The following is a 109,533-nucleotide window of genomic DNA, read 5'->3' as shown; positions in this document are numbered from 1 at the left end:
GCCAAAGAGATACTGGAAAGCGTCATGCGCCACCTCGGCTTTGAGTACAGGCTGGAAGAGGCCGAACACCCGAGTTTCATTCCCGGCAGGGCCGGAAAAATAGTCGTCGGAGGCAGGGTTGTCGGAGTCATTGGGGAAATCCACCCGGCAGTCCTGGAAAACTGGGGAATAGAAATGCCTATGGCGGCCTTTGAACTGTTTTTGAGGCCGCTCTACAGAGAACCCTACCTTTAATCCCTTTTTTCCAGGCTCTTCTTAAGCAGAGTACACATTATTTCAAAGTTCGTGACGTTTGTGAGCACCTCAAGGTCAACTATCTCTGCCATAATATCACCCCACATATGCCTAGAAAGCGTTGTTTATCAATTTTTCCAGAAGTTCATTGAATCATGTTCAAAACGTTGGTTTGCATTTGTAAAATAACCTGTCGTTCCGTCGGGAAAAGGCATTTATACCCTCCACCGGATTCAACAACCATGCGGGTGGTCCTCAGGATAGCGTACGACGGTACGGCATTTTACGGCTTCCAGAGACAGCCGAACGTGAGAACCGTCGAGGGGGAGCTCCTCAGGGTTCTCTCAAGGCTCGGGATAATAAGGGACGCCGAGAGCTCAAACTTCAAGGGTGCTTCCAGAACGGACAGGGGTGTCTCCGCTTTCTTCAACGTCGTTGCCTTTGACGTCGAGAGCCGGCCCGACCTGGTGAGGGGGGAGGTTCTCAACCACCACCTAAAGGATGTGTGGGTTCTCGGCGTTGCAGAGGTGCCCCGGGATTTTCACCCACGCTTCTGGGCAAGGTCAAAGATCTACAGGTACTACCTGGTTGATGAGGGCTTTGAGGAGGGGCCTATGAGGAAATGCGCCTCCCTCTTCGTTGGAAGGCACGACTTTTCGGCATTTGCAAGGCTGGAACCGGGGAAAGACCCCGTGAGGGAGCTGACCCGAGTTGAGGTGAGAAAGAGACACGGCTACTACGTCATTGAAATCGAGGGGAAGAGCTTCCTCTGGGAAATGGCAAGGAGGATAGTGAGCGCCATCAGATTCTGCGGTCTCGGCCTTATGGAACCGGAAGAGGTTGAAAGGATGCTCGCCGGTGATTATAAGAAAAAAGTGCCTCCAGCCGCCCCGGAAGGCCTGATACTCTGGCACATAGCGTACGACGACGTGGAGTTTCAGGGCGATGTGAGGGGCGTTGGCAGGGCGAAGAGGGACCTGTTCGAGCGCTACTCACAAGCGCTTACGAGGGCGGCCCTTTTTGGAGACGTTCTCCTCGAGCTTTGAAGCCATTTCCCTATCGTAGTACCTGCCGTAATACTGCTTGAGGGCCTTCTGTCTCTCGATGAAGTGTGTGAAGAGCAGGGGGTCATCGTCCTGAACATCAACAATAACGGCCTTCATCCCCTTCTTTGGCCTCAGGGCACGGCCTATGGTCTGGATTGTCATTATATCACTCTTTCCTCCCCCAGCCAGGATTATCGCGGATATCTCGGGTATGTCAACGCCCTCCTTAAGGAGCGTGGAGACGAGAACCGGTATGTGCCCTTCCTTAAAGTCCTCCAGGATGCCCCATCTGTCGGGGCTCTGAGAGCTTAGGAACTCGGCTTTTATTCCCTCCTTTTCGAGCATCTCCTTCAGGATTTTGCCGTGCTCTATACGTTTGACGTCTATGAGAACGCGGTGGCCTTTTCTGGCCAGTTCGACGGCTTTTTGCACTATCGCCATGTTCCTTTCGTCGTTGTTCATTATCATGTCCTCGTAAAGCTCCTTGTAGCGCTCGCTGAACGAGGGCATCTTTGACTCGTAGGTTATTATCTCAAAACGGGGTCTCGCGAGGAACTTCTCCTTTATCAGGTCTTCAGCCTTGACCTCGAATATGGTCGGGCCGACAACCGCCTCTATCTTTATCTCCTCACCGCGAACGCGCCTCCACGGTGTCGCCGAGAGTCCGAAGCGATAGACCTGGGGAAGGCTGAGACCCAGTCTGTAGAACTTCTCGGCGGCGGAAGTCCTGTGGCACTCATCAAACATCACTATCGCATACTCGTTCTGGAGCTTATCCGCTCCCCTTGAAAGGAGGGTCTGTATCATGGCAACGGTCACTGCCCTCTCATCCCACTTGTTGTCCCCAACTATGCCCGGCTCGACACCCAGAACTTCCTCCACCTTCTCCGCCCACTGATAGAGGAGCTCCTTGGTGTGAACCACTATCAGCGCAGAGAGGTCAAGCTCGTGGATGATACGCAGGCCAACCACGGTCTTTCCGCTTCCTACCGGAAGGGAGAGAACCCCCATCTTCTCTTTCAGGGCTTTTTTTATCGCTCTCTGCTGATACCTGCGCATAACATAGTTCTCGTTCCACGTGGAGTTGAGCTTTACACCCCTGACCTGCCGTTCGTCCCTGACCCTCACCCGATAGCCCTTAGAATTGAGGAACTTCTTGACCCTTGGAAGAACACCCACGGGAAACGTCCTCTCATAGGGGTCGTAGAGGCTCTCGGGCTTCTCCCACTTCCCAAAGTCCTTCTTGTAGCTCAGCAACTCATATATCCTAAAGTAAACCTGAGGATCAGCCTTCTCAACTTTCACCAGTGCCGAACCATCCGGAATTCGAAGGACTACCATAGGCATGACCAATCACCGGGAGTTTGGAAAAAGGCTTTATAGACCTTTTGGAACACCCCTCTAAGGTGGTGAAATGCTGAGGGAAATCATCGAGCGTTTTGAGGATACCGTAATCGTGGAGGAACCCGTGAGCAAGGAGCTTGAGATAACCCGGTATCTCGTGAAGTACCGCGATAGGCCGGTTCTCTTCAGAAACGTGGACGGCTGGATGGTTGCGGGGAACATCTGGAGCACCAGGGAAAGGATAGCGGGCTACCTTGGGACTGAAAGGGAGAAACTCCTGCACTTTATAGCGAATGCCATGGAAAACCCCGAACCCGTCAGGACTGTCGAGAGTGCACCGTTCACGGCAAACTCAACTGCAGACTTTTCTCTCCGTGAGCTCCCGATTCCAAAATACTATCCCCGCGACGGGGGACAGTACTTTACCTCCGCCATGGTCATAGCCAAGGACGAGGAAGGCTTTGTCAACATGTCCTTCCACAGGATGATGGTCATTGATGATAAAAGAGCCGCCATAAGGCTCGTTCCGAGGCACCTGTACGCCATGTGGAAGGAGAAGGCGGAGAGAGGCGAGGAGCTGGACGTCAGGATAGTCGTCGGGAATCCAATACACCTCCTAATCGCCGGTGCGACGAGTGTTGCCTACGGAACGAGCGAGCTTGAAATAGCGTCCAAAATGAGCAGAATGGCCTTTGGAAAGCCCCTCGATGTTTTCGACCTCGGTGGAATCCCCGTCCCAGTTGAGACGGAGTTCGTCTTCGAAGCCAAGATACTCCCGGAACTCACAGATGAAGGGCCCTTCGTTGACATAACCGGAACCTACGACTACGTGAGAAAACAGCCGGTGGTGGTCTTTGAACGCATGCATCACGTTGACGAACCCGTTTTTCACGCCCTCCTTCCCGGCGGCTACGAGCACTACATGCTGATGGGACTTCCCAAGGAGCCGCAGATTTACGCGAGCGTTAAGAGGGTCGTACCCAGGGTTCACGGCGTAAGGCTTACCGAAGGCGGTGCGATGTGGCTCCACGCCGTTGTCAGCATAACCAAACAGCACGACGGGGATGGGAAGAACGCCATCCTGGCGGCATTCGCTGGCCATCCCAGTCTGAAGCACGTGATCGTCGTTGACGAAGATATCAACATCTATGACGACAGGGACGTTGAATGGGCGATAGCGACGCGCTTCCAGGCGGACAGAGACCTGGTGATTATCCCCAACGCCCGGGGCAGTTCCCTTGACCCCTCGGCCGAGAAGAGCCTAACTGCCAAGTGGGGAATTGACGCGACCAAGCCGCTGGAAAGGAAAGAGGAGTTCGAAAGGGCGGAAGTTTGATTTTTATCCCTTTACCCCCACCGCTTCCCCCAGCCTGAGCCCAAGCCTGTCGAGGAGTTCGACCCTCTCTATCAGATACCACAGCGTCAGAAAACTGGCCGCCGTGGAGAGGAAGGGGTTCAGGAGATAGAGCGGCGTCATCAGGGCAAAGACGATATAGCCCAGGAAGAACGCGGAGAGTGTGTAGGCAACCTTTCCAGTTCCAAGCCTGTACGCGGCGTAGATGCCCGCAATGGCTATGGGTATCTCCCAAGGGACGAGAATGAACTTCCCCCAGAGGTGCCAGCCGAGTCTTGGGAGACCGTACCAGACGCCGTTTTGAAAGAAGGGGATGCCCCCTGTGAACGTATCGGCCAGCAGATGAAGCCCGTTTCCGATGATCCCCAGGGGACCAAACGGGAGGACGTAGAGGAACGAAATCCACCCATGGTTGAAGAAGGTCCTCGTGAAGTCCCCCGTGGCTAGCAGCATCTGGATGAAGCTGTAGTCGGGGGCGGAGTTCGCCACAACAAATACAGCCAGGAGCCTTTTGTTCCAGCCTCTCCAAGCGCCTATAATGTAGGCAACGAAAATGTGCATGGGAAGGAGCATGGGACTCACCTTTAGGTAATCCTAAATTTTGTCGAACAGCCTAAAAAGATTTTGGTTCGAATTCTGAATAATGTGTGGAGAAAACAGGAAAAGAATTCACTCCACCATCTTGAGGAAGATTTCCTCAAGGCTCGGAGCCTTTATCTGCATTGTGAGCACCTTGGCCCCCTGAGCAGCGACAAAGTCATGAACCTGCTCCCTGATGTCCTCCTGTGCTACTATGCGGTACTTTTTCTCACCGAGCGGTGTGACCTTCCACCCGACTCCGGTGAAGTCAACGGGGACGTTTGTTTCGAGGACTATGGTGTATCCGGCCTTCCTGAGGAACTCCCTCTTGATGTTGTCGAGGTTGTCTTCCACGCGGAGCTTGCCCTTGACTATGACACCAACGGTATCGCATATCTCCTCGACGTGGGCCAGTATGTGACTTGAGAAGAAAACTGTTTTTCCGGCCTTCTTCTGTTCCCTGATGATGTTCTTGAACTCCGCTATTCCCGTCGGATCGAGACCCGTCATCGGCTCGTCCAGGATAAGAAGCTCGGGGTCGTTGATGAGGGCCTGGGCAAGGAGGAGACGCTGCCTCATTCCCTTCGAAAACTTACCGACCTTTCTGTCCCTGTCGTCCCAGAGGTTAACGAGTTCGAGGAGCTCCCTAACGCGCTTCTCCCGCTCGGCCTTGGGAATACCGAAGGAGTCGGCGATTATCTCAAGGGTCTGGAGGGGTGTGAGGAACTCCCAGAGGGTAGCGTGCTCGGGCATGTAGCCTATGCGTTTTTTGGCCTCGACGAGGTTTCCCTCGTTGAACTTGCCGTCGGCAAAGACCTCAAGGTCAAAGAGCTGAATCCGCCCCTCCTGGGGGAATATCAGGCCCAGTGTACTGAGTATGGTGGTGCTCTTTCCTGCCCCGTTCGGCCCGAGGAAGCCGTACACCTGGCCGGGCTTGACCTCAAGGTTCAGGCCGTCGAGGGCGCGCACATCCTTGTAAACCTTAACGAGATTTTCGATTCTTATCATCGCCATCACCTCAGATCCATGCGGAGGAAGCGATAGAAGCCGATTCCCAGATACACCAGCGTGAGTCCAACGAGTATCCCGAAGTTAGTTAGGTTGTTCCTGATCGCGTACGCCATACCGCGGTACTCTGCAGTAACGTTGGAGAAGCCCCCGGAAGTTCCCGTCAGGGTTCCCACGTCCCTCGTTATAATACTCACCTGCGACGTCGGAACATAGAACAGATACTTCGTGGTGTACTCCTTCTGGAGCTGTAGCATATCCTGGTTGGGGTTGTTCATGGTGTCCCTGATGACCAGGTAACTCACGATGTTCGGCATTATGAGGAACATCACGAAGGCCAGCACCAGGGCCGCTCCAAGCGCTGAGCTGGAGGACTTAATGACCGTGGAGATGATGTAGCCCAGAGCAACGAGCTGAATCATCGCCAGAAGGAGCAGCATGTTGAGCAACAGAACGTCGACGACGAGCTGACCGCTTAGGGGTGCTCCGAGGTAGACCACGCCCAGCACACCGACGAGGGTCGAGATCAGGAGCGCCATGAGCAGAACGGCCGAGTGTGCAAGGAACTTGCCGCCGATGTAGCTGAGGCGCTTTATCGGCTTGCTCATGGCAACGCGCAGCGTTCCCTTCTCTATCTCGCTGTTTATCGCAGTGGCGCCCATCAGGAGGGCAAGGATTCCTATGAAGAACCCGGCCATCCCTGTAACAAACTGTATCAGGAACGTCATTGCACCCTCAACGGTGAACTCCTCCATCCCAGAGCCCTTCATGATGTAGAAGACCGGGATGTAGAGGAGTATCATAATCCCCAGTATCAGCCAGAGCTTCTTAGTTCGAAGGCTCTGCTTAAACTCAAGCTGAAATCCCCAAAGCATAGGCATACCCCCTTATTGCGATGTTGGAGTGAACCCTCACTCGAACTACAACTAACATAAGGAGTATAAAAATTTTGTCCATCGAGTTGGAGTTCTGTGGCATCCACGCCGTTGCCAAGCAAAGCCCCATTGGCAGTTATAAGAGTCCCAAACATACCTTTCATCCCGATGCATCGAACTTCGAGGTATTGTTGGCGTCAAGATATTTAAGCCTTTTGGGGTCGAACGGGCTCAAAGGGAGGCCAGCTTCAAAACATCCTCCCATTCTGGACAGTGTTTCTTCAACCGCCTGAGAACTTCCTCATCCCCCCCGAGAACGGGCCAGAGCATGGAATCTATATGGAGAGGCGGAATCCCGGTTTCTCCCGCAATTCTGTTCCAGAAGACCACCGGCGGCTCGTTCGTGAACCTCTTGGTGTAGGCGTTTATCCTCACGTCGTCGGGTATCTCGATGGCCATTGGATACGGCACGAATTCGCGGAAGGCTATCCTGCCCGCGTAGCCGAACATCTTGACGGCGAACACTACCGTCTTGGCGCTTCTCTTCGAGCCGAAGGTCTTCGCAAGCTCATCGCGCAGGCGCTCCATGCCGCTAAAGTAGTATTTCCTCAGGCGGTCGAGCGATAGTGAGCCGAGGAAAGGCTCTACCCTTTCCAGTCTTTTAACCTTCCCCGCAACAAGCCTCCTGTTGGTTCTGGAGTTCGGCAGAAAGCGGGAGTATGCTTCCGAGATGCTCTCCCCGGGCGGATTTTCCGAAAAGTACCTTGAGAACTCCCACCACCACCGTTCGCCCTTTGCCGTCAGCTGATAGCTCACGAGGGAGTTCGCTATGACCAGCTTGATGAACAGCTCATCGTCTCTCAGACTGCCGTGGAGGTTTTGGAGTGCATCGAACTGGAGGTCAACCCTTTCCTCTATGGTTCTGGCGCAGTCGATGCCAAGTCCGCTTAGAATACCCCTGAGAACCTCAACCTTTTCCTCGTTGACCTTGTATTTTACCCTGATGAACCTATCCAGAGTCAACCTAACCACCCACTGATTTTATCAGCCTCTCAAGGAAGGCGCTCTCACCTATTACCTCCACCCCTGTGTTGTTCGGAAGACCGAGCTCGACCCTCGCCCTTATCCCGTGCTCCCGCAGGTAGTCGTGGGTCTCGCCGCTGAGCCTCTGGAAGTCCCGCTTGAATATCAGCCCGTAGACTGTTGGCCCCCAAGAGCTCTGGCCGTGGCCGTAGGTCTTCTCTGCCAGAAAGTCGAGTATAAGCGTCACATCCTCCCTGAACTCGCCGCCCTGGTACGGCTCGAAGTGCTTTCCCACGAGCCTCTGTATCGCGGAGAGGTGCTCCCCGAAGGTTCTTATGTCCCTCTCCTTCAGGGCAGGCAGGAGGCCGAGCAGAATTCTGTGGCTTATCTCCATAGCAACGTCCGCCCTTCCAACGACCTCCGCCATCACGGGCTTTTCCTCCTCCTCGTCAAGGCCCGGTTTCAGCTCCGGAATAACCAGCAGAAAAGCCCACTCCTCCGGAAAGTCCGCACGGAATATCAGCGGAGGAATATCATCCTTGACGCCGCCGTCTATAACGAAACCGCCGTAGGCGAAGGAGTAGATTCCGGCGCCTCCGTTCTTCCCCCTACCGAGAACCCTTGCCAGCTCCTCAACCGAGGCGTTCAGGTTTTTGAGCCTCGCTACTCCCTTCGCGACCGCCAGACTGAGCTGGGTTGTGGAGCCGAGGCCGACGTGTCGGGGAATGGCCTTTCTAACCTCGACGATGTAGTTGATCCCGGTCTCGTAGGTGGAGTTCATCCTCTTTATGGCGAACTCGATGGTTTTTCTGTCCTCACCCTCGGCGATTATCTCCATTGTCTCGCCTTCAACGATTTTGACCTCGTAGCCGCCATCCAGGGCAACGCCGAGGCTCCCAAAACGCCTTCCAAAGGTGGCTGAGGGATCAATGAGACCCAGATGAAGCCTCCTCGGAGTGCGGATTATCACGGACACCACCAGAACTGTAGGGGCAAAAGTCCTTTTATACTCAGCGGCTATTTTTAGGCGGTGAAGACCATGAAGTTCGCCGGAGTTGACCTAAGTGAGCCGAGGATAATGGGAGTCATCAACGTTTCGCCGGAGAGCTTCTACAAGGGAAGCGTCAGGAACGACGAGGACAAACTGATTGAGACCGCCGTGAAGATGGTGGAGGAGGGAGCTTCCTTCATCGACATCGGCGCCAAATCGACCGCCCCGTATCTTGAGACCCAGATTCCAATCGAGGAGGAGATCAGAAGGGCGGTCTGGGCGATTGAGACCATCCGTGAACACGTCGATGTGCCCATAAGCATAGACACCACCAGCGCGAGGGTGGCTGAGGAGGCTCTTAAAGTCGGCGCCGACATTATAAACGACGTTACCGGCCTGAAGGGGGACCCGGGGATGGCAGAGATCGCGGCTGAATATAGCGCTCCGACGGTGGTCTGCGCCCACGGCGAGGTGAGGAACCTCAGCGACCCGGTTCACACGGTCATAGACTTCCTGCAGGAGAGCCTCGTGATAGCCGAAAAGCACGGGGTTGAGGATGTGGCGGTTGACCCTGCCATAGGCTTCCTCCGCCCTGAGTGGCCGCCCTGGTACGAGTGGGACTCAAAGGTCATAGCCAACCTCGATGTGCTCAAAATCTTCGGAAAGCCCATCCTCGTCGGAATATCGAGGAAATCCTTCATCGGGGCGATAACTGGAAGAAAAGACCCCGCGGAGAGACTGCCCGGAAGCTTATCCGCAACGGCGATAGCTGTCCTAAAGGGAACGCACATCGTCAGGACACACGATGTCAAGGAAACCCTAGACGCGGTCAAGGTCGCCGGCTTCATCCGGCGCTTCTCCCCTTGACCTCCTTCCATTCTTCGACGAGCGTGGCCAGCAGAGAAAGCGCCACGGGCCCGATTATGATACCCACGAATCCAAAGGCGAGGTAGCCACCGAAGATTCCAACGAGCGAAATGAGGGCATTAACGCCCTTCTCCCTCGTCCCCAGCCTGGGCCTCAGGAGCACATCGGGGAGGGGCGAGATAAAGACGATTCCGTAGAGGGCAAAAACGAAGGCACCGACAACGTTTCCGCTGTTGAGCATGTAAACCGCCCCGGCAAGCCAGACAACCCAGCCCCCAAAAACTGGAAGGAGCTCAAAGATAACGGTGAAAATCCCAGCGGCTATCGCCCCTCCTGGTTTGGCCAGCCCGAAGATAATGAAACCACCGGCGGTAAAGACGCCCTTGAGGATGCTGATGGCCAGCCAGCCACGGAGGAGGCCGTGAAGTGTCTCTCCAGCCTTCTCAAGGAGTTTTATTGCCAGCTCCCTGTTCTCCGGGGGGAGGAGTGAGTACACCTCCTGTCTTATGGTCCTGGCGTTTATGAGCATGCCGTAGAAGGCAAAGACCATGACTATCGCCTGGAGGGAGAGCTTGGGCAGGGAATAGGTGTAGCCGAGAACGTACTCTTCAAAGCGCTTCGGGATATCTTCGGCGAGTTTCTGGAGGAGCTCATAGACTGCACTGGGAAGGTTCCATGTGAGAAGCCACTCGAAGAAGGCGTTGATGTAGTACGCGAGCGAGCTCTTGACGTCATTTATCCAGAGGGCAAAGCCGATTATGAAGAGGAAGGTTATCACGGTAAGGATCGCGGTCATGATGAAGGCCGAGGCCCTGTTGCCCGTTTTCTTTGCCAGCCTCTCGTGGAGGGGATAGAGGATGTAGGCGAGCGTCACCGCAAGGATGATGGGAGAAAGGATGGGACTAACCGTCTCCCATACGAGGTAAAGAACTATGAGCGAAACTGCGATCCAGATTCCCGCCTCAAGCTCCATCCAGCATCCCCAGGTACCTGAGTATGAGCTCCCTCGCGGAAGGCTTGTTGAAGACTATGAGGGTCTTGGCGCCCTCGTCAAGGACGAAGTTCTTTCCTAGTGCTAATAAACCTTTCTTAAGCCTGTGTATCTCCGCCTTCTCGAAGTCTATGCCAGCCCTGACTTCCTCGGGTGCACCGGTCTCCTCCAATGCCTTCTCCAGCCTGTTGAGGACGCTCTGGTTGAGGAACTTTATCGGATTGGGCCTGAACTCTTCTGTGACAACTTCGCTCCCATCCATGTAGATTCCCCAGAACTCCTTGGCGCACTCGAAGGGATAAACGTAGTCCTCGCCATAGTCTGGGAGGTAGAGCTCCCTGATCACTGCAAGGAGAAGCCTCCTGGCATCATTCCCGTAGAACTCAACCCTGAGGTTAAACTTCCCATCCTCAAACCCGTTCTCAAACACCTCAAGCTTCTCCTCGCAGAGCATCACCCTCACCCCGTTTTTATGTACGCGCTAACGTACCTCGGGTCGAGGAGCAGGGCAGTGCTCCCGAATATGCCGAAATCAGAGGGGGTAGAGCCTTTGTAGATGACTATCCTCGGGTTGGTGACATTAAGGATATTCTCAAGCACGCCCACCGCGTAGTCCAGGTCACCGGTCTCGTCAACCAGGCTCCCGGTAACGTTCATGGCGAACCACGTTCTCCCCGTGGCGTATTCCTTCGTCTCATTGATGCTCATGCCCCTGCCACTGCTCACGGCCTGAAGGAAGCCCTGGAAGTACGTATCGACCATCTCGGTTATCATGACCTTCTCCTCATCGGTGAGGCCGCGCCATTCGGCGCCCATATCCTTGTATGGGCCCGTCTTGAAGACCTCGACCTTTATTCCGTTCGACTCGTAGTTCTGCTGGAGGTTGTAGTGGACGTAGATGACGCCGATGCTCCCGACCTCGGCGAGTGGATCCGCTATTATCTTCTCAGCTCCAACGGCTATGTAGTAGCCCCCCGAGGCGGCTATTCCCCCCGTGTAGGCAACTACCGGCTTTACAAGGTTGAGCTTCCGGACCGTGGAGTATATCTCCCTCACCGGTCCAACGTAGCCCCCGGGGCTCTCTATCCAGAGGACAACACCCGCTATGGAGTCGTTCTTGGCTATTTCCCTCAGGGTGGGGATCACGCTGAGTGCGGTGTAGTCGTCTATGAGGCCGAAAATGGGGACTATGGCTATAGTGGCGTTGCCCTCGGGCAGATTCTGCTGTCTGAGCTGGGCCTTTAGAAAATCAATCTGTCTCTGGAGCTCGTCTATCTGAAGCTGGTAGGCCGTTGAATTGCAGCTCACGTTGGAGGGCCCCTGGACTATCACCGTTGTAGTCACGTTTTCGGGCTTATAACCCCTCAGCTCGGAGTTCTGCATGTAGAGCAGAACGACTGCCACGCTCGATGCCGCAAGAAGAAGTATGAGAACTGCAGCGATGTACTTCCAAATGTTTTCTCTCATTCACTCACCCACCTATATCTCCCGCCCAAACTTTTAAACCCTGCCCCTCGGTAAGCTTTTATATCCAGTGCTCAACTCTTGTGTAGGTGGTAGCATGGAGATAGGCGTAACGATTTACCCGCACTTCGTCACCAAGGACAAAACCCTCGCATCCGTTCTGGCCGACGTCAAAATAAAGAACTACGATTTCGTTTCGATATTCCCGCACACCCTCGGGCTCATAATGAACGGGACGGTGATAGAGAAGAAGCTCCGGAACATCGAAACAACGCTCCGCGGCGTCGGCATCGAGTACATAATCAGAATGCCAACATCGGTGAACCTTCGCGACCACATCTATTACACCAGGCACTTTCGCGTTGCAAGGGCAATCGCAGACGTTGCCATAAAACTCGGCGCAAAGGTCATCGTGATGCAGAGCGGGAGGACAGGGAGGCTCGACCTTGAGATAGAGGCCATCCAGCAGCTCGCCGACATGGTGGCCCCATTTAACATAAAGATAGCCCTCGAAAACACTTTCAGCGTCAAGGACACGCTCTACGTGGTTGACAACGTCGAGAGGGAGAACGTCGGCTTCGCCCTCGATGTGGCCCACGCCTTCCTCAGCGCCCAGGGGGATGCGGACAAACTGCTTGAAGACGTCAAGCTCGGGACGGAGAAGACGGTAATACTCATGATACACGACAACTTCGGAAAGCTCTTCCCACAGGTCGAACCGGAGGATGCCCTCGCCTACGGTGTTGGCGACCTTCATCTCCTGCCTGGGGAGGGCGGCATACCCTTTGGAAAGGTTCTCAAGCTCTTTGGAGACGTTCCACTCCTCCTCAAGGTCAAGGACCCAGAAAAGTTCGCAAAGGTCCCGACAAAGCAGGGACTGATAGAGTTACTGACGAGCCTGTGATTTCCCATTTTTTGCATACTCTTTATAGTAGTGAGCAAAATCTGGATAGAAAAATCTTTTAAGTTCTAACTTTGGTTAGTACTGCGGTGAAATCCTGATGAGGAAGGCAGTAGGAGTGTTGATGATAATTCTCATGCTGGGGTCGATAGTGACGGCAGCTGGAAGCACAGCCTACGCCACCACCGTTGAAAGCCAGAGCGACCCGTACGAGAAATTCTGGGAGATTCTCAACAAAGAAGCCGAACTCGTGGTTCAGTTCAACACCACCGGAAACACTACGCTGGCCCAAGAGTTGATTCAAAACTCCCGTCTGGGTGCAGATAACGCGGCCAACATTTCAGCCTCAATCTGGCAGGCTCTGGAAGAACTGAAGGCTTCCGGAGTTAAGACGTACTACACCGCCGAGGAGCTTAGAGAAATTGCTCAGAACATCAGCCGGAACGGCCTTCCCCATGAGACGGTTGAGGCTTTGAAGGCTCAAGGCTGGACTGATGAGCAGATTCAAGCCCTGGAAGATTACATTATCAAAAACGCGGACGGGATTAACGAGGACTTCAACATGACGGCCTTTCTTGAAGACTTCTCCATGGCCTTCATGGATGTAGCGTTTAAATACAACCACTACGAAGCTTGGGCGCTGAAGAAATGGAAATGGATCCAGCCAATGGAAGTTCCCACAACCAACGATCCTGGAAAACAGATAAACCCTGTTCTGGCGGATCCATGGGTATTTTTCTACATGGGATACTACCAGAAGGATTACCAGAAAATGAAGCTTGCCATCAATAATCTAAGGGAAGCAACGTACAAGCTCATAACCGGTCAAGCCGGCACCACCACCCTAATGCTCCACCAAGAAACAGGACTCGTTACATTGCAGGGAAAGGTCGAGAACATAACTCCCGTTAAGAATGGCGGCTTGATGTTCAAGACAATCTCACGTTCAACAACCCCCACACAAGTTACCACGACAACAACCATTTATTACTGGCCAAGCGCACTGGAGGCCTATGAGCTTGTTGAAGACATTTACACACTCATAAATGCAAGAAGCTACGGCAATACCAACGCCGAATTGGATTGGATCCTCAATCAGAAGGTCGCAGAGTTAAAGGAAGCACTTGGGGTTGCGGTTATCGAGAGCAACACCGATACAACACCCATCGAGTCAAAACCTCTACCGATCAAGAACCCGATAATCTTACCATCAATGCTATCCTCGAAAGAACCCCTCAGTACCCCTGCAGATAGCTCGATCCCAACAACAGGAACCCAGCCAGAGGGAGTTACACTGCTAGCGCTCATTCCAGAGAACACCGAGGGAGTCCTGAAAATTAACGACATTAAAGTCGTGATCGACAGTAACGTTCCGGGCAGAGTAGAGTACCACATTGAAGTTAAGATGAGTGCGGAAAACAACGCGATAAACAACATCAGGATCAACGTTGACGATTACACGGGCAGTGGTTCCGACAGCGGGAGCGTCTCGTTCCTGAATTCTGGAGAAACCTACACCTGGGAAAGTGGGAGGTTTTCAGTAACCCACACCATGGACGGAGAGCTCCACGTGAGTGGGAAAGTTGAGGTTACCTACACTCCCTCCTGCGGGGCAGTCCCTCTCTCTGGAGGGGGTTTAGAACCGCTCTCAGCCTCTCCAAGTTGCGATGAAAGAACGATACGAGAAGAGTACTCCGCCACGGTTGATTTGACCTCACCAGTGGATTGGAACAGGGTCTATCTGACAGTTGAAGCTTCAAGAACCAGCATTATGGAGGGCGAGGGCGTGACTTACAAGGTTGTCGTGAGGAATGAAAACAATGCCTCCTTGGACAATCTAGAGTATTCAATTACGATTCCATACTCTCCAACGAATTCCAGAACGTACTCCGGAACTGTTGATGTCCCCAATAACGGGGAGAAAGTCCTGCTGGAGCAGAATGTGACGTACAGTGACACCAGCACTTACGTTACCCACGCCTCAATCTACTGGAACGGAAAGTCAAAGGGCGCCCAAACGAGCGTTACGGTGAGTTCAGACCAAGACGAAGAAAGGTCTATAAACGGCGCATTTAGTTTCTCTCCTTCAATAGTGTACGCGGGGGATGCTGTGACATTCCGCTACGTAATAACGACTTCTAAAGGACAATTATCCAATCCGACTGTAACACTTGAAATTGATAATGGTCAGAAGATACTCAAAAAAACTTATTACGGAGTGGTTGTAAGTCCAGACAGCCATCTTGAAGACTATACGACTCATACATTTAGTAATGCAGGCACATACAGAATAACACTAAAGGTCAATGGCTTACCCCTATATTCAAAAACTATTGAAGTAAGCACTCCCACCGACCTAACCCTCAGTCTTGAGTGTCCTAGCGATCCGGTGTTACTTGGGGAGACAGGAGTATGCGACATTATAGTCAAAAAGAATACCTTGTCATCTGATGTGCCCTATTCAATAACGAGCAAGACGCTTGATAATGACGAAGATACCTCGAAGGTAATCAGCGCTGATCTCATCAATGATGTCATCCCAGCAAAATTCAGTGGCAAAATAGCAGAAGTTGTTGTTCCACTTGATGAAAAAATGGCTGAAGCTCTTGAGCTCAGTGACGTGCGGGATTTAACACCCAGAATCAATGTATGGTCGTGTGAAGACGGAACTTGCCACTACACTTTAAAGAGAGCAGATACACCACATTACTTGAGGGTTACAGTTAGATTGGGATCTGATCAGTACATGAGTCTGGAGGGGATAATAATGGCGAGGTACACGGGAAGTAAGTACTGGAACTATGACGCTAACAGAGGAATCATGAAAGGAACTGCAATGGCATTCTCTCCATTGTTAATAGAGATTATCTATGCGTTTCCGGCAGCATGGAGTTCGAAAAGTATTACTGAGGGCGCTACAATACTCGCTAAAGACGGGTTAGGTCACTATACTACATTTGTGGGAGGCTACATCACTACTTTTAAGGCAGTGGACATAATAGAAACTTCAGAAAATATCAAAGAGGGAATTAAAAACGTCATTAAGAGATTTATTGAAAACGTGCTTCTTCCGGGGGGTCTGTAATGGACAGTAAAGAATATGTCATACTACTCGCCCCGTGGTTTTTTTATTTTTTGATTATACTCCATTTACGCATAGCCACGTACAAAAAGCTAAAAGACATGAAGGAAGCTCTACAAGAACCCCTAAAAACTTCAGAGGAGGTTATAAAATGATAACGATCAATATTTTAACAGCCGCAATTGTTGTACTCTACACCTCGTTAGGGGTAATGTTAATAAAAAAGAATCCCAGCAGAATCCTCTCTCTCTTGTTGGCCGGTTACACCATTTCAGCAGTAATTACTTCGAAGATTTCAAAGTGGTACTCTTTTTCCTTACTCATACCATTAGTATATTACTCAATATTCCTCCAGATAACTCAAAATATAATCAAACACCTTGAGAGACCAAGAATAAACTACAGGGACGACATGAGAGTATCTCGAAATACAGGAAATACGAAGAGATACAGGATGCTTGTGTTTGTTCTTAGCTTTCTGAGTATACTAATTATCCCAGTTGTACTGGAAATTGCTCCATTTGGTGGCGTTTTGTTGTGGTTTATCATATTATTAGCCCCGCTTGGAGTAATGTGGAGTATGCTAGCAGAAATTGATGAATTTGAGTTAGAACTAGAACATATCTCAAAGAGTATCGACCAAAATCATGAGATGCAAGAGCCTGGAGGGGATAATAGTGACAAGATACACAGGAAGCAAATACTGGAACGAAGATGCTAGTGACGGCATCATGAAGGGTACTGCAATGGCATTCTCCCCAGCATTATTATCGGGGTTAGCCACTTTTTCTGAGATAGCCACCATAGAATCATCAACAGGAACGATGCTCACAACCACAGAAAAGGGAAAAGTTGCATTAGAAGCCACTTTTGGAATATATGGGAAACTTGTAGGAGGAAGTATATGGGTGTATAATCTCGCTGAAACTATTGGAGCAAGGGAATCAACAAAGGAGAGAGCTAAAGGAGTAGCTGAGTACTTACTAAAGCCTCTGTTCCTTCCAGGAGGGTGAATGACATGCCCGAGGCATATCTACTGATGGTGCTTCCTTGGGTCTTTTATTTATTTCTAATGTACTTCTTCCGCCGTAGGCTCCTTAGAGAACTCAGAAAAATCAATCGCAGACTATTAAATCTCGAAAACCACGTTAGGAGGGGAACAGATGATTAGCTACATCCCAATATGGAATTCAATTGTGGTACTAGCATATATGATTTTAACAATAAGTATTGTGCTCAAGGTACGCCCCAGTGCTGGAGAACTGATCTCCATGATACTTTACAGCATATCAGCAATTGCTGTCTCTATTGTATCTTTGGGATATTCCATACTCCTTCTAGTGCCGCTTTTAATATACGGAGCCCTAGCTCACTCTGAAAAAACAAACCTAACTAATCTCGAAGAAGAAATTAACATGCTGGAGGGAAAATTATGAAAGTTTACCGTGTTATACTGGCCAGTATAGTAGCAATGAACTTTCCCATCCTCATGGAGACGGAAATTTATGGAGGGCTCATTGCGTTAATTTTAGTGTTTATAATACCCTGGTTATTTGCCTGGGCACTCTTTGATGATGTTGGCGAACTAAAGTTAAGCATAGCCGGGCGAATTCAATCATTAAAGTTAAAACACGAAACACAATCCAAATCATAATTCAAGAATCAACCGTCAAGCAACAACATTGGATGGGTATAAAGCAATCCAACCCATGGGGACAGCGTGAGCTTTGATGTGAGCGTGAAAAATCCAGTATCAAGGTCTAGGACAGTAACAGTAAAGCTTTTCATTGATGGCCAAGAAAAGTCAAGCAAAAGCCTCACGATCGGTGGTGGGAGCACGGGGAGCGTCACTTTAACGTGGACTGCTCAGGCCGGAGAGCACGACTATAGAATAGAAGCCTGGGAAGACGGAAAACTGGAAGCATCGAGGAGCGGGGAGATAACCGTGAGTGGGGTCCCCAGCGACTTATTCAACGTTGTTTTGACTGTATATCCTCATGAGCTTGAAGGTGGCGGCGAGGTGTATTTGCAAGTGAAAGCGTGGAATTATGACAGATCCCCAATTCAAGTTAGAGGATTCATTGAAGTTGACGGGGAGAGGATTAAGAACATTACGGCGGAGATCCCCGTAAATGCTAACGGGGACTCACTACTAGTGTTCTCGCATCCCCTTATAGGAATCGGCAATCATACTATCAAACTTTTCCTTGACAATTATGATGGAAAACCAAACGGAGCAGGAGAAGAACACTGGAGCGAGGTGAGGGTGACAGTGAAAACTGGTGATCAACTTAAGCAAGTAACGTCGGAGTGTGATCCAATATACTTCAAGTACAATATGGGAAACTATGAGGCGACTCTCACTTGTCGATTAACAATTTACAATGGATACAGCTACGACTTAAAAGTGACAGGGGATATCGTTTCGGATATTGATGTTTCAATATTAAACAAGTATCTGCAATTTCCAGCAGGAAGCTTTTCACCAGTAGTCAGTTACATTGATCCCAAAACAATACCGACCGGAGGTTATTCCACCATAACGTCTATCGCACACTTCAAGATATCAAAACCTGATATCTTTGTTATTGGGGACATATTTCCCTATTGGGAAGACGCATGGAATGATATTCAAGTAGAAGGGATTTATGGAGCGAGGATTCCAGTAAAAATAATTCACGACGTGCCCTTTGATAAACTCGGGATTCAGCGCTTTACTCTCCAGAGCAGGGTCTATGTAGAAGTAGACCACATGGCAGTAGTTGCAGACATTGCTGCCGATGCACTCTTAACATACAAACTCGGGAAAAGATCCGCACCTATCGCCAACATTAAGTTTATTCAGGATATCCTAAATAAGCTTCCACCAGAAGCCAACTGGCTTGCCAACTGGATGAAAGAGTACGCTATAACATGGTGGAGGGGATGAGGATGTCGGAAAGGGTGTCCTTCAAGGGGATATGGAAGTCTCTCTTTTTATTTATTCTCTCACAATTAGGAATTGCAGCTCTCTTGCATCATGAGGGTGTTCATTCAACCAAAGTTTTAGGATTGATGACAATGCCTATAATTCTAATCTTGTTTTTCTTAGTATACATTGGGGATGATCCCAAGTTTGCAGGGTTCTTCTTTTATTGGCTAGGTTTTTTGATGGGCGCAAGCATAAAAGTATCACTTCCTGTTAGGATACTTATTTTTGTCGGTTTGCCGGCATTCTGGTTTTTCATGTATTTGGATTTAAGGAACGTACGCTGGATCTTGCTCTTGGAAAGGGTTTTCAATATAGGTAAAGTTGCCCCTTTGCTTCTTACGATAATAGTCATTGTAAGCCTTGTGGGGATTAATTACAAACTGTTCGTCATCTCAGAGGCATCTGTGTATAGGATTTTCCTCATTATCTGTGAAGTAATAGTATTTGTAGTCATTTACAGATTAGCTAGCTCACAAAATGATGTCACTAAGAAGAAAATAATCAAACTCACACCGTGGGTTTATATATTCTTGTACATTCCATTAGTTCCGAGTATAGTGGATCCTTGGACAGGCCTTTTGCTACCGATTGTCGGTTCTATTGCATGGACATTTCTCTTAACACTACTTATACTGATGCACGAAGTTGGTAGTAATCAGGATGAAAATGTTATCCAGACAATTACGACGGCAAACCTAACGGAAACAGAGAAGAACACTGGAGCGAGATGAGGATGGAAGTAAAGCCAATGAGGGGAGTAGAGTTAGAGCAGGTGGGATTTGAATGTAATGATTTGTATTTCACTAAAATTGTCATAAAATTTACTTCGAGTGCAGAGGTTCCCCTTTTAGTATTAGAGCTGGGGCTCTGGGGGAGCACGTATTCTCTACAGCTACCATATACCTTAAAGACCTCTGAGGGCACAGTTGAGTTCAAGGGCTATGGTGGTGGCAAAATAACTCAAAACAACAAAGTAGTCACAGTGGATATTGCTATTACACTGATATTCCTGAAGGGATCAAACAAGGCAATAGTGTGGACAAGGAACGCAGTCGAGTATTCACGGAGAGTATTTGGTTACCTTGACTACATTACGGGGTGATTGAGAATGGACGTCATTCCCCTTATCTTTCTCATTCCGATTTTAGGACTCATGGCATATCCCGACTGGAAAAGAGTACTCCAGCTTTCTTTTGCTTTTTCACTACTGTCTCTGGAAGTACTAACACTTAGCAAGGCCTTTGAGGTTCCTCTTACAGGTTTAGGATTTGGAATTCTCTCATTTGCGATACCTTATTCTCTGATTAGAATCCAAAACAAGAAAAGCAAAAAATCTCCAAGTGGGTACATTATTGTACTTCTCGTTTGGTTTATTGGAGTAGGTTACATGGTGATCAAAGGGGACATCAAAGACTTTACCACTATTCTCAAGGTGGCCTCTATAACTCTACTGGACGGACTGGGAGTGATCTCCTTACGTCAAAAGCCTGGAAGAGTAGCTATAACGATCACACTATTGGGACTTTGGACCTTAATAGTGATTATTAGGAATTACCCACTAGCGATTTTAGGGGTGATAACCACCCTATTATGGATTATACTATGTCAACATCACGACAGAGAACCAAACGAAGCAGGAGAAGTTACTGGAGTGAAATGAGACCTCCAAGTGTTCGGACTTATATGGCACGGTGTCCTAGGAAGGCCATAATGGGGGGATTCACATGAAGTGGATAGGTGTCGTTATTTATTTTGCATCTCTTTTCCTTCTATACATCTCTGCAGGCATGGACGTAGCTATCACGCTTGCCAGTGTAAGCCTTTCAGTGGTGTATGTTTGGACAGCCATACTATGGAGAGCACTACACAAGAAAGAGCGATTCCCAAAGTTAATCCACCTTGTTCTCCTGGCAAATTTAATCCTAATATTTATCAGTGCTTTCGTTATGGTGCCTCTTGGGGCAATTCTCCTCCTAATAATTCTACTTGCCCTCTTTGGCTTTGTGCTACTGATGCGTTACGGCCTCAGCAGATGGTCCGTAGTCCCGGACGCGGATTTAAGGCTTAAATACTTCGGAATCCTTCTCTTAGGATTCTTTTCCTTAAATCCACTCATAGAAGGTGTTTCCACCTCCAATTGGATTGAGGCAATTGCCTCAGTAATGCTGATATTCGGCGGTTACCTAATGTTTGAGGAGGCGAGGACACCTATCCGCGGATCAAAGCAAGCAGAAGGATCGCAATGAAGAAAAACAAAGTAAGAGACTACTGCAGAGGTGATAGAGGTGAGCTTCGCGAAAAGTCTCCTTGCTGGGTTCTCTCCCTCCTTTGCATCTTCTCTACTTATAATGAAGATCCAAGGATCCGAAAGTGCTAAAGCTGGTTATCACCAGTGGCGAGTAGAAGTCTGGGAGGACGGAAAACTGGAAGCGTCGAGGAGCGGGAGTATAGAGGTTAATTCCATTGAAGATTTTCAGAAGGATGAGTCTAGCATAAACAATACAAACTTGGAAATTACAGGCTTTTCCTGTATGCCAAAAGAAGTTGGACTGTATGAATGGAGACTTGACAAAGACAAAGTTTTCTGCACTGTAAATATAAAGAATAACGGTCCAAGAATCCAAATAGCCCCAAGAGTTGTGATTGATGACATCGAGACCTTTTGGCTTAATACAAGGATTCTATCAGGAAATTCCAGCTTGACGATAAAGTACGAGGTTAAGTTCAGTGATGGGCTGGCTCAGATTATGTACGGACCATCAGCAACTGCATTGAGCTTTGTCCATAGTGTCGAGGAAAGCGGTGGGACAGTATGCCAGCGTAGAGTGTGTTACAACACGACAAGGATCCAATTTTTGCCCAAGAACCATACGATCAGCTTAAGAATATACAAGGCAATAGACTTTATACCAACAGAAACACTAACACAAAGTGAGAAAGAGGTCATCACAGTCAAATACGACGGATACGTGAAGAAGAAATGGACACAGTATGTTATCATAACTCCTACATTTACATTAGTCTCTATGTATGGAGCATCGTGTCTTGCCCCTGCAATTTTTGGAGACATGGCAGTAACAGGAATGGGGCAGACCGTGTTAGGTGGCTCCACTGGTAGTTTCGTCGGTATGCTCGGTCAGTATCTGATTGAAGACAAGAGTTACGGGGGTGATGTCTCATGAGTAAGTATCTTAAGAAGTTCTTTCTCGCGTATATTATTGTGTTCCTTCCTCTTTTTTTCTTGACTGAATCTATAGTTTGGAGCGCAGTTTTAGCCCTCCTGCCCTCATGGCCTTTACTCCTGGTGTGGATTCTATGTGACATCAAACACTTTGAGAACTGTAAAAAATTTCCAAAGGAACCTTACATTATTGGCAACTCAGACAAGATTGAATACTTGACCCCAGAAGAACTGGAGAGAAGACTGCAGAACGGAAAGGGAGATAAAAACCACGAGTTGTAGCTGGAACTCTAGAGTAGTTTATCTTAACGTGAATTTCCCTGACAGGAGAGCACGACTATAGAATAGAAGTCCGGGAGGACGGAAAACTGGAAGCGCCGAGGAGCGGGGAGATAACGGTCTCTACTCCCCCAACTTCAACTTGTTTAAGTGGTGTTCCTCTGGAGGGCCACTTGGAGGTTTATCCAGAGTGGATTGAAGCAGGAGAAAGTGTAAGTGTCCACATCACTGTCACCAACTTGGATCCGAACTGTGCACAGGGACCATTCAACATTGAGTTAGTCGATGATTCGGGAGTAAAATGGTGGCCAAAGAAGGACACAGATTATGGGTGCAGTGGTTGCGGTTATGTAATACAAGATGGAGCACTAAAAATCTACGCAGGCAAAACAATGAGTGAATGGACGGACTTCAACAATATTGCTCAGACCACTACCCTGTACTTAAAGGTTGGGGGCAAGACACTGGCAAGCGCAAAAATCAACGTCAAGCAGGACGGGCCAGTTAAGGCAAGCATGGAATGCAAGCCTACGGTTGTTCCATTGGACGGTTCAACCACTTGTACTGTTTACTTTGAGCTAAAGAGTGCTGACACGATTACGTTGAACTTGGAAGAGATTGACTTTGGAGGCAAGAAAGTGTGGCCGAACGGGCCAAGCAGCGTTACAGTTAACGAGCAAACTGTGACCCTGACTCCAACCAACATGCAGGAGGACCTGACAATAACCATTAACATAGATGATGAGCTAGCGAACTACTACTTTGGAAAGCCCATTTACAGGACATACATTAATAAACTAAGCGGACACTCGTACTTAATTGAAGTGAGATTCAGTGAACCAAGTTACCCAGTTTCAGACATAATAACGGTAATTTACAAGGACACGAGAAGTGGAACAGACAAAGCAATAGACTATGGGTCAACCGCGGGGAAGATAATATCCACAGCACAACTTGTTGCTGAGGGCAGTAATCCCATAGGTTGGACAGTATTTATAATAACAAACCTTCCCAAGCTCGGAAAAGCTGCCTCAGAGATCCAGTGGACCTTTGAATGGGGTGTTGATGGATTCACCCAGAAAATGACAACAATGCAATTGTGGGGAGATGACAAATGGAAATCTCTCTCGCTGTCTCTATCTTTTTGGGAATTGTCCTCGCATTACTTGCTATCGCATTTTCAAGGAAGGCTAGTGTTTGTCTCGTTATCTTGTTGGTTACTGGATATATCGCAACACAATTAAACTCGATAGAAGCCCTTTTGCCACTTATAGCCTCAGCCATGCTATGGCTAGCGACTGCCATAATCTCTATCAGGAGACACCTTATCGGCATAACCAGAAGGGATATTGAAAACAGTGGTGCTCTGGCTTCCATCCCATTTCTTGTTTTTTCGGCAACGTTGCTCTTTGAATATCCTGGATACGGAGCTTTTTGTATTTTAACCTGGTTCCTCCTCTGGTACTATCTCAAGGATGAATGCAAGAGCCTAAGACCATCTTGTCTGTTATTCCTCTACATTCCAACGGCCCTGTTGATAGTACTATACAGAACTCCAATTGCCATAGTTTATGGAATATGTACATTATGGTTGCAGAGCGAAATTAAAGCCTTGCAGAACTCTAATAGAATAGAGAGGGAACATAGATGAGAAAATATGCTCACGAACAAGAGAGAAGCACACGGATGCTAAATCCGGGATAATCGGAATACTTGAGACAGTAACGGTTAAAGGAGTCAAAGAACTGGCATGGATATCACACTACCACATACTGCTTGAGGATCAAGAGACACCTAACAATAATATCATTGGGGGTTGAACGTATGAACGGTGGAGACTGGGGTGTACTGGTGCTTGAAATCCTCTGGTTTTTTACTCTCTTTTTAGTAGCCATACTGATAGCCGCCAAGTATATGGCCGGTGATTCTCGGAGGAAGAAAATCCTACTGGCGACAGCTCCAATCCTGAGCCTAACAATCTCAGGGTTTGCAATGGTGGCGTATTACCCGCCGGAGCAACCGGGCATTCTTCTGGTAGGGGTTGGAGTTACATACGTCGCCTACAGGGTTTTCCTCCAATTTGACCAGATTCTAAGATGGAGCGGGATCTTGTACAGGACTTTCGAAATCGCAATTCCACTGCTGGCGTTAAGCACGTTTGAAACTCCACAACTGTTCATTGTGAACATAGCATTTGCAACAGCCACATTACTGCTCCTGGAAACAACGAGACGAAAACTGGAGGCCAAACCAGCGAAAACAATATTTAGGGCGTGGGACTTCAAAGAAAAACGTCATTAGCGGGGTAAATTACCAGTCGGGCGTTCCATCACAGATCCAGCCTCTCCTTTATTACCCTGAAAACCTCCGCGAAAGCTTTCCCTATCGCCTCCTTCCTCCGCGAGAAGTGCGTGACGTCTTCCGTGAAGTTTCCTCTCAAAATCTTGGCGGCTTCCTCCACAGTTATTTTGCCCTCCAGCCAGGCGTAGGCGAATATGGCCTCAGCTACGTCGCCCTTTCCGTGCTTGTCAGTCCTCGGCGGGATAACATGCCTCAGTCCTGCCAGCTCAAGCGCTATGCTCAGCGACGCATTGGGGACCCTCTCGCCCGTGGGCCTGCCCAGATACTCACTCAGGGCAAGGGAGAAGACGAAGTTTACCAGTGAGTCCCCGAACTTTGCCAGACCCTTGTCGGTGAAGTCCTTCCCGTACCTCAAGTTCTCACCCAACCCTTCTCCGAGAGCCAGGCTTTAAGGTTTTTGAGATAGGGCAACGTGGCGGACAGTATCACCGCGTAAAGGAGGAGCGTCAGTCCGATGCTGTAGGCAACGTAAGGCTCATCCGAGAATATCCTGAACGTAAGCGAGTCAACGAAGTGGACTAGCGTCCAGTTTGGGTTCTCCAGGTGAACGTGGAACCAGAATGCCGAGGGCTGCATTATTGGCCAGATTCCGGCGTAAACCGCCGTGAACAGCGAGACGATACCCGCTATACCCCTATCAAAGGCGGCGAGGAGTATCAGAAATGCCACCAGTGGAGCGAGGTACTGTGGATTGACGCGCCAGTAGGTGGCCACGAAGACGGAATAGGCAAGGGCCGTGGAAGCAACTAGGTTTCCCTTAAACGCGTGCCTGATAAACACGAGTGAGAGGAGAACGACCGCCGGAACGTACCAGTGCTGGAGGACGAAAAGCGTATCCCTCCCCTCACTCATGTGAAGGTAGGTCATGAGGCTCGAAACCCCGTTCATGCTGTAGGAAACGGGGAGAGTGTATGAAACCCCCATCCCCCTGAGCAAATCCGGCAACGCCTTCAGGCTCGACGGGCAGAGGGCGAGCAGAGGGATAAAGGGAAGGACGCCGCCGAGGATAAGGAATGCAGTGCGTAGAACTGCCTTCTTTCCCTTCAGGAGGGCATCCCAGAGGGTGAGAATGGCGGGAAATACCAGCGTGTGCTTGACGGCCAGAGAAAATCCGTAGAGGGCATAGGAGAGGCGCTCTCTGCGCGTTAGGTAAAGGCCAAGGAGAAAGAAAGCCAGCGCAAGACCATCGAACATTCCGTAAACTGCCGAGACGTGGATAGTGATTGGATTGAGGTAGTAGAGGGCGGTGCCGAGAAGGGCGAGTTTTTGACTTCTCTCCCGGATTAGGAGATACAGAAGAAGGGCCACGGCCGTATCTGCAAGGATGAAGACCAGTTTGACTGAGAACGCCCATGCAGGGTCGATGTAAACGTAGTAAGTCCCGTCCCGCCAGAAGACGTTAACCGAGCCCCCAACGAGATACCTGACCGCGGCGAGCAGGTATGCCATGACCGGACCGTAGACGTAGGGCCACGGGTAGGGCCAGCCCTTAGTCCAGAAGCCGGCTGCGTCGGCATAGGCATAGAAACAGGCCTTCTTTTCCAGCATGGTTCCGGCGAAGCCGTAGAACTGGGCTAGGTCGCTACCGGCTGAATACGGAGCAAGGGCAAGCCTCAGAGACAGGCCGGAGAGGATGATTAAGAGCAGGAGGTATCTCGAACGTTTCAAGTATTCCACCCCTGAGGGGGTCTTTGATTTCAACTTGAAGTTAGAAGAGTTCGCCATTTAAGGGTTTGGGTGGGGAACGGAAAAGGGGAGAAGGGGCTCACTCACTTATGGCGGCCTTCCAGGCATCCAGAACCGCCCTGGCCCTGTCGAATATCTTTTGGGCCGCCTCCTCAAGGGCCTTCTCCGGCGTTACCTTGCCGTCGGTGACGATCCTGAACTTCGGCTTCCTGGCCATGAGCACCGGGTGCTCGATGGTGTAGCCCGCGAAGGTCACGTGCTTGTTCTCGTGGAGCACCTCGTTGAGCAGGTTGGCGAAGGTGTGATCCTCCCCCTCAAGGTAGAACTCAAGGACGTTTTCCTCACGCTTGATGACCTCAATCTTCATTTTCCTCACCCTCTAAGTGCTTGAGCAGTATCTCCAGCGCCTGCTCCTTGTTCTTCACCAGTTCGTATTTAAACTTATCCTCCTTCCACTCGGCAAGGTTGAGCTCAATGAGCAGGTCTATGACCTCCATGGGGTCGAGGTTTTTGAGAACCGCCACGGGTAGGATGACCTCCCTTATCTGTCTGGTGGTCTGGAGGGAGATGTCCGAGAGGTACTCCCCCAGGGTTCCGGTCAGGGAAACCAACTCTTCCCACGGCATGGACGTTATCAGCACGCCTTCCTTCAGTTCAACTGTTTCGCCGAGCAGTTCCAGGGTCTTTACGAGGATTGGAGTCGAGACGCTCGCCCCGACTTCCCTCAGGAGGTCGTCTATCGTGTAGCGGTAGAGGCCGCGCCTGTCTGGGTACAGTTTTGCCCTGACGCGGCTGTGTATCTCCCTTATCTTGCGGATCGCCTCCCTGATGTCGTCCTTCGTTCCCTGGACGTTTATCTTGAGGTCATTGAGCTTGGCATGGACGTAAATGAACGCCGGAAGGCGAAGCCTCTGGAGCTCCCTGAGGAACTCCTGCTTTTCCCTGTCGTCGCGGACGTGGATGGTTATTACCTTCTTCGCCCTCGCCATGCTTACACCTTCAGTTTTCTGTAGAAGGAAGACAGCTTCCTCGTCTCAACGTGACCGCAACGGGGGCAGATGAGCCTGTCACCGCGCCGGACTAAAGGTGCCCTGCACCTGGAACAGAGGGCATAGATAACGCCCAGGTCATGGCCCTTGGTGGAGAGCTGTATGGGGCTCTTCTCGTTTGCTATAACCCTGGCCCTTAAGATGTCGCCGATCTTGAATTCGTTGGACATTCCCTCCACGTAGCCCTCCCTCACCTGGGAGATGTGGATTCCGGCGAGCTTTGATGTGGCTATCTCCCTGTCGTTCCTCCCCTCTATTTTAACGAGCTGGACTATTGCCGCCTGGGGCTTGACCTCTATGACCTTGGCTATGACTATGTCTCCAACCTGCGGAAGGGGCGGTGTGTCGGTCACGGGTTCAACGCTGATTTCCATCCTGTCCTGATCTATCTTCACCCTACCTGCCCTGATGGCATAGAGTTCCCCGTTATCCTCCTTAACGCCCTCACCGGGAAAGTACTCCTCGATAACCCCGAGATAGTCTCCCGGAAGAACCAGGTCGCCGTTTTTCACGCCTTTCTTTTCATCCATTCTTCCACCTCCATGGAAGTTCCCGCGAGGATTTTTTAAGCCTTTGCCATCTGGGGAGAATTTATAAAGGACGGGGGAAAAGTTTTAGTAATTCCTATTGAGCCTATGGTGGTGGTTAAGGATGAGAATGCTTCTGATACACAGCGACTATTTGGAATACGAGGTGAAAGACAAGGCCCTTAAGAATCCCGAGCCGATAAAAAGTGAGGATAAGAAAGGCAGACTCGACGAGGTTCTGGCTGTATTCATAAGCGTTGAGAAGGCCGACGAAACCAACCCGGAAGAGGTCGTTGAAAAGGCTCTCACCGAGATTAAAGACGTCGCCGGCCAGATCAAGGTCAGCAGGGTCTTTGTATATCCCTTCGCGCACCTCAGCAGCGAGCTGGCAAAGCCGGACGTGGCCCTTGAAGTCCTCAGAAAGATCGAGGAGAATCTTAAGGAGGAGGGCTTCGAGGTCAAGCGCGCCCCCTTCGGCTACTACAAGGCATTCAAGCTGAGCTGCAAGGGACACCCGCTCGCTGAGCTAAGCAGGACGATAGTTCCAACTGGGGAGGTAAAGGCAGAGGAAGTTCCGGAGGCCCTAAAGAGGGAGGAGGAACTTGTAAGCTACTGGTACATACTCACTCCAGAGGGGGAGCTCATCGAGGTCGACAAGTTCGACTTCACCGGGCACGAGAACCTCAGGAAGTTCGCCAACTACGAGATAAGCAAGAGCAGGATAGCCGACAGGGAGCCTCCTCACGTCAGGATAATGCTCGACCACGAGCTGGTCGACTACGAGCCCGGAAGCGACCCCGGAAACCTCAGGTACTATCCGAAGGGCAGGCTCATCAAGGGACTGCTCGAACAGTACGTCACCGAGAAGGTCGTCGAGTACGGTGCCATGGAAGTCGAGACCCCGATTATGTACGACTTCGAGCACCCGGCACTTGAGAAATACCTCAACCGCTTCCCGGCCAGACAGTACGTCGTCAAGAGCGGGGACAAGAAGTTCTTCCTCCGCTTTGCTGCGTGCTTCGGCCAGTTCCTCATCAAGAAGGACGCCACGATAAGCTACAGGCACTTACCGCTCAGGATGTACGAGCTTACCCGCTACTCCTTCAGGAGAGAGAAGAGCGGTGAACTTTCAGGTCTCAGGAGGCTCAGGGCCTTCACGATGCCCGATATGCACACGGTAGCTAAAGACCTCAAGCAGGCCATGGACGAGTTCAAGAAGCAGTACAAGCTCAGCATGGAGGTTCTCCGCGGCGTTGGCCTTACCCCGGACGACTACGAGGTTGCCATACGCTTTACGGAGGACTTCTGGAACGAGAACAGGGACTTCGTGGTTGAGCTGGCCAGGATTATAGGCAAGCCCGTCCTCATAGAAATGTGGAAGCAGAGGTTCTTCTACTTCATCCTCAAGTTCGAGTTCAACTTTGTGGACAACCTCGACAAGGCGGCAGCGCTCAGCACCGTCCAGATCGACGTCGAGAACGCCGAGCGCTTTGGAATAACCTACTACGACGAGGAAGGCAGGGAGAGATACCCGCTCATACTCCACTGCTCTCCGAGCGGGGCAATTGAGCGCGTCATGTACGCTGTCCTTGAGAAGCAGGCCAAACTGCAGGCCAAGGGCGTAAAGCCAATGTTCCCGCTCTGGCTCAGTCCGATACAGGTAAGGGTAATCCCGGTCAGCGACGAGGTTCTCGACTACGCGCTCTACGTTGCAGGAAAGTTAGAGGGTGCGAAGATTCGTGTCGACGTTGACGACACCGGAGACAGGCTCAACAAGAAGATAAGGAAGGCGGAGAAGGAGTGGATACCGTACGTCATCGTCGTCGGCAGGAACGAGAAGGAGCAGAACACGATAACCGTCAGAAGAAGGAGCGACGGGAAGCAAGTCGAGATGCAGCTCGAAGACCTAATAAGGGAGATAAGGAGCCAGACCGAGGGATTCCCGTACAAGCCGAGGCCCCTTCCACTTCTCCTGTCAAAGAGGCCCAAGTTCAGGGGCTGATTTTTCTTACCCTCAGCTTTTCCATTCCCTTTCCCTTTGTAACGCGGAATGAGTACATCTCCGGCTCAAAGTCCTCGTAAGGCGCGGATATCAGATACAGTGCCTCCTTGAGCCCCGTTTCTTCCAGCCATGACTTGGCAAGGATTACGTAGTCGCTTATCCCCGAGACCCACGCCACAAATCGGGTCGAGACGACGTCCCTGTTGAGGGCCAGCACCAGTATTGAGTCGGGAAGCTGGCGGGTTCTGGACGCGAGGGTCTGGTTGAGGAGCTTCAGAGTACTGTCCTCCCCGAGAAGCAACGAAACACCATCCAGAGTGTAAACCAAGCGAAAAACCGGCCTGTCCTGAACGAGTTCCCTCAGGTAGATGTTGTATATGCGGTCTATCTTTGGATTGAGGGTCTCCGGCTCTACTTTGTCCAGGTAGAAGACGTTTGGGATGGACTCCCTTGACCCGTATCTCGTTCCAAAGAGGTCTATAACCACCACATCGCCATTCCTAAGGGCCTTTTCCATGTCAAAGCCAACTGTGCTCGCTTTCCTTATGAACGACCTGATGGGGCCCACATAGTTGGAGATTATCCCAACATGACCGTTCTCAACCGCATGCCTGAGAAGAAGGAAGGGTATCTTCCACGCGGAAGAATAGGCGTCGTAGATAATGCTGACGGTGGAACCGGGAAGGTATTCCTCCCGAAAGAGGTCAATGACGTTCATCTCCATCCGCCTTCCCCCCATAAAGTTGAGGGGAAGAGCATCGTAAAGCACCTCATGTTCCCTTCATACCCGCCATTATCTCGTCGAGGAAATCCTTCGCCTCCTCGCTGAACTCCCTAAGGGGAACCTCCTTACCGTACTTGTCGTAGATTTTGCCGTCCCTGAAGTTTATCTCGAAGACCTCGTAGCGCTCTTCACTCTGCTCGTGGTGCTTTATCCCGTGCCCCTTAAGATGCCTCTCAAGGCTCTCGACGTCAACGTACTTTCCGCACTCCTTGCACCTGTAGAACTGCCAGAATACGTAGTCCTGACCAGCGAGCATGTTGTTCTTGATGTGGTTTATGAACGCCCCGCCGAGGTACTCGTAGAAGTCCTCCTGAATCAAGCCGTCCCCGTCCTCGATCACCTTGAACCCGCTCCAGACTATGTGGTCGTTTATGTCCGCGAGCGTTGCCTTGAGATAGCGGTAGGTGAGTATGAAAACCCCGTTGTGGACAAAGAAGACGCTCTTGTCGGGTATGGCAATTATCCTGATCCCCTCGCCACCACCGTTTTCGGCCAGTTTCTCAGCGTGCTCCCTGTTGTCGGCCACCTCGATGGTAACCCTGACGTTGCTCTTCTTGTGAACCCCAATGATCCTCCCGCCGGTTATCTCCCAGTGATAATCGTCTAGGTATCTCACCTGGGCATAGACCTTCTTGATCCTCGGACTCAGCTCACCGTAGGCCATTAATCACCACCGTGAGGAAATCGTGCCCAATGTTAATAAGCTTTAGCGGAAAATTTTAAAAAGGGTCTTTCTGGATGAGGAGGGCCACAATGGAGAAACGCTACCTCCCGAAGCGTCTCTGCCTCTTCTGGTACTCGCGAATAATCCTGAGGAAGTCTATCTTCCTGAACTCGGGGAAGTAAACGTCAACAAAGAAGAGCTCGCTGTAGGCGATTTGATACAGAAGGAAGTTGCTTATCCTCTCCTCACCACCTGTCCTTATGACTATGTCCGGGTCGGGCATGTTCGGATAGTACAGGTACTCCTTTATGAGCTCCTCATCAACATCCTCCGGCTTTATCCTACCGGCCAGGGCGTCCCTCACGATGTCCCGCACGGCATCGGCTATCTCGCTCCTTCCCCCGTAGGCGAGGGCTATGTTGAGAGTGTAGTTGCTATACTTCCTCGTGGCCTTCTCCGCTTCCTCGGCGGCTTCCCTGACGTTTTCGGGAAGGAGTTCCTTTCTCCCAAGGACGTTTACCCGAATTCCGTACTTGTGAACCCTCTCGTCCTCAAGGAGCTCCCTGAACTTCTCCTCGAATAGGTTCATGAGGGCGTTTACCTCCTCGGGGGTTCTCTTGAAGTTCTCGGTGGAGAAGGCGTAAACGGTGAGCGTTCTTATGCCCAGCTCACGACACCACTCGAGTATCTCCTCAAGCTTCCGGGAACCGAAGAGGTGGCCGTACCATGGGGGCTTCTCCAGCTTCCGCGCCCATCTCCGGTTCCCGTCCATTATTATGGCCACGTGCTTTGGAATCCTCCCGGACTTAACCCTGTCCAGAAGGTAGCCCTCGTAGATATCGTAAACGGGCTTGAATAAAATGTGGGGAACGTGGGAAACAAGACGGGAAATCATGCCCATCACTCAATCTTTTTCCTGCCGGAGAGGTGCATCTCGGCCAGCTCGATGTAAATCTCGGCGTTCTTCTTCGTCCACTCGATTTCCTCCTCGCTGAGCTGCCTGACGACTTTGCCGGGAACGCCGACGACCAGGCTGTAGTCCGGTATCTCCTTGCCGGGAGGAACGAGCGCTCCAGCGCCGATGACGACGTGCTTGCCTATCTTCGCGCCATCGAGTATGACGGCCCCCATACCGATGATGGTGTAGTCCCCTATTTTAGCACCGTGAACGACTGCGTTGTGACCTATGGTGACGTACTTGCCTATTATCGTCGGCTGTCCGTGGGAGGTATGTACGCTGACGTTATCCTGAATGTTCGAGCCTTCGCCCACGTAAATCTGCTCTATATCTCCCCTCAGGACCGCCGACGGCCAGACGCTCGTCTTCGCCTCAAGAACGACATCGCCTATGACCGAGGCAGTCTCATCGATGAAAGCGGTCTCGTGAATTTTAGGAGTCTTTCCGGCCAACTCGTAAATCGCCATGTCCATCACCGGCCTTAACTCCTCGACATAGCTTATAAACCTAACCGGGCAATATAGGATGAGGGAGTGCAATGAAGTACAGAAGGGGTGCCAGCGCGGAGAGGGAGCTTATAAAGATGCTCGAAAAGGCCGGTTTCGCGGTGGTGCGTTCCGCCGGAAGCAAGAAGGTGGATATCGTGGCCGGCAACGGGAAAGTCCATCTCTGCATAGAGGTGAAAAGTACACGGGAGGAAAAGCTCTACTTCAGCAGCGAGGATTATGAGAAGCTCGTCTCCTTTGCAGGAAAGTTCGGCGCAAAGCCGGTTGTTGCGGTCAAGTTCATAAACAACGGCTGGCGTTTCTTCCTCCCGGAGACCCTTGAAAAAAGCGGCAAAAACTATAAGGTTAGCCTGCAAACAAAGAACTATCTCACCTTCGACGAAGTTATCGGGAGGCAGAGGTCCCTCGAAGGGGTGGTAAAGGGTGAAGTTTAAGGCCACACTGCTGATAATCCTGCTGATTCCGATTTTTCTCCCGGGGGTGAGCGCCCAGTCACCGCTCGTAATCGTCCCTCTCAACGGCAGTTTCACCGGAGTTCCGGGCGATACGATAATAATCCCCTTCCAGCTCAGAAATCTGGGAAACCAGACCTTATCAAACGTCACCGTGTACGTTACTGGCCCTGCAGAGGGCTTCCTCTACGGCAGCAAGGTGATCAGGGAGCCCATTGAACCGAATGGCACAATCCAGGATACGATATCGGTCAAGCTGCTCAACCTCGACCCTGGAAGGTACAACCTGACCATCGTGGCCAGAGCGGGCTCAAGCTACTCGGAGGCGCAGGTAACGATCAGCGTGAAGACCCTCGTGGACTACGCCCTGAGGATAGACGTCAACGATGAGTACACCTACGGCAGCAACGTTACAGCACTGCTCAAGATAACATCGCAGGCGAACGGGGTCATCATAGGAAGACTTGGGTACACCCTCTCACGCGATGGAACCGTTCTGGAAACGTTCGCCACGACCATATACCTCAGACCCGGGGAGAGCTGGGTCAAGGAGCTAAAACTAACGACCCCCAGGGTCGGTGACTACTCGGTATACTTCTGGGCCAACTTCAGCGGAAGGTTCAAGAGCAAGACTGCAACGTTCAGGGTCTACCAGAGAAACCTGAGGTACGATGCGTACTTCAAGGACGGGGCAATATACGTCCACGTTTACGACGAGAACGGCCAGGGAGTGCCGGACATCACGGTCAGGATAAACGGGATACCCTTCAAGACAGACGACGGTGGAACGGTCTCGTACCTTGTGGAGAAGCCGGGAACCTACGAGGTCGTTCTGAATCTTGATGGAAGGATAGTGACGACCTTCGTCGAGGTCAGAAAGCTCTTTTTGAGCGCCACTCAGGAAAACGGGACCCTCCTGGTGAAGGTTGTGGATTCAACCGGGAAGCCGGTTCCGAATATAACGGTCACCGCCTCAGGGCCCCTCGGAAAGGACTACTCTGCAACGAACTCATCCGGTATCGCCGAGATAGACCTGGAAAAAACTGGCTACGGAACCATAATGCTCCGCGCGGAGAGCAGCAGATACATGGGGGGAGAAACCAGCGTGAAGGCGACCCCCCCGGCTAAGCCAACGCCTACCCCAACGACCACCACAACTCCACCAACCACCACAACGACGACCCCGGCTAAGCCCCCAAAGAACTACGGCCCGCTGGCGGCGATACTGCTGATAGCAGGGGTTCTGTTAGCTGGAACCTCATACGCTGCCTTCTTCAGGCCGGTAATCCAGGAGGAGATGCTGGACAGGTACTACTTCGTCAAAGTTAGAGCGCCAAAGCTCAGAGGCATGGACGGATTCAGGTTCGAGAAGGGTGTCAGTGCAATAGAGGTCAAAGCCACCAAGGGAAGGGCAGAGATCAAAGACGGACTCATAGTGTGGGAGATAGAGCACCTTGAGCCCGAGGAGGAGGCCTACCTGCAGGTCATCCTGGGCTGACCTCCCCGGTCTTTTCTTTCGCAAACCTTATTAACACGGGCGAACACATTCAGATGGTAATCTAAAGGAGGCGAAAGCCATGGTGGACATAGAACTGCTTAAGAAGGTCGTCGAGGCCCCTGGAGTTTCCGGGTACGAGTTCCTTGGAATAAGGGATGTCGTTATCGAGGCCCTGATGGACTACGTCGACGAGATTTACGTTGACAAGCTCGGCAACGTCATCGCCCACAAAAAGGGCACCGGGCCAAGGGTTATGGTGGCGGCACACATGGACAAGATAGGCGTCATGGTGAACCACATCGACAAGGAGGGTTACCTCCACATAGTCCGCGTCGGCGGTGTTGACCCGAGGACTCTTGTGGCGCAGAGAATAAGGTTCTTCACCGAAAAGGGCGAGCGCTTTGGCGTGGTTGGCCACATCCCACCCCACCTCCAGAAGCCGGAGGACAGGAAGAAAGCGGCCGACTGGGACACCATCGTTGTGGACGTCGGGGCGGACAGCAGGGAGGAAGCGGAGGAGATGGGCTTCAGGGTTGGAACCGTCGGCGAATTTGCCCCCGCCTTCGTTCAGCTCACCGAGAACAGGATTGCGACGCCCTACCTCGACGACAGGGTCTGTCTCTACACCATGATAGAGACCGCAAGGGCGGTTGAGAACCATGAGGCTGACATATACTTCGTCGCCTCCGTCCAGGAGGAGGTAGGCCTCCGCGGTGCCCGCGTGGCCTCCTACGCGATCAACCCGGAAATAGGTATAGCAATGGACGTCACCTTCGCCAAGCAGGTCGGCGACAAGGGCAAGATAGTGCCAAAGCTCGGCGGCGGGCCGGTCATGGACGTCGGGCCGAACATCAACCCGAAGGTTAGGGCATTCGCAGATGAAGTCGCCAAGAAGTACGACATTCCACTCCAGGTCGAGGCCTCCCCAAGGCCAACAGGCACAGATGCCAACATCATGCAGATCAACCGCGAGGGTGTCGCCACCGCGGTCCTCAGCGTGCCCATACGCTACATGCACAGCCAGGTTGAGACCGCAGACCTCAGGGACATCGACATGACGATTAAACTCGCCAAGCACTTCCTTGAGGATCTCCGCGAGATGGAACTAACCCCGTGAACGGCCCCAGTCCTTGAAATTTTTCCTTCCCTTTCTTCCCGGGAAAGGTTTATTTCTTCTGCCGCGAAGTAGATATTGATGTGGGGCGTGAACACCGAACTGGGAGAGGACTTCCCACCGCTCACCCGAACGATACTCCTGGTACCCATCGGGACCATTGAGAAATATATCATAAGGGCAGTTGCAGGATTTGTTGATTCATACTACTCCAGGTTCGGTTTTTCCGTCGAGAGGGCAGACGTCCTTCCGGAAGAGGAATTCCTGGGGGCGTATGATCCCCTGAGACACCAGTACATTGGGAGGACGTTCCTTCCGGTGCTCCATGGTATCGGCAAAAAGAGGAGAGCACGTGCGGTGCTGGGGATAACCCGGCTTGACCTGTATGAGGAGGGCATGAACTTCATCTTCGGCATCGCCCACGCGGGACTCCGGACGGCCGTCGTCTCCACGTTCAGGCTGAGACCTGAGTTCTATGGGGATGCTCCGGACGAGAGGCTCTACACGGAGCGGACTATCAAGGAAGCAATGCACGAGCTGGGCCACGTCTTTGGCCTCCAGCACTGTCCCAACGAGAGGTGCGTAATGCACTTCTCGAACTCCATCATCGAAACGGATATTAAAGACGCCCTTTACTGCCCCACCTGTCTGAAAAAGCTTAGGAAAAACCTGGGGGCGGAACCATGATAGAGATAGAGGTTAAGGGGTACGCAGACGACGGGGTCTTTGAAAGGGTTCGGGAGAAATTTAAGCTGATAAGGACCGAATACCATGAGGACACGTACTTCCGCCACCCCTGCCGGGACTTCGCCGAAACCGACGAGGCGCTGAGGATAAGGATAAAGCGCTTCAACGGACATTTTGAGGCTTTCATAACGTATAAGGGACCAAAAATAGACGAGAACTCAAAGACCAGGAAGGAAATAGAAGTCCCGATAAGCGACCCGGACAAACACCTTGAGATCCTGGAAAGCCTGGGCTTTGAGGAGGTTCTCACGATAGAAAAGACCCGGGAAAAGTACTACGTTGACAAGGGCATCATAATAGACCTCGACGAAGTTAACGGCCTCGGAAAGTTCATAGAGATTGAGGCGCTGGCCGAGGGAGAGGAGGTGGTTGAGGAGACCGTGAAGATACTCCGGGAAATCCTGGAGTCCCTGGGAGTCAAAAGGTTCGAGAGGCGTTCGTATCTGGAGCTGATGCTCCAAAGGGAGGTGAACCATGGGGAAGCTGGATGAGTTCTTCAGGTCCCTGAGCGAAAGGAAGAAGAAATCGGAGCTTGAGGTGCTCGAGGATATTGAAAATGCTCTCAGGATGGGTGAGATAGACAACGCCATTGAGCTCACAGGCGAACTTGGGAGCGAGTCCAACTTGTTCCTTGCCCTCAGGATGCTCCTGCGGTCAATACGCGAGAGGCTTCAGGAGGCCAGGGAGAAGGGAGAACTGGACGAGCTGGAGCGGATGAAAGAGAGGGTGAAGGAACTCATACCAACTGTCAACTCCCTTCTCAATCCACGTTACAGGGCGCTACTCCTGGGGGATTTGGCGGTTCTGTTCTATCTTCTCAACGATGAGCTCAACGGAGACATAGCCCTGAGAACCGCAATAAACCTCGCCAGAAACAGCGCCGACATAATCAGAGATATCCTGATGGAGCTCATAAACTCCGGCCTCCTCAAAAAAGCCGGCTACGCTATGAAGATGGTTCGCGAACCCGAGAAGCTGGACGTTGTGCTGGTTCATCTGGCCGAAATGTTCTACCGCGCGGGGGACGTTGAAAAGGCCAGGCTCATAATCGAACACATTTCCAGCCCATTCCACAGGGCGATGGCACTCTACTACCTGGCCGAGATAGAGGGGGAGAGGAACAGGGATGAGGCGCTCAAAATACTGGAGGCGGCGTTCAGAATCGCGGAAGGTATAGAAGACCCCGAGGCGAGGTTTGAAGTCATGCTTAAGCTCTACGACCTCAAACACTCCCTCCTCGGCCAGTCGCTCAGCCTCAAAGATGTCCTATCCCGGAGAGAAGCTCCTCCTCAGTAAGGGCGGGGGTTTTGACAACTCCCCGCTTCCTAAGCTCGTGGGAGATTTCAAGGCTTGGAGGCAGTTTTATCCCTAGCTTCTTCAACGTTTCGACCTCCTCCGCAAGCTCCCGCGGAGTGCCCTCAAGGACTATCTCCCCCCTGTCCATAACGAGAACCCTGTCGGCAAAGCGGAGTATGTAGTCCGTGTGGTGCTCGACTAGAACCACCGTCATTCCGTGCTCCTTCCGGAGGAGAGATATCAACCCCAGAACCTCCTTCCTCCCAACGGGGTCCAGCTGGGACGTTGGCTCATCAAGGACCAGAACCGCAGGCTCCATGGCCAGAACAGCGGCTATGGCAAGCCTCTGCTGCTGACCGCCGCTGAGGTTGGGGGGAAATTCCCGCTCAAGACCCCTCAGCCCGGTTACCTCCAGCGCCCAGCGGAGGCGCCTCAGTATCTCGTTCCTTTCGAATCCGAGGTTTTCGAGGCCAAAGGCTATCTCCTCCTCGACCGTCATGTTGAAGAGCTGGCTCTCCGGGTTCTGGAGAACAAGGCCAACAACCGTGGAGAGCTTCGAGACGGGTGTTTCCCTAGTGTTGTATTCCTCGCCGGTTCTGGGATCACTCACCACCACATCGCCCGAGAATTCTCCCTTTATCGAGTGGGGAATTATGCCGTTGAGGGTCAGACAGAGCGTCGATTTTCCGCTTCCGCTCGGTCCGATTATCCCCAGAAGCTCTCCCTCTCTGACGTCAAAGCTGACGTCCCTCAGTGAGTATTCACCGGCCCTCCGGTACTTGAAGCTGAGGTTCTCCACGCTGATAACCTTCATCTCCTGCTCACCATCCTCGGGGCCAGGAAGAACACGCTTATTATGAAGACGAGGGTCGAGAATATCTCCAGCCTTCCTATCCACATGTGGAGTATTAGCAGTACCTTCACATCGATGGGCAAGGTCGGAGAGGTTATGCCCACGCTGAGCCCGACGTTGCCCTGGGCGGATGCGACCTCAAAGAACGAGTCCGTGAGGCTTGTCCCGAGACGGAGCATCGTGTAGAGGGTGCCTATGAGCAGGAACGCAAAGTACGTCATGGTGAAGCTCATGACCTCCTGGATGTCCTCCTCGCTGAATATGTAGTTGCCAACCTTCCTCTTGATAACGGCACCCTTGGGCAGGATGGCACTCTGGAGGGTCCACTTCAGGCTCTCGTACATCAATATGACACGGATGAGCTTTATACCACCCGCGGTACTTCCGGCGCCTCCACCTATCACCATTAGAATCCCGAGGATAAACTTGCCCAGCTCCGGATACTTGCTCAGGTCGGCGATTCCAAATCCGGTACAGGTTATGGCCGAAACGGAGTGGAATACCGCCTGCCTCAGGGCATCGCCGATGGCGTCCCCCACCCGAGTGAGGCTGAGGGCTATAACCGCTATCGCCGGCAGCAGAAAGATGAACATGTACTTGACCTGAACGTCCTCGAAGAAGGGCTTGAGGTGCCTGTCCTTGAAGAGGCGGTAGTGAACCGTGAAGTTTACGGCACCCATTATCATCAGGAATATCGTGACGGCCTCTATCGAGGTACTGTTGAAATAGCCAATGCTCAGGTCATGGCTGCTCATACCACCCGTGCCAAGGCCGGTCATGGAGTGTATGACCGCGTCAAATAAAGGCATACCGTTGATGTAGTAGAGGTACACACCAACAAGGGTCAGAACCAGGTATATCTGGAAGATTACCTTCGATGTGTTGACCAGGTTGGGAAGTATTCTCTCGCTCCTCGCCTCGGCGCGGTAGAGTCTCGCGGCGGCAACGCCGGGACGGATTAAGACCGTTAGCGCGACGAGCACGATGCCTATTCCACCGAGCCACTGCATCCAGGAGCGCCAGAAGAGGATTATATGGGGGTAGCTCTCCAGGTTGCTCATCATGGTGAGGCCCGTTCCGGTCCAAGCGCTCATGCTCTCGAAGTACGAGTCCACGAAGGACATCTTGGCTATGTAAATGAAGGGTATGACGCTGATGAGCGAGGCGAAGAGCCACGTAAAGGCGGCAGAGACCATGGCCTGCCGGAGGTTTACGTCCTCCACCTTTCCCATGTGCCTCGCGAGCCACGCTCCAAGGAGGATCGAGAAGACGCCAGGGAGGGCGAAGTAAATCACGTATCTTATTTCATCGGGGTAGAACCACACAATAAGCACCGGAAAGAGGTACGCCAGCCCTACACCCTGAAGGATAGCCCCGATGAGATTCTTAACCACAAAGATGTCGTCCGAGATGTTAATGTACTTCCTGAGCTCTAGCATGGGCCCACCGTAGAGGTAGGGTCTGCACTAAATAAAAGGTTTTTCCCGGAGTGGAAAGGTTTAAGGGGAAATACTGCCTTTTTATCCCGGTGATAGAAAGTGGAGGAGAGAGACGCCCTCATAAAGGCGGGAGAGATAGCAAGGCAGGTGAAGAAGGAAGTCGCGGACATGATAAAACCAGGGGTAAGGCTCTACGACATCGCGGAGTTCGTGGAAAGGCGCATAGTGGAACTTGGAGGAAAACCGGCCTTTCCCTGTAACCTCTCAATAAACGAAATCGCGGCTCATTATACCCCCTACAAAGGTGATGAGAGCACCCTGAAGGAGGGGGACTACCTCAAGGTGGACATAGGCGTCCACGTTAACGGCTACATAGCCGACACGGCAGTGACGTTCAGGGTGGGAATGGAAGAGGATGACCTGATGGCGGCATCAAAGGAGGCCCTTGAAAACGCCATCAGCGTGATACGTGCGGGGGTCAAAATCAGCGAGATTGGAAAGGCCATCGAGGAAACAATAAGGGGCTATGGCTTCAACCCGATAGTCAACCTCAGCGGGCACAAGATAGAGCGCTACAAGCTTCACTCGGGCATAAGCATACCGAACATCCATCGCCCCGCGGACAGCTATGTCCTCAAGGAGGGGGACGTCATTGCGATAGAGCCCTTCGCGACCACGGGGGCGGGACAGGTTATAGAGGTTCCACCCGCGCTCATATTCATGCACGTCCGCGACAGGCCCGTGAGGATGGCCCAGGCAAGGAGACTGCTCATGCACATAAAGAAGGAGTACAACGGCCTTCCCTTCGCCTACCGCTGGCTCCAGGGATTCATGCCGGAGGGTCAGCTGAAACTGGCCCTGGCCCAGCTGGACAGGGTGGGGGCGATATACAGCTACCAGATACTCAGGGAAGTTCGCGGCGGCCTGGTGAGCCAGTTCGAGCACACTGTTATAGTGGAGAAAGATGGTGCGTACATAACCACCTGAAGCTCTTTTCTTTCCCATCCCTGCCAGAGGAGCTACCAAGATTCAATAAGAAGGGAATGAGACCCTCCCGGGCTCGGCAGTTTGGCGCCGGGGCAGGGATTTGAACCCTGGTGGGCGGACGCCCACGGGATCTCGAGTCCCGCGCCTTCCCAGGCTAGGCTACCCCGGCGCTCCCCAACGACCAGCACTCCCCTGCGAAGGAGCGTTACAGCCGTCACGACCTCCTCAACCGTCAAATCCTCAGACAAAGCCACCTCAAGCAGGCTCGCGACCACTCGGCTCACGTTATCCCAGCGCTCCTTGGCCTTCCTGTACACTTCCGGAGGTAGCGTGATGTGCAGACGCGGTGAAAGGCGCCTCGGACGCCTCCGCTTCCGCGCTCCGGCCTGCTCCTCCTCCCCCGCTTGGGAGTGTCCGGACACACCAAACGATTTTACCATGACGAAAACCCCCAATTATGTTTATAAATTTTTGGCCTAAAAACCTTCCGAACTGAACAGCCATCAATCGACGCCTGTCGTGATGCTCTTTTATGTGCACTAAAAAAGCCTTCTCCTGTCTTCTTTTTGCTCTGGTCCTTTCCAGATCTCGACCAGGACTGCGACGCCTGGAACGACAGATGACGAAATATCCAACCATTTCTCACATTAAACTTAAAAGGGTAACTCCATGTAAGAAATTAAAGAAAACACAAACTCGGGGGTTAATCTGCCATGAGTCCTCACCAAGAGGATAGACTTAGAGATTATAATCCTTTTGATCCTGCAACCCAGGAATATGAAAAAGAGATGAACAAAAAGAACGCTAAGAAGCACACTGTGGAAGTCATGTTGGGATTGTTTCTCACCGTCTTTGTCTATAGCGTGGTCACAATAGTTGGTATCCACAAATATGCGGAAACAATGTCCCTATTGACATTTTTAGGGTCATACTGGAAATCCCGGTGCTGGTACTCGCCAAGCAATCCCCTCATTTCCTAATAAATGCAACAAGTATGGTAATTATAACTGCTACTGGAGACATCGCAGTCCGCATCTCTGCCTTTGCAGAGACCCTCAGCACTTTATCAACTGCCTTAAGCACCAGCACCAAGAGCCAAGTAACGGTAAAATACTTCAAGACCTCATTCTTCCCAGAGATTACACTAACCTCCCACCACATCAGGAAGAACGGCATCCACACTGCAATCTCCAGACCCACCCACCGAGTCACAAACCAGCTAATAACAGGGTAAACTACGAAGATAACATTTAGAACTAAGAACGCAACTAAGAACAACACCCTCACCGACGCTCCGGACTCTTCAATAGCCTTCTTAATCTCCCAGAGCTTCTTTAGAGTCACCGAGAAGTTAAACACCACATAACCCACGAAGGCCGTGACATAAAACTCCCGAGGGACACCTACGAGGTAGAGAACCCCTAAAGCTGGGAGCGTGACTATAAATGTCAAGATCGTGCTCCACAGAAAGTACAGAATAACCTTACCCAACGTCCCGAACGCAACACCCCAATTGTCCAGATCTTTAGATACAACCTTAGTCTGCTCCATACTCATCAAGAGGTATATACTATATAATAGCTAAAAAATTAACTGGCCAAAAATGGCCATAAAAGACCAGAACTATCCGATATCCACCAAAAACCTAACGGAAGAAAAAGAAACCCCACACGCGAGGAGTCAAGCCTTACGAGAAACAACTTTTTTAGAAAGTCCATCTTAAACAACCTTGGTGAACCTAATGAGCCTTGAGTACTGGGTCGGGTACATAGTGGCAGGCGTAACAGTCGGAGTCACAATACACTTCCTCCAACTCCTAATGAACATATACAGCAGGATTGGAGTAGCGGAAAACAAAATAAACACCGACTTTGAAAAACGCTTCGACAACATCGAAAAGCGCTTTGACACCATAGACCAACACCTCAAAGACATAGACCAAGACATAAGAGACCTAAAAGAAAGAACCGCCAGAGTAGAACAAAACCTTCAAGACCTACCCCAACAACTCGTGACCCTGATCCAAAAAGAACTTGCAGACTTCGAGAAAAGACAAATTCAAGGAGGCCGAGAACAATGAGCAAACTAACACCCGAAGAAGTCCAAAGACGAAGAGAACTAACCGAAAAACTCCAAAAAGGAACACTCACCCCCGAAGAAGCTCAAGAACTCATAGAAATCCTTGAAAAAGAGAAGAAAATCGCCGAAGAAGAACGCGACTTCGCGGCACTCGTCGCAATATTCCTCCTCCTCGCACTCATCGCAATGTACCTAAACAAAAAACAATAAAACCCCCACGCGAGGAGCCAAGCCTCACTCCACTGGTACAACCCCAACCCCCGCCAAAGAGAGAAAACATTGATTTGCAGGGGACAGTGAGAACAGATCCTTTTTTGTATTACAAAATTCGCAAGAGTGAGATTTTGTAATACAAAATCAGAGTTGAAGTCAACGAATAACTAACAAACAAATAACATATTATGATTTTAATTTTGTAATATAGAACATACAAAATTCTAAAATGTAACACAAAATTAGTTCTCAGTTGAGAGGTCCCGATTGAGGCCACACTACAAACTTAGCTTTCTGCAGTACAAAAACAAGCACATGAGAATATTTTGTATTACACCATTCAAGCCAGGAAAGGAACATGCCAATAGTTAGTTAGTATTAGGTAATACAAAATTAAAAATATAATATAAATAACACAAAATTGAACAATGTAATACAAAACTAAATCAATTCTCAATGCACTCCACCCACAGAAAAATGTGTATTACAAAAAAGAAACAAAATCGACCTCAAATCTCATCCGGCCTAAAACTCACTTCCCCTTAGCGGATTTTGAGTCCTTGTAAGCATCTTTAGTAATCTCAGCCACTCCAAGTATTTTAATCAGGACTGCTTTTCCCTCGTCGAGTCCATACATGTCTCTTATTGGACCTGGGATTATAATCCTCCCCTCTTTTCCTATTCTAAGCTTTAGTTCCACATTCAACGGCTCAAACTTTAGTTTTGTATAATCTATCTTTTTAGGCCTCGGCATGCTTATCACCGTTATATCTCTCTATTTTGTCTTAAATACGACATTCTTATAAGCATTGTGTAAGTTATGTCGAAAAAACGACTTAAATCGTATAAATTATGTCGAATTACTGACGGCAAACTTTTTATGTATCAAAAACGACGTTTTTTCGATATAGTTCGACGTGGTGATGCCAAAATGGAGTGGAAAGAATGGATAGATTTCCCCGACATTGGGGGGACTACAGTGAAAGCCTTGCGCTCTTTGGTTTTTAGAGAGGTATTGCGCCAGAAAAGATTCAACAGCCACTGGACAGTTGGCTACGTTAAATCCTCAACACTCGTGACGGCAAGGTCTGTCCTATTCTTTGTTTACAATGGCAACAAACCTACAACTTGGAATGCACTTGAGAACTACCTACGCGAAAAATATGGCTATGCAGAGGGAACCGTTTACGGATACAACCAACATCTTCTCTCATATTTAGTGGAAAATTGCAATGGCGGATTCAAACTCAGAGAAGAGATTTATGACGAGGCTATACGTATCCTCGAAGATGAAGAATATGCCAATGCTGTGATTGAAGAAGCTGAGGAATTAGAATGGAAGATAAAATCCCAATTCCGAAATAATCACTACGATGATGGCGGGGAAGACGAAGAGGACGAGGAAGGGGACGGCGAGGAAGAAGTTTCTGAGGACGGGGAAAGGCCTTCAGTTAGTCTTGTTCTGAGTGATGGTGCTCGGGTTCGGGTTGTTTTGGAGGTTGATGTGATTATTCGGTCTATTCGTTTTGAGGGAGAGTGAGAGCGATGCGTCTCCTCTCCGAGTCTGAGTTGTTTGAGCTGGCGAAACGGGACGTGGAAGCGGCGAGAAGGAAGCTCCGCGAAGTGGATTTCGTTTTTGACCGGGGTGGCTGGCTTGTCTCCCCGGAGTACTACCTGGAGAAACTCGAAAGGGAGGGTTGAAAATGCAGGTGTTGAAGGCTCGGGTGCTGGAGGAGGCTGGGATTACAGCCTCGGACTTGGGAATAAAGCGGGGAGAGTTGGTTTCTGTGAACGTGGCAAGGAAGCGCGCTCTGGTGAAGACTGACACGGGGTACGAGTTCAGGTGGCTGGAGAAGGATCAGGTGAAGCTTGTTCTGAAGGCCTTGAAGGGGGTTGGAGCATGAGCGCCTGGCTGATTGTTGAGGACTCTGTGGGGGGTTTTGTGAACGTCCACAACCTTGAGAACGTCACGACGATCCGCGTGGACGTGAATCGTGAGGGTGAGAATGGCCTGATCCTGGAGGTCTGGACTAAGGAGGCCGACGGCCACCCGTGGGAATATGACATTAAGAACCTTGAGGAGTTCGAGAAGCTCATTACTCTCCTCCCCGGCGCTGAGCAGCTTGGCTGGATTTACATCAGGGACGGGAAGGTTGACGCCTGGCGTGGGAGCTTGAAGCTTCTGGAGAGGGTTGAGGGAGAGCGAGAGCCTGAAACTGGGTGCTGGGATGAGGACGCTGGGGAATTCAGGCAGCCGTGTCCGTAAAGAGGGTGAGAGCATGAGGAAGCGCGGCCGTCCTCCGGTAGTCAAACCCTGGCTCGTCACGATTACCGGGAGTGTCAGCAGGAAGTTCGTCATTTTTGCCAAGACGCAGGAAGAGGCCGAGGAAATGGCGCGCTTCATGGTGAAGCAGAGCTTTCCTTTTTCGAGCTTCTCAGTCCGCAGGTTTTACGGGAGGGTGAGAGCATGAAGAAGTTCTACGCTCGCGTTGGCGATGAGGAGTACCTCCTCCTTGACAATTCCTTTGAGGACGCAGTGGTTACATTCTGGCTCTGGAACGCCATGAGAGCAGAGAAGGGAGAACTCCAGCCAGGAGCAAGAGCACGGGTCATGGAACTCGCCTTAGCCTACCAGCAAGGCATCATCGAGAACGCAGAGATCTCATTACTCCAAGTCCTTCACGGGGACGAGCTGAGGAACGAGTTGAGAGCCTATTTTCCCAGGCCAGTAAAACAGGCCACCCTCAACGGCCTGATGAAAGTGGTGGGGTGATGAATGATGCCTACGATCTGGTATAAGGAACTGCGCACTAAGGAGGAGCGCAGGGAGATTTACCAGAGGCTCAGGAAGATGGGTTACCCGGCTGAAATCGCCAGGAGGCTCAGGGATTGGAGCGACAGCCACATCGAGCTTTTCATTAAGAGCAATCCACCAGAGATATTCGAGAAAATGAAGGAGGAGAAGGAGTTTTACGAGGCTTATCCTGAGCTTGAGTTCCAGGTTTCTGGGATCGATTATACAGCCATAAGGGGAGAGTCGTGATGCTCCCCGTCAGGTACTGGAACGGCTGGGAAGTCAGGACCAAGGACGGCAAGACATTCAGGTTCAAGGCACTCGCGGGAGTGAAATCCGGCGGGGATCTGGTGGTGCTCATCATGAGAGACCTCGGGTACTGCATTGAGGACATTGAAGAAGTCACAATGTACCTCGGAGTCTCCCGCAAGAAAAGACAACCCGTAGTTTTCCCGGACGATGACGCGATTTTCCTCGGAGCCTTCATCCCGAAGAAGGATGCTGATGGTGAAGTTATTGGGTATGAGAAGATTGAAGGTGATGAATGATGCCGCTATTAATCACTTATTTTGAACTTGAGAGGCTCAAGGAGTTCAGCCAGGCTCTGGAGAAGGTGGATGAATTAAGAACCCTGATTCCTGTTCAAGTGGCCAACATTGAACTGGAAGGCGAGAAGATAAAGCTCGTCCTCTACGTGCCGGCCGATGCGCTCAGGCTTGTGAGGGAGAGCTTTCCTGAAGGGGTGATCCTGGGATGATTTACTACGTCATTTTTGGCAGGGACAGGAGGGAAGTCATGAACCTTGAAGGTGATGCTCTCGGTATTTACCTCGAGCCTGACCTTGAGCATGCGGAGTCCAAGGCCTTAGAGGAAATGGGTGAGTACGGCTGGCCGTTCGCTTCGATTTTTATTCTCAATCCGGTGCCTGTGAGGCTTTCGTTTCTTTCTCTTGAAGATGAGGTGGCCAAGATTTTGGGAAGGTGGTTTTCATGAGTAAGGAGCGGTGGCCGAGGCGTGGGAACAGGAAGACGATGTATAAGGAATGCGACCCTGAAAAGGCGTTTGACTACCTGGAAAACCAGGTGTTGGAGGCGAGAGTGAGAAGTAAATTCTCCAGCGTTCTGAGGAGTGCACAGCGGGAGGTGGATTACTGGCGACTCGGAGCGTTTGACGTGGACTCGGTGATTTACGATTACGCTTCGCGGAAGCTCCAGGCGCTCCTTGAGCTTAAGGCCAAGAGTCAGGTGGATTATCTGAACGGGTACTTCCTCTTTAGGGAGTCCCAGTATTTGGTAACCAAGGCCATTGCGGAGAGGCTTGGAGTCCCGTATTATTGGGTGATCTGGAACCGTGAGGGGAACCTGTGGTATGTGACGGACGTGCTCAAGGCGAGAGTGCAGATTGTGAAGTCATCGAGGCTCAAGTGGGACGCGTTCGCTCGACTGGATAAGGACTCGTTCTTGATGCTGACTGATGAGGAGTTCAAGGACTGGTTGATTCAGCATGTGTTCTGAGGCGGTGCGGTATGGTAGGGAAGCAACCAAGGAGGCCAGGGAGGAAACCAGTATACGATTATGAGAAATTCGGAATAACAGCACCTGCTAAGAGCGGATACAGTTCTACCCTCTCTGTGAGACTTCCAGTTTATGCAATACACAAGTTAGACTCTATGGTTGCGCGTGGGTTATATCCTAATAGAAGCCGTGCAGTCCATGATCTAATCATGTTCTCAGATGAGGACCTACGAAGAGAGATCGCGAGACTCAAAGAGGAGATTGAGGAGCTGAAAGGGGAGATACAGTTGAGAGACCAGAAGATTGCAAGATTGGAGCGTGAGACTGCGGATGCTCTAGAGAAGGCTCGTGAGTGGGAGGAGAAATACCGTGAGTTGGAGGCCAAGCTTGCTGGTCTTGCTTCTGGTGTAGTTGATGACTCCATGGAGGTTGTAGGAATGAAGGCTGAGGATTTGATTTCGGAGTTGGAGCGGGTTGATTTGGTTGAACTGGCGAGGGAGTATTACAGACTCAGGGAGGCTTTGCACAAGTGGGATGGTTATTTTGTTTTCCTCGGCGAGGAGCGGATGAAGCGGAAGGATGCTGAGAAGAGAGTGGAAGAGCTCAGGAGAAGGATTAATCAGGTGCTTGACTTGCGGGGTATTCCTCGTGCTGAGGCGTGGAAGCGGATTAACAATGGAAAGTTTGAGGGGTTGGATAAGTTAGCTAAGGGGTGAGGGTATGAGGTTTCCTCTTTCGGGGGTCCTGGCGGTGGGGTCGATAACTTTGGCAGTGCTTGGGATCCTTGGTGCCGGCAACCATGACGCTTTGGCGGCCTCGTTGGTGTTTCTTTTTTCGGCGATGGGTATGCGAGCTTTGGAATACGCTTGGGAGGGTGAGTGAGATGAGGACTAAGACCGTCTCTGCGAGGGTTGAGGTTGGGTTTTATGAGCGGGTTAAGGCCGAGGCTGAGAGGCGTGGGATTACTGTGAGCGACTTGGTGAGGAAGGCTTTGGAGCGGGAGCTTAAGCCGTGGTGGCGGTTTTGGTGAGTCTGGAGATTTCTCCAGGTTTCTGCTCTACTTCTTTTAAGCTTTGATTGCGAGGGTGAAATCGGGGGATTCACCCAAAAATCCCCGGTGAAATTCGGTGAAATCAGGTGAGGAGGGGTGAGACTTGGTGGAGGACGCGAGCGGGAGAAGGCTTTACGTCTGCCTCCGCTGTGGGAATAAGTTCTGGAGTCGAGCTAAAAAGCCTCAGTGTTCCATGTGCAAGTCCAAGCGCGTAATACCCTATGAGGAGTTTCTTCAGTTGCCAGAGGAGGAGCAGGAGAGGATTTTGGGAAAGAGGAGCGAGGCCAGGAAGGAGGAGCCGGCCAAGGAGGTTACTGCCGAGGTTGAAGAGAGGGGAAGTGAGGTGAAGAAAGGGGAAGAGGAAAGGGTGAAGCCGGTTGAAAACCGTGAGAAGGGGGTGAAGCGCGAGGAATCCCCAAAAATCACCCAGGGTGAAGGGGTGAAATTGGGTGATTCACCCGAAATCACCGGGGTGAAAAAGGGGGAAAAGCCGGGTGAAAAGGTGAAGGGTGAAAGGGTGAAGAAGGGGTTCAAGGTCCCTGTGCCGAGGCTGAGCTGGAAGGCGTGGGGTCTTATCCTCGGCCTGGCGTTCATCTACTACCTGTATAAGGTTGGCTGGTTTGAGGAGATGTGGAATCAGTTGAAGAACCTCGGTGCTGTGAGGAACCTCCAGGATGAGGAGAAGTCTGTGAAGAATGATGCGATTCTTGAGAGAGTGAATAGGAACCTGGCGGGGGGTAGGTGATGTTTGAAGGTGTGAAGATGCTTGTTGATGCTGCTACTCATCCGAGGACTACCGCGAGGCTGGCGAGGGTCTGGGGTTTCTTTGGAGAGATTAAGGACGTTTTGAAGCCTGATCTTGAGGAGATTGAGAAGGCCATTGATGAGAAGTATGGGGAGGATGTTGACGAGGAGACTGCGAGGAAGGCCGGGGAGGAGTTCATGAAGCAGGTTGTGAAGCTTCTCAAAGCCGCTGCCGTGAAGGAGAAGGATGGCAAGAAGGCGCTTGTCATGCTGGTTGGCGAGAGGAGGAAGGTGAAGGTCACTGTGATCTACGAGGTGGTTGATGGTGAGTGAGGATCTTCTCACTACGGATAACGTGGCCAAGGCTGTCGTGGAGAAGACACTTGAGGAGAAGGACATCACCGCGCTTCTTGAGGAGGACCTTGAGGCCGAGCTCGAAAAGGATCTTGAGGAGTTTGGTGATGTTAAGCTGAATGAGGAGGAGGTTGAGGAGGAGCAGCCGCGGCGGTTGATGACTGAGGATGAGTTCATGAGGAACATTGAGGAGTACCGGGGAAAGAATCATTCCCTCACTGTGTTGATTGACCAGCTGCTTGGCATGCTGGCCAAGAAGGCGAGGAAGGCCGGCGCGGAGATTGACGATGAGCTTTGGATTGAGGTCGCCAAGCCGAGCCTTAACGTTTTCTTCTGGTACGAGGAGCTGGTTGAGGGTAGGAGTATCGCCATGTCGCCGCAGATGCTCGGCCTGATTGGCCTTGGAGCAACTGTCATCTATGGTCTGAATGTGTGGAGAGCTTACAGGGAGACGAAGTCGAAGCCGCAGCCGGTTAAGAAGATGGAGGAGAAAGAGCAGAGGAAGGTGGAGGAGCAGAGGCAGGCTGAGGCCAAGAGAGAGGAAGCCATTGAGAGGGTCAAGGTGAAGACTGACCTCCTTGAGCGGGTTCAGGCGAACCTGGCCGCTGGCTGATAACTTTTCATTTTCGTTGAACAATGTTCAGAGGGAATGAACAAAGATGTCCGTTTTGAGTTCCGAGCTCTTCCAGATCTCGGCTGCTAATTGAGCGTGAAAATGAACGGATGTTTAAGGTGGTGATGTGGGGTGGGGATCCTCGATATTGACATCCCAGCCTGGAGTATTGACCTCGTTTATGGGAACACTAACTCGGGTAAGAGCTACTTTTCCGGCTGGCTGATTGAGCAGGCGTGGGAGAGGGGAAGGAGGTTCATTGTCCTGGATACGAAGGTGAAGAACCACCTCGGCCTGGTCCAGTTGCCTGGAGTCAAGCTGCTGAAGATCAAGGTGGGTAAGAGGTATAACTGGAGGAAGCTGCTTGAGTTCGACCAGGTGCTGGTAGTCCCGACCAGGGGGACGATTAATAGGATTGGCGTGGACGGCCTTGTGGATCAGTATTACAAGCCTCTCCTTGATGAGGCTTTCAGGCGGGATCATGATCGGATTATTGTAGTTGAGGAGGCGCACCGCTACAACCCCTCCTCGAGGAGGCCTGGTCATGAGCTGGAGCAGCTGTTCAGGGAGGGGAGGGATGGTAAGCTTTATCCGATAGCGATTACACAGTCTATCGCGGACTTCCCGAAGCTTCTCTTCCGTCAGGCACAGCGGCATTTCATCTTCCAGCACTACGTGCCGAACGATGTGATTTATCTTAACCGCATGGTTCCCGGATTCTCGGAGCTGAATGAGCAGTTGAGGCCTCATGATCTTATCGAGTTCATCCCACCAAACCGGACAAGGATCATAAAGAGGGAGCTGGTCGTGAGGAGGACGAGACATTACGGGTGATAGTCTTGGCGAGGCTTTACCTCTTTGATGATAAGCGTTCAATCTGGCATGCTTTCCTCGGCTTCATCACGGCCTTCACTTTGGCTTATGGCCTAGTGATCCTGCTGCTTTACATAATCTATCAGGTAAAGGAGAAGGAGTACCCAGTGGCGACGGTGGGGGATGTGGTGGAGTTTCTCATCGGCTACGTTTACGGCTTGGCCGTCCTGGTCTGGCTGGCGTTAGGGTTTTATAATCTGCCGTAGAGATTGGGATGGGGAGGATCATGGCGTCTGATGTGAGAGCTATTGAGATGATGCTGGAGAATGATGAGAATGCCAGGCGTTCTGTTAGTGAGTGGATCGTCCAGCTCGCGAGGAAGATTCACGAAAAGCCAGAGGACATAGTGTGGTTTTTTGAGATGCGCAGGCGCATGAGGGAAGTTGAGGAAAAGGCTGAGAGGATAAGCGACGAAGAGCTGGAACGGTGGGAGCAGGAGATAGAGAGGGAACTGGAGAACTCTAAGCCGGTCAAGCAGAGCCTCGAAACACTGATGAAGGTTGGGGAAAGGAGTTTTAGGAAGTTCAAGCGCATCGAGGTGAAGCTGAAAGAGTTGGGAGTTGTCTGAGATGTCTGGTAAAATCAGGGTTGTTTTAGATACTTCGGTTTTAATTAGCGCGCTGAAAACCCGAAATCCAAGACGTTCTCCAGCGTGGCAGATCCTAAAGGCATTGCGAAAGGGAGAAATCACTAATTTTATTTCAAAAGAAATCGCTGAAGAAATGCAGGGAAAAGTGCTCGGAATTGGCGATGAAGTTGGACGGCCAAACGTTGCTGAGTACATTCTCACCCTTGTTTTAAGCAAGAGCATCATGGTCCGTCCCCGGAGAAAGTTCTCCAATGACCCTGAGTTTCTCAAAAAACTGAAGGACCCGAACGACGCCAAGTTCTTCGATGTAGCCTACGCCAGGAAGGCGGAGTACCTTATTTCAGAAAACATAAAGCACATTGTTCAAATGAGAGATGAAGCCACCAAAACTTATCGTTTTGACGGGAGAAAGGTTAAAATTTTGAGAGCTGGAGAGTTTGTGAGGGAAGTTTTGAGGTGATGTTATGAGCGTTTACCTCGACCGCGAGGCGAGGGAGATTGTTGAGAAGGTGAGGAGCGAGCTGGTGAGAAAGCTCGGCGTGAGCGAGAAGGATGTCTCAGTGAGCATGGTCATCAAGCACCTATACCACCAAGCCAGACAAAACGCGAGTTAGGCTGTTTTCTCCCGAATTCTCCTGTTTTCTCCAGTTTTTAGCTCTACTGCTTAAATACTAAAGCGTCTTATTCTATGCCGAGGCCGTAAGGCCTCGATAAAATAAGCCGAGGTGAGTGAGATGGACTGGAAGAAGATGGCGACTGAGGAGTTTGTTTTCGGAGTTATAGCCACCATAATCGGCCTTGTTGTGTACGACAAGTTTGTGAAGAAGTACCTTAAGCTTTGAAGGGGTGAGGGAACATGGTTCAGAAAATGAAGGAGACCCTGGATGATAAAATCACCCTCACCCAGAAGCGCATTGACCTGCCAAGGAACGGTGTGATTGAGAAGATCGCGCTTCTCTTCGATGTGACTCTCAGCAACAGTGGAGCTTCCGACGCCACCATTACATACGAGGATGTTCTCAAGGCAATCGAGGAGATCCGCGTTGTTGCCGACGCCAATGACATTAAGTTCAGCCTCAACGGCCTTGATGTTGCAATCATGAACTACTACGACAGCGCTGCGAAGAGCGTTGACCCAGCCGGATCCATAACCGTCCCGGCTGGAGGCAGCACGAGCGTCCAGTTCCTCCTGTTCCTGAGTGGTGGCATTGGTGAGATTCACGCACTCGCCAAGGAGAACCTCGTTCTCAGTGTCAACTTCAACACCAGCATAAGCACCGACGTCGGCATAAGCGCTGCCGAGGTTACTGTTACTCTCGACAAGAAGGTTTTCGATGATGCTAACGAGTGGATCCAGTACTATGAGGGAGTCTTTATCGAGCCGAAGGTTTGGACCAAAGAGGCAAGCTTTGACCAGCTTAACGAGCTTGCCGATGTCATGAACCTGCCGACTGGAGCGATAGCCTGGCGCGGCTTCATAGTCGGCTTTGACGCTTCCAGCGCACGTGCTAATGTTATCAACAAGTACGCCATAATCCAGACCAAGCCGAGGAGAACCGAACTCCTCAAGGTTGACTGGACGACCGGACAGCAGCTTGACAAGGTTGAGTACGCGCTTGACAGTCCACTGACTGGCGTTACTGTCATTGACTACGACAAGGAGCTTGTTCCTGGAGGCTTCGACCTCAGAGAGGCCGAGAGTGGACTCTTCAAGCTTGCGCTTAAGACCGGTGCCGCTGGCAGGGTCAGGTACATCAGCCACGAGATGGTTATACTCTGACCTCTTTTCCTTTCCTTAAATCAGCCGGTTCAAATCAGCTGCTTAAATCAGTTTTGAGGTGATAGGATATGATAACCTACAAGCCTTCTGATAAGAAGGCTGTTGAGGAGCTTGCGAGGCTGAAGGCACGGCTTGGCATTTCTGGGAGAGTTGACACGCTTGAAGAGCGCAGGAAGGCTTACTACTACTTCCAGCGCATTGGGTGGAACATGAGCATGCTGGCCTGCAATCCTGACTACAAGAGCGATCCCGTGGAGAAGGCCAGGTGCCTGCTTTACAATGAGTTGCGTGGATACCAGATCCAGGAGAGCATTAAGGGGAATGAGCGGCAGTTGAAGAAATACGGAAGTGCGTTTAAGACGACCTACGAGAGGAACAAAAGGACTTTTGAAAAGCAGTTGAAGGCTGTGAAGAGCGCCGAGCAGAGCAGCATGAAGAAGCTGATGATAAAGCGTGCTGAAAGGAACCTGAAACCGGTTCCCAAGCACGTGGAGGTCAAAGTGAAAACTACCACTAAGCAGCCGACGAGGCCAAAGCCTCTTATTGCACCGGCGCCAAGGCCAATACAGAAGCATGAAGCCGACATGAAGAAGTTCCTTCTCGCAGCGCTTGCTGCTGGAGCAGTTATTATCATCCTAAAGAGGTGAGATCATGGCCGCGCCTGTTATGATAGCTGCCGGAGCTTACAAGAACAGGGACCTGATCATCAAAGTAATCGCGGGAGCTGCTGTCCTCTATGTTGGTTATAAAGTTTACAAAAAGGTCAAGGAGCTTGGAGCTGGAGCCGAGGCTGTTGCTGAAGGCATAAAGGACGCCATCGAGGGTGTCAAAAAAGCCGTCCAGGGTGCGAAAGAAGGAGCCGCTGAAATCAAAAAGTATGGCTGGACTAAACCGCTGACTTCCGACGACACCGCTGAAATCATCAGAAAAAGAGCCTCAAAGAACCCGAACAAGCCTTACCTGATACCAGAATCAACATACAAGGCGCTAAAAGAGCAGGGAAAGGAACTTCCAAAGAACGTGAAACCCTACAAGCCAGACTATCCAAGTCCCAAAGAGAAGAGCGTGGTTGGTTCCCGCCTCGGCCTTGGCCATCTAAAGCCTGAGCCTAAGAAAGCTGAGCCAAGGAACATCAGCATGGAGGAGTATAAGAACATCCAGGCCAAACGCTGGGAGGCCGTAGCCAAGTACTACCGCAAGCGTGCTGAGGAGGAGCAGGCAAGGAAAAGACTGAAGGAAAAGGTTCTCCGTCCCCTGCCGATACACACTCCCATTTACGCGAGGTGATTCCATGAAGATCGACCACGAGGTTCTCCTTGAAGGCCTCATCCTCTTCATTTTGTGGATGGCCTTCCAGATCATGTTCACCAAGTTCATGAGGAGGGTGAGAGTATGACCGAGACGATAACCACGGCACTCATCACCGCGGGGATCACCGCACTCGCAACCGTTAGCGCAAACAAGGCACTCCTCCAGAGGATTTCCAAACAGCTCGACGAACTTGAGGAAAAAATCTTTCAGCACGAGCAGAGGCTGAGCCGGCTTGAGGGGAGACTCGAGAAGGTGAGAGCATGAGCAGGAAGAACAGGAACATCTACCTCGGCAAGCGCGTGAAGGATACTGGAAAGAAAGGCCTTGACAGCCTCAGGGAAGTTGAAGACATCTGCAAAGAGATTCTCAAGGATTACGAGAAGAAAAAAATTAGCTACGCCACGGCCATGAGGCGCCTAGTCTTCCTCAGAACCACGGTGATTAAGCGGAACGAGAAGCTGGTGGGAAAGAAGCGGAAGGCCTACAAGATCGTGAAGAAGTACGAGGAGAAACTCATGAAGATGATGAGGTGAGAACATGCCAGTTCTGATTGAGTTTGAGTGGCCTGGCCGGCGTGCGGTTCCAGCCATCGCGGGGAAGCCTAGGGAGCCTGTCAGGAGTTACACCCCATTCCTCGCGAGCGAGGAACCTCAGCCAGGCAAGAAGGAGAGAAAAGTGGAGTGGTGGAGGCCATTTCTTCCCCTGCTGGCCATCGTAATACTCCTCAAGCTCGCAACCTGGTTTGTGAACAAACACCGGAGGTGAAATCATGTCTGGCGAGATTGTTAAAGCCGAATTCGTACCCGCTGACAACGTGCCGATCGAACTAACAGACGATCAGAGGAGTTATGAGCACACGTTCGGACTGAAAGTTCACATTTGTGCTGTGAGTGTAAGCCACGGGAATGATGATTATGTGATCGTCAGCCTCCGCAAGCCGGAGGATACTCAGCCATTCTGGAAAAACAAGTTCTACAAAGGCCTCAATGGACAGATCTTCATCCAGCCAGTTCCAAGCCTGCCTCTTACAGGTGTCATTGTAGAGGTCGAGCCTGGCGGGAGCCTCACTGCAATTAATGATAGTGTTCTTGTAAACATCAGCTACATCAGAGCAGAGAGGTGAGACGATGCTGCTGCTTAAAGGAATTGGCGGGGGTGTCAGATCGACAATACGCTTCGGAGGCACAGGCGTTAAATGGAACACAAACGAGGCAGCAATCTTCAATTCGAAGGTTCATGTCGGTGGAGCCTCGCATGGTGAAATAGTGCTGTATCTTTCAAAGGTCCACATCGGTGGAGCTTCTCCTGGGGAGTTACCACTCTATCTCTCAAAAGTCCATGTTGGTGGAGTTGAGGTAAAATCTGGAATAACCTACGCAGGGTGATGGAATATGGTAGTGGTCAATGACATAGTGATAATAGATAGGTCGGTTGACTCCTTTGTTGTTGACCTCTGGGGACTTAGTGGATTGACATATGTAGATATGACACTAACAGCGAGGATATTCAATCAATCGTCAAGAACCCAGTATATTAAAGCCGTGATTGTAAGTCCTACGGATGGAACATACACTTTTGACAACGGTACGTCGGAAGTGCAGTTGGGAGCTATTAATCCATTTTGGTATTCCGACTTTAAATTGATTCTCAGGAGGAACAGTATTCCATCCGCAGGACAAGTGGATACAGTAACAATTAGGTTTGAAAGCTACAAAGATGATACTTATTCAACGTTAGTAGATTCTGTTACCAAAACATACACAATAGAGTTTGAAGACTTCAGCGCACCAGTCAACTATGTTGTTGACATACTCGATGAATTCGATGATGGTTCTGCGCCTAACTGGAGTGGCGGAACAGTAACCGATAGAGCAAGTGTAAGAGCTGGGGGATACAGTTATGTATTGGATGCGGGAGATTCTAACGTTACCAAAACAGCAGTAAAAACATTTGACGTGCCATCAGGGTCTAAGGTGGTTGTGTTATTTTACTATGCAATCCGGTTAGATAGCAAGAGTTCATATACTGATTGGATGTACATAAAAGACTATCAGGTAAAACTAAACGACAATATCTTGTATCAGGTGGATGGATACTTCCGTTACTCTAAGCCAGACTTATTTGAAGGGTGGTTTCAGCAGGGATTTGACATTACACAATATGCTGGGACACTTGGTGCACAGTTCTCAATTAGTGCATATTTTGCAGACGAGTATGCGGCTGATAAGGAATTGTTCATAGACAGATTCATAGTTGCGCATAAACCCTGAAGAGTGAAAATTGGTAAAAAATATTAAAGCTCCAAAATCCCCAGCTCTTCTTTCAATTTGTCCACCATGTGGTAATAAATCCTCGCCGCGTTCTGCACGTTCCAGCGGTAGTTCCTGCCGCCGACGTTCTTCGGTGCTCTCCCCTGGAGGAACTCAATGAGGTGCATGGCATCAGCCGGCGGGTTCGGAACCGTGCTCATGACATTGTCATTCATGAAATTCTGGAAGAATTTCCTGAAAAGTGCGAGATCCTTATGCCGCTCCGGGTGCTTCAGCATGGTTCTCTTATAGGTGTTGTCCTTCCTCAGCTTATAGCCTGAGGCCTTGAACTTCTTGAGATCCTCAACCAGCTCGACCGGGAAGACAGCAATGTAACCCCTCTTGGTCTGATGCTTCCTCTGCGGTAGCTTCACCCGCTCCATGTCATAGACGGCTATCTTCTCCCTGTACTCCTCGGGAATGCCAAAGGCCTTGAATGTATTATCAAGGACTTTCGGGTCGAACTGGTTCATCAGCTCGCGGACCTCGTCAGCGCGGAGGCCTGTGAAGGCCAAAAGCTTGAGGTAAAGCTTGCGCGCGTGGATCACTTCGGGTCTTGAACCCTTCACATCCTTGATAATCTCCCTGATGTCCTCAGCGCTGATGACCTTGGCCGACTCAGGCCTGGCCTTGGTCTTGATGTTTGGAATTACCGCCTTGAAGTCAATGGCCTCGCTCTTCCTAATCCTCCCCGTGGCCACGAGGAAGTTGATGTAGCTCCTGATCGCCAGGTAAGCCTTCCTGTCGGGAGTACCGGCAGAGGTCAGTGGTATTGAGTCAACGATTCTCCTGAGCTCTTCGGGAGTGTTGGCCTTCTTCCCCCAGAGGTACTTGTTAAGTTTATTGATGTAGTCCCTGGCCAGAGAAGGAGACTCCCGTTGTATCCACTTGGCGTATTCTTCACGATCACGACCATAATGGATCTTGGCTGTGGAATCAACCAAAGCCTTTTCTGTAAAAATGTCTTGGGTTCCTGGCTCGCTTTTTGTCACTGCGTCAATGGATGGCCTTCTTTCCTTAAAATCCGTCATCTCGAGTCCCGCGCCTTCCCAGGCTAGGCTACCCCGGCGCGATGGAGAGTTCCCCCGGGAATTTTATAAATCTTTCCGCGAAAAATTTATTAACCATAATTAACTAAAAGTCTCCCGGTTGCAAAGGTTTAAATTCTCGGCCGCCCTAATAATAAGTGAAAGGAGGTGGCAGAAATGGTCGGTATTCTTGTGCAGGAGGTTATGACCGACAAGTTCCAGAAAATAGACATCGACGCCCCGCTTTCTGAGGCGATCGGAATTTTTGAGAAGGAAGACCCCGACCTTATTCTGGTCTTCGACGGAAATCTGTACAAGGGAGTCCTGACCCAGGATCTGATAGTACGCTCCCACCTCAAGTGGGACCCAACCAAGGCCAAGGTTAAGGACGTCTACAAAACCGCTCCGGTTATCAAGCCGGACGATGACCTTAGCAAGGCCGCCAAGCTCATGATTGAGGTTGACCTGCGCTCCCTTCCCGTTGGGGAGAGCAAGGCTGAAATCATCGGGGTTATAAGCGATATAGAACTGCTCAAGAGGATAACCCAGGAAGAATTCGGGAAGAAAAAGGTTGAGGATTTCATGACCAAGGACGTTATAACCCTCAAGCCCGAAGACACCGTCGCAAAGGCGCTCGCAACGATGCGCGACCATGCGATATCAAGGATACCGGTAGTCAACGAGGAGGGCAAACTTGAGGGCCTCGTGACCCTGCACGACCTCATCATAAGGTTCATCAAGCCCCGCTTCAGGGCACAGTACGGTGAGGTGGCGGGTGAGAAGATACCCCCGTTCAGCATGCAGCTGCGCGACGTCATGATAAGGGGTGTAATAACAATATCCCCTGACGCCACGCTCAGGGAAGCCATCGCCACGATGATAGACAACGACATCGACGGCCTGATAGTCGTCGACGAGAACAACCGGGTCAAGGGTGTTCTCACTGTCAAGGACATGCTGCTGCCCATCTCAAGGATGGTCGAGAAGGAGGTTCGCTTCTACCTCCAGCTGGGCGGTGATGCATCCGTACTCAGCGACTTCACCAGGGAAAGAATAATAGAGGACGTGAGGCGTTTCGTTGACGGATATGAAGACCTCCTCGGGCAGGAAGGGATAATATACCTGTACATCAGGCGCTTCAACGAGCGCTTTAGAGGCGTCCACCTCTACCAGGCCAGAATGCGCGTCGTAACCGACAGGGGAGTGTTCATAGCAACTGGAGAAACCTGGGGAGCAATACAGGCCGTCCATGACGCCCTCCGGGCAATAGAGAGACAGCTCCTCCAGAAGGCCGAGCTTGAGAAGGACACCCACTACTACAAGCGCTTCCTGGAAAAAATGGGACTGGAGTGAGGGGACTACCCCCTCGAAAATTCTCTTTCTAAAATTCTTCTCTGAAGCGGGTCCAGGGCTTCCGGATCCACCACCAGTATTATCGTTCCGTTCGCCACCAGCACGTGATCCTTTACGTTCAGGAGGAACTTCAGGGTGTTTTCAAAGCCGTTTTCTATTATCAGATACTCCACGGCGTCTATGTACAGAACGCGGTAGCCGCTCTCCACGGCCTTGGCTATCAGGTCGGTCAGTATATCGATCTTGGTGGGACTTATCGCGTATATCTCCGGGAACTTGTGTATCTCCCCCTCCATTACCCTCGTAACCCAGAACACCAGAGCGCTCGGGTGCAGTTTTCCCCTGATGTTGTCAAGCTCCTCCCTGGTTATCACAACTAGGTTTGAGAGCTCCCCAATATTCCCGAACTTTTCGGAGACCCTCTCCTTGGATGGGCACACAAAAGCCCCGGGAGGAGTCGCCTTGACAGTGGGAGGCTGGGTTTCCGGCGGGAAAAACGGTATGAAGACGAACTTGAACGCACCCACCGCAGCGATCAGCCTGAAAACGGCACCGAGGAAAAAGGCACTGGGAGCCAGCCAGTCAACATTCCTGACTACCGGATACGTGAAGTTGAGAAGGGCCAGAAGTATGAGCCCCCACGGGAAGAGGGAGTCTATGCTGCGGGTTGATATCTCTTTCTCCATTAGAACCCTGCTGAAATAGATAAGGGAAAAGCTGTAGGCAAAAGCTGGAAATACCGTTTCTACCACAAAGTTGTCATTGAAAACGTTGGCCGCCAGCAGGAACAGCCATATGTACGAGGCGGCCAGAAACACCGAGATGAACACGACATGCTTGAGCTTGCTCGTGTTGTATTTGAGGTGGATAGCCCCCCAGAGGAGGAGGGTCGCTATAAAGAAGTTCGGTATCTGAGAGGCGACCCTATACGCCTCGTGGGCCATGTGGATTCCAAGGGGCTTAAATATATAGCTCTCCACGTCCATGGCGTTTATGAAGAACGCCGTGCTCAGCAGAACCCAGCCCTTGTCACGGGTCTGATAGGCCTTGTATGCGACGGCGATGAACAGAACCCACCTGGAGAAAAAATTGACAAAAGGAACTACGGCTTCCGGATTCATCTCTTCATCACCGCCTTCTCCTGTTTCACAACCACTAGGCTTCCGCTGGGAACGTTTCTATCGACTATCACCCCCGGCCCGACGAATGAGTTGCTCCCTATCTTCCTCCCCGGGTATATGCTCACGCTTATGCCAACCTTGACGTTGTGGCCGATTATGGCCCCAAGCTTTTTCCTTCCTGAGTCCTCAAGCTTTCCTTTGACCTCAACCCTTATTGTGCCCTTGTCATGTCTCAGGTTTGCTGTGATGGTACCCGCACCGAGGTTAGTGTTCTCCCCTATTATCGAGTCCCCAACGTAGTTAAGGTGGGGGGCGTTGCTGTGATCCATGATTATCGAGTTCTTGACCTCCACGGCGTTGCCTATGTGACAGTTGTCACCGATGCTCGTGTACGGCCGTATGAAGCAGTTAGGGCCGATGCGGGAGTTTTTACCTATCTTTACCGGCCCGATTATGTATGCCCCGCTTCTGACAACCGTCCCCTCCCCTATCTCCACGGGAGGGACTATCGTGGCGCCTTCTTCTACTATGCCCCTGATGCTGTGCTTCAGCTTGTTCTTCAGGAGATATTCGTTGAGCTCCAGAAGATTCCACGGCCTCCCCACATCGTTCCAGTAACCGGAATAAACCGCGTAGGCAACCCGTTTTCCGTCCCGTATCATGAGATTGATCGTATCGGTTATCTCGTACTCCCCACGCTTGCTGACGGGAGTCCTTTGGAGGAACTCAAAGACGTCGGGTTTGAAGATGTAGACGCCGAGGTTTGCATAACCTGGGACACTGCCCGGCTTCTCCTTCACCACGGAGACGAGATTTTCCCTGACCTCGACCTTGCCGAAATGGCTCAAATCGTCGAACTCCTTCACCAGAAGTGCAGCGTCTGCCTTCTCCCTTTTGAAGGCTCCCACAAGCTCCTTAACTCCGTCTATCTCGAAGTAGATATCACCGTTGGCGACTATAAACTCCTCAGCACCAATCTGCTCCTTGGCAGACTCTATGGCCTTGGCGGTACCTTCACCAGGAAGCTGGTCAACGTACGTTATGGGTTTGCCGTTAAACTCATCTCCAAGGCCGTCGATCAGCTTTTCCTTTTCATAGCGAACGATTATTATGAACTCATCCACAAAGGGATCCAGATTCTCAAGCACGTACTCAATTATCGGTCTGTTTGCTACTTTGAGCATCACCTTGGGCCTGTCATCCGTTAGAGGGCGAAGCCTTTCACCCTTTCCCGCGGCGAGGATAACCGCCTTCACAGAATCACCCCCACGAAGTAAATGAACACAGGTATCAGACCAAAGATCGCAATGAATGTCCTCTCTCCTAAAACCTCAACGGCCCTAAGCAGGCCCTTCATCGTAACCATACTTGCCACGAATGATGAGATGAAGGCCGTGAAGAGCAGCGAAACCGGGAGCGCCGGATCCCATCCGGTCACGAAGGCGAGCTTCAGTATGAGATAGACAGGGGCTATAAGGAAGCTCAGTTCAAGGGCCTTCTTGGCGGTGACCCCCGTAACGACCAGGCCGAAGAACACGAGCCCGCTCCTTGAAAGGCCGCCTATCAGAGCCCCTCCCTGCAGCAGACCGGAGACTATGGAGTCCACGAAGGTTGCTCCGTCCTTTTCCTCGCGGATTTTCTCCTTGGTCCCGCCCAGGAGGGGGTGGAAGCGGCCGAGGAAGAGAGCGAACAAAAAGATAGCAAATCCGATGAGGGCATTGATGAAGTCGGCAACCTTGGAGTCGATGAATCCCTCCAGACCAACCAGTAAGGGATAGCCAAGCAGGACTGTGAAGAGGGTGGCATAGAGGAGATACTTCGTGTCCGAGTCAAGGCTCCTGCGCAGGACCCTCTGTGACCCAAGCGCAATTTTCTCTTTGAAATAAAAGAGCACGGCAAAAGTCACGCCCAGATACGCCGGAACTAGGTAGTCCGCATAGGCCGGCGTTGCACTCTCCAAAAGCCTCATGATTGAATAACCCTCCGGACTGGTGGGAAGCCAAGATGAGAGCGCCACGACAACGCCCGAAAGCAGGGGAGCTATATATTCACCGATGTTAACCATGGCAACCACACCAAGGGTTTTAACTCCCGAGAACATAAACTTTTCGAGGGGTCGTGATGAAACTCACTGTACTCTACGAAAACCATTCGGGGTTCAAAAGGGGTCTCCTTGGCTCCCACGGCTTTTCCGTCCTCGTCGAACATGCGGGGGTCAAAGTTCTCGTCGATACCGGGGCCGATGGAGGAGTCCTGATAAACAACATGATGAAGCTCGGAATCCATCCCAGGGAAATCGACCACATCTTCATAACCCACGGACACTACGACCACACGGGCGGACTGAAGGCATTCCTTGAGGAGAGGGGACGGCCAATACAGGTCACTGCCCATCCCGGGATATTCACAGGAAGGATTGCCATCAAGCCGGAGCGGAGGGAGATTGGAATCCCCTTCAGCAGGGAGGAGCTGGAAAGCCTGGGAGCCGAGTTCATCCTGAAAGAGGGGCCCTTCGAGTTCGCGCCAGGATTCTGGAGTTCCGGGGAGATACTCAGGCGCACGTGGGACAGGACAGTGGGCTATATCGAAGAAAGCGGGAAGTTGCAAAAGGACCCGATTCCCGATGACATTGCCCTCATAGTGGATCTGGACGAAAGTGTGGCCGTGATAACAGGCTGCGGTCACTCAGGGATTCTCAACATAGCGTGGCACGCCGAAGACGTCAGCGAAAAACCTGTTAAGGCGCTCATTGGAGGGTTTCATCTTAGGGGAGCCAAAAAGGAAGTCCTCGATGAAGTCGCCGGGAGAATAGATGCCGAAAAGCTCTACGCCGGCCACTGTACGGGCATCGATTCGTACGCACATCTGAAGGGCAGGCTTGGTGATAGGATAGAACCGCTTCACGTTGGAAAAACCATCGAGCTTTAGCGAACCTTTAAATACCCAGTCGAAAAGCCCAACATCGCGAGAGAAAAGGAGAGGTGGGAGAGATGAAGAACCCGTTCGAAAAAATGCCGACCGTGCTTACCGCTGACGAGCTCATCGATAAGGCATTCAGAAGAGCCGAGAAGGCCGCATCGGCATTCACACCAAAGGGCGGCCCGAGGGCAAAGGCGAGGCAGAGGGAGGAGCTTAGAGTAAGGACTGTCTCAAATGTGATAAGGGACAACCTCAGAAAGCTCCTGGACAGAACGCCGGGTGTTTCGGAGCTGCCCCCGTTCTACAGGGAGCTGGTTGACACGCTCGTTGACAGGGATCAGTTCCACCGTTCGCTGGCTCACGTCAGCTGGGCGATAAAGACGATACGGAATCTGGAGCAGAGGCACGTGGAGAAGATACGCTACTCCAGAGACCCTGACGAGATTGCAAGGCTCAGAAGGAGCTTCTACGGCCGCGTTGCGGATGTCCTCAGGGAAATAGCGGACGACCTGGAGTACCTCAACCAGGCCAGGAACGTACTGAAGGATCTGCCGGTCGTTGACCTTGAGCTCCCAACGGTCGTCATCGCCGGCCACCCCAACGTGGGCAAGAGTACCCTGCTGAGGGCCCTGACCAACGCGAAGCCTGAAGTTGCCAGCTACCCGTTCACCACGAAGGGCATAAACGTCGGCCAGTTCGAGGAGCACTACCTCAAATACCAGGTCATCGACACCCCGGGCCTGCTCGATAGGCCGCTGAGCGAGAGGAACGAGGTCGAGAGGCAGGCTATTTTAGCGCTCAAGCACCTCGGAAAGGTCATCGTCTACATCTTCGACCCGAGCGAGTACTGCGGCTATCCTATAGAGGAGCAGACCCATCTGTTTGAAGAGATTCACCGCGAGTTCGGAGAGTTCCCCTTCATCGTCGTCCTCAACAAGGTGGACATAGCGGACGAGGAGAAGATAAAGGCCGTTGAAGAGTTCGTCAGGGGCAAGGGTCTCGAACCGCTCAGGATCTCGGCCCTGAACGGTGAAGGCCTGGATGAGCTGAGGAGACGCGTCATAGAACTTGTCAAACCGATGGTCGAGGAGCAGGCGAAGAGGATAATGGAGAGGGAGCTGAGAAAGTACAGGGAAGAGCTTGAGCTCTGACCCCCCACCATCCTCCCCCAATTTATCGTTAACACCGTAAACCCACGGAACTTTACAGTACCGTTAACTTTTTGAGGTTTACAGTCTTAACGGTAATCATGGACGTGAACAAACTGCTGGCCCTTATAAAAGAGGGTGAAAGCGAGAAGGTTGAGTTCAAAAGAACAGCCACTTCAGACTTAGCGAGGGAAATATGCGCCATGGCAAACGCCGAAGGGGGATATCTGATTATCGGAGTCTCTGATGATGGGAAAATCCTCGGCTGCGATCCCAGAAAAGTGGGGGAGGTTCTTGCGTCCTCCCTCCAGAACATAACCCCTCCGATAAGCATTAAAACCAGTACACTCGAAATAGGCGGGAGGAAAGTCGTCGTAGTTAAGGTTCCCAGGTCAAGAACTCTTTGTTCTATTGGGGGAGTTGCATACATCCGTGTTGGCTCTGGGATAAGACCTCTGTCGATTCAGGAGATAGTCATGCTCTCCTCTGAACTCGGAACGATAACCTGGGACGAGTTTCCGGCGGTGGACGTCTCAAACATGCGGAAGGATTACGTGGAGTGGTTCTTCTCTGCGATGAAAGAGGCCAGGGGCAGGGAGATTCCAAGGGAAGACTGGAGTAGGTATCTGAGAAGTGCCAAGGCTGTAAAAGGGAAAAAACTGACCAACGCTGGGGTTCTCTTTTTCACCGATGCCCAGGATTTCATGCCTCACTCTGGGGGCAGGATAATCAGGATGGAGAACGACCAGCCCGTCTGGAGTAAGGAGTTCAGTGGACCGATCTGGAAGGTCATCGACGATATGTACGCCGAGCTGATGTCCCAGATAGGGAGTGTTGAAGTCGTGACCGGCACGAAGAGGAAGAAGCTACCCGAATACCCTCCAAGGGCTATCAGAGAGGCAATAATCAACGCCTTCGCACACAGAAACTACGCCATACCCGCAGATGTAAGGGTGTTCATCTACCCTAATAGGTTGGTGATAAGAAACCCCGGCGGCCTGATGCCTGGAGTTGATCTAAACGATCCGGAGCACGTCCCCAGAAACCCCTACTTATGTGGTCTCCTCTACGATTCCGGCTACATTGAGAAGTATGGATATGGGCTTAGGATGATAAAGAGCGAGTGCGAGAGACACGGCTTAGTTGAGGTAGAGTTCAGGAGCAGCGCAAACCGGTTTGAAGTGGTTTTCAAGAAGACCTCCGCGAAGATGCTGGACGAGATCGACAGGAAAATAATCGAGTTCCTGTCAATCCCAAGAAGGAGCGGCGAAATAGCGGAATACGTCGGCATATCAAAGCCCAGCGTCCTCAATAGGCTGAAGAAACTTGAGTCCTTGGGCATTGTACGGCCAGTTGGAAGTGGCTCCCAGAGGAGGTATGCTCTGAACCGTTAATACCGTAAACCCACGGAACTTTACGGTACTGTTAACTTTTCTTTCTTTACGCTGTTAACGGTGACAAGAGACAGCGCCCAAGAAAGAAACCACTAGAATCCTGAAGGGATTCCAGAGAAGGGGACTTCAAAAGGTGGAGAGAGGTCAGGCACTCTCCTCCTTGATGAGAACGGCGTTGACGACGCCGTCCTGGCCGGGCCTGCTGGTGACTATGGCCCTGCCGACCTCGGTCTCGATGATCGCTCCCTTGGTGATGATGTTCCTCCTGACGTACTGCCTGTTGGCCGGGTTCTCAACGACGCTGAGTATCCTAACCTTCCGGCCCTTGCCGTTCTCGAAGACGTTGGCGTAGAGGGCCTCGATGAGGCGGACCTTTCTGTTTCCACCGTAGGTTCTGATTATCTTCTTCTTTTCCCTGTCCTCACCGACCCTGGTGAAAGCCGGCTCCCTTCCAAGCTCCCTCTTCCTCTTCTTCCTAGCGAGGATAATCCTTCCACCTGAAGGCTTCTTGAGTGACCTTCCCTGCCAGATAGCCATTTATCTCACCCCATGAGCTTAATACTCAACCTATCGCCACTTTGGGGGGTTCGTTTATAAGCTTTTCTAGAAGAATTTTTAAATCCTCGCCCCCATTACTCCATCAGGTGGTGGTATGGGAGCGATAGACGCATTCACAAACGCATTTTCACTCGTCATCAGGAACAAGAGGCTCTACCTCCTTGTGCTTGTTATGAGCCTCATGATGGCCCCTCTCGGAGCGTACCTTATCCCCAGCGAAGTCAACTACGAGTACAACCAGACCGCAATCCAAAAGGGAAACGTCATAATCGAGGAATACGGAACGCCGATAAGCGGAAACGAGATGGACACGTTGGTGGAGCTCCTCAAAGGACTCGCCATCTATTCCATCATCGCCCTCATCGTCGGAGCGATTTTTGAATACGGAATAACCAAGGGGATCTTCATGCATCTAAGGGATGAAGAGTACTCCCTCAGCGGCCTCCTGGTGGAAGGTCTAAAGCACTTCCCAGGGGTCATCCTGATAAACTTCATCTACGGGCTTATAATGGTGGTTTTCATAGGAGTTGCTGCCATCCCAATGGCACTGGGGGCCCTTTTCCTCCCAGCCGGGGCGATCCTGATGTTGCTGGGCGTCATTTTGATGTTTGCGGCTGTGGCTTTTGCCCTTGGCCTCTCATCCCTCGCAATCCCGTTCTACGTTGACAGGGGGAGCATTGGAGCGGCCTTTGAAGCCTTTGGGGCGGCCTTCAGGAACGCCCTCTCAACAGTGGGCTTCGGCGTGCTCCTTGGGATTGGAGTTATCGCCATAATGCTGGTGGCAAGCCCAATAGCCTTCTTGGCGCAGATGGTGCTTCCGGAGAACATAGCCCCCTACGTCTCAGCGTTCCTTCAGGCGCCGTTTGATGCCCTGCTTTACATGTTCATCTGGACGGCGGGGGTGGCGTTTTACAGAGAAATACAGAGAATGGAAGAGCTGAAAAAAGTCGACGAGGAACTGATCGATCTAGGAATCGAAGTTTAAGCCCCGTACTTCTTTTCTTTTGCCGCCTTCACAAGCCCTCTGAAGACCGGTGCCGGGTTCATGGGGCGGGACTTAAATTCCGGATGGAACTGCGTGGCGATGAAGTACCTCCTGTCTGGAAGTTCGAGTATCTCCATCCTCCTCTCGTCGTCCCCAGCTATTCCACTGAATACCAGACCGGCCTTCTCGAACTTGTCAATGTACTCGGGGTTTACCTCCCAGCGGTGTCTGTGGCGCTCGTAGATCAGCTCCTTTCCGTAGAGCTCCCTTGCCAGGGTCCCCGGCTTTACCTTGACCGGGTAGGCACCGAGACGCATCGTCCCGCCAAGCTTGTCAAGGCCTCTCTGCTCCGGCATTAGGTCGACGACCGGATGAGGAGTCTGGGGGTCAATTTCGGTGGAGTGCGCGCCCTTCAGCCCCAGAACGTTGCGGGCAAACTCGACAACCGTGAGCTGGAAGCCGAAGCAGATACCGAGAAACGGGATGTCGTTCTCCCTCGCGTAGCGGGCCGCGAGCATCTTGCCCTCCGTTCCGCGCGCTCCAAAGCCACCGGGGACTATTATGCCGTCAACGCCCTCAAGGAGTTTTGTTCCGCCCCTTTCAAGGTCCTCCGCCTCAATCCAGCGTATTTTCACTTTCACGCCGTTGGCAACGCTGGAATGCTTCAGCGCCTCCTTTATGCTGAGGTACGAATCGGCAAGCTTGACGTACTTGCCCACTATGGCGATCTCAACGGTGTCCTCCAGGGACTTGTACCTCTCGACCATCTCGCGCCATGCGTCGAGCTCCGGCTCCTTCTCCGGAAGGCCAAGCCTCTTCGTGAGGTATCTGGCGAGGCCTTCCTTCTCAAGCATGAGCGGAACCTCGTAGGTGTCCTCAACGTCGTAGGCGCTTATGACAGCCTCCGGCGGAACATTGGTGAAGAGGCTTATCTTCCTCCTGGCACTTTCCTCCAGAGGGTCTTCCGAGCGGGCCACTATCGCATCGGGCTGGATTCCAAGGCTTCTAAGCTCCTTAACGCTGTGCTGGGTCGGTTTCGTCTTCTGCTCGCCCACGACTTTAAGCTTCGGCACGTAGGTGACGTGGACGAAGGCTACGTTCTCCCTTCCCTCCTCAAGCTGCATCTGACGGGCAGCCTCAAGGAAGGGCATGCTCTCTATGTCGCCGACTGTTCCGCCTATCTCCACCACAACGACGTCGTATTCCCTCGCTATGGCCCTAATGCGCTCCTTTATCTCGTTGGTGATGTGAGGAATAACCTGAACGGTTGCCCCGAGATAGTCTCCCCTGCGCTCCTTTTCTATGACGGCAGAATATACCTTCCCAGTGGTGATGTTGTGGTCAAAGGTGAGGTTTGTATTGAGAAAGCGCTCGTAGTTGCCGAGGTCGAGGTCAACCTCGCCCCCGTCGTCGAGGACAAAGACCTCTCCGTGCTGGTAGGGGTTCATCGTCCCTGCGTCGTAGTTGAGGTAGGGATCTATCTTGATGTTGGTCGTTCTAAAGCCCCTGGCCTTCATGAGCATTCCGAGGGAAGCGCTGGTTATACCCTTTCCGAGACCGCTGACAACACCACCCGTGACAAATATGAACTTTGTCATGGCAAAACCTCCACCGGTTATGTCGTTGATTGATTGGTGAGTGCTTAAAAGCTTTGTTGGAGGGGAGAAGAAAAACTTAAAAGCCCCATGTTAATACTATTAGTTGATGTAACTATGAAAACTGTCAGTCTAAATGTATCAGCAACACTAAGAAATAGAAAGTTCATCTCTCTGCTTTTCGTAGCACTGCTGGTAACCTACGTATTCCCTTTCCCGTTTATCAGCGGTTTCCTCCAGGATTATTCAAGGCTCAAGGAGATCAGAGAAAGGATGGCCCAAGAAAACGACGCCATAGTGTGCCACAACGTTTTCGACGTCAATCCCGAATTCTTCGGCTCGCATGGCATGAGATGCAACGACAACTACTACCGCCCCGATGAGCGAACCGTGACTGTGGACGGGCTGAGTGTCTACAGGGACACCCACCATGAGTACCTGGATGCGAAGAAAAACCTCCGGCGAGAACTTCCCCCATTTGTGGTCTTCGTTGTCTTCGTGTTTTTGGCCCTTCTCTGGTTCAGCTATGCAATGGTGGATTTTGCCGTTGAATTGTCAGAGGGGAACGAAAGGAGGCCCTTCGAATCGATGCTATCCGGACTCCGGTCAATTCCCGCACTCGTGGCTTCGGAGATACTGGTTTTCATTGCAATGATTCTGGTGCTAATACTCCTGGCCATACCGATAGCGCTTTTAGGGCCCTTTGGAGGCTTCATAGCCGGTCTCATTGCATCCCCAGCCTTTGCACTTGTAGTTCCGGCGTATTACTTTACGAAGAAAATAGGGCCTGTTGGAGAGATATGGAGGATAGCAAAGGGCAACCCCGGAGGATACTTCACACTGGGGCTCGGACTCGCGGTCCTTGAGGCCCTGACAGCCTTGGAGTACGAGAACTATCTCGGCATTGGGGCTCTGTTCCTGATGCTCATTGTTGGGGGACTGAGATACCTGCTCAGCAGCCTTGGTGCACTCTGGGTCTACCTCGATACGCCGCCGGAGGAAAATCGAGAAGAAATGCAGTCAGTCTAACTCGACCCCGTTCCCTTCTTCCTCCTCGGTAAGCTCCCTTATCTCGTAGACCTTGAGCGGAACCTTCTTTAGGGCCTTCCCGATGACGGCCTTGGCTATTCTCTCGGCGTGCTCGATGGTCTGGGCGTTGTAGACCTTGATCGTGAGATACATTCCGACCAGACCCACGGACCCTATCACGAAGGCGCTCTCGAAGTGGGCACCGCAAACTGGACACTGGGAGTAGCCGATTTCAACACGCACAAAGTCGAGCTTCTCCTTGTTGAGGGCTTTGGCCACCTTGCTCACCGCGACGTTTATCGCGTCCTCGCTCGTCTCGACGTCCCTCACTATAATGGGTGCCTCCAAAACAACCACGTAGTCTCCCATAGCTCCCACCTCAGCCAAAGGCAAACAGTCTGTCGTCCTCTCCCTTAAAGACCCCCAGCCTTACACCTGCGTCTATAAAACCGTGGGCGTAGTTGAGCGCGGCAAAGGCAGTCACGTAGTCGCCTTTCTCGTAGTAGTATTTCGCGTCCTCAAAATAGCTCCTCGCCATGGTGAGGAAGTCCTCTGCAACGCTCCTTAAAAGGCTCTTCTCGTGAACCGCTATTTCAAGGGTCTTCAGAGCTTCAGCGGTGATTTTAAAGTACTTCTGAAGCTTTTCCTCTGTTATCTCCCGTCCCACCGGTCTCGCCTCACGGTTGGTTGGGAGAGAGTCTTATAAACCTTTCCCGGACTAATTATGTCTATTTAGTCTAGTTTAGATAAACAGGTTTCTGAAGATTCAAGTCCTGTGAAATGTTTAAGGCCAGAATAGGTGTTCCTGCATTTTCTGGTAACTTGAAATTTAAAAGGCTGTTCCTTTATAAATCTTAAATTTTAAGTGTTAACGTTTCCATGAATCTTTAAAAAATTTTTAAATATTTCAATTAAATATTTGCTTTTAGTATAATCCATTCATTGCTGAAACGAGTTGCATGCTCCAAGAACAGCAGAAGATGCACTTTAGTGTTTACCCCCTATCATTATGCTGTTCTTGGAGGCTTCAAATTTTATAGGAGGAGGGAGATCGAGATGAGAAGAGTGCTCGTATTATTGGCGATTTTGACATTTGTCGGTATAGGGGGAACGGCAAAAGCAGTGGTATTTGAGGTTAGTTATGTAATTGAATCTCCCCACCCGTATCCAAACAACTACAACTATACTTGGACAATAGAACAGCCAAATGCCAATGCAATCCGTCTGCATTTTGTTAAGTATGAAACGGAGCTAGGATATGATTCCATTTACATCTTGGATGAAAACAACAATACAATTGCAACATACACTGGAAGCGGAAACGATGTTTGGACGCCATGGGTTAATGGGAGTGTTGTAAAAGTTAGATTGGTCTCCGATGTTTCACTTCACTTTTATGGATTCTATATTGATAAATATCAGTTTGAGGCGTTGCCTGTCTATATCAATACCTTACCCTACAACATAACGACCCCAGGATACTATATCCTAAACGTCAGCGTCAGTGACTTTGATCCAGGTACCTATGGAACGTACTATGCAATAAAAATTAACGCAAACAACGTGATATTAGATGGAGCAGGACACATAATTGATGGGGATGGTGTGGGAACGGATTACGGAATTATTGTGCATAATGCAAAGAACGTTACTGTGATGAATGTAAATCTTACGGATTGGTATGTTGGTATTCTGTCCGGCCCGGTATTTAATCTCAATATAGTGAACAACACTATCGTAAGCAATACTTTTGGGATTCTCATGGATCCCTCTTCAAACAACTGCACAGTAGCAAACAACATGATAAAGGATTCAACTTATGCCATATCTATCTCGAGCTCAAGCTACAATACAATTTCGGGAAATACAATCTCCCACGCATATACGGGGATTAGACTGTATGGGACAGGCAAGGAAAATACCATAATCAACAACACAATCGAAAATTCCGGAAGTACAGGACTGGCTCTATTTGATTATGGTTCCAATAGGATAATAGGGAACATAATAACTCACTCAGGAGCATCTGGAATGGACGTTCAAAGCGGGAATAACGTCATAATGAACAATACTATATCATTCAATACGTATTCAGGAATCCTCCTCTTTTACAAAGGAGGAAACATCGTAGCTCATAACCACATATACAGCAACAACCTGGCTGATAGCGCCTATCACGGTGGAATACGCATCAAACAGTCAAGCGGTAACACCATCTATGACAACATCTTCAACAATACAGTTAATGTCAGATTTGACGACAGCTCTCAAAACTTCTGGAACACAACGAAAACTCCCGGAACAAACATAATCGGTGGTCCATATATAGGTGGAAACGCCTGGCTTAAGCCCAATGGGACTGGATTCAGTGAGACGTGTGCCGATGCAGATGGTGATGGAATATGTGATGAGCCGTTCATCATCAACAGTCTTAACATAGATTACCTGCCTCTGGCATTGAACGTTGATAGAACCCCACCGCTGGTCGAGATTCTGTATCCTGAAAACATGACATACCCAGAAAGTATTACACTAATAAAGGTTAATGTTACTGATAACTTCAAGGTAGGCAGGGTAGTGGCCGAGGTTGACGGAGAGCACAACATTACACTAATATTTGACGGACGGTACTATGTGAACACGACAGTGATTATTGGGGGAGGGCATCATTGGGTAAGAATCTACGCTTACGACTCGGCAGAGAATATCAATTCAACGGAGGTAGTTTATTTCACGGTAAGTATTCCCCAAAGGACCTGGGAACCCATTTTTGTTCGCTTGACGTGCTTCTATTACGTGAACTACAAGAGATTGACCGTTATGTTTAACAGGAGTTATGAGCTGGCCTCTCAGCTTGGAATTGATAACGAAACGCTCTCCAGAGCATTAGCCCTCAGAAACATGGCAGAGAGAGAATGGCAGGCTGCATGGGATGGAAAAATTCAGATAACAGCACCTAACATAAAAGCATTCATACACCTGCGAAAAGCATTCCTGTACCTCAAAGAAGCCGAGGAAATCTTGGAGCGCTCCACGGCCTCCGAAGGATGAATTTCCTGGAACTCTGTCTTTGGTCTTTCTTTTATTTTCTACCAAATACCCCTATAATGTATTCTCTTTTCTAACAGGTTTAACATTAAATCAACCTCTATTCCATCAGTTTCAGCTTCATTCTCGGGGTTCTTCTAGCACTTTGACCGTGAAAACTTACCAAGGAGCAAACTGAAATAACCGCTTAAATTCTGAACTTGTAGGAACAATATCACACATTTCTGCCAGCTATAAAAATTTGAAAAGCTTCGCCGGAAGTTTTGAAGCCCTCTATCCCGTGCATTCTCAACATTCAAATACACCTTAAAGAGAAACCACTCAAGGACTTGCTTTGAGAAAGGATACTCACTTTGACCAGTAAAGGGTTGATATGGTGGGCCCGCGGGGATTCGAACCCCGGACCTCCACCTTGTCAGGGTGGCGTCATAACCAGTCTAGACCACGGGCCCAACCCAGGGATGGTGGACCGGCCGGGATTTGAACCCGGGGCCTCCGCCTTGCCAAGGCGGCGCTCATACCAGGCTGAGCTACCGGCCCACTCCCATCGACGCCGTAATCACCTATCAGGGTGGGTTTATAAATTTTTTGGTTCATTTAGACGGATATCGAAAAGTTAATATGGGAGTTTTACGATTTTCAGTCTAGGTGAGACCATGAACCCGCTTGAAGAAGCCCTGAAGATTAGGGAGGAGATAGTATCCTGGAGAAGGGACTTCCACATGTATCCCGAGCTTAAGTACGAGGAAGAAAGAACATCGGGGATCGTGGAGGAGCACCTCCGCGAATGGGGGTACAGGATAAAGCGCATCGGAACCGGAATAATAGCGGACATCGGAGAGGGAGGGAAGACGATAGCCCTCAGGGCGGACATGGACGCCCTTCCCGTTCAGGAGGAGAACGAGGTCCCCTACAAGTCCCGCGTTCCTGGAAAGATGCACGCCTGTGGACACGACGCACACACTGCCATGCTCCTCGGGACTGCAAAGATAATCTCGGAGCACGTCCACGAGCTCAACGGCAGGGTGAGGCTCATCTTTCAGCCGGCGGAAGAGGGTGGCAACGGAGCGGTGAAAATGATCGAGGGCGGGGCACTCGAAGGAGTGGACGCGGTGTTCGGCCTCCACGTGTGGATCGACATGCCCAGCGGAGTGATAGGCATAAGAGAAGGCCCGTTCATGGCCGGTGCTGGAATATTCACGGCAAAGATAATCGGAAAGGGCGGTCACGGGGCATCTCCTCACCAGACTGTTGACCCGATTCCGATAGCGGCGGAAACCATACTCGCACTCCAGACCATAGCGAGCAGAAACGTCCCCCCGATTGAGACCGGGGTGGTCAGCGTCACTGCCTTGCACGCCGGGACGGCCTTCAACGTGATCCCTGAGGAGGTCGAGATGAAGGGGACGATACGGTTCTTCAAGCATGAGATAGGCGAGCTGATCCAGAGGCGCATGGGAGAGATACTCGAAGGCGTCACAAGGGCACACGGAGCCTCCTACGAGCTGTCCATAGAAGAGCTCGTTCCTCCGACCGTTAACGACAGTAAGATGGCAGAATTCGCCAGGAACGTGGCCGGGAAGTACGGACTGAGACACGACGACGTCGAACCAACCATGGGTGCGGAGGACTTTGCCTTCTACCTCCAGAAAGTCCCGGGGGCGTTCCTGACGCTCGGAATATACAACGAGGAAAAGGGGATAATCTACCCGCACCACCACCCGAGGTTCGACGTTGACGAGGACGTCCTCCATCTCGGAACGGCGATGGAAGTTGCCCTCGCCATGGAGTTCCTCAGGTGAGCTCCTTCGCGAGCATCTTAATCTTTCCCACCTTTTCAGCACCGAAGCTCTCAACGTCACCCGGCAAGAGCGTCAGAACCCGCTCAAACCCGAGAACCTTTGCCCTCCCGAGAACGGCCTTCAAGTCCTCCATCGTGCCCCAGAGTACGAGCGCAACACCCTCTCTCCCGGGAAGATTCTTCAGCACATAGTACGAGCCTCCGCTCTTCCCGGATTCGACGGTGTAGTGAATCCCGGCGATGTTGTCCTTGAATGCCGAGAAGAACATGCTGTAGGAGCTCTGAAATCTGCCAGCAACCAGTTCAAGATTTTTAACATCCTCCCAGCCGAACGTCAAAGGCTCCACGGTTCCTCTTCCCCTCACCGGAACCCACACGGTTGTCCCCCTGAAAACCTCAAGATTAAAGCCGAGCTTTCTGTAGAAGCCCTCGGCATCTTTATCCGGCTGAACCGTCAGCATTTCAACCTTCCGCTCCTCTGCAACCTCCTCAACGAACTCCATCAGAAGCCTCCCTATGCCCCTGCCCCGGTAGTCCGGGTGAACCTCGATAACGTCGATATGCCCTATCCGCCTGACCCTTCCACCAATGGGTTCCTCTGAAAAGAGAACCTCGACCTCGCCGACGATGGCACCGTCTAGCTCGGCGACGGCGACGAGCTGGCCATCGAGGAGGAGGTTGTTGAGGTGGATCGCACAGGTCTCAGCCGACATCCATGGCCCGCCCATGGTATAGCGCTCGTAAATGTCGCCTTTAAGCCTCTCACCGGCAGTGTGGAGTGCAACTATTCCCCCAACGTCGTTAAGGGTCGCCAAGCGTATCCTCATCGGCCTCACCGAGATGACCGAACTTCCTCAGCACGTGGAGGATTCCCTCCGCTCCCCCCTCGCCGTAGGTCTTTTCCGTCACGTAGTCGGCCTCCCTTTTCAGACCCTCCGGTGCCTGACCAACGGCGACGCGATAGCCAACGACACGGAAGGCATCGAGGTCGTTCTCACCGTCCCCGATGTGGGCGACCTCTCCGGGCTCTATTCCGAGCACCTCGCAGGCCTTTTCTATTCCAGTCCCCTTGTTTATCCACGGCTTTTTGACGTGTATCGCGAAGCCTGAATCAACGGCGACGAGGTTAAGTCCGAGCTCGGCTATTATGTCCCTCACTGCTTCGACGGGGATGGTCCTCAGGATCACGAGGCCGGCCTTCCGCTCCGGCATCGAAAAGCTCATGACCGCCTCGGGGTGACGCCTCTTCACCTCGCTCCAGAGGATCCACTCCTCGTCCATTTTCGTCAGGTAGATTCTCCTCCTCAGCCGTCCGTCCCTTATGGACAGCGCCCCACCGTCCTCGGCCACCACCGGCCCGCTGGTGCCTATCATTATGGCCAGGGCCTCGGTGAACGGCACGGAGTTCCCAGTGACCAGCATTACTGGAACGCCAAGACTCTCGGCCAGCCGTATGGCCCTGAGGGCTTCCTCGTGCATCCTCCTATCAGGATACGTTATTGTGCCGTCCACATCAAGTGAAATAGCTCTAATCCTCATCATGTGCCACCTCTGAGACGCAACAATATGATAGAAGGCACCCGGATAAAAAGTTTTTTTGACGTTTTGGCGGCAATTCAGTGGTCCTTCATTATCTCCCTGAGCACGCTGGTCGCGTAGACCCCTTTTGGAAGGAAGAAGCGGAAACACATGCCCGTTTCCGGGATGTAGCCGTAGGTCATGCCAATGGGACGAATCAGGAGCTCCCTCCTACCGCCAGGCTCGGCCATCGGCTTCGGGAGCTTTCTGAAGGCATCAACCGTCAGGCCTTCCTCTTCAAGAATCTCTTCCTCAAGCCCCCCCGGAATGCCTCCCGCCCTCCTCACCGCAAAGCCGAAGAGCGGGCCACTGACCGCCGCCTGGCCGTGCCGTATCTTCTCGTTTACAAAGTCAATGTTCGTCTCAGTGACGCGGTACGTTCTATCGCGGTAGGGGATGCCTTCCTTCACCTGAACGACGATGTCCCCAACGAGGGCCTCGTTGAGGGGCAGGCCCTCCTCGATGCGCCTTGAGACGTAGAGGTTGAAGAGGTAGCTCTGGTACGCGTGGATGAAGATGCGCATTATCGGGAGGGGGAGTGAGAGGAATGCCTTCCTCCAGCTCCCGGTCTCCCTATAGCGGTAGAGGAGAGTCCTCTCATAGCGCAGAAAGTTTGGAAACTCCTCCAACGCTCTCTCAACATCGCCCGTCTCCCAGAAGTGCTTCCTGGCCTCGTCGCCTTCCATCTCACCACTATGAGCGCCGAGGAAGAGCCTCGCTGCGTTCTCAAAGTCTCCCCTGAGGAGGAGCTTTCCGACCAGGTGGTTCGTAACGCGCTTCTCTCCAAAGCGCTGGTAGCCGAAGTAGTTCGGAAAGCCGCCTTTAACGCGCAACTCCCCGATTACATCCCTGCTCCGCTCGAAGGCATTTTCATCGACATCCCTCACGATTACCCTGAAGCGGTTTCCAAGGAGGTGGCCGAGTTTTATAAAGCGGCCGTAGGAAACAAAGCGAAGCTCTATGTCCCTTATCCGGAGGTTCTCAACCGTCTCCTTTGCCCCCGCAGGCACGCTTATGTACTGATACGTCACGGCGTGCCTGTCCTTCGTCCCGGCAAAGCCGATGTCCCGGTGGCTAATCCCCGCACGCTTCGCTATCTCCTTCACCGCGCTCATCGTGTCCCAGTTTCGTTTTTTGAGCAGGAAGATTGCGTGCTTCCTGCCCTCTAAAATCGAGGGCAGGGGATCCTCAATCACCACAAAATCCTCGGGATAGACCTTTATTCTCCCACCAATACCTGGCCTTTCACTCAGGTACCTGAACTGAGAAAAGAACTCACGGTAGTCCATGGCTCACACCAGCTTCAGATGGCCGGTAACTTTGTCGACGAGCTCCTCCGGGGCAGGGCCGAGCGCCAGAACCGTTACCGTTCCCGGCGGAATCTCGGTTAGGCCAGCGTCCCTGATGAGCGCCGTTGGGATGCCGAGTTTCTCCGCCTGGGCCTTCAGTTCGAAGAGCTCTCTCTCGTTTTCGGCCTTGACGACGACCTTTTTCTGCCCCTCATGGAACCATGCCCTGAACCACTCGGACTTTTCCTTCTGGGCCTTGAGGGCAGCGGTAACAGCCCCGTGTGCCACCTGGACGGCAAACTTGCCCTTGCTGAGCTTTAAATCCTTCCTGGCAACTATGACCTGCTTGTACCTGAACATCGTCCATCCCGATGGAAGTGAGAAAAGGAACTTATAAATTTAAGGAAAAGAGAGGTCAGAGTTCAACTATTTCGGTGCCCTCCTTTTCCCCTTCCTCGGTCTTCTTGGGCAGCCCTCCTGGGCGCCTGCTCTTCTTCCTCTCAAGCTTCTCCTTGAGCTTCTCAGACTCGTCCCAGTACTTGTAGGTGACACCCGCGAGCACAAAGGCCACTATAATGAATAGTATAGCGAGCGGCTTCCAGGGGTTGCCCGTCGGACTGTACACCTCGGCTATGCCCTTGAGTTCCTCCGCGAGGGGAGTGGGGTCGCTCATCTTGGCCAGGGTCTGGTTGACGTAGCCCGGAAGCTCCTCGGGAGTTGGCCAGACCTTAACCTCCTCAACGACCACCTTGGGCGGGATGCTGTTGATCGTGATGAGGTTGCCGAGTTCAAGCCTGTGCTCGTTTCCGAGCGGGTCGAGGTAGACGAGCGTCGCCCTTACATTGGTGAGGCTTTCCTTCAGCACCGTCAGGTCTACCTGAACCGTCTTGGTTTCCCCGGCCTTAATGGTTCCTATCTTGATCGAGGACTGTCCATCGAGACTGGCAGGGAGGTCGAGGAGGAGCGTGGCGTTCGTCACGAACTCATAGTCGGGGTTGCCCTCGCCGGCGGAGATGGTGAACTTGACCTTGACGGTATCGCCCACCTTTGCACCCACGTAGTCGGCCCAGGTGCCGTTGTAAGCCTGGGCGGTGACGTCTATGGCAGGTATGCTGTAAACCTTGATGCCGCTGAGAATCGGGGAGTATATGGTCCTCTTCTTTCCGGTCTCAAGGCTCTTGTCGTCGTAGAAGGTAACGATGGCCTTTCCAATCTCGAACTCACCAACCTTTGTGGGCTTGAGAACGTAGATGAGCGCCGGCATGCTGGTGAAAGCAGGGAACGTCTTGAGGGTCCAGGTCTTGGTCATGCTCACGAGCTCAAAGTCGTTGGGTATCGGCGCGGCAACGCTCACGTCGTAGGCGTCTCCCCTTCCAAGGTTCTGGACGTTTATCGTGACAACGAGGTTGTCATTGAGGAGTATCGCCTTCGGAACAGCGTCGATTTTAGCAATAACGTTGGCCTGCCTCAGTATAGGAGTCACCTGTGCACCGGCCGGACCGTAAACCCTGATGACGGCTCTCTTGTAGTCTGGCTCGACGTTCTGGACTGAGAGCTTGAGGGGTGCGTTGGGAACGTTCTTCGGCTCGTCCCCCACCTCGAGGAGCATCGTGCCGAGGCTGCTGCTACCCCTGAGAACCTCGACCTTAACGACGTCGGGAATCGTGGAGACGAGCTTGATGTAGTAGGTGGTGTTGTCAACAGTTAAAGGAAGCTTCTCGTTAACGTAGAGTAGGTCGTTGTAGAGGAGAACGGTCTCAACCTGCTCGGGCGGGTTAACCTCGCCGCCCTTCTTGACGATCTGGAAGTTCGTGGACGCGATTTTTGGGACGTAGACGTTTATCGTCGCCCCGTTGTTAACGGTGTTCGTGACTTCTATGGAGAGGTAGTTGGAGTAGGAGTGGGTATCGTCGAGCTTGTACCTCACGCTTCCTGCCGAGCCCTTGTCTATGGTCAGCGTGTACACGTCTCCGTAGGGCATGGTGACCTTAAAGGATGCAGTGTCACCGGAAACCGCGGTCAGCTTTATTTTAATCTGGGGAAAGCCCTCGGGAAGGGTTATCTCATCCCCCACGACCAAGTTCTTATCCGAAAGAACCTTCTGGAGAGGGGACTGAAGCTCCAGCAGTATGGACTTGGTATCGTACCTAATCCACACCAAGCTCACGTTGAGGTAAACGTTCGCGCTCGACGGGTAGAGGAGGTACCCGTCCTGACTGACGACGTACCTTAGAGGCCCCTGAGGACCGTCGACCTGGAGATAGATCTTGCTCCAGTTGGGGTTAACGTCGACAAACTGAACCTCAAAGGGCCCCAGAACTGCCTTATCGCCAAGACCAAGGGAAACACCTGATATACTGGCGGATTCTGGCACGCCTGCGGATTTTACTAGGTGCACCATGGGTGTCAGGGAGAAAATCATCAGGCCCAGCAGGATTAAAGCGGCTACCTTTTTCATATCTCCAGCCTCCAAAGAGTAGTTAACTAATCACCAAAAGGAAAAGGTGATATAAAGATGTTACGGTGTTAATCTTCTCCTGTCCCTTGGGAACAGGATGACTTCCCTTATGTTGTTGAGGTCGAGCATCTGTTTTATCAGCCTCTCCGCACCGAGACCGAAACCGCCGTGCGGGGGCATTCCGTAACGGAAGGCCTTGAGGTAGAATTCGAAGCTGGCTGGGTTGAGCCCCTTCTCCCTGATCTGCTCGATGAGGACGTCAACCCTGTGCTCCCTCTGGCCGCCCGAGGTTATCTCTATTCCCCTGTACTCAAGGTCGAAGGAGCGGCTGATCTCGGGCCTGTTCTCATATTTCATTATATAGAACGGCTTTGCGTCGCTGGGGTACTGGTAGATGAAGTATAGGGGCGCGTTTTCGTTTTCGAGCATGTACTTTCCGAGGAGCTTCTCCCCCTCTGTGTCTATGTCCTCGCCCCAGGGGATTTCCTTTCCGAGGTCGGCGAGTATCTCAAGGGCCCTATCGTAGGTGACGCGCGGGAAGGGCAGCTTCGGTTCCTCAAGTTCGAATCCAAGGACTTCAAGCTCCCTCCCGTTGTGCTCGCGGACGTATTCGATGGCGTGGGCAACGAGCCTCTCAAGGAGGCTCATGACCTCCTCCTCGTTTTCTATGAACGCCATCTCGGCGTCGATGCTCCAGGCCTCGTTGAGGTGCCTGGTGGTGTTGTGCTCCTCTGCGCGGAAGATGGGGGCTATCTCGTAGACCCTGTCGAGGCCGGTGGCCATCATTATCTGCTTGTAGAGCTGCGGGCTCTGGGCAAGGAAGGCGTCCTTCTCGAAGTACTTCATCGGGAAGAGCTCGGTTCCGCCCTCGGTGGCGGTGGCGATTATCTTCGGGGTGTGAACCTCAACGAAGCCTTCACCGTGGAAGAAATCCCTGACTGCCTTGAAGACGCTGGAACGTATCTTGAAAATCGCCATTACCTCGGGCCTTCTGACGTCCATGAAGCGGTTGTCGAGCCTCGTGTCGAGCTCTGCCTTCACCTTTCCAGTCGGGTCGAGCGGGAGCGGGCTCTCCGCCCTGCTGAGCACTTCAAGCCTCTCCGGAAGGATTTCGAAGCCCAGCTTCGCCTTCGGGGTAAAGTTCACCACGCCCTCAACGGCTATAACGTCCTCGGCGTTCAGCTTGGGTATGAGCTTGAACAGCTCCGGGTCGACCTTCTTCTTGGGGGCGGTGACTTGGACTATGCCGTCCCTGTCCCTTATCCAGAGGAACTTTATTCCACCGAGATCCTTGATTTCCCAGACCCATCCGGCAACCTTAACCTTCTGACCGTTCAGCTCTTCAGTAATCTGGCTTGAATAGTGCGTCCGGTACATCCCCAAAACCTCCATAAGGAAAAAGAGATCAGATGAAGTTTATCTTAACATCCTCCCCTGCTATCTGGGAAAGTATGCTCTCAAGCACGTCACCCTTTTCGGGGAGCTTCCTTCTGTCCCTGTTGAGCACGAGAACCTTGTAGTAGGTTCCACCGCCGGGCTTGTAGACGATGTTAACGCCAAAGACCCCGGCAGGGTAGAGAAGGTCGGTGGCGAGCTTCTTAACGTCCTCGGTTCCCTTGACGTCAACGGCCTCAATAACGCGTATCCTCTTTCCAAGCTCCCTCATGAGGGCCTTTATGTTCTTACCGCCCTTCCCGATGGTTATCGGAACGTCGCCTTCCCCGACCATTATGACTATCAGGTCACCTGCCTCGACGGCCCTCTTAAACTCAACATCAGCGTCACCGATGAGCTGGTACAGGAGTCTCGCGACCTTAACATCCAGTTCGGATATAACCCCTTCCTGAAGTTTTTTCTCGTCGGCCGGGCACAGAATGTCGTCGGTCTTCAAACACACCTCACAGATTGGCGCCTTCATCTCCTCACCTCCCTTGCCTGAAGAATGAACTTAAAGGGCTAACCCTTAATTCTGAAAGTCATTTAAAAACCTTATTATGGGGGAAAGAACGGGAGGAAGTTCAGATTTCGCCCTCTATTTCACTCCTTATACGCTCGATGAATTCCTCGGTGAAGCGGTGCCTCTCCCCGGCCATCTTCTTCGCTGTTTCGGTGTACATCAGGTCTTTGAGCTTCAGTATCTTCTCCTCGAAGTGCCTCAGAGAGGCCTCAATGTCCCTGCCGTGCTCGCCCGAGTACATGAAGACTCTCGCAACACCTATCGCGCCGATAGCGTCAAGCTTGTCGGCGTCGCTGAGAATCTTGGCCTCCAAAGTTTTCGGCTCGGGGCCACGGGAAAAGCGATGGGCCTCTATTGCGTGGGCAACTGCCTCGATTTTATCCTCCGCGTAGCCAAGGCTCCGGAGGTACTGCCTCGCTATCCTAGCTCCCTCAAGGGCGTGATCCTTGACTTTTCCGGCGCTCTCCAGCGGCCTGGCAACGTCGTGGAGGAGCGCGGCAAGTGCCAGAACTTCCAGGTCGGCCCCTTCCTCCCGCCCGATGTGCATACAGAGGTTGAAAACCCTCTCGACGTGACTGAAGCCGTGGGTTCCCTCCCGCTCAAAGAAGTGCCTGGCGTATTCTCGGGTTCTCTCTATTATACGGAGACTTTCCTCGTTGGTTATGAATTCACCGAGCCTCATTCCATCACCTTAGCGCCTCATTCACCAAGGCGTTTAAAAGTTCAACGATTCCCTCGTGGACGTCGAGGCCTATTCCATCGACCGTTGGGGTTGGAGCTTTGGAGACCCCATCTATGAGCCCGAGCTTTGACGTTATCCTGACTATCGTCCTCTCGTCCCAGTCCGGGAGTAGTTTCCGGCCGAATTCCACCGAGGCCTGAGCGACAAGTCCATAGGCCCCCCAGTTGGAAACTGCCGAAAGGATGAGCTCGTCTGTCTCGACGACGCTCGCTATCTTTTTTCCCAGGGGCACGTATTTTTCCACGAGTTCTCTGATTTTCCCCATGCCTGCCTCGTTACCGCCGTCCCCTATCCCTATCGTGGGCACTCCGAGCTCCCTTGCCTTCAAAACCGCCCAGTCAAAGGTCTCCCGGGTTATCTCAAGGCCGCTCATGGAGTAGTACTTCCCGTCCCTTGCCCTCCCGGGGGTCTCCACCGCTATAACAAGGGAATAGTTGTCTATCTCCGGTTCGTCCGTGAAGCTGAGGCGGAACGGCTCCAGGGCTTCCTTTACCTCAGGGTACGTTAGTATCTCCGCCCGCCCCCCCAGGGTCTCCACTGCCTTTGCTATGGCGAGCGTCCCCGGCGGGCCATCGGTTTCCGCCCGCATCATGGGGGGTATGGGGAAGCCGGTTATCAGAAGGACGCGCTCATAATTGTCCAGAAACATTCTTGCAGAATTATGTAAAAAATTGGGGTTTTCCCTGCGGTAGCCGAGGTACATCCAGAGAACCCCCCGGTTCCCAACGTCGGTGTTGATCACATGTGCTATCATGCTCATTCAACCTCATAGACAACTATTCTAACCCGTTTGCCCTTTATTGCCTCCTTGAGCTTCCACCACAGTTCTGTTGGTTCTTCGCTCCTGTGAGTCAGCTCATGGCCGTTTTCAAGCTCAACCTTTTCCTCCCTATACCTGACAAACACGCCCTCTATGTCAAATATTTCCTTCATTCCCATCCCCCCAGTATCTTTCTCAGTTCATGAAGGGTTCTAATCTCGTAATCGGCCATGTTATAACCCTTTTCGCCCTCCCGGTTTATCCACACGGCGGTCATCCCCACGTTTTTGGCACCGTAGACATCCTGGCCGAGGGAATCACCCACCATAATTGCCTCTGAAGGCTCAACGCCGAGGCTCTCAACGGCGTAGAGGAATATCCTGGGTTCGGGCTTTATGGCGTTGACGTCGTCCCGGGTAACGACGACATCAAAGTAGTCCAGCAGTCCAGCGAGCCTGAGCTTCAGCCGCTGGTATTCCGGGCCGCTCGTTACAACACCGAGCTTGTACCCGGCCTCCTTGAGCCATTTCAGGGTCGGCAGAGTATCGGGGTAAACATGAACCTTGTGGGGATATGCCCTCAGCAGTTCCTCATACTTCAGATCCAGGTCGAAGAGCTTGAAGAAGAAGTTCCAGTCGTGCCAGTCGTAAGTGTCCCGCCTTCCAAAGATCTCGTTCAGGAACTGTGCCCTGGCCTCGTCCCTGCTGATTCCAAACTTCCTGGAGAGCTTGTCATAAACCTGGGGAAGGAAGAGCTGAATGAGCGGCATTTCCGTTAGTATCGTCCCGTCTATATCGAAGAGAACCGCCTTCATTTTACCACCTCTTGACCAGGAGTGCCAGTATCTCGACCTCTCTGGTGAGGCTATCGTCCATCACGACGCCCCAGATAATGTCCTTCTCTGCCAGTATCTCCTGGAAGTTCCCGAGTATTCCATGGGCGTCTTTCAAGGGGAACTCCCTACCGACGAGGATTCCCACAAGCCCCCTGTCCCAGATGCCCCAGTGCCATCCGAAGTCAACCTCCCTGAGGAGGCGGAGGATTCCGACGTTGCCACCGCGGATCATGTTGAACAGGTCGGCGTAGTCTATGTTGACGAGCATCTGAGTCTCAAGGTAGTAGTATAGCCTGGAGAACATGGCGGCGATGTTTTTCGATGCCTCCTCAAACGCCGTTGACAGGGAGGCGTTCTCGTCCTCGAAGAAGTCCCAGAGGGAATCATAGAACACCGTCTCAAAGTCCGAGGCCCACTGGGGCTTCTCCTCAACGACGAGTTCCTTCCTGGGCGTCAAAACGTATGCGAGTTTTATCGTGTCATTGGGGACGCTGTCGATTATTATTTCTCTGAGCTCGTGGTTTATGTCCTTGTCATCGAAGACCAGCCAGAGGAAAGTGTTTTCGGGGAGGCTGGAAAAGAAGTTCCTGAGCCGCTCCTCGTATCTGCCGGAGTGGGGGAGAAGGTAGTACGCGGGATTCACGGTTACCTTGACCACACCGTCGGCCGTTATGCTGTTGACTATCCGCGCTCCCGTGTTCCCTATTCCAACAAAAAGATGGGTAAAAGACTGCATGGCGACCCCTTACTCAAGGGTCGCATGCTTCTTCTTCATATCCTTTTCGGTCTTCTGGAAGGTGGCCATGAGGAGGGCTATGATGCCGTCAAGGAATATCATAGTGGAGTCCTCAAATAGAGTGCCCATCGGTGCTATCCACTTGTACTTGGTGAGCATTTGGCGTGCTATGTAATCCGTCGGGATGTCGGTCTTGGCCCTTCCGGGTATCTCAACGACCACGTCGGCGAGCTTTCCTAGGGTCGAGTTGGCATAGGAGGTTATCGCGACCACTTTACCCCCCTGTTTGCGGGCTATCTCAGCGGCATCGACGATGCTGTTGGTCTCACCGGAACCGCTGATGGCTATGAGGAGGTCACCTGGCTCGAAGGCTGGCGTTATGGTCTCACCGACGACGTAAACGTTGAAGTCAAGGTGCATGAGTCTCATCGCGAAGGCCTTGCCCACGAGGCCGCTCCTTCCAGCGCCGTAGATGAATATCTTGTTCGCCCCAATCATGGCATCGACGAAGCCGCGAACCTGCTCTATCTTGAGCTTCTCCGCGACGTTGCCTATGTGGTCGACTATGTCGGTCATGGCCTTCCTTATCGTCATCATGTACTCTCCCCAGAAGAGGTCGATTATCTTCCTGGTGACTTCCTCGGGGTTCTCTGCCTTGGTTATGGCACCGCCGACTATGATGATGGTGGCGCCCAGCTCGATGACCTTCGGGATCGTCTCAAGGTTCAGTCCGCCAGCGACCGCAACCGGAACGCTGACGGCTTTGACGACCTTTTCGAGGTCTTCCAGCGGGCTTTTGCCCTGAACCTGTTCGTCTATGCCCGTATGGACGAGGATGTAGTGAACGCCCATCTTTTCAAGTTCCTTGGCCCTTTTGACCTTGTCCTTAACGCCTATTAGATCAACCATGACCCTGATTCCATAGCGCCTTGCAACCTCGACGGCATCCTTTATCGTCTTGTCATCGGCGACACCGAGAATAGAAACGACATCGGCACCGTGTCTTGCTGCCATTTCGACCTCCAGAGCCCCCGTGTCCATGGTCTTAAGGTCGGCGACGATCTTTCTGTCCGGGAAGCGTCTCTTGAGAAGCTCAACCGCGCGCATGCCCTCCTTCTTGATGAGCGGCGTTCCGACCTCCAGCCAGTGGGCACCGCCACGGGCGGCCTTCTCCGCGATAGAAATGGCCTGTTCAATGTCAGTCAAGTCAAGAGCGACCTGAAGTATCATCCCCTCGCCTCCAAGGAGTTTTCGTTTTAATCTTATGGGGCTACTTTTTAAACTTTGGCGTCAAAATTTAACAAAATTATGTCAATCATTTCCACCAAGGTTTAAAAAGTGAAGCGGCAACTCCCGATGGGTGGAATCAATGGTAACCTTCATCCCCTTCGGCGAGAAACCCAACAGGGACGGTGTTCTCTACGTTCTGCAGCTTCTCAGGAGGAACAAGCTTCTTGAAGACTACATGATAGTCGAGTCCAGCAGGGTTGAGCTCCTCTCCGAGCGCATACCCCTGGACAACGCCTACATAGTTGGGGAGCACCTCGCAACGTACGGGATAATCGAAAAACTCCAACCGGCCTCCCTGCTGAGCGTCGATGCACACACAGATTTGATGCACGACTACCTCGACCACGGTTCGTGGCTGGCTTACGCCCTGGAGGAGCGCAAGATAAACCGGGCCGCAGTTCTCGCACCTGTTCTCATGATACCGACCACCGAAAGAACCCAGCTCTGGACCAGAAGGGTCAAGATATTCCCGGCCCTGCTTAGGAGCAGGAAAGTCCGCGGGAAGTGGAGGGCCTACCCCAACCTCCAGACCAACTCCCTCGATGATGTGATTGCAGAGACGAAGAAGTATCTGGGGGAAGAGATATACCTGACCGTTGACCTCGACGTTCTCCGCCCGGAGTACCGGATAGCCCGCTTCCAGCACGGCGAGCTTACACTCGATGAGCTCCTTGAGGTTCTGGAGGGTATAAAAAAGAACTTCAAGATAATAGCCTTCGACATAGCCGAGGTTTCGGATAAAATCCGCCGCTCGCGGCTGGGCAAAAAGGCCTTCGTTGAGGTGTTCCAGCTCCTGACGGGGTGATTCGATGGCGCTCAAGGGCCCAACCGAGGAGGAGATGAGAACCGTCCTCATGCCACTTATGCTGTCGGGGGCGAAGATGCTCGACAAGCACTGCCCCAAGTGCGGCTCACCGCTCTTCGAGAAGGACGGCAGGGTTTTCTGTCCGATATGCGAGCACAGGAAGAGACAGAGAATGGCCGAAAGGAAAGGTGTTGAGGAGCGTCTCCTGGAGAAGCTGAACGAGCTGGCAAACTCCCTCCCCGATGAGATAGACGAGCTTGAGAAACACTTAAGGGCAATGGAGAAGATAATAGAACTGTTGGAAAGATACCGGAAACTGGAGGGAGGAGAATGAAGAACGTCAGGGTTTTTAAGGCTCTGGAGGATGGTCCCAAGACCATCGAGGAGATAGTTGAAATCACTAAGCTTCCCGCGATGGAGGTGCGGCGCTACCTTCTCCGTTTCGTCGAGCAGGGCAAGGTAGAGAGCTATCAGAAGGAAGGGAAGCTTTTCTGGAAGATTAAAGAGACCAGCGAGGCCGAGGAAGAGTTCAAGTACGTCTGAACCCTTTTCTTTTCTCCACGTGTCAAAGAAACGCGGACGATCAACAAACGAAAGGAAAGAAAGGGGCATCAGGCCTTCTTGGCCTTCTCCCAGTACTCGTTGAACTTGCCCTCAAAGAGCGCCTTAACGCGGAAGTCCTTGATCCATATCTGGGTCTCGTAGTTGAAGTACCTTGCCGCCATGTCCTCAAGGGCGAAGAAGACCTCGTCGTCGCAGATGAGCATCGGAAGCTCAAGCTTGTCGATGACCTTGAGCTCAAGCTTGCCGGCCTTGTAGTAGTCGAGTATCTTGGAAGCGCTGAGCCTGTGGTAGACGTTCTCGGTGACGATTATCCTGGCCTTGGCGCCGTTGTCGATGGCCTTTATGATGTCGCTCTCAAGGTTGATGGCGATGTAGCCGTCGTCGGCGAGGAGTATCTGCTCCTTGACCTCCTCGAACATCTCCTTGGTCTTGAGGGTGGCGTTCCTTATTCCGCGGACGACCCAGACCTTCTCAACGCCATACTTCGGAATCTCGGTCTCGATGAGCGGGCTCATAAGCTCAAGGAGTTCCTCCTTCGCCTTCTTCTTGGCCTCAAGCTCCTCGGCAACGCGCTCCTGCCACTCCTCAATGAACTTCTCAAGGATGTTCTGCGGGTGAACCGGCCTGTACTTGTTGACCTTGCCCGGCTGGCTAATGGCAAAGCCCTTCTTCTCAAGGCTCCTGAGGACGTCGTAGGTTCTTGGAGCCGGAACTTCGGAAACACTGGCCAGCTCCGCCGGAGTGAGGACGCCAAAGCCGACCAGTGCCACGTACGCCCTTGCCTCGTAGAGGTTCAACTCAAAGTGCTCCTGAAGGAGCTCTACCATCCTGTCCTTAACCATTCTTACCACCACCCAATTTTCTATTTTTTGTTTGGATTTCATCCCATATAAATTTTTTCCATAGGTCGTTAGTGTCCCTGGTTATGCTCCGAAGATTATTCAAAGATGACTTCGCTGGATATTATTGCCGTTGCATGGATATACAAAGGCATTACTACTAGATAAATTTTAAAATTTTTGGTTTTACTGGGAAGCAAAATTTATAGCGGCCACTAGGGCACTAAACGAACGGCAAATAATAAACAAACAGAACCCATCGTGATGCCATTGCTGAATTTTTAATAAATTAAGTATCCTTCAATCCATCAAATCGACATAATTTAAAGTTAGCACCAAAAGATTGGAAACAGTGTGAAAAGTGAACCTCATGCCAGGTACTCCCTTATCTCCTCGTGGAGTCTCCTGAGAACCTCCTGATAGTCAATCTTATTCTCCTCGATCCTGTCCATTAGCTCCTCAAGCTCCCGGGTCTTCTCCTCACTAACCAGTTCTTTATATTTACTTATGAGATAGTGGTAGACCTTGATGCCCTGCTCGGTGGGCACCAGCTTCTTCCTTCCACGGGTCTCGATGACGTAGTAGCGCTGGAGCAGTGTCTGGACGATCTTGGCATAGGTTGAGGGCCTTCCTATCTTGCGTTCCTTCATCAGGGCGATTATGTCTCCCTGGGTGTAGAGGGAAACCTTCGGCGCCTTCCACTTCTTGGACTCCACGACCCTCAGCTTCGCCCCCTTCTCAAGCCGCGGGAGCCGTCTGAAGGGCGGGCTCCTCAGTTTGGTCCACCCGTCCTCAATTACCTCAACGTAGCCCTCTATCTCGGTTTTTCCAACGCCCGCGTTAATAACGGCTTTTTCGTGGAGTATCTTCGCCGCCTTCATCTGGCTCGTCATGAAGCGCCTGAATATCATGTCGTAGAGCCGGTAGTGGTTCCGGGTGAGGTTCTTGGGGAGCTGGATAATACCATCGCGGATGAGCTGCATGAGCCTGCCCGTATCTATCGGCCGGGTTGGTCTTATGGCCTCGTGGGTTCCCTCCTCGCCCCAGGGCCTCGGCTTGAAGTACTCCTCACCAACCTCCTGGGTGATGTACTCCTTCGCTATCTCTATTCCCGTGTTGCTGACGTGGGTGCTGTCGGAACGGTGGTAGGTGATCAGTCCGAGCTCGAAAAGATCCTGCGCCAGCCTCATGGTCTCGGGCGCCGAGAGCTTGAGGAAGGTCGAAGCGTCCTTCAGCATGGCGTCGGTCGTGTAGGGCGGCATCGGGTTGAGCTCGCGCTCTTCAAGATGAACGTCCTCGACAGTAACATATTCGGGCGGTTCAACGTTTTTACCGTCCTTTCCCAGTTCCACGGTTATCTGGAGGTCGTTCTCCAGCTTCAGGCCCATGAAGTAGGTCTCGCTCTCGGTGAACTCCTTGTACCTCTCAATCACCCATCCCAGAACCGGCGTCTGAACTCTCCCGGCGGATAGGTTGCGGTTCTCAAAGACGCGCTGAAGCTCCTGACTCAGCTCGAAGCCTATCCATCTGTCCTCTATGCGCCTGACGAGCTGGGCGTTAACGCGGCCCTCGCTGACGTCCCTCGCCTCCTGGATGGCGCGCATTATTGCCGGCCTCGTGACCTCGTGGAATTCTATGCGTTTGATGTTCGGCGTGTACGGGCTGAGCACGTTTCTTATGTCCCAGGCTATCTTTTCACCCTCCGTATCCGGGTCCGTCGCTATGAGTATCTCGTCGACCTCCTGGGCTATCTCGCGCATCGCCTTAACGTTCTGAAGGGCGTCGCGGACGTTGGTAGAGCCACAGCGAGGGCATACGCCCCTCTCCTCCCAGTCAACGAACTGATGGCCGCAGTCGCGGCAGCGCTTTATGGTGTCGTAGATGGGAATGAACCTCAGCATGCCGTCTTTCTCGTCAACCAGAACACCATGATAGCCCTCGTTCGTCACGAGGTCGAACATGTGCCCGCCGCTCGCAAGGATGGTCAGCATCATATTTCCTATGCTGACCTCGTAGGCAACTAAATCCCCTATCCTCGTCTTGCTGGGCTGGCCGAAGAAGTTGGCTATCGTCCTGGCCTTGTTCGGGCTCTCCACTATCATGAGGGCAGATTTGACCAGGTCTTTGACCTTGGCGCTTATCTTGCCCTCCATAACGAGGCGAACCTTTTCCCTGTCCTCATCTATCTGCCTCAGAACCTCGTCGATGTCCAGCTCCTCGAAGGGCACCATCTTGAACTCGGTGAAGCGCCAGCGCATCTGCCTGAGGAGACCGTTGAAGACCTTCTCGTTGTCAACTATTAGCACGCTCAGTCCCTTGGTGATTCCGCCGGCGAACAGCCTGCTCGTCCTTCCCGTTGCCTGGATGTACGTCCTGACGTCGGGAATCTCAATGTACCACTTGCCCCCCTCTTCCTTCAGGCTGATGAATGGGTCCTCCGCGAGTCTCCTGAGAACTTCTTCGTCCCTGAGAACCCGCCTCAGGAACTCTACCAACTCACGGAAAACGCCGAGGACGTGGTTGTGGAAGCCGTTCTCTATTGGAAGCCCCTCAGCCAGAGCCTCCTCTATCTTGAGGAGCTCGAACTGTGGAATGTTCCTTATAAGCCGCCTCAGCCTTGCGTGCATCTTTTCGGCCTGCTTCCTGTCCTCGTCGCTCAGGAACTCCATTATCTCGCTGAGGAGGCCGAGGGCGCGGTAGATGGTCGGCCTTTCAAGGTCTATCGAAAAGCGGAACTTGGGAACGCCGGTAAAGACCGCGTAGCGGATTAGGTGAGGCATGTCAAGGCCCCTGACCAGGGAGCCGTAGTAGGTGGCCGAGCCTATGAGGTAATCGGCCTCGCCGTTTTCGAACTTCTCGATGGACTTCCTGTTTCTTGAGCTCACCAGCTCCACGGCAAAGCCCCTCTCGCGAAGATAGCTGGCCAGCTCCTCGGCGTAGGTCAGGCCCTGATCAATCGGCGTGAATATTATGCCTCCCTTCCCGAGCCTCTTAAGGAGTTCCTCGACGTGCTCCTTGATGTCCCTGCTCGGTTTCAGGTAGCTGTCAACGACGTTCCTGAGGGCACTTCTTCCGCTTCCAACCTCGAAGCCGAGCAGCTCACGGTAGAGCTTTATCCTGTCGCCCCTCGCCGAGCCGGTGGCGGAAGCGATTATCATTATCCCGACGCTGTTTTTGGCCTTGAATTCCTCGATTTCGCGCTGGATTTTTCCTATGCTCCCGTTCAGTTCCTTGAGCCTTTCCTCCCTGTCCTGAGCGCGGCCGTTCAGGTACTTTGACATCTGCTTTTTCAGACGGATTATCTCCCACGCCTTCTCTATTATCTCCTCATTGAAGCCGAGGAGGAGAAGGGAGCGGTCTATGTTCTTGCTGGCCTTGAGAAACGCATCGACATCGTCAACGAAGATAAAGTCAAAGCGCCTGCCCTTCAGTACTTCATCAAACTTCCTGGCGAGCCACTGGGCGCTGGTGACGAGAATGTCGTAGTCCCCGCTTTGGATTTTGGCCAGCATCTCCTCTCTTTCCTTCTTCCGGAGGTTGCCGTGGTAGTAGGCAAGGTTTATCTCCACACCCGCCCTCTCGGCTATCGCCTGGAGCTTTTTGACGGTCTGAATCACCAGCGGGGTGGTGGGCACAACTATGTAGCTCTTCTTTCCCCTTGTGGCATGCCATACGGCCATGAACGCCCCGAAGGTGCTCTTGCCCATTCCGGTGGGGGCTATGATCGAGAAGCTCCTGCCCTTTAGAAGTCTCTTAACCCAGGTTCTCTGCGCGCTCCAGAAGGTGAAGCCGGTGGCTTTCTCAAAGAAGGCCTCGATTTCTCTAAGGCCCCTCTCAAGGCCATATATCCTCTCCCACTCCTTGAGGGTACCCCTGAGCTGGAGAGCGTTTCTAACCGCCGTGACGAGGTCAAAATAAGAGTCAGCGTGGACGGTTTCGTCAAGGCACTCATTGCATGGATTTTTGATGTACAGCCTTTCATCGGAGATTTTACCGAGGCAGTTCGGGCACATCTCGCGATAAATCGCCTTCATTTTCTCACCCTCTAAGTTCCTATTTGGTGTTAGGGGGATTTATAAGGGTTTTTAGATGGTCGCCTCAAGCTCCCTGAGCTCATCCTCAAGCTTTGCCGAAAGCTCGTAGTCGCTGAAGACGTGCCTGTATTCCGCAAGCGTTTCCTCAAGGACATGGAGTGCCTCCGTTTTGCCCGTCATCCTGACGAGCTTCAGAGCCCTCCTGAAGAGTCTGGCGACCTCACTACCGCTTTCATCCGTGCTGAGGGAGAACCTCAGCTCCTTGAGGGTGACGTCGAGAGCCAGCTCCGGAACCTCTGCCATGAACTCCATGGCGACCGCCTCAGGAAAGAGCCCTGCATGTTTATCGAAGCTCTCGAAGTAGAAGCCGCCCTCATGGGCTTTCATGACCGCAGCAACGTGCTTGCAGTCGCCACCGAGGGGGCATGTACAGCGGTTCTCGCCCGTTGAGAGGTCAAGCTCGACGTAGTAGGGGTACGTACCAAGAACCTTGGAGAAGAGCTTGTCTCCATGTTTGACTACCCAGAGCACCTTTCCGGCCCTGTAATAGCGCTCCCCCTTCTTGAGGGTTTTTTCGTCCATGGCACTCACTTTAGGGGCTTTGGTCAGCCCCGCTTTAAGCCTTTCGACCGCAACCGTTTTATTCCCCGGTGAGTACTATATCCGGTGGTGACCATGGATGTTTTTGAGCTCGCGAGGCGCTATCACGATGAGCTCGGCATAAAGGAGCCGAGCATGGCCACTATGGCGGCGGAGTTCTTCGACGACCTCGGCCTCAAAATGGCGGAGTTCCTCCAGGGTGAGGGCTACGCGATACTGAACACAAAGTTCATAGACTACGACAAAAGCCTCGTTCTCGACGTGTCAAAAGGAGAAAAGAGGTTTGAGATAACGCTCCGGAAGAGCTAATAGCGGTTCTCGTAGTCAAAGACTATCTCCTTCTTTTCCCCGGGGTTAACCGTGACCTTGAACTCGACGTAGTTCTGGGTCTCGTCAATGGGCTCGATGCTCGAGCCGAGAATCCTGCCCCACTTGTAGTGCCTGACTATGACGGTCTTGGCGTCCTTTCCAAAGTTCTCAAGGGTGATCCTTACCTTGTAGTATGCATAGCGGTCGTCGTGCCTCTCCTCAAGAACTACCGTGCTACCCTTGAGGTCGTAGTCCCTGCCGATGCCTATTCTGAGAGTATCCCCTTCGGGAGTGTGCTCTATGGCCCTCTCGCCGATGAGGAGCGATCCGTCATCGGACTCCTTGTATATCTCGACTATCCCCGCCGGAAGAACCTTCTCGGTCTTGAAGGATATCGACTCGTATACAGCCCCCTCGCCGGAGTACGGCCAGCTCTCGTAGAGGTACTCCCGCTCGAAGGGAACCTCGAAGCTTATGTAGGGGTACATCATCGTGCTGGCAGGGTTGATGTCGGCCACACCGAGCCTGTAGAGATAGAACGCCTCGATCTTCTCCGGCTGGCCGACGCTGACCTGGTCTGCCCCCTTCTCGGCCATCGCATAGAGAACCCTTGGCTGGGGGACGTTCTGATACAGCTGGACATCGCCGGCAACCAGGAGAACCTTCGCGTCCTTGAATCCCTGCGCGGTCGGGTTGTTGAGGATGATATATCCGTAAAGCTTCGCGTTATCGCCAATGTAGAGCTTGTACCGGCTTTCCCAGCTCATGTTGGAGACGCGGTAGATAATGCTCACGTTGTACTTCCCAGCCTTGTCGGCCTGAAGAACCGCGTAGGCACTCGCCTTCCCCTCAAGGTTCTTGGCCTTGAAGTATGCCACCTCGCTCGGGTTTACGAGGTAGTAGCCGTCACCCTCGATGGTTATCTTCCCGTTCTTGAAGCCGAGGAACTTTCCGGCTATGGTCTCTCCGCTCCTCAGCCTGACCTCGACATCGCTTCCAACGTTGGCACTGTATACGTCGCCCTTCGACCCTCTGCTGAAGACCCCAAGAACCTGAACGCCCTCGTCGAGCGGCCTTATCGTCACCTCGGCTATATTAAGGCCGGCCAGCTCCTCAAGGGGAACCTCGTTCATGCCCTCCTTGAGCTCCAGCTCCAGCGTTTTCTCAACGATACCTATCTTGGCGGAGTTATACAGCACAACGGTCGTTTCTGCCTGAGATGCCTTGCCGCCCTGAAAAGAAAAGACCGCCAGAACTATAACCAAAATCCCCCCAATGCCTGCGATAATTTTCCTCTTCATCCCTATCACCACTGATACATTGGGCCCCGGAGTATTTATACCCCGGACATCGCTTCAAAGCTGTTAGAAACGAAAGAAACGATAGGTTGACGAATGGAAACCCTTTTAACTGCCCGGTCGGATTGGGAAATGTCAAGCTGATGAGGTGATTGGCATGGACAGGATTGAAAAGGCTAGGGCAATCATCGAGAAGGCCAAGGCCGAAAACAGGCCGCTCGTCGAGCCTGAGGCTAAGGAGATACTCAAGCTCTACGGCGTTCCGGTTCCGGACTTCAAGGTCGCCACCAACGAGGAGGAGGCCGTTCAGTTCGCTAAGGAGATCGGCTACCCGGTCGTTATGAAGATAGTTTCTCCGCAGATCATCCACAAGAGCGATGCCGGCGGTGTCAAGGTCAACATCAAGAACGATGAGGAGGCCAGGCAGGCCTTCAGGACCATCATGGAGAACGCGAAGAACTACAAGCCGGATGCTGACCTCTGGGGCGTCATCGTCTACAAGATGCTCCCGCTCGGCAAGGAGGTCATCGTCGGTATGATCCGCGACCCGCAGTTCGGTCCCGCCATCATGTTCGGTCTCGGTGGAATCTTCGTCGAGATACTCAAGGACGTTTCCTTCCGCGTCGCCCCGATAACCAAGGACGAGGCCCTCGACATGATAAAGGAGATCAAGGCCTACCCGATTTTGGCTGGAGCCCGTGGCGAGAAGCCCGTCAACATCGAGGCCCTCGCCGAGATAATCACCAAGGTCGGCGAGCTCGCCCTTGAGCTTCCGGAGATTAAGGAGCTCGACATCAACCCCATCTTCGCCTACGAGGACAGCGCCGTTGCCGTCGACGCGAGGATGCTCCTCTGAGCTTTTGGCTCCCTTTTCTTCCATTCTGCAATTCCTGCTGGCATTTAGACGTTGAGTGCTCTCCACCCCACCGACAGGTTTTTAATTATAACGGCAGTTATTATAATGGTGGTTATACTAATGGCCATTATACAAAGGCGGGAGCTGGATCCAGTCCTTGGAATGAGATGGCTCCTGGTTTATGGCAGGAGAAAAACTGGAAAAACATTTTATATCAGGGAGATGGGGCACTACTCCAAGTACTTCGTTGTAACCAGAGGAAGGAGCCTCGTCGATATAGAGAGCGGTGAAGAGCTGACGATAAGCGAATTTACACGTCTCCTGCCGTATATGATACAAAGTGGCCGCGTTGTCGTTGATGAATTCCATCGGCTGGACGAGCCTTTCTTTTCCCTGCTCCAGGGACTCTCAGGTAGGGGAGAGCTCACACTCATAACCTCAACAAGACACTACTTCAGGCGCTTCATCGGCGAGAACAGCCCGCTCCTCGGCTTGTTCCATCTTCAGGAGGTGGAACTCGTTGACCCGAGGGACGCCGTGACATACGTTGCCGGCCTTGGAATAAAAGGAAAAATCCTGCTGGAGCTGGCCTGCCTCGTCCAGGAGCCGTGGCTGGCGCAGACTGTGGAAACCATGAAGGAGAAAACCTTTGAAGTGCTGGGAGCAGTTCTGAGGGACTACGTGCCGAGCCTGACGGGCGAGATATTCACGGAGGAGGATAAGGAACTGAGCCAGCGCTATTTTGCCATCCTTGAGGCCGTGGCAAGCGGTAAAAGGACCTCCGGGGAGATAGCCTCCGAGCTGTTTTCAAGGGGGCTCATCGAAAAGAACTACCCCGGGGCGGTGAGTCAGTACCTGGAAACACTCGTGGACATGGGACTGCTCGAAAGGATGATCCTTTACGGGAAGCGGAGAAAGGGCTACCATTACAGGCATGTTTCGCCGGTCGTTGACTTTGCCTTCTACATGAACTCCAAATACGGGTTCTTCGAAACAGGACTGCCGGGGAGGAGCCTTTCCCAGCACCTCCGGGAGAAGATGCCCCTCTACATGGAAACCTTCTTCGAGAGGTTCCTCGCTAGGCAGTATGGCCTCCAACCTGTGAAAATAGCCCTCCCAGAGCTTGAAGTTGACATAGCCCTGAGAAAACACAAACACCTGAGCCTTGTCGGGGAAGTGAAGTGGAAAACCAGACTGACGAAAAAGGAACTGAAGTCTGTAGAGGACAAGCTGACTGGCCTCGACGCGGAGAGGAGGTTCCTGATAGTGCCCGACAGGTCCCTCCTCCCCCGAGAACCTGAAGACATCAATGTCTTAGACTGGAGGAACTTCGTGGAACTCTCCGGGGTGTAAATTACCCGCCTTTCTTTTCATTCCCGGAACATTTTGCACAGTTCTCATAGTACTCCCAACCATGGAAAATCTTATAAGGTCAAAGAACGTACTATTTTTGCCATACGCTGCCCTGTACGGGGGAGGGAAATGGTCAGGTTCCTAATAAGACTCCGTCCGGAGAATGAGCCGTTCCGGATACCCTTCAACCACCAGCACAGGCTCCAGGGTCTGGTATACAGGCGCATCCAGCGCGTGAACCCTGACCTCAGCCTAAGCCTCCACAATCCGAAGGTTCCGAAGCTCTTCACGTTTTCACTGTTCATGGCCGAGAAGAGAGAGCTGGCTGAGGACAAAAGCCATCTGCTCGGCTACGGCCACGGTTTCTTTTACTTCTCAACGGCCGTTCCAGAGATAGCGGAGGCGTTCATCAGCGGCCTGCTCCAGAGGCCGGAGGTAGAGCTCTGGGACGAGAGGTTCGTTGTGGAGGAGATCAAGGCGCTGGCAGAACCCGAAAGGCTGAGCGGAAGGAAGTTCGTGACCCTCTCACCGATAGCCGTGACAACCAAGAGAGTCCAGTTCGGAAAGCCGAGAACCTACGACCTCAGTCCAGCAGAGCCGGAGTTCTACGAGCTGATCAAAGAGAACCTGCGCGAGAAGTATGTTGTCCTGCACGGGAGCGAGCCGCCGGAAGAGTTCGAGATAAAGGTCCTCAACGCCAAGCCCAAGCGCTTCGAGGTCAAGCCCGGAATATTCCAGATCGCGTGGCATCTGGTGTTCCGCGCAAAGGGCGACGAGGGTCTGCTGAAGGTTGGCTACCAGGCCGGATTTGGAGAAAAGAACTCGATCGGGTTCGGGATGGTGAAGGTTGATGGAAAGAAGAATCGCCCAAAGAGTGATTCAGTCGGAGCTAAAAGAGAAATGTAACGAAGAAAAACCAAATCTGCTTGAGACATACAAGCTCATCAAGCATCTAGTCGGCGTGGAGTGATACAAACCTCTGGTGGTGTGGTTTTGAAGTGTTCAGTTATGACCAAACACACCCAGAAAGTGTTTCAGAAGGACATAAATAGAACTCAAGAAAGAAATCTTGTTTCCTGCTTTTAGCTGGCTTCCTTTTGTGTTTAGTTTTTTCTGAACATTTTGCAATTCCTATTAAACAAAAATTAAACGTAAACATTATATAGGAGTAATGTCTTTACTGATTGTGAGGTGGTTTCATGTCCGAGTATGAGGGAATAGTGAAAATGCTGAGGTTCTTCGTACAGACGAAGAACTTTAGCTACGTGGACAGGATTGGGAACGCCCTGAATCCTGAACCCGTGGAAGTGACGCTCCACGAGGCCCTGAGGGCCTTCAGGTCAGTACGAGAGAGCGCCCTTGTGGACAAGGAGGGTAGAAGGCATGTGGAGAAGGACGGGAAAAAGATCCCCGTTCCTGGCATACCTCCCGAGGAGGAAGTTAAGGCTTTTCTCAACGCCGTTCGCTCGGACATAGGGATTGCAAAGCGTGTTGCAACCCTCGCCCTTGCATACCCCTCAAAGAAAGAATCCGGAGGTGATGAGTGATGTTTTTGAGCGTCGGTGTTAGGTTTGAGGCCAACGTCGAGGCATTGAACATGGTGGAGACTGCCGGGAATTACGGCAAGCACAGGCGTGTTCCGTATCTCGTTGAGGAGGATGGAAAGCTCAAGACCGTCTACGTCCCGGCACTGAGCGGTGAGAGCCTTGCCCACGCGTACCAGGAGCACCTTGTGATGGAGGCCCTCTCCCTCAACCTCCCAGTATGTGAGGACTGCAAGAGACATGAGTTCTATAAGTCTATGGACGAGATTCATTTAGCGCCAAAGTTATTCCTGTCGGATACTGTGTTTGAAGAAGTTTTCCAGGATATCCCATCAATCACAACAGGAACGCTCAAACTCTTAGAAGAGGAGCTCCAGAAAGTAAAGAAAGGTAAAAATCCAAAGGAAGAGAGGATAAAACAACTTGAGAAGTACATTGAGCTGATTAGAAACTTCCGAGAATCTAGCAATCCCAGGGATCTCTTTGTTCAGAATAAATCTCTTGCTGCCCAACTCGTTGGAGACTTCATGATTAAAAAGAAGGTGCTGGATCTGAGTCCGTACAAAATAGAAGAAATCATTATCAAAAACTGTGTTATTGAGGATATTGGAGGGTTTATGTACGCTGCCTCTCCACCAGTCAGAAGAAGCTCCGCCTTCCAGGTCAGCTATGCCCTCCCTGTGAAGTCCGTCGCCCTCTTTGCAACCTCTGAACCCCAGCTACACGCAAGGCATGCCCAGATGGACGCCTCAAGCAAGAAGGGCAACGCCTCAGAGCAGATGATCTACTACGTTGAAACCGGCACGGCGCTCTATGGATTCACTTTCAACCTCGACCTCAACGCCATAGGTGTCAGCGCTATAACCTCTGAGTCGATACTCGACAAGGATGAGATAAAGTCTAGGCGTGAGGCTGCTTTGAAGGCTCTGTTCAGAATGCTTTCCTCGGCCCAGTTCGGTGCCAAGCTGTCCCGCTTCTTCCCGGTCGGCGGCATAACTGAGGTAGCAGTGGCCGTTACAGAGCACCCCTTTGTTGTGACATCTCCAATTTACGATGACTACATTGCCAGAACTGAGAAGAGGTTAAAGGTACTAAAGAGCCTCGGAGAGAAGTACCTCTTCACCGTCGCCACAGGCGAGAAGGTCCCCGAGGAGGCACTGAATGAAGCGATGAATTACCTCCGGGAACAGGGAGCCTTCTGAGGTGGTTCCCTTGACTTTCTTTTTAAAGGTCACACTGAGGCCAACAGGAGTCATTGCACTTCGTGCCCTTCCGCAGAGCAAGATGAGAACTGCATTGCGCTACGTCCCACCAACGACCATAGTTGGGGCTATAGCATATCCACTCCTTCACATTGCGGGGAATAGAGCCGAGACTGTCTATGACAAAAAAAAGTTCAAAAGCGCCGCGGAGGAGGTCTTGAATCTCTTTGACTGGGTGACGGTGAAAACCACCGGAAAACCGAGGCTCTACGGAGCACTGTTGAAGATTAACACCGTCTACCGCGGAAAGGTACAGAGTGCGGTCACATCATTCCCCTTCGCCGTGATGTACGGTACAAACGACGCTACCATAACCGCAGTCTATCTCATCAATGAAGAAGAGCTCGCAGGGAGCACTTATCGCCTAGAAGATATCAAAAGGGCTGCGTGGGGTATAACGAGACTTGGCTCAAGGGAATCAGTCGTCAGCGTGGAGGACGTTGAAACAGGTCGCACTGACATAGTAGAGACAGATGTTACAGAGACACCCTACGCGTTCCTATTCAAAGGGCTCGAGGTCAGCGGAAAAGGCACGCTCCAGTCGGTGGTGGACTGGCGCTCCGGGATTGGGGACTACTCAAAGGCAGAGAGAATGGTGATGTTTTATCCCGAAGAGAGCGTCAGGGTTCAGGGACGGCTTAGGATTGCGAGGGTCGGTGAGGAGGTGATTGTCCTTGCTCCTTGAGGCCATGGCGATATACCCCTACGAGGGTCTCACAAGGGAACTGCTCTCGCTCGGATTGTCTTGGGTGGCGATAAACTCTGGGCTTGAACCCGACGCCGAAGAGCTGGCAGATTCCCTTGAGGGTGCCCTTCGCTCCCTTAGGGATAGAGCTAAGGCACATACCTCTAAAATGGGAAGGAACGACAGGAGCTCCTTTGACAAAGTTCTAAATACATGGTTCAACAGGAGCGCTCCTGAAACCTATGGTGAGCTGTTCGAGCTGGTTATCGAGGAGACCGTGAGGCTCATCAGGGAGGGGGTCATTGATCCGAGAGCATCATTGACGATGGTTAGAGTAGATAAAGATGGCACGTATCTTGGCGTCGAATACGATGGCGAAACGTCAAAAATACCTGGAAAAAAACCCAAGGCAGATCATTACGCAATACTGCCGGCTATAATCAAACAACCTGAATACTACGAGCGCCAGAGTGGTTTCTTAACTCCAACTACCGGCCAGAAAGCCCAGATACGCCTCGACCCCTTATGGTTCTCCATCGTTGCGCTGGGGTTCTTCACGGGATTCGCGGGCTTCATTGGAGGCAAGTACTACCTCATGACAAAGCCTGGAGTAGAGGGCCTCTGGCCATATGATGTTGAGGATGTCATTGTAAATGGTCTGCTCCCTCTAACAGAGGCAGGAACCTCTGGCAGGATCTCTCTGAGCACAGAGGAACTCTACGAGATGAAGCTGGCGATGAAGCTCGCCGAGGAGAACAGAATAGTTCCTGAGGAAGTTTATCCCCTTACCCTCCATCTGATTAGTCTTGAGGGACAGGTTTATACGGAACTCAAAACTCTCCAGCTCGATCTATCGGGTCTTAGCAAGTACTTAAACACCTACGTGGGACGCATAAGGGCCCTGAGCACCAGCGGACTGCAGATGACTGTGGAACTGAAAGAAGGAAAAGTAACCGTTCACAAGTACCCCTTGTGGGCGCTCGTGGACATCGCCGAGAAGGAACTTGGCAGGGGCGTGAACGGTGATGGGGAGATGCTGGCTTACATCTTCGTCAAAGACATTTACAGGGCCATCAACAGTGGGAATGAAAGACTCATCGAGGACTCAGTATTCAGACTCTTCCGCCAGGGAAGGGCGCTGCTTGAGGGGAGTGGACGAGCAAGTGGAGAGCTGAGAAAGGTATTGAAGGCCACCATGTGGAGGGAACACCTGGAGGTGCTTCTGTGAGGGCCTACACAGAAGCCGTCAAAAGGCTCGCGAGGGCAAAGGGCTTCGTACCCGAGAGAAGACCCCTTCTGGAGGAGGCGTTTGACTTTTTAACCTCCTCCCCCAGGCCTTTCCTTATCCTAAACGCCCCAACCGGCTACGGCAAAACGCTCCTAAGTTTTGCTCTTGCCATGCATTCCCTGAACGATGCTTCCGTATTTGACAGGGTTATCCATGTTCTCCCGATGAGGTCAATCATAGATGATGTTCAGAAGACAGCGGAGGAAGCATTTGGATTCTCACGAACCAAAATGATGGGATCGAGCGGTGAATTCATGCACCTCTTCCCCTTGAACGTGACTACCGCCGATACTTTCACGTGGGATCTACTGAAACTCAACACCAAAAAGAGGCACATGGTGAAGGCAAGAAAGGAGTTCGGCTATGATTATCTGACCCAGGCTTCAATCCTCACATCACTCGTCATATTCGACGAGGCCCACTTCCTTCTTGAGGACGAGTCAATGGCAACTGCCTTCGACGCTGTAATTGAGTTCCTGACTTCGCAGGGTGTTCCGGTTGTGGTTATGACTGCAACCCTCTCCCGTGGCCACGTCAAGTTCTTTGAGAGGTACGCGATGAAAAACAGATACGATTTCAGAGTCCTCTTGCCTGATAACAACGATCCATTCGTGAATAGGGAGCTTGGAAAGGACATCTCGATTGGGTTCAGAAAAGGAAATCCCCTGAACTTTGTTGAACCCGGAAAAAGAAACGCCGTCATAGTGAATACTGTGGAACGGGCCGTTGAGTTATACAACCGGGCTATCTCAAACTCCCACCTCAGATTTGAGCGCGAGGAAGTAATTCTAATCCATGGAAGAATGACCCCAAGCCACAAGAGAAGGCTTATAGAGCGTCTTCGGGAGCTGAAAAAGAGGAAGTTTCTTCTAATAGGGACCCAGGCAGTTGAAGCGGGAGTCGATTTCTCGGCTGATATTATGATAACCGATGGGGCGCCGATTAACTCCCTTCTCCAGCGCTTTGGAAGACTTGCCCGCCACGCGGGTGATAAAGAAGGCAGGGCAATAGTAATTGAAGACGCACCAACGGGACCGTATCCACAGGAAGAAGTGAAGCAGACCATATATCGTCTCAAGGAAAGTGAGATTCATCCGCGCGTTCCTTCAACGTATGCAGAGATAGTGACGGAAGTCCATGGGTCAAGTGCCAGCTCAGTTAAACGGTTCATTAATCAAAGTCTGAAGGGAAAGCTCGTCCGGCTCATGGCTGACCCATCCAAGAGGGCCACTCACGTTCTTGGGGAGGTTGAAAGACTTGTGTCCAGAGGCACTCCGATTATGAGAGGCTTTCTCGTACCCATCTCTGTTGGAAGCGAAGTAGTGCTCGTAAGTCCGAAGAAGCTCTTCGAGCTTTATTCCAACAAGCTCATTGAAGTGAGAGGCATTAGTTTCGAATTCAAGGAGCTTGGCGATGCTTACCGCGTTGCAAAGGCGATTGCACTCGGCAAGAAAGTTGAGATAGTTTATACCGGAGACTACGACAAGGAGCGTGGTATCTTATGATTCCCTGCGCTTATTTTATGGGTGGAGAGTGCGTTGAAACTATGGAAGACCACATCAGGAGGGGTCTTGAGCTACTAGAGCGACTTTATCTCGAGAGGAATTATGATTCCTTCCTGGGAAGGTTAACGGGCGTCGAACCCGAAGTCGCAGGCAACATTTTGAGAAAGGCCTATGTCCTCCACGACGTCGGAAAGTGTCTCGAAGTGTTTCAAAAAAGAAGGGCAAAATTTGGCTTTCATTGGTTCTATTCGTATCTGGTAGCGAGAACAACTCTTGGTAGGTTTGGAGAGACCGGAGAAATTGCCTCTGTTGCAATTTTACTACATCACCATGACTGGATACTCCGTAAAAGTCCACCAAAGCCAGAGAATTCCAAGCTCTGTAAAGGATGCCTTCATCTGCTCGAAAACATCACTATGGAGAAGCTTTCTCGCGAAATTCCTTGGGTCGAACCACAAGCTGCTTACTCAGAAGCAGAAAGTGTATTCAGAAAGAATACTCGGGCCGTTTACGCCTTTCTCCTGCCAATTGTCTTGGCTGATAACTACGCCGCGGCCTGCAACAGGGATGGAGCAGGAAGTATGCTTGGAAAAGAAATCTTAGAAACCTTGGAGGTAAGGGGGTGGGATCTTGCTGGTTGTCTTCCCAGTAGGCTTTGATGAGAAGTTCATAGTCCGGGCTTTAATGAGGAAACGGGAAGGGATAGACGGCCTAGAACACAGAGACCGGTTGATGGCTATTCTTCCAGAAAATTATGAGATGGAGAGAAAAACGGTGAATGCCCTGGAGGCCATAGAGAGCATAGCATCTCCAATAGTTGGAAAAGAAAACATCATACGCCTTGAGGTTCCCATGAAAAGCGAGGAGATAGTATTGGCAATAAAGAGAGGGATTGAGGAAAATCTGACCTCCGATCGGATTGTCCTTGCCGTTCTGTCTGGAGGAATGAGACCGCTTCTTGTGGGAACATTGCTTGCCCTTTTGGGACTCAAGGACGTCAGAGTCATAGTTGAAAGCGACTTTGAAAACCTCTCCGGTCACATCTCCCTCGAACTTGGCCCCTTCCTTGCCCCCAAAACCAGGAGATGGGAGTTAATACTCTGCGGCCTCCATGAAGAGAAGAGCGTCAGAACCATAGCAGAAGAGCTCGGTGTTTCACCCGCTACTATAAGCAACGAGCTGAAGAAAATGAGTCAATATCATCTCGTGGAGAACGAACGGCCTGATGGGAGGGCTCCAAGATATCACATTACCCGGGCGGGGACCATTTACCTGAAGCTCATGGAGGGCAAGTGCGATGAGACTTGAACTCCTTCTCCGCTTCGAGGAACCTTTCATTATCCCCTACAACTACCCTCATCCACTCTACTCATTTATTATTCACGCCATAGAGTTCGGGGACCCAAGGATAGCAAGGCGCATCCACAACAACAAGAAGGACATCAAGTTCGTTGCCTCCCGTATGTTTCCCGTCGGAGACCGTGAGAAAATAGAAAACGGCCTGCTCGTGAGGTCTGGTGAGGTGGAGCTTTTTGTCAGTTCTCCAGCATGGCCAGTTCTTGAGGCCCTCATCAACGGGCTCGCCTTGGGCAGGAGACGGCTCCACATACTTGGAAAACGCCTTCTCGACGCGGAGGTTGAACATGTAGAAACACCCGAGCGCCTCTCTGGAAGGAAGCTCACAACCCTCTCGCCCGTGAACGTTTACCACAACAATCCACCAAACGGTTTCAGGCAGTGGGACTTATCCCCTGCAGGCCAGCCCAACAGCCCTTTCGAGAACGAGCCCGAAGTGTGGAAGGAACTCGTATTCGAAAATCTCAAGGCCAAATATCTAATGGTTTATGGTGGATCTTACGAAGGAGACTTTGAGATTAAGATCCTGACAAAAATGCCAAAAAGCAAAAGATTTTTCATCAAAAGGGACGAGAAAACAGGAAAGCCCATTTATGCCCGTGCCTGGGAGTTCCACTTCAAAATGTGGGGAGAAGAGGAGTTTCTGCGTGTTGCCTACGACCTTGGGATTGGAATGAGAAATCCCCATGGGTTCGGAATGGTGGGGATCTATGGTCACAGAAACCCAAAAAAGGGGACTTTCTGATTTTGGGTTTTCCTCTCCAATCCGAGGTACTGATATAAACTACCTATTCATATGCCCAACTAAACTCTGGTATTTCTCCCACGGGATCACGATGGAGCACGAAAGCGAACTTGTTGATATGGGCAAGTTCATCCACGAGCAACGCTATGGGCGTGAAGAGAAGGAAGTCTGGATTGGAGGTATTAAGATAGACTTCGTCCGTAATGGGGACATTTTAGAGGTTCATGAGGTTAAAAAGAGTAAGGCCATGGAAAAAGCCCACCGAATGCAGCTGTTGTATGTGCTATATTACCTAAGGAGCCGTGGAATAGAAGCAAAAGGGTTTCTTCATTACCCGGACTTAAATGAGGTCATAGAAGTAAAACTTGATGGGCACGAAGATGAAATCGAGGATGCCATAAATCAGGTGCAGGAGATAAAGAAACTCCCGTTTCCACCAAGAGCAGGGCTCAAACCAATATGCAAAAAATGCGCTTACTATGAGCTTTGTTGGGCGTGAGGTGATGATATGAGGAAACATTCCAAAACAGTCCTTTCGGATGGGACGCTGAGGAAGAGAGAAGGTACATTATACCTGGAAAACAGAAAAGGAAAACTCCCCCTGCCCATAGAAGAAGTTTACGACATCTACATCTACGGCCACGTGAACATAACCTCACAGGCGCTCCATTTTCTCGCTCAGAAGGGCATAGCGGTTCACTTCTTCAACCACTACGGCTACTACGACGGGAGCTTTTACCCAAAGGAGAAGCTTCACTCCGGGGACTTGGTCATCAGGCAGGCTCAGCACTACCTCGACCGGGAGAAGCGCCTTGAGCTGGCGAGACTCTTCGTCAGAGGCTCGGCCCTCAACATGGAGAAAAACCTGAAGCGCTGGAAGGTTGCCGATGGCTTCTCTGACATGTTAGGGGAGCTGTTTGGAGAGCTTGAAGATGCCCGCAGGATAACCGAGGTAATGAACATCGAGGCCAGGATAAGGCAGGAGTACTACGCCCGCTGGGACGAGCACCTGCCGGCGGGCTTCAAGATAGTCAAGCGCACACGCAGACCGCCGGAGAACGAAATGAACGCCCTCATAAGCTTTCTGAATTCGAGGCTTTATGCGACAATCGTGAGCGAGCTGTACAACACCCAGTTAGTTCCAACTGTCAGCTACCTCCACGAGCCAGGCGAAAGGAGGTTCTCCCTCGCCCTCGACCTGAGCGAGATATTTAAGCCAATTATAGCCGACAGAATCGCCAACAGGCTTGTGAAGCAGGGAGTCATCAAGAAAGAACATTTCAGGGAAGACCTCGACGGAATTCTGCTCACGAAGGAGGGAATGAGGAAGGTGGTTGATGCATACAACGCGGAGATGAGAAAGAGTGTGAGGCATCCCGGCCTTAAGAAAAACGTGACGAAGCAGAGGTTAATACGGCTCGAAGCCTACAAGCTCATGCGTCATTTCGTTGGAAGCAGCAGATACGAGCCGCTGGTGGCGTGGTTCTGAGGTGAAGGGTATGGAATATCCAGATGAGATTTCGGAATTTAACGAGCGCATAAAGAGCGCCGTCTCGGGAAAACCGCCGCTGGAAAGAAGGATATGGGTGACATCTCTAAGCCACTGCCTGAGGAGGACTGCCCTTTCCATTTATCTCAACACGTATAATCCTTCGAGGAGCTGGGAGGCCAGAATAGGCTCTGCACTCCATGGATGGCTCGGGGAGGTTGTAAAAGGGGCAGAGTTTGAGGTGCCGGTGGAGTACGAGCTCGGAAACGGTTGGGCTCTCGTTGGAAAGGTGGATGCCGTCAAGGGCGACTACGTTCTGGAGTTCAAGTTCAAGGGTTTTGAGAGAAAGGGGCGTACCGAAAATAGGTCAAAGGACAACAAAAACCGGGATCTTGAGCATGCTGAGCCGCTGAAGGAATGGGTGGAGCAGCTCAACGCTTATCTTGGGATGCTGGGAAAGGAGAAGGGCTACATATACCTCTTCGACAGGAACGGCCTTGAATTCAGGGTATTTCCCGTGGATTTTGATGATAGACTGTTTAAAAGGTTCATAAGGCGGGCTGAGAGGGTTATTGAGGCCGTGGAAGACCTCGAAGATGGAAAGTTCCCAAAATGGATAAAGACTGTCGGAAACAAGAGATGGGTGTGCAACTCCTGCGTATTCCGACCAATATGCGCCAGCATTGACATGGAGTGGCTCAAACCTAAATGACGTCGCTCATCGGATTCTTTTCCATCCCCATTATTTCCCTGGAGGGTCTGGAACGGAGCTTGTATATGATGATCGAATCCTCGTTCTCATCTATGATTTCCCGGAGGGTGGCCTTTATCCTCTCGAACTCGGCCCTGGTAATTTCCCCCTCAAAGACGCTGTTCTGGACCCAGTGAAGATGCTGGCGCAGGAACTTCTTGACCCTGTTTACCCTCCCGACGGCCACGTCGTAGACGACGACCACGTACATCCTCTCACCGAATGCAGTACTAAAAAAGACTTTTAGGGATTGCGATTGTGCGGTATCACGTTTAAATGTCTAAAATACACTAAAAATCCTGATCAGGGAAGCATATTCAAAAATACCAGCCGATTAGTCCGGGGAAAGTCTTAAATAACATCACGTTAGTATGTACCATTCTGTTACTTGTTTTAGCTATAATATAACGAAATTCTTTCGGAACATGCGACAAAACCACAGACTCCCTTAAACACAGCTATACCTGGATAAAACAGGATATTTGGCTGATTAAAGCAGGATAATCGCTGATTTGAGCTGGTAAGCCTATGAAAAAGCTCAGGAACTCACGAGCGTACAGAGAGATCCTCCCAAACGAACCCATGTTCTCCCTCAAGAGGGCATAGAGCTCTGAATGGGGCCCAGCCTAAAGGCCGCGGAGGGCTTCCCAAAGTTCCCTCCAAAGAAAGGCTTATAAAAATAAACACATCCTATTCCTCTATAGGGCAAAAGAAAGCAAAAACCGCCCTGTTGCAATAAGACTCTAGGAGAATTGAAACTATTATGCTCGTAGCGTCTGTCTTCCCTATGGTCACCGTTGCAATAAGACTCTAGGAGAATTGAAACGCATAGGTCACCATCTCCTCAAACTTGCTCAGGGTCGTTGCAATAAGACTCTAGGAGAATTGAAACTTAAACCACCCCCAGGACAGCTTTAAGGTCCTCAATTCGTTGCAATAAGACTCTAGGAGAATTGAAACTACTGACGTTGACCCGGAGAAGGTTGTTTACATCCCGTTGCAATAAGACTCTAGGAGAATTGAAACATCAAAGGGGGCTGGGAGGATACCATCTGTCGCGCCAGTTGCAATAAGACTCTAGGAGAATTGAAACGTTGGCTTCGCCCTGGCCATGATGGGAGTTGTCGGCGCGTTGCAATAAGACTCTAGGAGAATTGAAACGTGAGCTCCGGCGGGATTTTGGACAACCGTTCATTTTGTGTTGCAATAAGACTCTAGGAGAATTGAAACCTCGTTAGCCTGGGCTACTATCTGTTCCCGGTCAGCCTGTTGCAATAAGACTCTAGGAG

The 109,533-nt window shown here is 51.7% G+C and carries 133 protein-coding genes, 3 tRNA genes and 1 CRISPR repeat array (1 of these 137 only partly in view); of the genes, 85 read left to right on the top strand and 51 right to left on the bottom strand.

The features are described from left to right. Window positions 1–234, top strand: partial view of a phenylalanine--tRNA ligase subunit beta gene (gene pheT / locus F7C11_RS06455; protein ID WP_297092296.1) — the 3' portion only. It extends 1,488 nt beyond the left edge of the window; 234 of the gene's 1,722 nt are visible here — the last part of the coding sequence; the start codon falls outside the window, past its left edge; its stop codon occupies window positions 232–234. A 242-nt stretch (window positions 235–476) separates the two neighbouring features. Further along, on the top strand, window positions 477–1,280 hold the full coding sequence (gene truA, locus F7C11_RS06450; RefSeq protein ID WP_297092082.1) for a tRNA pseudouridine(38-40) synthase TruA: 804 nt from the start codon (window positions 477–479) through the stop codon (window positions 1,278–1,280). On the opposite strand, the gene F7C11_RS06445 is transcribed toward truA, so the two are convergent. Continuing rightward, a complete protein-coding gene (locus F7C11_RS06445; protein WP_297092294.1) occupies window positions 1,227–2,621 on the bottom strand; it encodes a DEAD/DEAH box helicase in 1,395 nt (464 codons plus the stop codon). The two genes, truA and F7C11_RS06445, sit on opposite strands and share 54 nt — an antisense overlap. A gap of 73 nt (window positions 2,622–2,694) precedes the next feature. Here F7C11_RS06445 and F7C11_RS06440 point away from each other — a divergent pair, with 73 nt between their 5' ends. Beyond that, entirely contained in the window at window positions 2,695–3,960 is a 1,266-nt protein-coding gene (locus F7C11_RS06440) for a UbiD family decarboxylase (RefSeq protein ID WP_297092080.1), read from the top strand. A 3-nt stretch (window positions 3,961–3,963) separates the two neighbouring features. Here F7C11_RS06440 and F7C11_RS06435 read toward each other — a convergent pair whose 3' ends face one another. The 5 genes from F7C11_RS06435 to F7C11_RS06415 form a co-directional block, all read right to left on the bottom strand. Continuing rightward, window positions 3,964–4,551, bottom strand: a complete 588-nt coding sequence (locus F7C11_RS06435) for a hypothetical protein (RefSeq protein WP_297092078.1) — start codon at window positions 4,549–4,551, stop codon at window positions 3,964–3,966. A gap of 96 nt (window positions 4,552–4,647) precedes the next feature. Continuing rightward, window positions 4,648–5,565, bottom strand: coding sequence for an ABC transporter ATP-binding protein (locus tag F7C11_RS06430; RefSeq protein WP_297092292.1), 918 nt, complete (start codon window positions 5,563–5,565; stop codon window positions 4,648–4,650). A 5-nt stretch (window positions 5,566–5,570) separates the two neighbouring features. After that, on the bottom strand, window positions 5,571–6,440 hold the full coding sequence (locus F7C11_RS06425; protein ID WP_297092076.1) for an ABC transporter permease subunit: 870 nt from the start codon (window positions 6,438–6,440) through the stop codon (window positions 5,571–5,573). Between the two features lie 231 nt (window positions 6,441–6,671). Then, the gene (locus F7C11_RS06420; RefSeq protein WP_297092074.1) at window positions 6,672–7,463 is read right to left on the bottom strand and encodes an N-glycosylase/DNA lyase; all 792 of its coding nucleotides are present in this window, start codon (window positions 7,461–7,463) and stop codon (window positions 6,672–6,674) included. Window position 7,464: 1 nt separating this feature from the next. Then, window positions 7,465–8,433 carry a beta-ribofuranosylaminobenzene 5'-phosphate synthase family protein gene (locus F7C11_RS06415; RefSeq protein ID WP_297092289.1) on the bottom strand — a complete coding sequence of 323 codons (969 nt, stop codon included), beginning with the start codon at window positions 8,431–8,433 and terminating at the stop codon, window positions 7,465–7,467. 69 nt (window positions 8,434–8,502) lie between these two features. Between F7C11_RS06415 and folP the strand changes: the two genes are divergently transcribed. Beyond that, window positions 8,503–9,321 carry a dihydropteroate synthase gene (gene folP, locus F7C11_RS06410; RefSeq protein WP_297092287.1) on the top strand — a complete coding sequence of 273 codons (819 nt, stop codon included), beginning with the start codon at window positions 8,503–8,505 and terminating at the stop codon, window positions 9,319–9,321. On the opposite strand, the gene F7C11_RS06405 is transcribed toward folP, so the two are convergent. Genes F7C11_RS06405 through sppA form a run of 3 tightly spaced genes read right to left on the bottom strand, consistent with a single transcriptional unit; the run spans window position 9,299 to window position 11,779 of the window. Next, window positions 9,299–10,294: an AI-2E family transporter gene (locus F7C11_RS06405; RefSeq protein WP_297092072.1), complete on the bottom strand. Its 996-nt coding sequence runs from the start codon at window positions 10,292–10,294 to the stop codon at window positions 9,299–9,301. The two genes, folP and F7C11_RS06405, sit on opposite strands and share 23 nt — an antisense overlap. Beyond that, complete coding sequence (locus tag F7C11_RS06400) at window positions 10,284–10,766, bottom strand: PH1570 family protein (RefSeq protein ID WP_297092070.1); 483 nt, start codon at window positions 10,764–10,766, stop codon at window positions 10,284–10,286. The genes F7C11_RS06405 and F7C11_RS06400 overlap by 11 nt, the downstream gene beginning before the upstream one ends. A gap of 5 nt (window positions 10,767–10,771) precedes the next feature. Then, window positions 10,772–11,779 (bottom strand): signal peptide peptidase SppA, encoded by a 1,008-nt coding sequence (gene sppA, locus F7C11_RS06395; protein WP_297092069.1) that lies wholly within the window; start codon window positions 11,777–11,779, stop codon window positions 10,772–10,774. 94 nt (window positions 11,780–11,873) lie between these two features. Here sppA and F7C11_RS06390 point away from each other — a divergent pair, with 94 nt between their 5' ends. From F7C11_RS06390 to F7C11_RS06320, 15 genes are all read left to right on the top strand, one after another. After that, window positions 11,874–12,680, top strand: a complete 807-nt coding sequence (locus tag F7C11_RS06390; protein WP_297092067.1) for a sugar phosphate isomerase/epimerase — start codon at window positions 11,874–11,876, stop codon at window positions 12,678–12,680. 97 nt (window positions 12,681–12,777) lie between these two features. Next, window positions 12,778–15,762: a hypothetical protein gene (locus tag F7C11_RS06385; protein ID WP_297092065.1), complete on the top strand. Its 2,985-nt coding sequence runs from the start codon at window positions 12,778–12,780 to the stop codon at window positions 15,760–15,762. Between the two features lie 148 nt (window positions 15,763–15,910). Then, window positions 15,911–16,480, top strand: a complete 570-nt coding sequence (locus F7C11_RS06380; protein WP_297092063.1) for a hypothetical protein — start codon at window positions 15,911–15,913, stop codon at window positions 16,478–16,480. Continuing rightward, entirely contained in the window at window positions 16,437–16,772 is a 336-nt protein-coding gene (locus F7C11_RS06375) for a hypothetical protein (RefSeq protein ID WP_297092061.1), read from the top strand. The genes F7C11_RS06380 and F7C11_RS06375 overlap by 44 nt, the downstream gene beginning before the upstream one ends. Before the next feature lie 150 nt (window positions 16,773–16,922). Beyond that, window positions 16,923–17,195: a hypothetical protein gene (locus tag F7C11_RS06370; protein WP_297092060.1), complete on the top strand. Its 273-nt coding sequence runs from the start codon at window positions 16,923–16,925 to the stop codon at window positions 17,193–17,195. Between the two features lie 284 nt (window positions 17,196–17,479). Then, the gene (locus tag F7C11_RS06365; RefSeq protein ID WP_297092058.1) at window positions 17,480–18,688 is read left to right on the top strand and encodes a hypothetical protein; all 1,209 of its coding nucleotides are present in this window, start codon (window positions 17,480–17,482) and stop codon (window positions 18,686–18,688) included. Continuing rightward, on the top strand, window positions 18,685–19,461 hold the full coding sequence (locus tag F7C11_RS06360; RefSeq protein ID WP_297092057.1) for a hypothetical protein: 777 nt from the start codon (window positions 18,685–18,687) through the stop codon (window positions 19,459–19,461). The genes F7C11_RS06365 and F7C11_RS06360 overlap by 4 nt, the downstream gene beginning before the upstream one ends. Beyond that, window positions 19,458–19,832 carry a hypothetical protein gene (locus F7C11_RS06355; RefSeq protein ID WP_297092055.1) on the top strand — a complete coding sequence of 125 codons (375 nt, stop codon included), beginning with the start codon at window positions 19,458–19,460 and terminating at the stop codon, window positions 19,830–19,832. The genes F7C11_RS06360 and F7C11_RS06355 overlap by 4 nt, the downstream gene beginning before the upstream one ends. A gap of 6 nt (window positions 19,833–19,838) precedes the next feature. Beyond that, complete coding sequence (locus tag F7C11_RS06350; RefSeq protein WP_297092053.1) at window positions 19,839–20,390, top strand: hypothetical protein; 552 nt, start codon at window positions 19,839–19,841, stop codon at window positions 20,388–20,390. Window positions 20,391–20,454: 64 nt separating this feature from the next. Continuing rightward, the gene (locus F7C11_RS06345) at window positions 20,455–20,976 is read left to right on the top strand and encodes a hypothetical protein (protein WP_297092052.1); all 522 of its coding nucleotides are present in this window, start codon (window positions 20,455–20,457) and stop codon (window positions 20,974–20,976) included. A gap of 39 nt (window positions 20,977–21,015) precedes the next feature. After that, window positions 21,016–21,912 (top strand): hypothetical protein, encoded by an 897-nt coding sequence (locus F7C11_RS06340; RefSeq protein WP_297092050.1) that lies wholly within the window; start codon window positions 21,016–21,018, stop codon window positions 21,910–21,912. Beyond that, window positions 21,909–22,193: a hypothetical protein gene (locus tag F7C11_RS06335; RefSeq protein ID WP_297092049.1), complete on the top strand. Its 285-nt coding sequence runs from the start codon at window positions 21,909–21,911 to the stop codon at window positions 22,191–22,193. Before F7C11_RS06340 ends, F7C11_RS06335 begins: the two co-directional genes overlap by 4 nt. A 170-nt stretch (window positions 22,194–22,363) precedes the next feature. Next, window positions 22,364–23,434: a hypothetical protein gene (locus F7C11_RS06330; RefSeq protein WP_297092047.1), complete on the top strand. Its 1,071-nt coding sequence runs from the start codon at window positions 22,364–22,366 to the stop codon at window positions 23,432–23,434. Further along, entirely contained in the window at window positions 23,404–23,841 is a 438-nt protein-coding gene (locus F7C11_RS06325; protein ID WP_297092045.1) for a hypothetical protein, read from the top strand. Before F7C11_RS06330 ends, F7C11_RS06325 begins: the two co-directional genes overlap by 31 nt. 173 nt (window positions 23,842–24,014) lie before the next feature. Beyond that, window positions 24,015–24,491: a hypothetical protein gene (locus tag F7C11_RS06320; RefSeq protein WP_297092043.1), complete on the top strand. Its 477-nt coding sequence runs from the start codon at window positions 24,015–24,017 to the stop codon at window positions 24,489–24,491. Window positions 24,492–24,519: 28 nt separating this feature from the next. On the opposite strand, the gene F7C11_RS06315 is transcribed toward F7C11_RS06320, so the two are convergent. The 5 genes from F7C11_RS06315 to F7C11_RS06295 form a co-directional block, all read right to left on the bottom strand. Next, complete coding sequence (locus tag F7C11_RS06315; RefSeq protein WP_297092041.1) at window positions 24,520–24,906, bottom strand: ribonuclease III family protein; 387 nt, start codon at window positions 24,904–24,906, stop codon at window positions 24,520–24,522. After that, complete coding sequence (locus F7C11_RS06310) at window positions 24,903–26,228, bottom strand: hypothetical protein (RefSeq protein WP_394354843.1); 1,326 nt, start codon at window positions 26,226–26,228, stop codon at window positions 24,903–24,905. Before F7C11_RS06310 ends, F7C11_RS06315 begins: the two co-directional genes overlap by 4 nt. Before the next feature lie 88 nt (window positions 26,229–26,316). After that, entirely contained in the window at window positions 26,317–26,604 is a 288-nt protein-coding gene (locus F7C11_RS06305; protein ID WP_088180109.1) for a DNA-directed RNA polymerase subunit L, read from the bottom strand. Beyond that, on the bottom strand, window positions 26,594–27,226 hold the full coding sequence (locus F7C11_RS06300) for a DUF2067 family protein (protein ID WP_297092035.1): 633 nt from the start codon (window positions 27,224–27,226) through the stop codon (window positions 26,594–26,596). Before F7C11_RS06300 ends, F7C11_RS06305 begins: the two co-directional genes overlap by 11 nt. 2 nt (window positions 27,227–27,228) lie before the next feature. Then, on the bottom strand, window positions 27,229–27,816 hold the full coding sequence (locus F7C11_RS06295; RefSeq protein WP_297092033.1) for an exosome complex RNA-binding protein Csl4: 588 nt from the start codon (window positions 27,814–27,816) through the stop codon (window positions 27,229–27,231). 121 nt (window positions 27,817–27,937) lie between these two features. On the opposite strand from F7C11_RS06295, the gene F7C11_RS06290 reads away from it, so the two are divergent. Further along, window positions 27,938–29,815: a threonine--tRNA ligase gene (locus tag F7C11_RS06290; protein ID WP_297092031.1), complete on the top strand. Its 1,878-nt coding sequence runs from the start codon at window positions 27,938–27,940 to the stop codon at window positions 29,813–29,815. On the opposite strand, the gene F7C11_RS06285 is transcribed toward F7C11_RS06290, so the two are convergent. The 4 genes from F7C11_RS06285 to F7C11_RS06270 form a co-directional block, all read right to left on the bottom strand. Beyond that, window positions 29,805–30,539 carry a hypothetical protein gene (locus F7C11_RS06285; protein WP_297092029.1) on the bottom strand — a complete coding sequence of 245 codons (735 nt, stop codon included), beginning with the start codon at window positions 30,537–30,539 and terminating at the stop codon, window positions 29,805–29,807. The genes F7C11_RS06290 and F7C11_RS06285 overlap by 11 nt on opposite strands. A 46-nt stretch (window positions 30,540–30,585) precedes the next feature. Then, window positions 30,586–31,263 (bottom strand): TBP-interacting protein, encoded by a 678-nt coding sequence (locus tag F7C11_RS06280; protein WP_297092027.1) that lies wholly within the window; start codon window positions 31,261–31,263, stop codon window positions 30,586–30,588. Between the two features lie 100 nt (window positions 31,264–31,363). Further along, window positions 31,364–32,158: a polyprenyl diphosphate synthase gene (gene uppS / locus F7C11_RS06275; RefSeq protein ID WP_297092285.1), complete on the bottom strand. Its 795-nt coding sequence runs from the start codon at window positions 32,156–32,158 to the stop codon at window positions 31,364–31,366. 5 nt (window positions 32,159–32,163) lie between these two features. After that, on the bottom strand, window positions 32,164–32,688 hold the full coding sequence (locus F7C11_RS06270) for a gamma carbonic anhydrase family protein (RefSeq protein ID WP_297092283.1): 525 nt from the start codon (window positions 32,686–32,688) through the stop codon (window positions 32,164–32,166). Window positions 32,689–32,759: 71 nt separating this feature from the next. Between F7C11_RS06270 and hjc the strand changes: the two genes are divergently transcribed. The 6 genes from hjc (at window position 32,760) to F7C11_RS06240 (ending at window position 37,834) form a co-directional block, all read left to right on the top strand. Next, entirely contained in the window at window positions 32,760–33,161 is a 402-nt protein-coding gene (hjc, locus tag F7C11_RS06265) for a Holliday junction resolvase Hjc (RefSeq protein WP_297092025.1), read from the top strand. Then, window positions 33,151–34,677, top strand: coding sequence for a hypothetical protein (locus tag F7C11_RS06260; RefSeq protein ID WP_297092023.1), 1,527 nt, complete (start codon window positions 33,151–33,153; stop codon window positions 34,675–34,677). The genes hjc and F7C11_RS06260 overlap by 11 nt, the downstream gene beginning before the upstream one ends. Window positions 34,678–34,756: 79 nt before the next feature. Beyond that, entirely contained in the window at window positions 34,757–35,794 is a 1,038-nt protein-coding gene (locus tag F7C11_RS06255; RefSeq protein WP_297092021.1) for a lysyl aminopeptidase, read from the top strand. A gap of 78 nt (window positions 35,795–35,872) precedes the next feature. Beyond that, window positions 35,873–36,478: an archaemetzincin family Zn-dependent metalloprotease gene (locus tag F7C11_RS06250; protein ID WP_297092019.1), complete on the top strand. Its 606-nt coding sequence runs from the start codon at window positions 35,873–35,875 to the stop codon at window positions 36,476–36,478. Further along, window positions 36,475–37,029 carry a class IV adenylate cyclase gene (gene cyaB, locus F7C11_RS06245; RefSeq protein ID WP_297092015.1) on the top strand — a complete coding sequence of 185 codons (555 nt, stop codon included), beginning with the start codon at window positions 36,475–36,477 and terminating at the stop codon, window positions 37,027–37,029. Before F7C11_RS06250 ends, cyaB begins: the two co-directional genes overlap by 4 nt. Continuing rightward, the gene (locus F7C11_RS06240; RefSeq protein WP_297092013.1) at window positions 37,013–37,834 is read left to right on the top strand and encodes a hypothetical protein; all 822 of its coding nucleotides are present in this window, start codon (window positions 37,013–37,015) and stop codon (window positions 37,832–37,834) included. The genes cyaB and F7C11_RS06240 overlap by 17 nt, the downstream gene beginning before the upstream one ends. On the opposite strand, the gene F7C11_RS06235 is transcribed toward F7C11_RS06240, so the two are convergent. After that, window positions 37,794–38,648, bottom strand: coding sequence for an ATP-binding cassette domain-containing protein (locus F7C11_RS06235; protein WP_297092011.1), 855 nt, complete (start codon window positions 38,646–38,648; stop codon window positions 37,794–37,796). The genes F7C11_RS06240 and F7C11_RS06235 overlap by 41 nt on opposite strands. Beyond that, complete coding sequence (locus F7C11_RS06230; RefSeq protein ID WP_297092009.1) at window positions 38,645–40,126, bottom strand: TrkH family potassium uptake protein; 1,482 nt, start codon at window positions 40,124–40,126, stop codon at window positions 38,645–38,647. The genes F7C11_RS06235 and F7C11_RS06230 overlap by 4 nt, the downstream gene beginning before the upstream one ends. A gap of 99 nt (window positions 40,127–40,225) precedes the next feature. Between F7C11_RS06230 and map the strand changes: the two genes are divergently transcribed. Further along, window positions 40,226–41,113, top strand: a complete 888-nt coding sequence (map, locus tag F7C11_RS06225) for a type II methionyl aminopeptidase (protein WP_297068984.1) — start codon at window positions 40,226–40,228, stop codon at window positions 41,111–41,113. Between the two features lie 82 nt (window positions 41,114–41,195). Here the strand turns inward: map and F7C11_RS06220 are convergent. Next, window positions 41,196–41,282 (bottom strand) — tRNA-Ser (locus F7C11_RS06220). An 800-nt stretch (window positions 41,283–42,082) separates the two neighbouring features. After that, entirely contained in the window at window positions 42,083–42,670 is a 588-nt protein-coding gene (locus F7C11_RS06215; protein WP_297092007.1) for a hypothetical protein, read from the bottom strand. 175 nt (window positions 42,671–42,845) lie between these two features. Here F7C11_RS06215 and F7C11_RS06210 point away from each other — a divergent pair, with 175 nt between their 5' ends. Further along, the gene (locus F7C11_RS06210; RefSeq protein WP_297092006.1) at window positions 42,846–43,193 is read left to right on the top strand and encodes a hypothetical protein; all 348 of its coding nucleotides are present in this window, start codon (window positions 42,846–42,848) and stop codon (window positions 43,191–43,193) included. After that, a complete protein-coding gene (locus tag F7C11_RS06205; protein ID WP_297092004.1) occupies window positions 43,190–43,402 on the top strand; it encodes a hypothetical protein in 213 nt (70 codons plus the stop codon). The genes F7C11_RS06210 and F7C11_RS06205 overlap by 4 nt, the downstream gene beginning before the upstream one ends. Before the next feature lie 535 nt (window positions 43,403–43,937). Here F7C11_RS06205 and F7C11_RS06200 read toward each other — a convergent pair. Beyond that, window positions 43,938–44,159, bottom strand: coding sequence for a hypothetical protein (locus F7C11_RS06200; RefSeq protein WP_297092002.1), 222 nt, complete (start codon window positions 44,157–44,159; stop codon window positions 43,938–43,940). Window positions 44,160–44,336: 177 nt separating this feature from the next. Between F7C11_RS06200 and F7C11_RS06195 the strand changes: the two genes are divergently transcribed. The 30 genes from F7C11_RS06195 to F7C11_RS06050 all read left to right on the top strand — a co-directional run bounded on the left by F7C11_RS06195 (window position 44,337) and on the right by F7C11_RS06050 (window position 57,298). Next, window positions 44,337–44,945, top strand: a complete 609-nt coding sequence (locus tag F7C11_RS06195) for a hypothetical protein (protein ID WP_297092000.1) — start codon at window positions 44,337–44,339, stop codon at window positions 44,943–44,945. A gap of 5 nt (window positions 44,946–44,950) precedes the next feature. Then, window positions 44,951–45,106: a hypothetical protein gene (locus F7C11_RS06190; RefSeq protein WP_297091998.1), complete on the top strand. Its 156-nt coding sequence runs from the start codon at window positions 44,951–44,953 to the stop codon at window positions 45,104–45,106. Window positions 45,107–45,117: 11 nt separating this feature from the next. After that, window positions 45,118–45,309: a hypothetical protein gene (locus F7C11_RS06185; RefSeq protein ID WP_297091996.1), complete on the top strand. Its 192-nt coding sequence runs from the start codon at window positions 45,118–45,120 to the stop codon at window positions 45,307–45,309. After that, window positions 45,306–45,671: a hypothetical protein gene (locus tag F7C11_RS06180; protein WP_297091994.1), complete on the top strand. Its 366-nt coding sequence runs from the start codon at window positions 45,306–45,308 to the stop codon at window positions 45,669–45,671. Before F7C11_RS06185 ends, F7C11_RS06180 begins: the two co-directional genes overlap by 4 nt. 13 nt (window positions 45,672–45,684) lie before the next feature. After that, complete coding sequence (locus F7C11_RS06175) at window positions 45,685–45,876, top strand: hypothetical protein (RefSeq protein ID WP_297091992.1); 192 nt, start codon at window positions 45,685–45,687, stop codon at window positions 45,874–45,876. Then, window positions 45,873–46,178, top strand: coding sequence for a hypothetical protein (locus F7C11_RS06170; protein WP_297091990.1), 306 nt, complete (start codon window positions 45,873–45,875; stop codon window positions 46,176–46,178). Before F7C11_RS06175 ends, F7C11_RS06170 begins: the two co-directional genes overlap by 4 nt. A 6-nt stretch (window positions 46,179–46,184) precedes the next feature. After that, a complete protein-coding gene (locus tag F7C11_RS06165) occupies window positions 46,185–46,448 on the top strand; it encodes a hypothetical protein (RefSeq protein ID WP_297091988.1) in 264 nt (87 codons plus the stop codon). Further along, window positions 46,448–46,747, top strand: coding sequence for a hypothetical protein (locus F7C11_RS06160; RefSeq protein ID WP_297091986.1), 300 nt, complete (start codon window positions 46,448–46,450; stop codon window positions 46,745–46,747). The genes F7C11_RS06165 and F7C11_RS06160 overlap by 1 nt, the downstream gene beginning before the upstream one ends. Next, complete coding sequence (locus F7C11_RS06155) at window positions 46,747–46,956, top strand: hypothetical protein (RefSeq protein ID WP_297091984.1); 210 nt, start codon at window positions 46,747–46,749, stop codon at window positions 46,954–46,956. Before F7C11_RS06160 ends, F7C11_RS06155 begins: the two co-directional genes overlap by 1 nt. Further along, complete coding sequence (locus F7C11_RS06150) at window positions 46,953–47,192, top strand: hypothetical protein (protein WP_297091982.1); 240 nt, start codon at window positions 46,953–46,955, stop codon at window positions 47,190–47,192. The genes F7C11_RS06155 and F7C11_RS06150 overlap by 4 nt, the downstream gene beginning before the upstream one ends. Beyond that, window positions 47,189–47,713: a hypothetical protein gene (locus F7C11_RS06145; RefSeq protein ID WP_297091979.1), complete on the top strand. Its 525-nt coding sequence runs from the start codon at window positions 47,189–47,191 to the stop codon at window positions 47,711–47,713. Before F7C11_RS06150 ends, F7C11_RS06145 begins: the two co-directional genes overlap by 4 nt. Window positions 47,714–47,724: 11 nt before the next feature. Next, window positions 47,725–48,429: a hypothetical protein gene (locus F7C11_RS06140; protein WP_297091977.1), complete on the top strand. Its 705-nt coding sequence runs from the start codon at window positions 47,725–47,727 to the stop codon at window positions 48,427–48,429. Window positions 48,430–48,596: 167 nt separating this feature from the next. Continuing rightward, on the top strand, window positions 48,597–48,743 hold the full coding sequence (locus F7C11_RS06135; protein WP_297091975.1) for a ribbon-helix-helix protein, CopG family: 147 nt from the start codon (window positions 48,597–48,599) through the stop codon (window positions 48,741–48,743). 127 nt (window positions 48,744–48,870) lie between these two features. Further along, the gene (locus F7C11_RS06130) at window positions 48,871–49,509 is read left to right on the top strand and encodes a hypothetical protein (RefSeq protein WP_297091973.1); all 639 of its coding nucleotides are present in this window, start codon (window positions 48,871–48,873) and stop codon (window positions 49,507–49,509) included. Beyond that, a complete protein-coding gene (locus F7C11_RS06125; RefSeq protein WP_297091971.1) occupies window positions 49,506–49,841 on the top strand; it encodes a hypothetical protein in 336 nt (111 codons plus the stop codon). Before F7C11_RS06130 ends, F7C11_RS06125 begins: the two co-directional genes overlap by 4 nt. Then, the gene (locus F7C11_RS06120) at window positions 49,834–50,475 is read left to right on the top strand and encodes a hypothetical protein (RefSeq protein WP_297091969.1); all 642 of its coding nucleotides are present in this window, start codon (window positions 49,834–49,836) and stop codon (window positions 50,473–50,475) included. The genes F7C11_RS06125 and F7C11_RS06120 overlap by 8 nt, the downstream gene beginning before the upstream one ends. Window positions 50,476–50,607: 132 nt before the next feature. Beyond that, window positions 50,608–51,309, top strand: a complete 702-nt coding sequence (locus F7C11_RS06115) for an ATPase (protein ID WP_297091968.1) — start codon at window positions 50,608–50,610, stop codon at window positions 51,307–51,309. Next, complete coding sequence (locus F7C11_RS06110) at window positions 51,306–51,554, top strand: hypothetical protein (protein WP_297091966.1); 249 nt, start codon at window positions 51,306–51,308, stop codon at window positions 51,552–51,554. The genes F7C11_RS06115 and F7C11_RS06110 overlap by 4 nt, the downstream gene beginning before the upstream one ends. An 8-nt stretch (window positions 51,555–51,562) precedes the next feature. Beyond that, window positions 51,563–51,916, top strand: coding sequence for a hypothetical protein (locus tag F7C11_RS06105; protein ID WP_297091964.1), 354 nt, complete (start codon window positions 51,563–51,565; stop codon window positions 51,914–51,916). A gap of 1 nt (window position 51,917) precedes the next feature. Further along, window positions 51,918–52,397, top strand: a complete 480-nt coding sequence (locus tag F7C11_RS06100; RefSeq protein WP_297091962.1) for a putative toxin-antitoxin system toxin component, PIN family — start codon at window positions 51,918–51,920, stop codon at window positions 52,395–52,397. Window positions 52,398–52,401: 4 nt separating this feature from the next. Further along, the gene (locus F7C11_RS06095) at window positions 52,402–52,551 is read left to right on the top strand and encodes a hypothetical protein (RefSeq protein ID WP_297091960.1); all 150 of its coding nucleotides are present in this window, start codon (window positions 52,402–52,404) and stop codon (window positions 52,549–52,551) included. 242 nt (window positions 52,552–52,793) lie between these two features. Next, window positions 52,794–53,717: a hypothetical protein gene (locus F7C11_RS06090; protein WP_297091958.1), complete on the top strand. Its 924-nt coding sequence runs from the start codon at window positions 52,794–52,796 to the stop codon at window positions 53,715–53,717. Window positions 53,718–53,785: 68 nt separating this feature from the next. After that, on the top strand, window positions 53,786–54,364 hold the full coding sequence (locus F7C11_RS06085; RefSeq protein WP_297091956.1) for a hypothetical protein: 579 nt from the start codon (window positions 53,786–53,788) through the stop codon (window positions 54,362–54,364). A 4-nt stretch (window positions 54,365–54,368) separates the two neighbouring features. Next, on the top strand, window positions 54,369–55,004 hold the full coding sequence (locus F7C11_RS06080) for a hypothetical protein (protein ID WP_297091954.1): 636 nt from the start codon (window positions 54,369–54,371) through the stop codon (window positions 55,002–55,004). A gap of 105 nt (window positions 55,005–55,109) precedes the next feature. Then, window positions 55,110–55,292, top strand: a complete 183-nt coding sequence (locus F7C11_RS06075) for a hypothetical protein (protein WP_297091953.1) — start codon at window positions 55,110–55,112, stop codon at window positions 55,290–55,292. Then, complete coding sequence (locus F7C11_RS06070) at window positions 55,289–55,561, top strand: hypothetical protein (RefSeq protein WP_297091952.1); 273 nt, start codon at window positions 55,289–55,291, stop codon at window positions 55,559–55,561. The genes F7C11_RS06075 and F7C11_RS06070 overlap by 4 nt, the downstream gene beginning before the upstream one ends. 4 nt (window positions 55,562–55,565) lie before the next feature. Next, window positions 55,566–55,793: a hypothetical protein gene (locus F7C11_RS06065; RefSeq protein ID WP_297091950.1), complete on the top strand. Its 228-nt coding sequence runs from the start codon at window positions 55,566–55,568 to the stop codon at window positions 55,791–55,793. Window positions 55,794–55,797: 4 nt separating this feature from the next. Beyond that, window positions 55,798–56,151, top strand: a complete 354-nt coding sequence (locus tag F7C11_RS06060; RefSeq protein ID WP_297091948.1) for a hypothetical protein — start codon at window positions 55,798–55,800, stop codon at window positions 56,149–56,151. A gap of 4 nt (window positions 56,152–56,155) precedes the next feature. Beyond that, a complete protein-coding gene (locus F7C11_RS06055) occupies window positions 56,156–56,413 on the top strand; it encodes a hypothetical protein (RefSeq protein ID WP_297091945.1) in 258 nt (85 codons plus the stop codon). A gap of 6 nt (window positions 56,414–56,419) precedes the next feature. Beyond that, on the top strand, window positions 56,420–57,298 hold the full coding sequence (locus tag F7C11_RS06050; protein ID WP_297091943.1) for a hypothetical protein: 879 nt from the start codon (window positions 56,420–56,422) through the stop codon (window positions 57,296–57,298). A 23-nt stretch (window positions 57,299–57,321) separates the two neighbouring features. Here the strand turns inward: F7C11_RS06050 and F7C11_RS06045 are convergent, their stop codons facing one another. Continuing rightward, the gene (locus tag F7C11_RS06045; RefSeq protein ID WP_297091941.1) at window positions 57,322–58,368 is read right to left on the bottom strand and encodes an integrase; all 1,047 of its coding nucleotides are present in this window, start codon (window positions 58,366–58,368) and stop codon (window positions 57,322–57,324) included. A gap of 174 nt (window positions 58,369–58,542) precedes the next feature. Here F7C11_RS06045 and F7C11_RS06040 point away from each other — a divergent pair, with 174 nt between their 5' ends. After that, complete coding sequence (locus F7C11_RS06040; protein WP_297091939.1) at window positions 58,543–59,718, top strand: CBS domain-containing protein; 1,176 nt, start codon at window positions 58,543–58,545, stop codon at window positions 59,716–59,718. A gap of 5 nt (window positions 59,719–59,723) precedes the next feature. On the opposite strand, the gene F7C11_RS06035 is transcribed toward F7C11_RS06040, so the two are convergent. From F7C11_RS06035 to F7C11_RS06025, 3 genes are read right to left on the bottom strand one after another with little or no spacing between them, the layout of a single operon-like run. After that, entirely contained in the window at window positions 59,724–60,839 is a 1,116-nt protein-coding gene (locus tag F7C11_RS06035; RefSeq protein ID WP_297091937.1) for a DUF835 domain-containing protein, read from the bottom strand. After that, window positions 60,836–62,095: a bifunctional sugar-1-phosphate nucleotidylyltransferase/acetyltransferase gene (gene glmU / locus F7C11_RS06030; RefSeq protein WP_297091935.1), complete on the bottom strand. Its 1,260-nt coding sequence runs from the start codon at window positions 62,093–62,095 to the stop codon at window positions 60,836–60,838. Before glmU ends, F7C11_RS06035 begins: the two co-directional genes overlap by 4 nt. Beyond that, on the bottom strand, window positions 62,092–62,904 hold the full coding sequence (locus F7C11_RS06025) for an undecaprenyl-diphosphate phosphatase (RefSeq protein WP_297092282.1): 813 nt from the start codon (window positions 62,902–62,904) through the stop codon (window positions 62,092–62,094). Before F7C11_RS06025 ends, glmU begins: the two co-directional genes overlap by 4 nt. A gap of 56 nt (window positions 62,905–62,960) precedes the next feature. On the opposite strand from F7C11_RS06025, the gene F7C11_RS06020 reads away from it, so the two are divergent. From F7C11_RS06020 to F7C11_RS06010, 3 genes are all read left to right on the top strand, one after another. Continuing rightward, the gene (locus F7C11_RS06020) at window positions 62,961–63,767 is read left to right on the top strand and encodes an MBL fold metallo-hydrolase (RefSeq protein ID WP_297091933.1); all 807 of its coding nucleotides are present in this window, start codon (window positions 62,961–62,963) and stop codon (window positions 63,765–63,767) included. A 62-nt stretch (window positions 63,768–63,829) separates the two neighbouring features. Next, window positions 63,830–64,909, top strand: a complete 1,080-nt coding sequence (locus tag F7C11_RS06015) for an NOG1 family protein (RefSeq protein ID WP_297091931.1) — start codon at window positions 63,830–63,832, stop codon at window positions 64,907–64,909. A gap of 98 nt (window positions 64,910–65,007) precedes the next feature. Beyond that, window positions 65,008–66,300 (top strand): RNA-binding domain-containing protein, encoded by a 1,293-nt coding sequence (locus F7C11_RS06010; RefSeq protein ID WP_297091929.1) that lies wholly within the window; start codon window positions 65,008–65,010, stop codon window positions 66,298–66,300. 144 nt (window positions 66,301–66,444) lie between these two features. On the opposite strand, the gene F7C11_RS06005 is transcribed toward F7C11_RS06010, so the two are convergent. After that, window positions 66,445–66,837, bottom strand: coding sequence for a 30S ribosomal protein S8e (locus F7C11_RS06005; protein ID WP_297091927.1), 393 nt, complete (start codon window positions 66,835–66,837; stop codon window positions 66,445–66,447). 115 nt (window positions 66,838–66,952) lie between these two features. Between F7C11_RS06005 and F7C11_RS06000 the strand changes: the two genes are divergently transcribed. Continuing rightward, complete coding sequence (locus F7C11_RS06000; RefSeq protein ID WP_297091925.1) at window positions 66,953–67,843, top strand: hypothetical protein; 891 nt, start codon at window positions 66,953–66,955, stop codon at window positions 67,841–67,843. On the opposite strand, the gene pyrG is transcribed toward F7C11_RS06000, so the two are convergent. Beyond that, window positions 67,840–69,441, bottom strand: a complete 1,602-nt coding sequence (gene pyrG / locus F7C11_RS05995; protein ID WP_297091923.1) for a glutamine hydrolyzing CTP synthase — start codon at window positions 69,439–69,441, stop codon at window positions 67,840–67,842. The two genes, F7C11_RS06000 and pyrG, sit on opposite strands and share 4 nt — an antisense overlap. Before the next feature lie 114 nt (window positions 69,442–69,555). Here pyrG and F7C11_RS05990 point away from each other — a divergent pair, with 114 nt between their 5' ends. Next, on the top strand, window positions 69,556–70,467 hold the full coding sequence (locus F7C11_RS05990) for a hypothetical protein (RefSeq protein WP_297091921.1): 912 nt from the start codon (window positions 69,556–69,558) through the stop codon (window positions 70,465–70,467). Here F7C11_RS05990 and F7C11_RS05985 read toward each other — a convergent pair. Both F7C11_RS05985 and F7C11_RS05980 read right to left on the bottom strand, forming a co-directional pair. Continuing rightward, window positions 70,459–70,836: a DUF555 domain-containing protein gene (locus tag F7C11_RS05985; RefSeq protein ID WP_088864306.1), complete on the bottom strand. Its 378-nt coding sequence runs from the start codon at window positions 70,834–70,836 to the stop codon at window positions 70,459–70,461. The genes F7C11_RS05990 and F7C11_RS05985 overlap by 9 nt on opposite strands. Window positions 70,837–70,846: 10 nt before the next feature. Then, the gene (locus tag F7C11_RS05980) at window positions 70,847–71,134 is read right to left on the bottom strand and encodes a DUF357 domain-containing protein (RefSeq protein ID WP_297091914.1); all 288 of its coding nucleotides are present in this window, start codon (window positions 71,132–71,134) and stop codon (window positions 70,847–70,849) included. A 389-nt stretch (window positions 71,135–71,523) separates the two neighbouring features. Here F7C11_RS05980 and F7C11_RS05975 point away from each other — a divergent pair, with 389 nt between their 5' ends. Then, a complete protein-coding gene (locus tag F7C11_RS05975) occupies window positions 71,524–73,518 on the top strand; it encodes a NosD domain-containing protein (RefSeq protein ID WP_297091911.1) in 1,995 nt (664 codons plus the stop codon). Window positions 73,519–73,889: 371 nt separating this feature from the next. Here the strand turns inward: F7C11_RS05975 and F7C11_RS05970 are convergent. Next, window positions 73,890–73,967, bottom strand: a tRNA-Val gene (locus F7C11_RS05970). Window positions 73,968–73,977: 10 nt separating this feature from the next. Further along, window positions 73,978–74,055: transfer RNA gene (locus F7C11_RS05965), tRNA-Ala, on the bottom strand. Window positions 74,056–74,171: 116 nt separating this feature from the next. On the opposite strand from F7C11_RS05965, the gene F7C11_RS05960 reads away from it, so the two are divergent. Further along, entirely contained in the window at window positions 74,172–75,317 is a 1,146-nt protein-coding gene (locus F7C11_RS05960) for a M20 family metallopeptidase (RefSeq protein WP_297091909.1), read from the top strand. Here the strand turns inward: F7C11_RS05960 and F7C11_RS05955 are convergent. The 13 genes from F7C11_RS05955 to hxlAB form a co-directional block, all read right to left on the bottom strand. Further along, window positions 75,310–76,143 (bottom strand): GNAT family N-acetyltransferase, encoded by an 834-nt coding sequence (locus tag F7C11_RS05955; RefSeq protein ID WP_297091907.1) that lies wholly within the window; start codon window positions 76,141–76,143, stop codon window positions 75,310–75,312. The genes F7C11_RS05960 and F7C11_RS05955 overlap by 8 nt on opposite strands. Then, entirely contained in the window at window positions 76,118–76,855 is a 738-nt protein-coding gene (locus F7C11_RS05950; protein ID WP_297091905.1) for a phosphoglycolate phosphatase, read from the bottom strand. The genes F7C11_RS05955 and F7C11_RS05950 overlap by 26 nt, the downstream gene beginning before the upstream one ends. A 77-nt stretch (window positions 76,856–76,932) precedes the next feature. Continuing rightward, complete coding sequence (truD, locus tag F7C11_RS05945; RefSeq protein WP_297091903.1) at window positions 76,933–78,183, bottom strand: tRNA pseudouridine(13) synthase TruD; 1,251 nt, start codon at window positions 78,181–78,183, stop codon at window positions 76,933–76,935. A 3-nt stretch (window positions 78,184–78,186) separates the two neighbouring features. Further along, complete coding sequence (gene pth2, locus F7C11_RS05940) at window positions 78,187–78,543, bottom strand: peptidyl-tRNA hydrolase Pth2 (protein ID WP_297091901.1); 357 nt, start codon at window positions 78,541–78,543, stop codon at window positions 78,187–78,189. Between the two features lie 55 nt (window positions 78,544–78,598). Then, on the bottom strand, window positions 78,599–80,641 hold the full coding sequence (locus F7C11_RS05935; protein ID WP_297091899.1) for a hypothetical protein: 2,043 nt from the start codon (window positions 80,639–80,641) through the stop codon (window positions 78,599–78,601). A gap of 60 nt (window positions 80,642–80,701) precedes the next feature. Then, window positions 80,702–82,018, bottom strand: a complete 1,317-nt coding sequence (aspS, locus tag F7C11_RS05930; RefSeq protein ID WP_297091897.1) for an aspartate--tRNA(Asn) ligase — start codon at window positions 82,016–82,018, stop codon at window positions 80,702–80,704. Between the two features lie 28 nt (window positions 82,019–82,046). Then, on the bottom strand, window positions 82,047–82,559 hold the full coding sequence (locus F7C11_RS05925) for a KH domain-containing protein (RefSeq protein WP_297091895.1): 513 nt from the start codon (window positions 82,557–82,559) through the stop codon (window positions 82,047–82,049). Between the two features lie 100 nt (window positions 82,560–82,659). Then, complete coding sequence (locus F7C11_RS05920; RefSeq protein ID WP_297091893.1) at window positions 82,660–83,280, bottom strand: HD domain-containing protein; 621 nt, start codon at window positions 83,278–83,280, stop codon at window positions 82,660–82,662. 4 nt (window positions 83,281–83,284) lie between these two features. After that, complete coding sequence (locus F7C11_RS05915) at window positions 83,285–84,094, bottom strand: DUF4392 domain-containing protein (RefSeq protein WP_297091891.1); 810 nt, start codon at window positions 84,092–84,094, stop codon at window positions 83,285–83,287. Window positions 84,095–84,096: 2 nt separating this feature from the next. Continuing rightward, window positions 84,097–84,279, bottom strand: coding sequence for a hypothetical protein (locus tag F7C11_RS05910; protein ID WP_297092362.1), 183 nt, complete (start codon window positions 84,277–84,279; stop codon window positions 84,097–84,099). Continuing rightward, a complete protein-coding gene (locus F7C11_RS05905; protein WP_297091889.1) occupies window positions 84,270–84,914 on the bottom strand; it encodes an HAD family hydrolase in 645 nt (214 codons plus the stop codon). Before F7C11_RS05905 ends, F7C11_RS05910 begins: the two co-directional genes overlap by 10 nt. Before the next feature lies 1 nt (window position 84,915). Beyond that, on the bottom strand, window positions 84,916–85,671 hold the full coding sequence (locus F7C11_RS05900) for a hypothetical protein (protein WP_297091887.1): 756 nt from the start codon (window positions 85,669–85,671) through the stop codon (window positions 84,916–84,918). 9 nt (window positions 85,672–85,680) lie between these two features. Next, window positions 85,681–86,901, bottom strand: a complete 1,221-nt coding sequence (hxlAB, locus tag F7C11_RS05895) for a bifunctional 3-hexulose-6-phosphate synthase/6-phospho-3-hexuloisomerase (RefSeq protein WP_297091885.1) — start codon at window positions 86,899–86,901, stop codon at window positions 85,681–85,683. Between the two features lie 139 nt (window positions 86,902–87,040). Here hxlAB and F7C11_RS05890 point away from each other — a divergent pair, with 139 nt between their 5' ends. The 3 genes from F7C11_RS05890 to F7C11_RS05880 are packed head-to-tail and all read left to right on the top strand — an operon-like array spanning window position 87,041 to window position 88,309. After that, window positions 87,041–87,766, top strand: coding sequence for an arginase family protein (locus tag F7C11_RS05890; RefSeq protein ID WP_297092280.1), 726 nt, complete (start codon window positions 87,041–87,043; stop codon window positions 87,764–87,766). A gap of 4 nt (window positions 87,767–87,770) precedes the next feature. Beyond that, window positions 87,771–88,100, top strand: a complete 330-nt coding sequence (locus F7C11_RS05885; RefSeq protein ID WP_297091884.1) for an Sjogren's syndrome/scleroderma autoantigen 1 family protein — start codon at window positions 87,771–87,773, stop codon at window positions 88,098–88,100. Then, window positions 88,097–88,309 carry an ArsR family transcriptional regulator gene (locus tag F7C11_RS05880; RefSeq protein WP_297091882.1) on the top strand — a complete coding sequence of 71 codons (213 nt, stop codon included), beginning with the start codon at window positions 88,097–88,099 and terminating at the stop codon, window positions 88,307–88,309. Before F7C11_RS05885 ends, F7C11_RS05880 begins: the two co-directional genes overlap by 4 nt. A 68-nt stretch (window positions 88,310–88,377) precedes the next feature. On the opposite strand, the gene trmBL2 is transcribed toward F7C11_RS05880, so the two are convergent. The 3 genes from trmBL2 to F7C11_RS05865 form a co-directional block, all read right to left on the bottom strand. Continuing rightward, complete coding sequence (trmBL2, locus tag F7C11_RS05875) at window positions 88,378–89,172, bottom strand: HTH-type transcriptional regulator TrmBL2 (protein ID WP_297092278.1); 795 nt, start codon at window positions 89,170–89,172, stop codon at window positions 88,378–88,380. A gap of 365 nt (window positions 89,173–89,537) precedes the next feature. Continuing rightward, window positions 89,538–93,203: a reverse gyrase gene (gene rgy, locus F7C11_RS05870; protein WP_297091880.1), complete on the bottom strand. Its 3,666-nt coding sequence runs from the start codon at window positions 93,201–93,203 to the stop codon at window positions 89,538–89,540. 51 nt (window positions 93,204–93,254) lie between these two features. After that, window positions 93,255–93,785, bottom strand: a complete 531-nt coding sequence (locus tag F7C11_RS05865) for an SWIM zinc finger domain-containing protein (RefSeq protein ID WP_297092276.1) — start codon at window positions 93,783–93,785, stop codon at window positions 93,255–93,257. 93 nt (window positions 93,786–93,878) lie between these two features. Between F7C11_RS05865 and F7C11_RS05860 the strand changes: the two genes are divergently transcribed. Then, the gene (locus tag F7C11_RS05860) at window positions 93,879–94,112 is read left to right on the top strand and encodes a hypothetical protein (protein ID WP_297092275.1); all 234 of its coding nucleotides are present in this window, start codon (window positions 93,879–93,881) and stop codon (window positions 94,110–94,112) included. On the opposite strand, the gene F7C11_RS05855 is transcribed toward F7C11_RS05860, so the two are convergent. Further along, on the bottom strand, window positions 94,109–95,413 hold the full coding sequence (locus F7C11_RS05855) for a DUF4139 domain-containing protein (protein WP_297091878.1): 1,305 nt from the start codon (window positions 95,411–95,413) through the stop codon (window positions 94,109–94,111). The two genes, F7C11_RS05860 and F7C11_RS05855, sit on opposite strands and share 4 nt — an antisense overlap. Before the next feature lie 154 nt (window positions 95,414–95,567). Here F7C11_RS05855 and F7C11_RS05850 point away from each other — a divergent pair, with 154 nt between their 5' ends. The 14 genes from F7C11_RS05850 to F7C11_RS05785 all read left to right on the top strand — a co-directional run bounded on the left by F7C11_RS05850 (window position 95,568) and on the right by F7C11_RS05785 (window position 108,205). Further along, the gene (locus tag F7C11_RS05850; protein WP_297091875.1) at window positions 95,568–96,266 is read left to right on the top strand and encodes an acetate--CoA ligase family protein; all 699 of its coding nucleotides are present in this window, start codon (window positions 95,568–95,570) and stop codon (window positions 96,264–96,266) included. A 105-nt stretch (window positions 96,267–96,371) separates the two neighbouring features. Beyond that, window positions 96,372–97,619, top strand: a complete 1,248-nt coding sequence (locus tag F7C11_RS05845; protein WP_297091874.1) for an ATP-binding protein — start codon at window positions 96,372–96,374, stop codon at window positions 97,617–97,619. Between the two features lie 129 nt (window positions 97,620–97,748). After that, entirely contained in the window at window positions 97,749–98,525 is a 777-nt protein-coding gene (gene cas6, locus F7C11_RS05840; RefSeq protein WP_297091872.1) for a CRISPR-associated endoribonuclease Cas6, read from the top strand. A gap of 293 nt (window positions 98,526–98,818) precedes the next feature. After that, a complete protein-coding gene (gene csa5 / locus F7C11_RS05835) occupies window positions 98,819–99,166 on the top strand; it encodes a type I-A CRISPR-associated protein Csa5 (protein ID WP_297091870.1) in 348 nt (115 codons plus the stop codon). Next, window positions 99,163–100,365, top strand: a complete 1,203-nt coding sequence (locus F7C11_RS05830) for a DevR family CRISPR-associated autoregulator (protein WP_394354842.1) — start codon at window positions 99,163–99,165, stop codon at window positions 100,363–100,365. The genes csa5 and F7C11_RS05830 overlap by 4 nt, the downstream gene beginning before the upstream one ends. A 1-nt stretch (window position 100,366) precedes the next feature. Then, window positions 100,367–101,110, top strand: coding sequence for a type I-A CRISPR-associated protein Cas5a (gene cas5a, locus F7C11_RS05825; RefSeq protein ID WP_363316545.1), 744 nt, complete (start codon window positions 100,367–100,369; stop codon window positions 101,108–101,110). Next, entirely contained in the window at window positions 101,100–102,338 is a 1,239-nt protein-coding gene (cas8a2, locus tag F7C11_RS05820; RefSeq protein ID WP_297091864.1) for a type I-A CRISPR-associated protein Cas8a2/Csx9, read from the top strand. Before cas5a ends, cas8a2 begins: the two co-directional genes overlap by 11 nt. Then, a complete protein-coding gene (cas3, locus tag F7C11_RS05815) occupies window positions 102,335–103,903 on the top strand; it encodes a CRISPR-associated helicase Cas3' (RefSeq protein ID WP_297091862.1) in 1,569 nt (522 codons plus the stop codon). Before cas8a2 ends, cas3 begins: the two co-directional genes overlap by 4 nt. Before the next feature lie 41 nt (window positions 103,904–103,944). After that, window positions 103,945–104,562, top strand: a complete 618-nt coding sequence (locus F7C11_RS05810) for a CRISPR-associated endonuclease Cas3'' (RefSeq protein WP_297091860.1) — start codon at window positions 103,945–103,947, stop codon at window positions 104,560–104,562. Then, window positions 104,534–105,211: a CRISPR-associated CARF protein Csa3 gene (gene csa3 / locus F7C11_RS05805; protein ID WP_297091858.1), complete on the top strand. Its 678-nt coding sequence runs from the start codon at window positions 104,534–104,536 to the stop codon at window positions 105,209–105,211. The genes F7C11_RS05810 and csa3 overlap by 29 nt, the downstream gene beginning before the upstream one ends. After that, window positions 105,201–106,004: a CRISPR-associated endoribonuclease Cas6 gene (gene cas6, locus F7C11_RS05800; RefSeq protein ID WP_297091854.1), complete on the top strand. Its 804-nt coding sequence runs from the start codon at window positions 105,201–105,203 to the stop codon at window positions 106,002–106,004. Before csa3 ends, cas6 (F7C11_RS05800) begins: the two co-directional genes overlap by 11 nt. Then, window positions 105,970–106,503: a CRISPR-associated protein Cas4 gene (gene cas4 / locus F7C11_RS05795; RefSeq protein WP_297091852.1), complete on the top strand. Its 534-nt coding sequence runs from the start codon at window positions 105,970–105,972 to the stop codon at window positions 106,501–106,503. Before cas6 (F7C11_RS05800) ends, cas4 begins: the two co-directional genes overlap by 35 nt. Window positions 106,504–106,512: 9 nt before the next feature. After that, window positions 106,513–107,493: a type I-B CRISPR-associated endonuclease Cas1b gene (gene cas1b / locus F7C11_RS05790; RefSeq protein ID WP_297091850.1), complete on the top strand. Its 981-nt coding sequence runs from the start codon at window positions 106,513–106,515 to the stop codon at window positions 107,491–107,493. Window positions 107,494–107,503: 10 nt separating this feature from the next. Beyond that, window positions 107,504–108,205, top strand: coding sequence for a PD-(D/E)XK nuclease family protein (locus F7C11_RS05785; protein ID WP_297091848.1), 702 nt, complete (start codon window positions 107,504–107,506; stop codon window positions 108,203–108,205). On the opposite strand, the gene cas2 is transcribed toward F7C11_RS05785, so the two are convergent. Beyond that, window positions 108,198–108,455: a CRISPR-associated endonuclease Cas2 gene (gene cas2 / locus F7C11_RS05780; protein WP_297091846.1), complete on the bottom strand. Its 258-nt coding sequence runs from the start codon at window positions 108,453–108,455 to the stop codon at window positions 108,198–108,200. The genes F7C11_RS05785 and cas2 overlap by 8 nt on opposite strands. Window positions 108,456–108,973: 518 nt before the next feature. Beyond that, window positions 108,974–109,533: direct repeats of the CRISPR family, unit length 21 nt; unit sequence GTTGCAATAAGACTCTAGGAG.

Source organism: Thermococcus sp., assembly GCF_015521605.1.
GTDB lineage: Archaea > Methanobacteriota_B > Thermococci > Thermococcales > Thermococcaceae > Thermococcus.
Note: the sequence above shows the minus strand (reverse complement) of the source record. Positions and strands in the feature narration are given on the sequence as shown.

Bases quoted from the DNA above. Each gene is read 5' to 3' on its own strand.
- truA (WP_297092082.1), top strand. From the start codon at position 477: ATGCGGGTGGTCCTCAGGATAGCGTACGACGGTACGGCATTTTACGGC.
- F7C11_RS06445 (WP_297092294.1), bottom strand. From the start codon at position 2,621: ATGGTAGTCCTTCGAATTCCGGATGGTTCGGCACTGGTGAAAGTTGAG.
- F7C11_RS06440 (WP_297092080.1), top strand. From the start codon at position 2,695: ATGCTGAGGGAAATCATCGAGCGTTTTGAGGATACCGTAATCGTGGAG.
- F7C11_RS06435 (WP_297092078.1), bottom strand. From the start codon at position 4,551: ATGCTCCTTCCCATGCACATTTTCGTTGCCTACATTATAGGCGCTTGG.
- F7C11_RS06430 (WP_297092292.1), bottom strand. From the start codon at position 5,565: ATGATAAGAATCGAAAATCTCGTTAAGGTTTACAAGGATGTGCGCGCC.
- F7C11_RS06425 (WP_297092076.1), bottom strand. From the start codon at position 6,440: ATGCTTTGGGGATTTCAGCTTGAGTTTAAGCAGAGCCTTCGAACTAAG.
- folP (WP_297092287.1), top strand. From the start codon at position 8,503: ATGAAGTTCGCCGGAGTTGACCTAAGTGAGCCGAGGATAATGGGAGTC.
- F7C11_RS06405 (WP_297092072.1), bottom strand. From the start codon at position 10,294: ATGGAGCTTGAGGCGGGAATCTGGATCGCAGTTTCGCTCATAGTTCTT.
- F7C11_RS06400 (WP_297092070.1), bottom strand. From the start codon at position 10,766: ATGCTCTGCGAGGAGAAGCTTGAGGTGTTTGAGAACGGGTTTGAGGAT.
- sppA (WP_297092069.1), bottom strand. From the start codon at position 11,779: ATGAGAGAAAACATTTGGAAGTACATCGCTGCAGTTCTCATACTTCTT.
- F7C11_RS06390 (WP_297092067.1), top strand. From the start codon at position 11,874: ATGGAGATAGGCGTAACGATTTACCCGCACTTCGTCACCAAGGACAAA.
- F7C11_RS06385 (WP_297092065.1), top strand. From the start codon at position 12,778: ATGAGGAAGGCAGTAGGAGTGTTGATGATAATTCTCATGCTGGGGTCG.
- F7C11_RS06380 (WP_297092063.1), top strand. From the start codon at position 15,911: ATGATAACGATCAATATTTTAACAGCCGCAATTGTTGTACTCTACACC.
- F7C11_RS06370 (WP_297092060.1), top strand. From the start codon at position 16,923: ATGATTAGCTACATCCCAATATGGAATTCAATTGTGGTACTAGCATAT.
- F7C11_RS06360 (WP_297092057.1), top strand. From the start codon at position 18,685: ATGAGGATGTCGGAAAGGGTGTCCTTCAAGGGGATATGGAAGTCTCTC.
- F7C11_RS06355 (WP_297092055.1), top strand. From the start codon at position 19,458: ATGAGGATGGAAGTAAAGCCAATGAGGGGAGTAGAGTTAGAGCAGGTG.
- F7C11_RS06350 (WP_297092053.1), top strand. From the start codon at position 19,839: ATGGACGTCATTCCCCTTATCTTTCTCATTCCGATTTTAGGACTCATG.
- F7C11_RS06345 (WP_297092052.1), top strand. From the start codon at position 20,455: ATGAAGTGGATAGGTGTCGTTATTTATTTTGCATCTCTTTTCCTTCTA.
- F7C11_RS06335 (WP_297092049.1), top strand. From the start codon at position 21,909: ATGAGTAAGTATCTTAAGAAGTTCTTTCTCGCGTATATTATTGTGTTC.
- F7C11_RS06320 (WP_297092043.1), top strand. From the start codon at position 24,015: ATGAACGGTGGAGACTGGGGTGTACTGGTGCTTGAAATCCTCTGGTTT.
- F7C11_RS06305 (WP_088180109.1), bottom strand. From the start codon at position 26,604: ATGAAGATTGAGGTCATCAAGCGTGAGGAAAACGTCCTTGAGTTCTAC.
- F7C11_RS06300 (WP_297092035.1), bottom strand. From the start codon at position 27,226: ATGGCGAGGGCGAAGAAGGTAATAACCATCCACGTCCGCGACGACAGG.
- F7C11_RS06295 (WP_297092033.1), bottom strand. From the start codon at position 27,816: ATGGATGAAAAGAAAGGCGTGAAAAACGGCGACCTGGTTCTTCCGGGA.
- F7C11_RS06290 (WP_297092031.1), top strand. From the start codon at position 27,938: ATGAGAATGCTTCTGATACACAGCGACTATTTGGAATACGAGGTGAAA.
- F7C11_RS06285 (WP_297092029.1), bottom strand. From the start codon at position 30,539: ATGGAGATGAACGTCATTGACCTCTTTCGGGAGGAATACCTTCCCGGT.
- F7C11_RS06280 (WP_297092027.1), bottom strand. From the start codon at position 31,263: ATGGCCTACGGTGAGCTGAGTCCGAGGATCAAGAAGGTCTATGCCCAG.
- uppS (WP_297092285.1), bottom strand. From the start codon at position 32,158: ATGATTTCCCGTCTTGTTTCCCACGTTCCCCACATTTTATTCAAGCCC.
- F7C11_RS06270 (WP_297092283.1), bottom strand. From the start codon at position 32,688: ATGGCGATTTACGAGTTGGCCGGAAAGACTCCTAAAATTCACGAGACC.
- hjc (WP_297092025.1), top strand. From the start codon at position 32,760: ATGAAGTACAGAAGGGGTGCCAGCGCGGAGAGGGAGCTTATAAAGATG.
- F7C11_RS06255 (WP_297092021.1), top strand. From the start codon at position 34,757: ATGGTGGACATAGAACTGCTTAAGAAGGTCGTCGAGGCCCCTGGAGTT.
- F7C11_RS06250 (WP_297092019.1), top strand. From the start codon at position 35,873: ATGTGGGGCGTGAACACCGAACTGGGAGAGGACTTCCCACCGCTCACC.
- cyaB (WP_297092015.1), top strand. From the start codon at position 36,475: ATGATAGAGATAGAGGTTAAGGGGTACGCAGACGACGGGGTCTTTGAA.
- F7C11_RS06240 (WP_297092013.1), top strand. From the start codon at position 37,013: ATGGGGAAGCTGGATGAGTTCTTCAGGTCCCTGAGCGAAAGGAAGAAG.
- F7C11_RS06235 (WP_297092011.1), bottom strand. From the start codon at position 38,648: ATGAAGGTTATCAGCGTGGAGAACCTCAGCTTCAAGTACCGGAGGGCC.
- F7C11_RS06230 (WP_297092009.1), bottom strand. From the start codon at position 40,126: ATGCTAGAGCTCAGGAAGTACATTAACATCTCGGACGACATCTTTGTG.
- F7C11_RS06215 (WP_297092007.1), bottom strand. From the start codon at position 42,670: ATGAGTATGGAGCAGACTAAGGTTGTATCTAAAGATCTGGACAATTGG.
- F7C11_RS06205 (WP_297092004.1), top strand. From the start codon at position 43,190: ATGAGCAAACTAACACCCGAAGAAGTCCAAAGACGAAGAGAACTAACC.
- F7C11_RS06200 (WP_297092002.1), bottom strand. From the start codon at position 44,159: ATGCCGAGGCCTAAAAAGATAGATTATACAAAACTAAAGTTTGAGCCG.
- F7C11_RS06195 (WP_297092000.1), top strand. From the start codon at position 44,337: ATGGAGTGGAAAGAATGGATAGATTTCCCCGACATTGGGGGGACTACA.
- F7C11_RS06190 (WP_297091998.1), top strand. From the start codon at position 44,951: ATGCGTCTCCTCTCCGAGTCTGAGTTGTTTGAGCTGGCGAAACGGGAC.
- F7C11_RS06180 (WP_297091994.1), top strand. From the start codon at position 45,306: ATGAGCGCCTGGCTGATTGTTGAGGACTCTGTGGGGGGTTTTGTGAAC.
- F7C11_RS06175 (WP_297091992.1), top strand. From the start codon at position 45,685: ATGAGGAAGCGCGGCCGTCCTCCGGTAGTCAAACCCTGGCTCGTCACG.
- F7C11_RS06170 (WP_297091990.1), top strand. From the start codon at position 45,873: ATGAAGAAGTTCTACGCTCGCGTTGGCGATGAGGAGTACCTCCTCCTT.
- F7C11_RS06165 (WP_297091988.1), top strand. From the start codon at position 46,185: ATGCCTACGATCTGGTATAAGGAACTGCGCACTAAGGAGGAGCGCAGG.
- F7C11_RS06160 (WP_297091986.1), top strand. From the start codon at position 46,448: ATGCTCCCCGTCAGGTACTGGAACGGCTGGGAAGTCAGGACCAAGGAC.
- F7C11_RS06155 (WP_297091984.1), top strand. From the start codon at position 46,747: ATGCCGCTATTAATCACTTATTTTGAACTTGAGAGGCTCAAGGAGTTC.
- F7C11_RS06150 (WP_297091982.1), top strand. From the start codon at position 46,953: ATGATTTACTACGTCATTTTTGGCAGGGACAGGAGGGAAGTCATGAAC.
- F7C11_RS06145 (WP_297091979.1), top strand. From the start codon at position 47,189: ATGAGTAAGGAGCGGTGGCCGAGGCGTGGGAACAGGAAGACGATGTAT.
- F7C11_RS06140 (WP_297091977.1), top strand. From the start codon at position 47,725: ATGGTAGGGAAGCAACCAAGGAGGCCAGGGAGGAAACCAGTATACGAT.
- F7C11_RS06135 (WP_297091975.1), top strand. From the start codon at position 48,597: ATGAGGACTAAGACCGTCTCTGCGAGGGTTGAGGTTGGGTTTTATGAG.
- F7C11_RS06105 (WP_297091964.1), top strand. From the start codon at position 51,563: ATGGGGAGGATCATGGCGTCTGATGTGAGAGCTATTGAGATGATGCTG.
- F7C11_RS06100 (WP_297091962.1), top strand. From the start codon at position 51,918: ATGTCTGGTAAAATCAGGGTTGTTTTAGATACTTCGGTTTTAATTAGC.
- F7C11_RS06095 (WP_297091960.1), top strand. From the start codon at position 52,402: ATGAGCGTTTACCTCGACCGCGAGGCGAGGGAGATTGTTGAGAAGGTG.
- F7C11_RS06090 (WP_297091958.1), top strand. From the start codon at position 52,794: ATGGTTCAGAAAATGAAGGAGACCCTGGATGATAAAATCACCCTCACC.
- F7C11_RS06085 (WP_297091956.1), top strand. From the start codon at position 53,786: ATGATAACCTACAAGCCTTCTGATAAGAAGGCTGTTGAGGAGCTTGCG.
- F7C11_RS06080 (WP_297091954.1), top strand. From the start codon at position 54,369: ATGGCCGCGCCTGTTATGATAGCTGCCGGAGCTTACAAGAACAGGGAC.
- F7C11_RS06075 (WP_297091953.1), top strand. From the start codon at position 55,110: ATGACCGAGACGATAACCACGGCACTCATCACCGCGGGGATCACCGCA.
- F7C11_RS06070 (WP_297091952.1), top strand. From the start codon at position 55,289: ATGAGCAGGAAGAACAGGAACATCTACCTCGGCAAGCGCGTGAAGGAT.
- F7C11_RS06065 (WP_297091950.1), top strand. From the start codon at position 55,566: ATGCCAGTTCTGATTGAGTTTGAGTGGCCTGGCCGGCGTGCGGTTCCA.
- F7C11_RS06060 (WP_297091948.1), top strand. From the start codon at position 55,798: ATGTCTGGCGAGATTGTTAAAGCCGAATTCGTACCCGCTGACAACGTG.
- F7C11_RS06055 (WP_297091945.1), top strand. From the start codon at position 56,156: ATGCTGCTGCTTAAAGGAATTGGCGGGGGTGTCAGATCGACAATACGC.
- F7C11_RS06050 (WP_297091943.1), top strand. From the start codon at position 56,420: ATGGTAGTGGTCAATGACATAGTGATAATAGATAGGTCGGTTGACTCC.
- F7C11_RS06045 (WP_297091941.1), bottom strand. From the start codon at position 58,368: ATGACGGATTTTAAGGAAAGAAGGCCATCCATTGACGCAGTGACAAAA.
- F7C11_RS06040 (WP_297091939.1), top strand. From the start codon at position 58,543: ATGGTCGGTATTCTTGTGCAGGAGGTTATGACCGACAAGTTCCAGAAA.
- F7C11_RS06035 (WP_297091937.1), bottom strand. From the start codon at position 60,839: ATGAATCCGGAAGCCGTAGTTCCTTTTGTCAATTTTTTCTCCAGGTGG.
- F7C11_RS06025 (WP_297092282.1), bottom strand. From the start codon at position 62,904: ATGGTTAACATCGGTGAATATATAGCTCCCCTGCTTTCGGGCGTTGTC.
- F7C11_RS06020 (WP_297091933.1), top strand. From the start codon at position 62,961: ATGAAACTCACTGTACTCTACGAAAACCATTCGGGGTTCAAAAGGGGT.
- F7C11_RS06015 (WP_297091931.1), top strand. From the start codon at position 63,830: ATGAAGAACCCGTTCGAAAAAATGCCGACCGTGCTTACCGCTGACGAG.
- F7C11_RS06010 (WP_297091929.1), top strand. From the start codon at position 65,008: ATGGACGTGAACAAACTGCTGGCCCTTATAAAAGAGGGTGAAAGCGAG.
- F7C11_RS06005 (WP_297091927.1), bottom strand. From the start codon at position 66,837: ATGGCTATCTGGCAGGGAAGGTCACTCAAGAAGCCTTCAGGTGGAAGG.
- F7C11_RS06000 (WP_297091925.1), top strand. From the start codon at position 66,953: ATGGGAGCGATAGACGCATTCACAAACGCATTTTCACTCGTCATCAGG.
- pyrG (WP_297091923.1), bottom strand. From the start codon at position 69,441: ATGACAAAGTTCATATTTGTCACGGGTGGTGTTGTCAGCGGTCTCGGA.
- F7C11_RS05990 (WP_297091921.1), top strand. From the start codon at position 69,556: ATGAAAACTGTCAGTCTAAATGTATCAGCAACACTAAGAAATAGAAAG.
- F7C11_RS05985 (WP_088864306.1), bottom strand. From the start codon at position 70,836: ATGGGAGACTACGTGGTTGTTTTGGAGGCACCCATTATAGTGAGGGAC.
- F7C11_RS05975 (WP_297091911.1), top strand. From the start codon at position 71,524: ATGAGAAGAGTGCTCGTATTATTGGCGATTTTGACATTTGTCGGTATA.
- F7C11_RS05960 (WP_297091909.1), top strand. From the start codon at position 74,172: ATGAACCCGCTTGAAGAAGCCCTGAAGATTAGGGAGGAGATAGTATCC.
- F7C11_RS05955 (WP_297091907.1), bottom strand. From the start codon at position 76,143: ATGAGGATACGCTTGGCGACCCTTAACGACGTTGGGGGAATAGTTGCA.
- F7C11_RS05950 (WP_297091905.1), bottom strand. From the start codon at position 76,855: ATGAGGATTAGAGCTATTTCACTTGATGTGGACGGCACAATAACGTAT.
- truD (WP_297091903.1), bottom strand. From the start codon at position 78,183: ATGGACTACCGTGAGTTCTTTTCTCAGTTCAGGTACCTGAGTGAAAGG.
- pth2 (WP_297091901.1), bottom strand. From the start codon at position 78,543: ATGTTCAGGTACAAGCAGGTCATAGTTGCCAGGAAGGATTTAAAGCTC.
- F7C11_RS05935 (WP_297091899.1), bottom strand. From the start codon at position 80,641: ATGAAAAAGGTAGCCGCTTTAATCCTGCTGGGCCTGATGATTTTCTCC.
- aspS (WP_297091897.1), bottom strand. From the start codon at position 82,018: ATGTACCGGACGCACTATTCAAGCCAGATTACTGAAGAGCTGAACGGT.
- F7C11_RS05925 (WP_297091895.1), bottom strand. From the start codon at position 82,559: ATGAAGGCGCCAATCTGTGAGGTGTGTTTGAAGACCGACGACATTCTG.
- F7C11_RS05920 (WP_297091893.1), bottom strand. From the start codon at position 83,280: ATGAGGCTCGGTGAATTCATAACCAACGAGGAAAGTCTCCGTATAATA.
- F7C11_RS05915 (WP_297091891.1), bottom strand. From the start codon at position 84,094: ATGATAGCACATGTGATCAACACCGACGTTGGGAACCGGGGGGTTCTC.
- F7C11_RS05910 (WP_297092362.1), bottom strand. From the start codon at position 84,279: ATGGGAATGAAGGAAATATTTGACATAGAGGGCGTGTTTGTCAGGTAT.
- F7C11_RS05905 (WP_297091889.1), bottom strand. From the start codon at position 84,914: ATGAAGGCGGTTCTCTTCGATATAGACGGGACGATACTAACGGAAATG.
- F7C11_RS05900 (WP_297091887.1), bottom strand. From the start codon at position 85,671: ATGCAGTCTTTTACCCATCTTTTTGTTGGAATAGGGAACACGGGAGCG.
- hxlAB (WP_297091885.1), bottom strand. From the start codon at position 86,901: ATGATACTTCAGGTCGCTCTTGACTTGACTGACATTGAACAGGCCATT.
- F7C11_RS05890 (WP_297092280.1), top strand. From the start codon at position 87,041: ATGGTAACCTTCATCCCCTTCGGCGAGAAACCCAACAGGGACGGTGTT.
- F7C11_RS05885 (WP_297091884.1), top strand. From the start codon at position 87,771: ATGGCGCTCAAGGGCCCAACCGAGGAGGAGATGAGAACCGTCCTCATG.
- F7C11_RS05880 (WP_297091882.1), top strand. From the start codon at position 88,097: ATGAAGAACGTCAGGGTTTTTAAGGCTCTGGAGGATGGTCCCAAGACC.
- trmBL2 (WP_297092278.1), bottom strand. From the start codon at position 89,172: ATGGTTAAGGACAGGATGGTAGAGCTCCTTCAGGAGCACTTTGAGTTG.
- rgy (WP_297091880.1), bottom strand. From the start codon at position 93,203: ATGAAGGCGATTTATCGCGAGATGTGCCCGAACTGCCTCGGTAAAATC.
- F7C11_RS05865 (WP_297092276.1), bottom strand. From the start codon at position 93,785: ATGGACGAAAAAACCCTCAAGAAGGGGGAGCGCTATTACAGGGCCGGA.
- F7C11_RS05860 (WP_297092275.1), top strand. From the start codon at position 93,879: ATGGATGTTTTTGAGCTCGCGAGGCGCTATCACGATGAGCTCGGCATA.
- F7C11_RS05855 (WP_297091878.1), bottom strand. From the start codon at position 95,413: ATGAAGAGGAAAATTATCGCAGGCATTGGGGGGATTTTGGTTATAGTT.
- F7C11_RS05850 (WP_297091875.1), top strand. From the start codon at position 95,568: ATGGACAGGATTGAAAAGGCTAGGGCAATCATCGAGAAGGCCAAGGCC.
- F7C11_RS05845 (WP_297091874.1), top strand. From the start codon at position 96,372: ATGGTGGTTATACTAATGGCCATTATACAAAGGCGGGAGCTGGATCCA.
- cas6 (WP_297091872.1), top strand. From the start codon at position 97,749: ATGGTCAGGTTCCTAATAAGACTCCGTCCGGAGAATGAGCCGTTCCGG.
- csa5 (WP_297091870.1), top strand. From the start codon at position 98,819: ATGTCCGAGTATGAGGGAATAGTGAAAATGCTGAGGTTCTTCGTACAG.
- F7C11_RS05810 (WP_297091860.1), top strand. From the start codon at position 103,945: ATGGAAGACCACATCAGGAGGGGTCTTGAGCTACTAGAGCGACTTTAT.
- cas6 (WP_297091854.1), top strand. From the start codon at position 105,201: ATGAGACTTGAACTCCTTCTCCGCTTCGAGGAACCTTTCATTATCCCC.
- cas4 (WP_297091852.1), top strand. From the start codon at position 105,970: ATGGTCACAGAAACCCAAAAAAGGGGACTTTCTGATTTTGGGTTTTCC.
- cas1b (WP_297091850.1), top strand. From the start codon at position 106,513: ATGAGGAAACATTCCAAAACAGTCCTTTCGGATGGGACGCTGAGGAAG.
- F7C11_RS05785 (WP_297091848.1), top strand. From the start codon at position 107,504: ATGGAATATCCAGATGAGATTTCGGAATTTAACGAGCGCATAAAGAGC.
- cas2 (WP_297091846.1), bottom strand. From the start codon at position 108,455: ATGTACGTGGTCGTCGTCTACGACGTGGCCGTCGGGAGGGTAAACAGG.